The organism is Geomesophilobacter sediminis, from assembly GCF_016458275.1.
In the GTDB taxonomy this organism is placed as follows: Bacteria; Desulfobacterota; Desulfuromonadia; order Geobacterales; family Geobacteraceae; genus Geomesophilobacter; species Geomesophilobacter sediminis.
Genome location: NZ_JAEMHM010000004.1, coordinates 1 through 114854 on the forward strand (window position 1 = coordinate 1; position 114854 = coordinate 114854).

At 58.5% G+C, this 114854-nt stretch carries 105 protein-coding genes, 4 pseudogenes and 2 riboswitches (1 of these 111 running past the window's edge); of the genes and pseudogenes, 48 read left to right on the top strand and 61 right to left on the bottom strand.

Annotation, left to right across the window (positions count from 1 at the left end; translation table 11 throughout):
• Positions 1-378 precede the first annotated feature (378 nt).
• The 27 genes from JFN93_RS05085 to rnr form a co-directional block, all read right to left on the bottom strand.
• Positions 379-1491 carry a glycosyltransferase family 9 protein gene (locus JFN93_RS05085; protein WP_215907698.1) on the bottom strand — a complete coding sequence of 371 codons (1113 nt, stop codon included), beginning with the start codon at positions 1489-1491 and terminating at the stop codon, positions 379-381.
• Positions 1488-2765: a glycosyltransferase family 4 protein gene (locus tag JFN93_RS05090; RefSeq protein WP_199382925.1), complete on the bottom strand. Its 1278-nt coding sequence runs from the start codon at positions 2763-2765 to the stop codon at positions 1488-1490. The genes JFN93_RS05085 and JFN93_RS05090 overlap by 4 nt, the downstream gene beginning before the upstream one ends.
• A gap of 94 nt (positions 2766-2859) precedes the next feature.
• Positions 2860-3684, bottom strand: a complete 825-nt coding sequence (locus tag JFN93_RS05095) for an FkbM family methyltransferase (RefSeq protein WP_199382926.1) — start codon at positions 3682-3684, stop codon at positions 2860-2862.
• Entirely contained in the window at positions 3684-4895 is a 1212-nt protein-coding gene (locus JFN93_RS05100) for a CgeB family protein (protein WP_199382927.1), read from the bottom strand. The genes JFN93_RS05095 and JFN93_RS05100 overlap by 1 nt, the downstream gene beginning before the upstream one ends.
• 110 nt (positions 4896-5005) lie before the next feature.
• Positions 5006-5710: a class I SAM-dependent methyltransferase gene (locus JFN93_RS05105; RefSeq protein ID WP_199382928.1), complete on the bottom strand. Its 705-nt coding sequence runs from the start codon at positions 5708-5710 to the stop codon at positions 5006-5008.
• On the bottom strand, positions 5668-7008 hold the full coding sequence (locus JFN93_RS05110) for a flippase (RefSeq protein WP_199382929.1): 1341 nt from the start codon (positions 7006-7008) through the stop codon (positions 5668-5670). Before JFN93_RS05110 ends, JFN93_RS05105 begins: the two co-directional genes overlap by 43 nt.
• Positions 6998-7819 (bottom strand): glycosyltransferase family 2 protein, encoded by an 822-nt coding sequence (locus tag JFN93_RS05115; protein ID WP_199382930.1) that lies wholly within the window; start codon positions 7817-7819, stop codon positions 6998-7000. Before JFN93_RS05115 ends, JFN93_RS05110 begins: the two co-directional genes overlap by 11 nt.
• Entirely contained in the window at positions 7809-8843 is a 1035-nt protein-coding gene (locus tag JFN93_RS05120) for a glycosyltransferase (protein ID WP_199382931.1), read from the bottom strand. Before JFN93_RS05120 ends, JFN93_RS05115 begins: the two co-directional genes overlap by 11 nt.
• Complete coding sequence (locus JFN93_RS05125; protein WP_199382932.1) at positions 8844-9695, bottom strand: decaprenyl-phosphate phosphoribosyltransferase; 852 nt, start codon at positions 9693-9695, stop codon at positions 8844-8846.
• Positions 9692-11434, bottom strand: a complete 1743-nt coding sequence (locus JFN93_RS05130) for a glycosyltransferase family 39 protein (RefSeq protein ID WP_199382933.1) — start codon at positions 11432-11434, stop codon at positions 9692-9694. The genes JFN93_RS05125 and JFN93_RS05130 overlap by 4 nt, the downstream gene beginning before the upstream one ends.
• A complete protein-coding gene (locus JFN93_RS05135) occupies positions 11418-12302 on the bottom strand; it encodes an ABC transporter ATP-binding protein (protein ID WP_199382934.1) in 885 nt (294 codons plus the stop codon). The genes JFN93_RS05130 and JFN93_RS05135 overlap by 17 nt, the downstream gene beginning before the upstream one ends.
• On the bottom strand, positions 12299-13138 hold the full coding sequence (locus tag JFN93_RS05140; protein ID WP_199382935.1) for a hypothetical protein: 840 nt from the start codon (positions 13136-13138) through the stop codon (positions 12299-12301). The genes JFN93_RS05135 and JFN93_RS05140 overlap by 4 nt, the downstream gene beginning before the upstream one ends.
• A complete protein-coding gene (locus JFN93_RS05145; RefSeq protein ID WP_215907699.1) occupies positions 13138-13941 on the bottom strand; it encodes an ABC transporter permease in 804 nt (267 codons plus the stop codon). The genes JFN93_RS05140 and JFN93_RS05145 overlap by 1 nt, the downstream gene beginning before the upstream one ends.
• A 79-nt stretch (positions 13942-14020) precedes the next feature.
• Complete coding sequence (locus JFN93_RS05150) at positions 14021-14347, bottom strand: hypothetical protein (protein WP_199382936.1); 327 nt, start codon at positions 14345-14347, stop codon at positions 14021-14023.
• Positions 14348-14408: 61 nt separating this feature from the next.
• Entirely contained in the window at positions 14409-14618 is a 210-nt protein-coding gene (locus JFN93_RS25730) for a type IV pilin protein (RefSeq protein WP_199382937.1), read from the bottom strand.
• 439 nt (positions 14619-15057) lie between these two features.
• The gene (locus JFN93_RS05160) at positions 15058-16434 is read right to left on the bottom strand and encodes a sigma-54-dependent transcriptional regulator (RefSeq protein ID WP_199382938.1); all 1377 of its coding nucleotides are present in this window, start codon (positions 16432-16434) and stop codon (positions 15058-15060) included.
• A gap of 92 nt (positions 16435-16526) precedes the next feature.
• A complete protein-coding gene (locus JFN93_RS05165) occupies positions 16527-18158 on the bottom strand; it encodes a two-component system sensor histidine kinase NtrB (RefSeq protein WP_199382939.1) in 1632 nt (543 codons plus the stop codon).
• Positions 18159-18161: 3 nt separating this feature from the next.
• Entirely contained in the window at positions 18162-19373 is a 1212-nt protein-coding gene (locus tag JFN93_RS05170; protein WP_199382940.1) for a type II secretion system F family protein, read from the bottom strand.
• Positions 19374-19398: 25 nt separating this feature from the next.
• A complete protein-coding gene (locus tag JFN93_RS05175; RefSeq protein WP_199382941.1) occupies positions 19399-20499 on the bottom strand; it encodes a type IV pilus twitching motility protein PilT in 1101 nt (366 codons plus the stop codon).
• A gap of 10 nt (positions 20500-20509) precedes the next feature.
• Positions 20510-22216, bottom strand: coding sequence for a type IV-A pilus assembly ATPase PilB (pilB, locus tag JFN93_RS05180; protein WP_199382942.1), 1707 nt, complete (start codon positions 22214-22216; stop codon positions 20510-20512).
• 58 nt (positions 22217-22274) lie between these two features.
• Positions 22275-23147, bottom strand: coding sequence for a shikimate dehydrogenase (gene aroE, locus JFN93_RS05185; RefSeq protein WP_199382943.1), 873 nt, complete (start codon positions 23145-23147; stop codon positions 22275-22277).
• On the bottom strand, positions 23144-25000 hold the full coding sequence (locus JFN93_RS05190; RefSeq protein ID WP_199382944.1) for a glycosyltransferase family 117 protein: 1857 nt from the start codon (positions 24998-25000) through the stop codon (positions 23144-23146). The genes aroE and JFN93_RS05190 overlap by 4 nt, the downstream gene beginning before the upstream one ends.
• Positions 24997-25779 (bottom strand): class I SAM-dependent methyltransferase, encoded by a 783-nt coding sequence (locus tag JFN93_RS05195; RefSeq protein ID WP_236021543.1) that lies wholly within the window; start codon positions 25777-25779, stop codon positions 24997-24999. The genes JFN93_RS05190 and JFN93_RS05195 overlap by 4 nt, the downstream gene beginning before the upstream one ends.
• Positions 25769-26788 carry a lysylphosphatidylglycerol synthase transmembrane domain-containing protein gene (locus JFN93_RS05200; RefSeq protein ID WP_199382945.1) on the bottom strand — a complete coding sequence of 340 codons (1020 nt, stop codon included), beginning with the start codon at positions 26786-26788 and terminating at the stop codon, positions 25769-25771. The genes JFN93_RS05195 and JFN93_RS05200 overlap by 11 nt, the downstream gene beginning before the upstream one ends.
• 83 nt (positions 26789-26871) lie before the next feature.
• Positions 26872-27831, bottom strand: a complete 960-nt coding sequence (locus JFN93_RS05205; protein ID WP_199382946.1) for a bifunctional riboflavin kinase/FAD synthetase — start codon at positions 27829-27831, stop codon at positions 26872-26874.
• An 18-nt stretch (positions 27832-27849) separates the two neighbouring features.
• A complete protein-coding gene (gene tatC / locus JFN93_RS05210; RefSeq protein ID WP_199383222.1) occupies positions 27850-28674 on the bottom strand; it encodes a twin-arginine translocase subunit TatC in 825 nt (274 codons plus the stop codon).
• Between the two features lie 95 nt (positions 28675-28769).
• Entirely contained in the window at positions 28770-30986 is a 2217-nt protein-coding gene (gene rnr / locus JFN93_RS05215; RefSeq protein ID WP_199382947.1) for a ribonuclease R, read from the bottom strand.
• A 288-nt stretch (positions 30987-31274) separates the two neighbouring features.
• On the opposite strand from rnr, the gene JFN93_RS05220 reads away from it, so the two are divergent.
• The 6 genes from JFN93_RS05220 to JFN93_RS05245 all read left to right on the top strand — a co-directional run bounded on the left by JFN93_RS05220 (position 31275) and on the right by JFN93_RS05245 (position 40365).
• Positions 31275-33365: a lytic transglycosylase domain-containing protein gene (locus JFN93_RS05220; protein WP_199382948.1), complete on the top strand. Its 2091-nt coding sequence runs from the start codon at positions 31275-31277 to the stop codon at positions 33363-33365.
• Positions 33366-33666: 301 nt separating this feature from the next.
• The gene (locus tag JFN93_RS05225) at positions 33667-35451 is read left to right on the top strand and encodes a methyl-accepting chemotaxis protein (RefSeq protein ID WP_199382949.1); all 1785 of its coding nucleotides are present in this window, start codon (positions 33667-33669) and stop codon (positions 35449-35451) included.
• A 398-nt stretch (positions 35452-35849) separates the two neighbouring features.
• Positions 35850-36278 carry a MarR family winged helix-turn-helix transcriptional regulator gene (locus JFN93_RS05230; protein ID WP_199382950.1) on the top strand — a complete coding sequence of 143 codons (429 nt, stop codon included), beginning with the start codon at positions 35850-35852 and terminating at the stop codon, positions 36276-36278.
• Between the two features lie 14 nt (positions 36279-36292).
• A complete protein-coding gene (locus JFN93_RS05235) occupies positions 36293-37555 on the top strand; it encodes a TolC family protein (protein WP_199382951.1) in 1263 nt (420 codons plus the stop codon).
• Between the two features lie 31 nt (positions 37556-37586).
• A complete protein-coding gene (locus JFN93_RS05240; protein ID WP_199382952.1) occupies positions 37587-38675 on the top strand; it encodes an HlyD family secretion protein in 1089 nt (362 codons plus the stop codon).
• A 130-nt stretch (positions 38676-38805) separates the two neighbouring features.
• Positions 38806-40365, top strand: coding sequence for a DHA2 family efflux MFS transporter permease subunit (locus JFN93_RS05245; protein WP_199382953.1), 1560 nt, complete (start codon positions 38806-38808; stop codon positions 40363-40365).
• A 166-nt stretch (positions 40366-40531) separates the two neighbouring features.
• Here the strand turns inward: JFN93_RS05245 and JFN93_RS05250 are convergent, their stop codons facing one another.
• A complete protein-coding gene (locus JFN93_RS05250) occupies positions 40532-40771 on the bottom strand; it encodes a hypothetical protein (protein ID WP_199382954.1) in 240 nt (79 codons plus the stop codon).
• A 344-nt stretch (positions 40772-41115) separates the two neighbouring features.
• Between JFN93_RS05250 and JFN93_RS05255 the strand changes: the two genes are divergently transcribed.
• From JFN93_RS05255 to JFN93_RS05310, 12 genes are all read left to right on the top strand, one after another.
• Positions 41116-41652, top strand: a complete 537-nt coding sequence (locus tag JFN93_RS05255) for a Spy/CpxP family protein refolding chaperone (RefSeq protein WP_199382955.1) — start codon at positions 41116-41118, stop codon at positions 41650-41652.
• 544 nt (positions 41653-42196) lie between these two features.
• On the top strand, positions 42197-42772 hold the full coding sequence (locus JFN93_RS05260; RefSeq protein ID WP_215907700.1) for a cob(I)yrinic acid a,c-diamide adenosyltransferase: 576 nt from the start codon (positions 42197-42199) through the stop codon (positions 42770-42772).
• Positions 42773-43024: 252 nt separating this feature from the next.
• Positions 43025-44428, top strand: a complete 1404-nt coding sequence (locus tag JFN93_RS05265) for a cbb3-type cytochrome c oxidase subunit I (protein ID WP_199382956.1) — start codon at positions 43025-43027, stop codon at positions 44426-44428.
• Positions 44429-44441: 13 nt separating this feature from the next.
• A complete protein-coding gene (gene ccoO / locus JFN93_RS05270; protein WP_199382957.1) occupies positions 44442-45305 on the top strand; it encodes a cytochrome-c oxidase, cbb3-type subunit II in 864 nt (287 codons plus the stop codon).
• 2 nt (positions 45306-45307) lie between these two features.
• Positions 45308-45448, top strand: a complete 141-nt coding sequence (locus JFN93_RS05275) for a cbb3-type cytochrome c oxidase subunit 3 (RefSeq protein WP_199382958.1) — start codon at positions 45308-45310, stop codon at positions 45446-45448.
• Positions 45449-45502: 54 nt separating this feature from the next.
• A complete protein-coding gene (locus tag JFN93_RS05280; RefSeq protein WP_199382959.1) occupies positions 45503-45988 on the top strand; it encodes a c-type cytochrome in 486 nt (161 codons plus the stop codon).
• Positions 45989-46181: 193 nt separating this feature from the next.
• On the top strand, positions 46182-47396 hold the full coding sequence (locus JFN93_RS05285; RefSeq protein WP_199382960.1) for a 4Fe-4S dicluster domain-containing protein: 1215 nt from the start codon (positions 46182-46184) through the stop codon (positions 47394-47396).
• A 194-nt stretch (positions 47397-47590) separates the two neighbouring features.
• Positions 47591-48043, top strand: a complete 453-nt coding sequence (locus JFN93_RS05290) for a FixH family protein (protein ID WP_199382961.1) — start codon at positions 47591-47593, stop codon at positions 48041-48043.
• The gene (locus tag JFN93_RS05295; RefSeq protein ID WP_199382962.1) at positions 48040-50448 is read left to right on the top strand and encodes a heavy metal translocating P-type ATPase; all 2409 of its coding nucleotides are present in this window, start codon (positions 48040-48042) and stop codon (positions 50446-50448) included. The genes JFN93_RS05290 and JFN93_RS05295 overlap by 4 nt, the downstream gene beginning before the upstream one ends.
• Before the next feature lies 1 nt (position 50449).
• Positions 50450-50629: a cbb3-type cytochrome oxidase assembly protein CcoS gene (gene ccoS / locus JFN93_RS05300; protein ID WP_199382963.1), complete on the top strand. Its 180-nt coding sequence runs from the start codon at positions 50450-50452 to the stop codon at positions 50627-50629.
• Positions 50630-50845: 216 nt separating this feature from the next.
• Positions 50846-51526 carry a sulfite exporter TauE/SafE family protein gene (locus JFN93_RS05305; RefSeq protein WP_199382964.1) on the top strand — a complete coding sequence of 227 codons (681 nt, stop codon included), beginning with the start codon at positions 50846-50848 and terminating at the stop codon, positions 51524-51526.
• 342 nt (positions 51527-51868) lie between these two features.
• Positions 51869-53581: an ATP-binding protein gene (locus JFN93_RS05310; protein WP_199382965.1), complete on the top strand. Its 1713-nt coding sequence runs from the start codon at positions 51869-51871 to the stop codon at positions 53579-53581.
• Here JFN93_RS05310 and JFN93_RS25900 read toward each other — a convergent pair.
• From JFN93_RS25900 to JFN93_RS05325, 3 genes are all read right to left on the bottom strand, one after another.
• Complete coding sequence (locus JFN93_RS25900; RefSeq protein WP_199382966.1) at positions 53554-54246, bottom strand: PilZ domain-containing protein; 693 nt, start codon at positions 54244-54246, stop codon at positions 53554-53556. The two genes, JFN93_RS05310 and JFN93_RS25900, sit on opposite strands and share 28 nt — an antisense overlap.
• A gap of 220 nt (positions 54247-54466) precedes the next feature.
• Positions 54467-55435 carry a diguanylate cyclase domain-containing protein gene (locus JFN93_RS05320; RefSeq protein ID WP_199382967.1) on the bottom strand — a complete coding sequence of 323 codons (969 nt, stop codon included), beginning with the start codon at positions 55433-55435 and terminating at the stop codon, positions 54467-54469.
• 33 nt (positions 55436-55468) lie between these two features.
• Complete coding sequence (locus tag JFN93_RS05325; protein WP_199382968.1) at positions 55469-58771, bottom strand: ATP-binding protein; 3303 nt, start codon at positions 58769-58771, stop codon at positions 55469-55471.
• Between the two features lie 367 nt (positions 58772-59138).
• Between JFN93_RS05325 and gabD the strand changes: the two genes are divergently transcribed.
• Positions 59139-60590: an NADP-dependent succinate-semialdehyde dehydrogenase gene (gene gabD, locus JFN93_RS05330; protein WP_268898781.1), complete on the top strand. Its 1452-nt coding sequence runs from the start codon at positions 59139-59141 to the stop codon at positions 60588-60590.
• Between the two features lie 304 nt (positions 60591-60894).
• Positions 60895-61629 carry a DUF6901 family protein gene (locus JFN93_RS05335; protein WP_199382969.1) on the top strand — a complete coding sequence of 245 codons (735 nt, stop codon included), beginning with the start codon at positions 60895-60897 and terminating at the stop codon, positions 61627-61629.
• A gap of 138 nt (positions 61630-61767) precedes the next feature.
• On the opposite strand, the gene JFN93_RS05340 is transcribed toward JFN93_RS05335, so the two are convergent.
• Positions 61768-61974, bottom strand: a complete 207-nt coding sequence (locus JFN93_RS05340) for a hypothetical protein (RefSeq protein WP_199382970.1) — start codon at positions 61972-61974, stop codon at positions 61768-61770.
• Between the two features lie 359 nt (positions 61975-62333).
• Between JFN93_RS05340 and JFN93_RS05345 the strand changes: the two genes are divergently transcribed.
• From JFN93_RS05345 to JFN93_RS05370, 6 genes are all read left to right on the top strand, one after another.
• On the top strand, positions 62334-62567 hold the full coding sequence (locus tag JFN93_RS05345) for a hypothetical protein (RefSeq protein WP_199382971.1): 234 nt from the start codon (positions 62334-62336) through the stop codon (positions 62565-62567).
• Positions 62568-62582: 15 nt separating this feature from the next.
• A complete protein-coding gene (locus tag JFN93_RS05350) occupies positions 62583-62951 on the top strand; it encodes a response regulator (protein WP_199382972.1) in 369 nt (122 codons plus the stop codon).
• Positions 62952-63279: 328 nt separating this feature from the next.
• Positions 63280-65343, top strand: coding sequence for a response regulator (locus tag JFN93_RS05355; RefSeq protein ID WP_236021544.1), 2064 nt, complete (start codon positions 63280-63282; stop codon positions 65341-65343).
• A gap of 15 nt (positions 65344-65358) precedes the next feature.
• Positions 65359-66171, top strand: a complete 813-nt coding sequence (locus JFN93_RS05360) for a substrate-binding domain-containing protein (RefSeq protein ID WP_199382973.1) — start codon at positions 65359-65361, stop codon at positions 66169-66171.
• On the top strand, positions 66168-67748 hold the full coding sequence (locus JFN93_RS05365; RefSeq protein ID WP_199382974.1) for an ATP-binding protein: 1581 nt from the start codon (positions 66168-66170) through the stop codon (positions 67746-67748). The genes JFN93_RS05360 and JFN93_RS05365 overlap by 4 nt, the downstream gene beginning before the upstream one ends.
• Complete coding sequence (locus JFN93_RS05370) at positions 67748-68188, top strand: response regulator (RefSeq protein WP_199382975.1); 441 nt, start codon at positions 67748-67750, stop codon at positions 68186-68188. The genes JFN93_RS05365 and JFN93_RS05370 overlap by 1 nt, the downstream gene beginning before the upstream one ends.
• Before the next feature lie 182 nt (positions 68189-68370).
• Here JFN93_RS05370 and JFN93_RS05375 read toward each other — a convergent pair whose 3' ends face one another.
• On the bottom strand, positions 68371-69933 hold the full coding sequence (locus JFN93_RS05375) for an acetyl-CoA hydrolase/transferase C-terminal domain-containing protein (protein WP_199382976.1): 1563 nt from the start codon (positions 69931-69933) through the stop codon (positions 68371-68373).
• A 322-nt stretch (positions 69934-70255) separates the two neighbouring features.
• Here JFN93_RS05375 and JFN93_RS05380 point away from each other — a divergent pair, with 322 nt between their 5' ends.
• Both JFN93_RS05380 and JFN93_RS05385 read left to right on the top strand, forming a co-directional pair.
• Positions 70256-70849 carry a TetR/AcrR family transcriptional regulator gene (locus JFN93_RS05380; protein ID WP_199382977.1) on the top strand — a complete coding sequence of 198 codons (594 nt, stop codon included), beginning with the start codon at positions 70256-70258 and terminating at the stop codon, positions 70847-70849.
• Positions 70850-71012: 163 nt separating this feature from the next.
• Positions 71013-71213, top strand: coding sequence for a hypothetical protein (locus tag JFN93_RS05385; protein ID WP_199382978.1), 201 nt, complete (start codon positions 71013-71015; stop codon positions 71211-71213).
• A 160-nt stretch (positions 71214-71373) separates the two neighbouring features.
• Here the strand turns inward: JFN93_RS05385 and JFN93_RS05390 are convergent, their stop codons facing one another.
• The 4 genes from JFN93_RS05390 to JFN93_RS05405 all read right to left on the bottom strand — a co-directional run bounded on the left by JFN93_RS05390 (position 71374) and on the right by JFN93_RS05405 (position 74890).
• Complete coding sequence (locus tag JFN93_RS05390; RefSeq protein ID WP_199382979.1) at positions 71374-72267, bottom strand: protoglobin domain-containing protein; 894 nt, start codon at positions 72265-72267, stop codon at positions 71374-71376.
• Positions 72268-72415: 148 nt separating this feature from the next.
• Positions 72416-72823, bottom strand: coding sequence for a DUF4870 domain-containing protein (locus JFN93_RS05395; protein WP_199382980.1), 408 nt, complete (start codon positions 72821-72823; stop codon positions 72416-72418).
• A 135-nt stretch (positions 72824-72958) separates the two neighbouring features.
• On the bottom strand, positions 72959-74026 hold the full coding sequence (corA, locus tag JFN93_RS05400; RefSeq protein ID WP_199382981.1) for a magnesium/cobalt transporter CorA: 1068 nt from the start codon (positions 74024-74026) through the stop codon (positions 72959-72961).
• Between the two features lie 45 nt (positions 74027-74071).
• Positions 74072-74890 (bottom strand): hypothetical protein, encoded by an 819-nt coding sequence (locus JFN93_RS05405; RefSeq protein WP_199382982.1) that lies wholly within the window; start codon positions 74888-74890, stop codon positions 74072-74074.
• Positions 74891-75104: 214 nt separating this feature from the next.
• Between JFN93_RS05405 and tpx the strand changes: the two genes are divergently transcribed.
• From tpx to JFN93_RS05425, 4 genes are all read left to right on the top strand, one after another.
• Positions 75105-75608 carry a thiol peroxidase gene (gene tpx / locus JFN93_RS05410; protein WP_199382983.1) on the top strand — a complete coding sequence of 168 codons (504 nt, stop codon included), beginning with the start codon at positions 75105-75107 and terminating at the stop codon, positions 75606-75608.
• 174 nt (positions 75609-75782) lie between these two features.
• Entirely contained in the window at positions 75783-76661 is an 879-nt protein-coding gene (locus JFN93_RS05415) for an NAD(P)-dependent oxidoreductase (protein WP_199382984.1), read from the top strand.
• Positions 76662-76815: 154 nt separating this feature from the next.
• Positions 76816-77016: a cold-shock protein gene (locus JFN93_RS05420; RefSeq protein WP_199382985.1), complete on the top strand. Its 201-nt coding sequence runs from the start codon at positions 76816-76818 to the stop codon at positions 77014-77016.
• Positions 77017-77169: 153 nt separating this feature from the next.
• On the top strand, positions 77170-77409 hold the full coding sequence (locus JFN93_RS05425; RefSeq protein WP_199382986.1) for a two-CW domain-containing protein: 240 nt from the start codon (positions 77170-77172) through the stop codon (positions 77407-77409).
• Positions 77410-77723: 314 nt separating this feature from the next.
• Here JFN93_RS05425 and rfaD read toward each other — a convergent pair whose 3' ends face one another.
• From rfaD to JFN93_RS05450, 5 genes are all read right to left on the bottom strand, one after another.
• Positions 77724-78707, bottom strand: a complete 984-nt coding sequence (gene rfaD / locus JFN93_RS05430; RefSeq protein WP_199382987.1) for an ADP-glyceromanno-heptose 6-epimerase — start codon at positions 78705-78707, stop codon at positions 77724-77726.
• Positions 78708-78787: 80 nt separating this feature from the next.
• A complete protein-coding gene (locus JFN93_RS05435) occupies positions 78788-79849 on the bottom strand; it encodes a response regulator (protein WP_199382988.1) in 1062 nt (353 codons plus the stop codon).
• Between the two features lie 267 nt (positions 79850-80116).
• Entirely contained in the window at positions 80117-81742 is a 1626-nt protein-coding gene (locus JFN93_RS05440) for a GGDEF domain-containing protein (protein ID WP_199382989.1), read from the bottom strand.
• Between the two features lie 4 nt (positions 81743-81746).
• Positions 81747-82793, bottom strand: coding sequence for a uroporphyrinogen decarboxylase family protein (locus JFN93_RS05445; RefSeq protein ID WP_199382990.1), 1047 nt, complete (start codon positions 82791-82793; stop codon positions 81747-81749).
• Positions 82790-83422 carry a cobalamin B12-binding domain-containing protein gene (locus JFN93_RS05450; RefSeq protein ID WP_199382991.1) on the bottom strand — a complete coding sequence of 211 codons (633 nt, stop codon included), beginning with the start codon at positions 83420-83422 and terminating at the stop codon, positions 82790-82792. The genes JFN93_RS05445 and JFN93_RS05450 overlap by 4 nt, the downstream gene beginning before the upstream one ends.
• 403 nt (positions 83423-83825) lie before the next feature.
• Between JFN93_RS05450 and JFN93_RS05455 the strand changes: the two genes are divergently transcribed.
• Positions 83826-85259, top strand: coding sequence for a heavy metal sensor histidine kinase (locus JFN93_RS05455; RefSeq protein ID WP_199382992.1), 1434 nt, complete (start codon positions 83826-83828; stop codon positions 85257-85259).
• A gap of 50 nt (positions 85260-85309) precedes the next feature.
• Here the strand turns inward: JFN93_RS05455 and JFN93_RS05460 are convergent, their stop codons facing one another.
• The 5 genes from JFN93_RS05460 to JFN93_RS05480 form a co-directional block, all read right to left on the bottom strand.
• Positions 85310-85903 carry a hypothetical protein gene (locus JFN93_RS05460; RefSeq protein ID WP_199382993.1) on the bottom strand — a complete coding sequence of 198 codons (594 nt, stop codon included), beginning with the start codon at positions 85901-85903 and terminating at the stop codon, positions 85310-85312.
• A gap of 24 nt (positions 85904-85927) precedes the next feature.
• Positions 85928-86302 carry a hypothetical protein gene (locus tag JFN93_RS05465; RefSeq protein WP_199382994.1) on the bottom strand — a complete coding sequence of 125 codons (375 nt, stop codon included), beginning with the start codon at positions 86300-86302 and terminating at the stop codon, positions 85928-85930.
• A gap of 427 nt (positions 86303-86729) precedes the next feature.
• Positions 86730-87026: a hypothetical protein gene (locus JFN93_RS05470; RefSeq protein ID WP_199382995.1), complete on the bottom strand. Its 297-nt coding sequence runs from the start codon at positions 87024-87026 to the stop codon at positions 86730-86732.
• A gap of 413 nt (positions 87027-87439) precedes the next feature.
• Entirely contained in the window at positions 87440-87736 is a 297-nt protein-coding gene (locus JFN93_RS05475) for a hypothetical protein (RefSeq protein WP_199382996.1), read from the bottom strand.
• Positions 87737-88156: 420 nt separating this feature from the next.
• Positions 88157-88248: riboswitch (cyclic di-GMP riboswitch) on the top strand.
• A gap of 459 nt (positions 88249-88707) precedes the next feature.
• Positions 88708-88908 (bottom strand): GSU3473 family protein, encoded by a 201-nt coding sequence (locus JFN93_RS05480; protein WP_199382997.1) that lies wholly within the window; start codon positions 88906-88908, stop codon positions 88708-88710.
• Between the two features lie 292 nt (positions 88909-89200).
• Between JFN93_RS05480 and JFN93_RS05485 the strand changes: the two genes are divergently transcribed.
• Positions 89201-89896, top strand: a complete 696-nt coding sequence (locus JFN93_RS05485; protein WP_199382998.1) for an SAM-dependent methyltransferase — start codon at positions 89201-89203, stop codon at positions 89894-89896.
• A 189-nt stretch (positions 89897-90085) separates the two neighbouring features.
• On the opposite strand, the gene JFN93_RS05490 is transcribed toward JFN93_RS05485, so the two are convergent.
• Positions 90086-90379, bottom strand: a complete 294-nt coding sequence (locus tag JFN93_RS05490; protein WP_199382999.1) for a hypothetical protein — start codon at positions 90377-90379, stop codon at positions 90086-90088.
• A 693-nt stretch (positions 90380-91072) separates the two neighbouring features.
• On the opposite strand from JFN93_RS05490, the gene JFN93_RS05495 reads away from it, so the two are divergent.
• Both JFN93_RS05495 and JFN93_RS05500 read left to right on the top strand, forming a co-directional pair.
• Entirely contained in the window at positions 91073-91762 is a 690-nt protein-coding gene (locus JFN93_RS05495) for a PEP-CTERM sorting domain-containing protein (protein ID WP_199383000.1), read from the top strand.
• 175 nt (positions 91763-91937) lie between these two features.
• Positions 91938-92029, top strand: a riboswitch (cyclic di-GMP riboswitch).
• Between the two features lie 136 nt (positions 92030-92165).
• On the top strand, positions 92166-92918 hold the full coding sequence (locus JFN93_RS05500; RefSeq protein ID WP_199383001.1) for a hypothetical protein: 753 nt from the start codon (positions 92166-92168) through the stop codon (positions 92916-92918).
• Positions 92919-93253: 335 nt separating this feature from the next.
• Here JFN93_RS05500 and JFN93_RS05505 read toward each other — a convergent pair whose 3' ends face one another.
• The 6 genes from JFN93_RS05505 to JFN93_RS05530 form a co-directional block, all read right to left on the bottom strand.
• On the bottom strand, positions 93254-93907 hold the full coding sequence (locus JFN93_RS05505) for a fibronectin type III domain-containing protein (protein WP_199383002.1): 654 nt from the start codon (positions 93905-93907) through the stop codon (positions 93254-93256).
• Between the two features lie 668 nt (positions 93908-94575).
• Positions 94576-95274 (bottom strand): uracil-DNA glycosylase family protein, encoded by a 699-nt coding sequence (locus JFN93_RS05510; RefSeq protein ID WP_199383003.1) that lies wholly within the window; start codon positions 95272-95274, stop codon positions 94576-94578.
• A 235-nt stretch (positions 95275-95509) separates the two neighbouring features.
• Positions 95510-96535: a toll/interleukin-1 receptor domain-containing protein gene (locus JFN93_RS05515; protein WP_199383004.1), complete on the bottom strand. Its 1026-nt coding sequence runs from the start codon at positions 96533-96535 to the stop codon at positions 95510-95512.
• Between the two features lie 140 nt (positions 96536-96675).
• A complete protein-coding gene (locus tag JFN93_RS05520; protein ID WP_199383005.1) occupies positions 96676-97848 on the bottom strand; it encodes an SIR2 family protein in 1173 nt (390 codons plus the stop codon).
• 167 nt (positions 97849-98015) lie between these two features.
• Entirely contained in the window at positions 98016-98921 is a 906-nt protein-coding gene (locus JFN93_RS05525) for a hypothetical protein (protein ID WP_199383006.1), read from the bottom strand.
• A 219-nt stretch (positions 98922-99140) separates the two neighbouring features.
• On the bottom strand, positions 99141-99293 hold the full coding sequence (locus tag JFN93_RS05530; protein WP_199383007.1) for a hypothetical protein: 153 nt from the start codon (positions 99291-99293) through the stop codon (positions 99141-99143).
• Positions 99294-100907: 1614 nt separating this feature from the next.
• Between JFN93_RS05530 and JFN93_RS05535 the strand changes: the two genes are divergently transcribed.
• The 5 genes from JFN93_RS05535 to JFN93_RS05555 all read left to right on the top strand — a co-directional run bounded on the left by JFN93_RS05535 (position 100908) and on the right by JFN93_RS05555 (position 104087).
• Entirely contained in the window at positions 100908-101321 is a 414-nt protein-coding gene (locus JFN93_RS05535; RefSeq protein WP_199383008.1) for a response regulator, read from the top strand.
• A 361-nt stretch (positions 101322-101682) separates the two neighbouring features.
• Positions 101683-102207: a DUF2939 domain-containing protein gene (locus JFN93_RS05540; protein ID WP_199383009.1), complete on the top strand. Its 525-nt coding sequence runs from the start codon at positions 101683-101685 to the stop codon at positions 102205-102207.
• A gap of 902 nt (positions 102208-103109) precedes the next feature.
• Complete coding sequence (locus JFN93_RS05545; RefSeq protein WP_199383010.1) at positions 103110-103394, top strand: hypothetical protein; 285 nt, start codon at positions 103110-103112, stop codon at positions 103392-103394.
• A gap of 43 nt (positions 103395-103437) precedes the next feature.
• Complete coding sequence (locus tag JFN93_RS05550) at positions 103438-103722, top strand: hypothetical protein (protein ID WP_199383011.1); 285 nt, start codon at positions 103438-103440, stop codon at positions 103720-103722.
• A gap of 107 nt (positions 103723-103829) precedes the next feature.
• Positions 103830-104087, top strand: a complete 258-nt coding sequence (locus JFN93_RS05555) for a hypothetical protein (protein ID WP_199383012.1) — start codon at positions 103830-103832, stop codon at positions 104085-104087.
• Positions 104088-104249: 162 nt separating this feature from the next.
• On the opposite strand, the gene JFN93_RS05560 is transcribed toward JFN93_RS05555, so the two are convergent.
• Both JFN93_RS05560 and JFN93_RS05565 read right to left on the bottom strand, forming a co-directional pair.
• Positions 104250-104918 (bottom strand): trimeric intracellular cation channel family protein, encoded by a 669-nt coding sequence (locus tag JFN93_RS05560; protein ID WP_199383013.1) that lies wholly within the window; start codon positions 104916-104918, stop codon positions 104250-104252.
• 60 nt (positions 104919-104978) lie between these two features.
• On the bottom strand, positions 104979-106244 hold the full coding sequence (locus tag JFN93_RS05565; protein ID WP_199383014.1) for a M20 family metallopeptidase: 1266 nt from the start codon (positions 106242-106244) through the stop codon (positions 104979-104981).
• 216 nt (positions 106245-106460) lie between these two features.
• Here JFN93_RS05565 and JFN93_RS05570 point away from each other — a divergent pair, with 216 nt between their 5' ends.
• Complete coding sequence (locus JFN93_RS05570) at positions 106461-106622, top strand: hypothetical protein (RefSeq protein ID WP_199383015.1); 162 nt, start codon at positions 106461-106463, stop codon at positions 106620-106622.
• A 22-nt stretch (positions 106623-106644) separates the two neighbouring features.
• On the top strand, positions 106645-106926 hold the full coding sequence (locus tag JFN93_RS05575; RefSeq protein WP_199383016.1) for an integration host factor subunit alpha: 282 nt from the start codon (positions 106645-106647) through the stop codon (positions 106924-106926).
• Here JFN93_RS05575 and JFN93_RS25455 read toward each other — a convergent pair.
• From JFN93_RS25455 to JFN93_RS26025, 3 genes and pseudogenes are all read right to left on the bottom strand, one after another.
• Positions 106873-107292: pseudogene (locus JFN93_RS25455) on the bottom strand (transposase); the annotation flags it as partial. The gene JFN93_RS05575 and the pseudogene JFN93_RS25455 sit on opposite strands and share 54 nt — an antisense overlap.
• 11 nt (positions 107293-107303) lie before the next feature.
• Entirely contained in the window at positions 107304-107702 is a 399-nt protein-coding gene (locus JFN93_RS05585; protein ID WP_199383017.1) for a response regulator, read from the bottom strand.
• Positions 107703-108000: 298 nt separating this feature from the next.
• Entirely contained in the window at positions 108001-108444 is a 444-nt protein-coding gene (locus JFN93_RS26025; protein ID WP_199383018.1) for a transposase, read from the bottom strand.
• Between JFN93_RS26025 and JFN93_RS26190 the strand changes: the two are divergent.
• The 5 genes and pseudogenes from JFN93_RS26190 to JFN93_RS05615 all read left to right on the top strand — a co-directional run.
• Positions 108399-108675: pseudogene (locus tag JFN93_RS26190) on the top strand (transposase family protein); the annotation flags it as partial. The gene JFN93_RS26025 and the pseudogene JFN93_RS26190 overlap by 46 nt on opposite strands.
• A gap of 282 nt (positions 108676-108957) precedes the next feature.
• Positions 108958-111111 (top strand): multicopper oxidase family protein, encoded by a 2154-nt coding sequence (locus tag JFN93_RS05600; RefSeq protein WP_199383019.1) that lies wholly within the window; start codon positions 108958-108960, stop codon positions 111109-111111.
• 30 nt (positions 111112-111141) lie between these two features.
• Positions 111142-112292: pseudogene (locus JFN93_RS05605) on the top strand (IS3 family transposase); the annotation flags it as partial.
• Positions 112293-112397: 105 nt separating this feature from the next.
• Positions 112398-112502, top strand: a pseudogene (locus JFN93_RS26030) (multicopper oxidase domain-containing protein); the annotation flags it as partial.
• Between the two features lie 47 nt (positions 112503-112549).
• Positions 112550-113065 (top strand): hypothetical protein, encoded by a 516-nt coding sequence (locus JFN93_RS05615; protein WP_199383020.1) that lies wholly within the window; start codon positions 112550-112552, stop codon positions 113063-113065.
• A gap of 325 nt (positions 113066-113390) precedes the next feature.
• Here the strand turns inward: JFN93_RS05615 and JFN93_RS05620 are convergent, their stop codons facing one another.
• Both JFN93_RS05620 and JFN93_RS05625 read right to left on the bottom strand, forming a co-directional pair.
• Positions 113391-113990 (bottom strand): response regulator, encoded by a 600-nt coding sequence (locus tag JFN93_RS05620; RefSeq protein WP_199383021.1) that lies wholly within the window; start codon positions 113988-113990, stop codon positions 113391-113393.
• Between the two features lie 20 nt (positions 113991-114010).
• Positions 114011-114854: the 3' portion of a GGDEF domain-containing response regulator gene (locus JFN93_RS05625; RefSeq protein WP_199383022.1), read on the bottom strand. Its footprint extends 80 nt past the window's final position; 844 of the gene's 924 nt are visible here — the last part of the coding sequence; its start codon lies beyond the right edge, outside the window; its stop codon occupies positions 114011-114013.

Here is a 114854-nt window from a genome sequence, read left to right on the forward strand (position 1 = left end):
ACACTGGCCATCGGCTCCCTCCTGTCGAGTGGGTTCTAACCGAAATTGGCCATTTACACAAAGGATTTTACAGGCCCTAGGATAAATGGTGTGTCCTCAAAAGTGAAGATAGCTCACCCCGGGTGACGGAATGCATTCCCCGAGTGACGGAATGCATTCCCCGAGTGACGGAATGCATTCCCCGAGTGACGGAATGCATTCCCCGGGTGACGGAATGCATTCCCCGAGTGACGGAATGCATTCCCCGAGTGACAGAATGCATTTCCCGAGTGACGGAATGCATTTTCCGGGTGACGCAAGGCATTTCCCCAGTCGACGGATGGCAGTTCCGAAATGACGGGTGGAATTCTCGAAGCGGAAAGATGGTAATCGCGAGGGCTAGGATGGATGTCGTGTTGCATCCGTTGGGAATAGAAGCTGCCAAACGGAAACCGCCACCTCATCGACGGAAATCTCAGAAAGGCACCTTGAGTGGATCCTACACGGGGGGGTCGTACCGAACCGGGTGCAGGGCGAACAAGGGAGCTGCCGGTTGAGGACGATGTGGCGCGGCCCTTTGGGCCCCCACTTCGCCTGAATGCCGGGACCGAAGAGCGAAACCGTCGGGACCCCGAGCCCTACCCCCAGGTGCAGAATGCCCGAATCGCCGGAAAGAAGCACCGCTGAACGGGCGATGACCGCTGCACTTTCCACCAGCGAGCACTTTCCCGCCAAGTTGAAACCGGAGCCCGCCGCGGCGATCCGCTCCCCGTCGGCGACGTCCTCCCCTCCCCCGACCGCAACAACAGAGATCCCACGACCAGCCAGACGATGCGCGACCTCAGAGAACCGACTCGCTCCCCAGCGCCGCTCCGGGATGCTCGCGCCGGGAAAGATGGCGACAAACCGTTTCCCATCCAACGGAGCCAGGAATTCGTCGGCCCGCAACCGCGCCGCCTCGGGAACCGTCAGAAACGGTATGGGCAAGTTTTCCGGAGCCCGAAGCCCCAGCGGTTCCAGCAGATGAAAGAAACTGTCCATTTCGTAGTCATCGTGGGAGTAGGCGATCGCCGTGGAAAAAAGGCGGGCACGCTCGTTGGTGCCGAAACCGATGGACCGTGGCGCGCTGCAAAGCCGCGCGACGACGGCAGAGAGTCGATGCCACTGCTCGGTGTCGATCACGAGGTCGTAGTCTTGCCGCATCGCAGTACGTAGTTCGCGCGGACGATCGTAACAGAGAACCCGCTCGGCAGCGTTGCAAAGAATAAAGACAGCAGCATTTCTTTTTTCGGCGAGGATGGTGATGCGGCAATCGGGAAACCGCACATTGAGCATAGCCAGGGCCGGAATGAGCAACGCCGCGTCACCGATCCCACCCGGTCGAATCACCAAGATTCGACCGGGTGATGAAAAGGCCCCCGCGGTGGCTTTGGGGAGCAGGAAAGCAAGAAACTTCCCCAGGAAGGCATCTCCTTTCTTGACAACCGTTATCTTGCCCGCTTTGAGGTTCAATCCCAATCCCCTCCAGACCGCTCCTTCAAATGAAGGACTGTTTCATAGAGTTGGAGATAGCGCCCTGCCACGACTGAGAGCGCAAATTCGTCCTCGACCTTCTTCCGAGCTCTCTGGCTAAGGCCACGGTGTCGTTCATTATCTTCCAGGACCCAGGCAATACCTTTGGCCAGATCTTCCGGTTCGTAACACCGCGCCAGGTAGCCGTTGATTTCAGGTTCGATAAGGTCCGGCACCCCGCCCTGGTCGAAGGCTACGCATGGCGTACCGCAGGCCATTGCTTCCATGACCGCATATGGAAGGTTCTCCATCAACGAGGGAAGAACGAAAACGTCGGCGGCCGCGTAAAGCAGGGCCAACTCGCTGTCATCGTCAATGCGCCCACGATACGTGGTCCTAATGCCCAAATCAACCGCATCAACCCGATCCAACGATCCAAAAACTACCAGTTGAGCGTCTCCGCCCCATCGTGCAGCCAATTCGCGCAATGCCGAGGCCAGGAGGTGAAAGCCCTTGTTACGGTCTCGAGCTGACATCGCCCCGAAACAAATCAGCTTCTGCCCCTGGGGCAAGGAAAGCATCTCACGTGCGGCATCCTTGGCGATCGGTCGAAAAAGCTGTTCGTCAACTCCATTCGGCAGGGTCACTATCCTCTTCTCCCGGAACAGCGAGCTGGCCTCAGCGCAAGATGCCATCCAACGGCTTGGAGCCACGACATTTATGGGAAGATCATGCAAGGCTCTCTCCTTGCGAGCCCAAACACGACGGGAGAGATCCACTTCCCGGGAAGACCCGAGAATGGGACATTTCCCGCACTTTTCGCGGTAACTCGTACATTCAAATGGGACGTGGCACCCGCCGGTGAAAGCCCAGGAATCATGAAGGGTCCAAACCAATGGTTTGCGCAAACGACGCAGCGTCTCCAGTTGTAGAAAGCCGCCAGCGATCCAGTGCAGGTGGATGATATCGGGGTTGATTTCCTCAACCTTACGGACCAGGAGGTCCGGGACCATTGCAGGCGCGAAGTTGAGGTACGGACTGTTCGGATATAAACGGACCGGGAGAGCATCCAGGTGAGGTCGTAACGCCTGAACGAAGCGAGTAAAAGCGGTGGCGGGACCAATGACGCCCGGAAGATCTCCCCTCTTCCGGCGCACCAGCATCTGCGCATCAACACCGACTTCGCGTACCGCCGTAAGTAGGCGCGAGGCTGCCCTGGCTGCGCCCCCGGCATCGTCCAAAGTGTTCAGAAGCAGAACCTTAATAACTTCCACTTACCTCTCTCTCCTCGGCAAGGATTTATTCCCTTCCACCGACCGGCATACCCCGGCGTCTCTGAGAAGGACGCCGGGGTATGCCGGTGAAGCATCAGTTCCTTGATGCGAAGATGTTAAGTTGCAGGTCAAAACCTGAATTTGATTTGATCTCAAAAAGCGGTGAAGGACTGCTCAACAGGGTGTGGACATGAATCCGGAAACCAGCGTCGGAAAGGATTGTTAGGATCTGATCCAGACATTGCTTATAACCAGGCCGGGAGTGGTACTCGACAAAGACATGCCTGAACTGGCCCAGATGGCGCCGACACGCCGGAACTACATATTCTTCCGATCCTTCAATGTCCATCTTGAGAAAATCAAAGCTGTGCCGATCGAGAAACTCGCCAATGTCAACAGCATCCACCTCGATGGCGCCGTTATCATCCGCCCATGCCGCCCTCCCGCCGTCAGCGCCTTCGGAACGAAACCTCAGCGCCGTATCCTTGTTCCATGCCGCCTTATTGACCAGGCGCACCTCCGATAAACCGTTACCATGGACGTTCTTTTCCAGGTAATGAAATATCTTCGGATCCGCCTCAAACGCAGTAATCTCCGCATTGGGGTACATCTTTTTGAAAAAAAGTACGCTCAAACCGATATTGGCTCCCAAGTCAAGGATCCGGGGGCTCTCATCAGAAAATTTGAACGCGTATATCCGGTCTGCAAATATCTCTTTGCAGGAAGCCAAAAATGAGGGGGCATCTGGGGCTAACACCTCATACCCGAAGGCATTCGCGGTGAATTCGGTATACCGTGGCATGAACCCATATCTGCACTCGAGAGCGGCAAGGTGGCGGTAGTCGCTGTTGGTGACCAGCCGTCGAAGGGTCCGCAGAGGCGCGAAGATGAGATTGTCGAATAGGTCACCTGTAATCATTAAAGAGCCCCTTTAATGATGTTGTCCAACAGGGGGGCACGATGTGAAAAACCATGATTTTCGAGAGTGCGCTTTTGGCCGGCTTTCGCTATAGATTCCATCTCCGCGGGGTGTTCGAGCAGCCATGTAACCTTTTCCCGGCATTCCTCCGTGCTTTTGTAGACGACAACCTCCCGGTCCGGCTCGAAAAGCTCGGGAAGGTTTGGTTTCCAATCCGTCACCAGACAGGAGCCGGTCCCGGTCGTTTCGAAAAGGCGCATGTTAGAGGCAAACAGTGGAGATGAATCGGCGTGAATGTTAAGTACCATCCGAGAATCGCGGATCACCTGAAACATCGAAAGTCCAAAGACGGCAGGTCGCAGAAAAGGTTTTAGTGCACGGTTTACCGGTCGGGCCGGGCGATAGGGCCACCGAGCCACCCGCCCGGCCAAGGGGACCCGCATCAGCGCCGCTTCCGGGATCCCAGAGCGTTGAAGCAGGCGCACCACGTCGTAGACTCCCGCCATCAAAAGCGCCTTAACGTCATCAAGAAGGCCGAGTGAAGCGCTGGGCGAAAAAATGGAGATCGGGACGGTGTGGGCCAGGTCCTCAAGCATCCGGTCGCGGTGCAGATGGAATGTGCTGGAACGAACCAGTTGGCCTATGAAGGAGAAGTCAAAGCGTTTCGTGCGGCCAGCCAGCCGGGAGTTTATGCGGGGATCGAAGCCATGGTCGAGATGGGCAGCATTGAGCCCAAGCCCCCGGAAGTAGTTCACAGCCTCTGGAGCACAGGAGAGGATGAGATGGGTACGACGCCAGACGTCGGTATGGGCAATAGGGCTTCCAGACCATCCCAGAACCAGGCGGATCGACGGGCACTCCTCCCGTATCCTCAACAGCAGATCAACATCGGGGTCATCGAACCAGAGGATGTCAGGTTGGAAATCTTTTGCCTGGGCCACCGCGATCTGCTTCAGGTCCATTCGACCGCCAGCAGGGCCGCCGTTCTCCCGTCCCCAGGCACGCTGCAGTGGGGCCGCATTGATGGTGACTTCCATTACCTGATAACCGAGGGGCTCCAGCGCATTGGACCAGTAATCGCTCCAACCAAAGGCGTCGAAATCAAGGGCCTCTTTCTGCTCAACGAATGATTTTTCCGCGAGGCCCGGCCGTTGCGCATAGAATTCGCTCAAGTAGCTCGGGTAAAAACTGGTTATTTTCAGCAGCTTCATGTACGCCTCACCCTAAATCTTCAAGCAGATGCAGTACCGATAGGATACGGCGTCGGTACCGGTGATTCCGTAGCCCGCGAATGTTCCTGCGGTACCCACCCCGCTCGTCTTCAGATCCCCAAGCAATTACCATCCCGATAGAAGATAGAGGTTTCGCTCTTCACGCTAACTAGTTGCGTCATTCCCTCGAAGGGAAGCCGCCGGAACCCGGACTGTGTCAGAAGATCGAACCCGGGACCGTACTCCTCACGCTCGCTGTCGTCCCAGATGATCACGCCATCGGGGGTTAAGGCCTCCAAGGCATAAGGAGCGCAATTTACCCGGTCGCTACCGTCGATGACGACGATGTGGTATCGCTCTTCGTCGGCAAGGATGGATCGGGCGTAAGCACCATCGGCTGGTGGAAAGGGCTGCAGGCACACCTCTGCGTTAAGTGGCAGAAGGGCTCTTACTCTCTGGTACCAGACGGGGTCATTTTCGACCGCCGAGACGGAACGGGCATGGCGCGCCCACCAAAGCGTGCCGTTGCCACAGCCGTACTCGAAGACCTGCATCCCCTCATTCACCCTCGAGGTAAGGAAGGCCAGGGCAGGATAGGTAAGCCAAGGGACCGGTTCTCCCTGGCGGTCGACGCATTTCCCTTCGTAGAAACTGCGAAACCACCCATCCTCCAAAAGCGGTCCTTCACGACGCACCGAAGCAAGGTAGTACCAGTCCAAAAGACCGACGCGCAGCGCAAAAGCTTTCAGTAGGGGACGCAATAGCATAGAGGTCACCAAGGTCGAGGGAATAAAAGGGCTCGTGTCATCATCCATCCCGTCTCCCGCAACGGAGCGAAAAGAAAACAGGCACCGTGAGCGGCAAACCAGTAGGCGACGCACGATGCGATCACGGCCCCCATTCCCCCGAGCGCTGGGATCAGCAGGAGATTGAGCACGACGTTGATCACCGCCCCGAGGAACACCGTCACAAGATGAAGCCGGGTCCAGTTCCTTGCAGTAAGAAATGCGCTCCGAGCGACTCCCAGGTTCACAAAGAGACCGGCCCAGACAAGCACTGTCAGCATGGGGCCGGCCGCGGCATAGGCGGGCCCGTAAAAGATCCTGATAGCCCAGCCCCCCAACAGGGTAACCGGGACCGCCACCGCGTATCCGGCCAGTGCCATCAGATTGTACAGCCGCTGCAGTTCCCGATGGAACAAGTCATCAGAGGTCCCGTGGGCCTCGACGATCCCTGGGAAAAGGGTATTGACCATGACGATGGGAACAAAATAGGCGGCTTCGGCAACGGCCACCGACACGGCGTAAATTCCTACCTCACGTGCCCCCGAAAGATGGCCGAGCATGACCTGGTCGATCCGCATGTACACCATGATCACAACCCCAGATATGACTAGGGGCCAGCTGTCGTTCAACAACCTGCGGGCACAGGTTCTCGAAGGCCTCCACCGCCTGAGGGCGCCGTTTCGCCACCGGTAAAAGCCTGCCATCGCAAGGGCGGCACAGAGTGCCTCGCCGGCGGTGGCCCACCCGAAAGCCAGCAGCGGTGCTCCCACAAGGATGAGGTAGAGCTTGACGCAGAAGGCAACGCAAAAGGCAAGACAACGGGCCCAGACCGTATAGCGGGAACTGACCTCTGCCTGGAACCGAAAATCAATGACATCGAAAGAAACAAAGGTTAGCGAAAGGGCGCCAATGGCAATCAAAGCACGCGTCACTCCCTCACCGGGGTGCATAAGCTGTGCAGTCGCCACCGACAGCAAGAAGGCAGCCACAGCCCCGCAGAGTTTCAGGGCGAACGCGGTACCCAAAATCTCGTCGGTTTCATCAGGCCGGCGCACGATTTCCCGGACAACAATGCTGTCGAGCCCCATCGCAGCAAGGGCGGCAAAAAGGGAAACGAACGCTCCGGTGTAGGCAAGAAGACCAAAATCCGTCGGTCCAAGAAAACGGGCAAGGAGCATTCCCAGCGCCAACCCTCCTCCCATGCGGACAACCTTGTCGAAGAAGAGCCACGCAATATTGCCGAAGACCGCCCGAAAGGAGGGACTTTCGCTCCAGCGGGTACGAACATTTCCCGGCAGAAAACGGGAGATGCCAAGGTCACCGTTCATGCAGGCCTCCGCGTGGGCAAGCCTTTGATACCTCGCGCAACTGACGGCCTTTACTAAGGTTGAGAAGGATCTGGATGGAACACTTCCCGGCATATTGAAGCTGGGCAAGAATTGGGGAGTAGCCATGCCGGATGAAAAGGTCCCGTGCCTGCCGGAAGCCTTCAGTCGCACAGCGACCGCTCACCCCTCCGGCATGCATCGCCACCAGCGGCTCAGCAAGATACGCGATCGCCACCCCCGCACGGCTCCAGCGCAAAAAGATATCGACATCCATGGCAATGGATAGAGTCGGATCAAAGAGGCCATGCGCCTCGTAGACGGAACGGCGCACGAAGGTAGCCGGATGGTTAAAGAGGACCAGCCGCCACGGATACCACCAGCATCCGGACGGCTTCAACCGTTTGACGCAGCCAGCCTCGTGCAGAAGCACATCGCCGTGGACCACATCGACCTTAGGATGTGCCTCATAGAATTCTGCCACCCGCCTGAAGGCGCCGGGGAGGAGCCGGTCATCAGAATTGACCAGGGCGATGATCTCGCCTTTTGCCAACCGTATGCCCTTGTTAAAAGCATCGGCAATGCCGCCGTCCGGCTCGCTGATCAGTTGATCAATGCCGGAGCCGAAAGAGCGAAGGATGTCGAGCGTTCCATCGGTAGAGCCGCCGTCAATGACCAGGTACTCATCTTGCGCACGTATTTCGGCAAGGACACTCTCGACCGTCTGCCGGACCGTTTCCGCGCTGTTTCGGCAGACAGTGACCACGCTGAACCTTTTTGCGACGGTGTTCGGTTCTTTCGGGCTAGTTTGCATACCATGCCCCGAGTTGATCCGCGAAGGTGACTGAGGCTTGGTGCAGGGTCTGCCGGGAAGCAAGCGCTTTGCCGTTCTCAGCCAGTCGCCTGCGGATGGTCACGTCAGCGAGCAGGATTTCCACCATTTCGGCGGCCCCATGGGCATCCTCGATACGGCAGACCAGCGAATTTTCGTCGTGCTCGGCGTAGGGAACGGCATCGGTGGTAACCACCGGGCAGCCGCAGGCAAACGCTTCCAGGACCATAAGAGGAAACCCCTCGTGACGCGAGGGATAAAGAAAAAGGTCCGCGCTGCTAAACACCCGACGCAGCGCAGATTCATCGAGATAGCCGAAATCGCGGTGGAGAAACCCCGGAAAACCTCCCGTAGCGTTCTCGCCCACGGTCCAGATCTCCAGAGGCAGCCCCGTCTTCAAGGCGGCGACCGTACGCTGGGCGATGTCGAAACCTTTCCGGGCATCGCTTCGACTGAGAAGGAGAAGCGCCTGGCGCCCCTGTTTGGAAGCAATCAGGTCCGGGTCAGGCTCGGGGTAAAAGATAGTCGTATCGACCCCGTTTTCGGAAAGGCCAACCTTGGCGCCGAAACGCTGACTCAAAAGTTGGGCAAGGCGTTTGGAAACGGCTATGGAGCGGACCCGCAGAAAAGAAAGGGCCGCACCGTACAGGAGGCGAATGAAGAGCCGTTGCAAGGTAAAGCGGTAGTACGACTCGTCGTAGTCTTGGGCGAAGTAAAGGACCCTCTTCCTGTTGCGGATGGAGAGGAGCAGCGCGAGCACCACGATATCGGCAACCACAACGTCCGCGCACTGCCGGGACAACGCAGCAGTAACCAAGGTGCCGAGCTTACCGGGGAACGGAAGAGGCTCGACCCGGACCCGCGGGTCTAGGGAGAACACCGTCTTGAGGAGGTTGGTACGGATTACGACATCATGCCCCTGTGCAGCCAGAAAAGAGGCGTGGGTGGCAATCATCTTATCCCCGCCACGGTTCAGCAGGGAATGCCTCAGGAAGACGATCCGCATTCAGCGTCCTCCGTAGAGACTGTACCCGATCATGACCGCCCATAGCAGGCCAACCACGAACAGGGGCCGGTCCTTGAGCAGCGACTCGGTCGGGTCGCCCCCCCCGCCATGCTTCACCCGTAATATGTAACGGAGCAGACCAAAGCAGCAGAGCGGCACGGTATAGACAAACATGTGCCGGGAGATGACGTACATGGTGTAGGTAACCAGGACCGAGCCGCCGCAAAGGTACATCACACCTTCCAGATATCCTTCTGGGTAGTCTAGAAGCGCCTTTCGGTGTTCCCCCGCGGTCCCGCCGAGGAGGATTTTTTCGCTGAGCCGCTTGCCGGTGGCCAGGAACATGGCGAGCAGGAAAACCGAGAGAAAGAGCCATTCCGAGACCACGATGCCGAACGCCTCACCTCCCGCCTGCAGCCGGAGCAGGAATCCGGCGGCGATGCAGAAGAGGTCGATCAGGGCCAATTCCTTCAGACGCAGCGAATATGCCGACGATACGGCTAAGTACGAAAGGGTCAGCAGGAGGAAAACCGGAGAAACGAAGGCGGCAAGGAACAATGAAGCGGCGAGACTGACAGCGGCGATCCACCAGGCCTGGGGAACGCTGACAGCACCGGAAGGGATCGGGCGATGACGCTTCTTGTCATGCCGAGCATCATTGTGGCGATCCAAAAGGTCATTGACGACATAGGTGGAGCTGCTGGCCAGACAGAAGGAAAGAAAGGGAAGAGCCCCCTTCTGAGCTATCCCCGGATTAAGGATCGCCCCCCCAAGAAACGGCGGGAAGAAGAGCATGAGGTTCTTCAGCCATTGGGTGGGGCGTAACAATTTAACAGAGGCGGCAAGGTTCATCGTTTCAACTTTTCTGCCAGCTTTTTCGCCGCCGGCTTGAAATAGGCATCGTCCGGGGCCTCTGCCGCGGCCCTTTGAAACAGAGTCCCGGCTCTCTCCTTTTCACCAAGGAACAGGGCCATCTGCCCGCTGCGGTAGAGGTCAGCCGGGTTCTTGGTTTTGAGATAAAGCCGGTCATGGGTCTGGCCGATCTCACGGTAGATATCCTTGGTGACTGCAGGAGTGTTTTTCCGGAAAAGGCGCTGCTCATCGATCTTCGCCAGGGTCCGCAGCGCTGCGGGATCCGCGGTGGCATCGTCTTGAACCACTGACAGTATGAGCTTACGAGCCCCGTCGAGATCGCCGGCGCCAATCTTCAGGTTAGCCTGGTTTACGAACGGAAGGGCAAACGTCTTACCAGGATCCTGTTTCTTCGCCGATTCCAATTGGCGCTCAGCCTCGGCGGTACGCCCCTCGTTGGCCAGGGCTATGGCTAATTCATTCTTGATAAGGCGGGAATTGGGCGACTTTTCCAGGGTGTCGCTGTAAAGCGTGACATTGCTTTGCCAGATGATGTTGCGCTGAGCGCTAAAAAACGTAGCGGGCACCAAGAGCAACATTACGAGGACCCGAGACGCCGACTCATGACCGAACCGGTTTCCCAAAGCCTGCAGCGAGCCTACCACCGCAATGGCGAAGAAAGCCGAGGGCAAGTAGAGATAGCGCTCGGCAAGCGGAGTCCAGGCAACACGACTCAAGGTGACGAGAATCGCAGGAGTTATCAGAACCGCGACGGTAACCGCAAGAGACAGAAGGGTCCCCCGTTTTCGAACCAGCACCAGTATCAGGAGCAGCGCCACCACGGCCAGACCGAGCCAGAAGTAGTTGTTATTGATCTGAAAAATTGCGAAATTCAGTGGGAGGGGCAGGAATAGCTTCTTCACATAGAAGCCGAACACCTTGAAGGAAATGCGCAGGGTGTTGAGAACGGTTCCGTTGCGGCCGACAAACATCTTGAAAATGGAAGTTGCGGCACTTGGCGCGGAAGAAAACCTGAGAAAGAGGTAAGCAAAGCCGCACAAGATGAACGGCCCCATAAGGATCCCCAGACGCCGCATCTTGTCTGCGGAAAAAACGCGATGTGTCGCGTTGTCGACCCCATTGTGATGGAACAGGACGATGAAACAGGCAGCAGGTAGAAAGAAGACCGCCACCTCTTTGCAAAGGCACCCCATGAGCAGAAAGAAGGTAGCCAGAATGTAATCGCGATACCGGTTTTCCCGGAGTCCTTTAAAAAGGAAAATGGCCGACGTGAGGATGAACACGGTGGCTAAGGGATCGGTGCGTCCCGAGATCCAAGAGACCGACTCAGTGTTGATCGGGTGCAGGGCAAACAGCAGAGCGCTTAACAGCGGAAGTTCCAGGCGCCGCTCGTCTTCATGCGAAAAAATTTGCAGAGCCAGCAGAAAAACGAGGACCGCGTTTACCGCATGCAGCAGGATGTTCTCCAGATGCATGAAGCTTTCGGTGAGATCCCAGAAATGCTTATCGGCGATGTAGGTCGACCAAAGCAGGGGACGGTAGTAATACCCCCCCGAGGGAAGAAAGACGGCACGCCAGTTGGTGCGCGCCTCCTCGGCAAGTGTCTGGATCATGTTGTAGTCGTCGACCGAATTCACGCCGCCAAAAAGGGCCGGGTAGTAAACGCCGAGCACCACGAACAAGAGGAACAGGATCTTGGCCCTACTGCCGAGCCGCATCGTCTCCCCCCCTGACCAGCCCCAGGAAAAATTCCTCCAGATCCTTGCGCATCGGCTCGATTCGTTCGATGGAGGCATCAGAGGCAACCATCTCTGCCATGAATGCCTTCAAACGATCTTTGGGAATGAAGACCTCTTCCGTCGTCGTACCGTGGTGGGAGATCTGGATCAGGTATCCCTCCGCGCCCCGCTCCAAAACGTTGGCAACGCTGTCGACCGCAAGGAGACGTCCCTTGTTGATGACACCCAGCCGGTCGCAAATCACCTCGACGTCGTTGATGATGTGGGTGCTGAAAAAGACGGTCTTCCCTTTCTCCTTGAGTTCCTTGATGACACGCTTCACCAAGGCACGGCCGAGAGGGTCCAGGCCGCTCATCGGCTCATCGAGGATGTAGAGGTCGGGATCGTGCAAAAGGGCCTGAGCAAGTCCAAGTCGCTGCACCATCCCCTTGCTGTACCCACGCATGGGGCGGTCGGCGGCCTCCTCGAGCTCGAGGAGGTTAAGGACCCGCACCGTTTCGGCAGCAATCCTGTCCTCCGGCATCCGGAAGGTCCTTCCCACCAGGAGCAGATATTCCCGGGCAGTCATGAAATCGTAAAAGGAGGGATTTTCGGGTAGGTAGCCGATCCGCATCCGGCCGGAGGCCTCGGCTACCGGCGTCCCGAATACGTAGGCCATTCCCTCGGTGGGGCGGATCTGTCCCGTAACGGTCTTGATGGTCGTACTTTTCCCGGCGCCGTTGGGACCGAGGAAACCGAACACCTCCCCCTGTCCGATGGTGAGGTTCAGGCCCGAGAGGGCCTGAACCTCGCGCCCCTTCTTCCCTTTGTAAACGCGGGAGAGGTTTTGAATGTCGAGAGCGTTCACCTGGTGGTTCCCCCGAAAGCAAATTTGCTGGTGCTCCTGACTTTGCCGTCGCCTTCGAGGTAGAACCTCCCGCCGTACGGATCTTCAGGTATTCGCGGTATCTCACCGGAGCTGACCAGTTCGGAAACAGTGGCCGGCATCCGGTGGTGCGCCGTCTTAAACCGAGCCACAGCTTCGTCGAGCACCTTCACCGCAAGCAGCGCCTTGCGCCTGATCTCGAATACGTTCTTTACCTTCTGATCGCGAGATCCCTGCTCCATGTTGGCCAGGAACAGGATGCCAAGGTCGGTCCGTCCGGACTCGTAAAAGTAGCGCGCCGCCAAAGTCGTGAACAGCGGCTCGTGCGAAAGATCGGCGGCCTTCTGCATGTAATGAGCGGCATCGGCATAATCCCTGAGAAAGTAGGCGTCGTTGAAGGCAATGTAAAATGGCAAGGTCCAGTCCTTGGTCCGGTACTTCATTCCGTAGGCAAGCAAACGGTTCACGTCCTTGGCGCGCCCGACCTCCCAGGTAAACGAAGCCTGGGCGAAGTAGTACGCGTCCAGGTTGTACGGATCAAGCCGGATGGCCGTCTCGACCGTCTTGAACATGTTGTAGTATTCGGGCTTCCCGGCGGCAGCGGTCCGGTCGGTCACCGTCCCGTAATAAAAGAGAACCTTCAGCACGCACATTTCGGCAATCAGGGTCGAGAGATCGCCCGAAGTCACCTTCAGGATCTCCGGATCGGGAGTGTATCCAAGCTTGACCACCACAGGGCGGTGCTTGAGATAGGCGGTAAACGGAACGATCACCGCAAGGTAACACGCAACCAGCCCTGCAGCGAGGTAGCGCACCATCAAGGAAGCTCCCGGCGGGAGAAAATCCAGACACAGATAACGAGGACCAGCGCAGTATAAACCAGAAAGTAGCAAAAGGTATAGAGCAGACCGTTCCATGGCAGAAGCAGCCCGTATACCGCCAGCACCTTCAGATTGAATGCAGAGAAGTTGGGGATGATGTAATAAACGACGTGGGCAAGCCAACGGAACACCGGAGAAAGTGTCTTCCCGTAGGGGCCAGTGATGTACTCGTACACGTCCTGACTCGCGCTTCCGGCAAGGTAAATGGAAATGGTGCCGAAGAACGGGAGGAAAAAGGAGGTGCTCAGAGAAGAGAACAGCATCGCCAAAGCGGCCAGAAGGAGGTACTTCAAAGTGTCGAACACAACGGCGGTCCAGACGTTGGGCCACCGAACAGGCATATCAGAAGGATGGGCTCCGGCGGACAGGGCAATCACCAACGTTGAAGCAACTCCCAGGAGGAACGCGGAAGCGACCAGCACGGACGCAATCCCCGCATACTTTCCCAGCACATAAGTACCGCGGGATATGGGGAGCCCGAGGATGGAACTGGTGTAGCGACGTTCAACGTCCCGCCAGATGGAAGAAGCCCCCAGCAGCGTCGCGAGGAGAAGCAACGCCACGGATACCGCAGAAAGGGACAACGTAATCGACAATTCCTGCACCTGCCGCATGGAAAACACACTCAAGGATGGAACTAGAAGCAGCAGCACCAGCGAGACGCCGAACATGGCGTGGAGGATGCGGTCGCGGAGGGCCGACTTCAACGTAACATACAAAAGGTTGGCAATTGCGGTCATGAGAATTTATGGTTCCCCTAAAAACGAGGCGGGATACCAATCGGCATCCCGCCCCATATTACCTGATGAGCGTCAGCGACTATTGGGAAACCCAATCGCCCCCGGAGAAGTCAGCAGACGCGGTCCCAACCGGAGCAGCAGGGATGTCTTTCGCCGTGGTGCTGGAAGTCCAGATGGTAGCGTCACCAGAGGAGCTGGCGTAGGTTTTGGTCCCTTGAGTGTGATAGGTGCCAACGGTGTAGCCGGAGTTGTCGGCAGAGGACTTGTAGGCCAGCTGGACGTTGGTGGAAAGCTTGCCGTTGAGTCCGGTCGGGAGTGCAGTGCCATATGCCATCGTCTGAGCAGCGCCATAAGCAGTGGCTGCAGCCGCCAGAGTAAGCAGAGCGAACAAAATAGCTTTTTTCATATCTGGAATCTCCTTATTACGATCCTTTTGTTAGGTCTGAGAACTCACTAAGTTCCGCAGATTACCAGGGATACTTCTGGTTGTCAGCGAAGTAAGACTCCAGGTTGGTCTTGATGTTTTTCAGGTCGCTCTGAGCGGCGGAGTTGTAGGCTTTCTGCCGGTAGGACGCGAACTGCGGGATGGCGATAGCGGCCAGAATGCCGATGATCGCCACGACGATCAAGAGCTCGATAAGTGTGAAGCCCTTTTTGTTGCCCAGTTTCTTTAACATAGTGTCGTTCTCCTTTGTGTGTTGACCTTCGCTCCGGCGCCTGAAAAAATCTACGCCGCCATCGTCGGCACTATAAACTGAAAGACGGTCAACAATGAGCAAGAGGCGGGCCAACATCAAGAACTCAAGTTGGCAGGAGAGTTTCACAAGGGATTGCGGCAGGTTGATGGAATGAGGTGGAAATCGCGGGCTGTCAAAAAAACATCATGGTTGACAAATTTGGTACCGGGAAAGTGACATTTTTTGTCACTTTCGTGCAATTGCAGAAAGCATAGCAGCGGCAGGGAAGGCAATAAAAATGGGCAAGAGGCTTACGTAACCGTCAGTTTATACATACCTTCTACGCCGTCCGCCCCCCCTACCCGCCCTGAGTTTCAAATATCTGCACTCACCTCTGCAAGGGGGGAAACCTGAAGAGACGGGTGGTAAAGAAAGGGCTTCAGCTGTTGTCATCCATGCCGAACTTCGCCAGGCGGTAGCGGAAGGAACGGAAGGTCATCCCGAGCAGAGCGGCGGCCTTTTTCTTGACGCCGCAGCTTGATTCCAGCGCCTGGATCAGGAGCTTGCGCTCGATGGCGTCGAGGTAGGCCTGGAGGTCCATCCCTTCCGGAGGGAGGGTGGATTCGACCTTTTCCGGATTCACGCACTTGAAGTTGCGGACCTGGGGCGGCAGGCACTCCTCGGTAAGCACCCGGTTGCCTAAAACGACGCAGCGCTCCACCAGGTTCTCCAATTCGCGGACGTTGCCCGGAAAGGGGTAGAACAAAAGGGCCTGGGCCGCTTCTGGCGTGACGATTTCCCCTTCGGGGGTAAACGGTGCGTACTTCTGGTAGAAGTGCTCCACCAGGGGGATCAGGTCCTCGGGTCGCTCACGCAGGGCGGGCATCCGGACCGGGACGACGTTGAGCCGGTAGAACAGGTCCTCGCGGAAGGTTCCTTCTTCGACCTGTTCTTCGAGGTTTCGATTGGATGCAGCGACGATCCTGACGTCTGCCTTGATGGAGGACTGCCCCCCTACCCTGCGGAATTCCCGTTCCTGGAGCACCCGCAAAAGCTTGGCCTGAAGTTGCAGGGGAAGCTCACCTATCTCGTCGAGAAACAGGGTCCCGCCTTCGGCCTGTTCAAAAAGGCCGACGCGGTCCGAGATGGCGCCGGTAAAGGCCCCTTTGGTGTGGCCGAAGAGCTCGCTTTCCATAAGAGCTTCGGGAATGGCGCCGCAGTTGACGGCGACAAAGGGGGCGCTGCGCCGCGGAGAGTTGTAATGGAGCGCCTTGGCGGCCAGTTCCTTGCCGGTGCCGCTTTCCCCCATGATGAGGACGTTGGCGGTGCTTTCCGCCACCTTGGCAATGAGGTCGTAGACCTCCCGCATCTGTTTGCTCTTGCCGATGAGCCCACTGAAGCTGAACCGCTCCGATACCACCGCCTTGAGCCGCCGATTCTCGACCACCAGACTCCGCTTTTCCAGTGCCTTGCGGACGAGAACCTTTACTTCCTCCACCTTGAACGGTTTCCCGATGTAGTCGTAGGCACCGAGTTTCATCGCCTCGACCGCCTGCTCGGCGGTGGTGTAGGCGGTAATGAGAAGAACCGCGGTCTCCGGGGCAATCTCCTTGATCCGCCCCAGCAGCTGAATCCCGCTCAGCCCCGGCATCTGCACGTCAGAGACCACCAGATCGTACGGCTCTCTTTCGAGATGGAGCAGGGCCTCTCCAGCGTTTTCCGCCTGTTCCACCAGGTACCCCTCCCCCTCCAAAAGGATGGCAAGGAACTCCCGCATGCTCAGTTCGTCATCGACTACCAGAATCCGCGTCTGCATCTAATAACTCCAGTTCAAATGTGGCACTCACACCATCATTCACCCTCCCCTGGAAGGGGAGGGGAATCAAGTAAACAAAATACCGAAAGTTTCTATGCCTTCCCTTCGGGGATGGTGATGGTAAAGGTGGTCCCTTTCCCCAGCTCGCTGGCAACTTCAACGCGCCCGCCGTGGGCCTCCACGATCCGGTACACGGTGGCGAGCCCGAGCCCGGAGCCCCCCTTCTTGGTGGTGAAAAACGGTTCAAAGACGCGCTGCACTTGGCCGGCATCCATCCCCCGGCCGTCGTCGGTGACGGTAATGCAGACCTGGTCCTGGACCCAGCCGCTGGACTGGCGCTGGGCTCGGATCACGATGCGCCCCGGTTCGTCCATGGCTTCGGCCCCGTTGACCACCAGGTTCCAGAAGATCTGTTCGCACTGATTTTTGTCGAAATAGATCTCCAGCCCTTCGGGCACCTCGTTCTCCAGTGTCACGCCCCTAAGTCGGGGATCGCTCGAAACCAAAGCACCGACGTCGGCGATCGCCTGGCGCAGCTGCAGGGGCACCTTCTCCGGAGCCGTGGGGCGGGCGTAATACAAAAAGTCGTTGAGCAGCCCGTCCAGCCGGTCGGTCTCGCGCAGGATGATGGATAGCAGCCGCCGATCCTTATCGTCGGCCCAGTTGCTGATCGCCACCAGTTGCACCGATCCGCTGATCGCCGCCAGCGGATTGCGGATTTCGTGCGCCATCCGCGCCGCCAACTCCCCGACTGCCGCCAGGCGGTCCGCCCGCTTCAGTTCGTCGGAAAGCCGTTTTACCTCGGTCAAGTCGCGCAAATCAACCACCGCACCGACCGGCTCCTCATCCTTTCCGGATAGCGGGACGCTCTTGAAGGAAAGAATCAACTCATCGCCGCTGCGGTTATGGTGGGAGATCTCGCCGTGGCTTACCCCCAGAAGTGCCGCCGCATGAGGCTTGAGCTCCGGTATCACCTCGACCAGGGGCCGGTCATACGCCTCACGCTGGGAAATCCCGGTCAGAAGCTCGGCAGAGCGGTTGAAAACCCGGATGCGGCCGGAGGGGTTGATGGTCAAAAGCCCCGAATCGATGTTCGAGACGATGGAGGAATTGAGCCGCTCCAGCTCCTCGAAGTCGATCGCCTTCTCCATGAGGGCGCTTTCGGAGAGCCGGGCTCGCTCGGCGAGTTGCCCCGACAGGTAGGCGGTGAGGTAGAAGGCGGCACTGTAGAGGAAGATGAGGTAGAAGACGTACCCCGCGCCGAACTGCCGCGCCGGCAACTGGCTCAAACCGAGCGCGTCCAGCTTCCCGTAGTATTGGAAATCGAGGATGGCGCCGTAAAGGATGACGCAAAGCGAGGCGGTGTAGTAGGTTTCCGAGCGCTCGTGGAGGACGCTTGCCGAGATGATCGAGAGGAAATAGAGAAAGGCGTAGGGGGAGTTCACCCCGCCGGTGATCAGGACCAGGGTGGTAACGAGGATCAGGTCCCAGACGATCTGGGCATAGGTGAGGGTGACGATCTCACGCCTGGTGTACTTGAGAAAAAGGAGCGAGGCGAGGGAGAAGACGTAGGTGGCGATGACCAGGCGCGAAAGCGCGGTGAGGGTTTCCGCCCCCACCGCGTCCTGGGCCTGCAGATCGAGGATGATGGTCGACACGAGAAAAACGGTGACGACCGCCAGCCTCAGCAGTATGAATCGTCCGACCTTCTTCTTTTCCAGCATCCATCAACCGCCGACGGTCCCTGCCAGTTTGAAGATCGGCAGGTACATGGCGATGACGAGACCGCCGACGGTGGTCCCGAGAAAGACCATCAGCATCGGCTCCATCATCGAGGTCATCGCCCCGACCGCCTCGTCCACCTCGTCGTCGTAGAAGTCGGCGATCTTGTTGAGCATGGCATCCATGGCGCCGGTCGCCTCGCCGACCGAGATCATCTGGACCACCATCGGCGGAAACACCCCGCTCTCGGCGAGCGGCTCGGCGATGGTCTTGCCTTCCGAGATGGACTGGCGCACCTTGTAGATCGCCTCCTCGACGATCTTGTTTCCGGCGGTCTTGGCGACGATCTCCAGACCGTCCATGATCGGGACCCCGGAGCTGATCATGGTCCCCAGGGTACGGGTGAACTTGGCAACCGAGACCTTGCGCACCAGGGGACCCACGATCGGCGCGTTGAGAGCCATCCGGTCGATGTTCTTCCTCCCCTTCGGGGTCGCGTAGTATTTGCCGAGGGCAATCTTGAGCAGCACCGCCCCGACGATGAACACCAGGATGTACTTGGTCAGGAAGTTGGAAAGGGCAATGACGAACTTGGTGGGAGCCGGCAGCTCCCCGCCGAAGTCCGCGAACATCTTGGCGAAGGTCGGGATGACGAACACCAGGATGACGCCGACGACGACCACGGCGATGGAGAGGATGGTTACCGGGTAGACCATCGCCCCCTTCACCTGCTTCTTGAGCTTCATCGCCTTTTCGATGTAGGCGGCAAGCCTGGTGAGAATGGTGTCGAGGATACCGCCGACCTCGCCGGCCGCGACCAGGTTGACGTAGAGCTGGTCGAAGCACTTCGGGTGCTTGGAGAGCGCATCGGCAAAGGTGGAGCCGCTCTCGACGCTCTCCTTCACCCGGACCAGGATCTCCTTGAAGTGCTTGTTCTCCTGCTGGCTGGAGAGGATGTCCAGGCACTGGACCAGCGGCAGGCCCGAGTCGATCATGGTCGCGAACTGCCGGGTGAAGACCACCAGTTCCTTGGTCTCCACCTTGCCGGAGCCCTTCCCGAACTTGAAGGAGATCTGTTTGGCCTCTTCCTTGACCGTGACCCCGGTGAAACCGTAGCGCTTGAGCTGCGCCTCCACCATGTCCTTGGTCTGGGCCTCCATGACCCCTTTCTGTGCGGTGCCCGCCTTGCTACGAGCCTCCCACGCAAATTTAGGCATTGTATCCTCCTTCCCCTGGCGGCGGCTACCTTAACGGGCGCCGTGGTTGCCCCAGGGGCGCTCCGCCGGGAGCGAGCATCTGCTTGAACTCGTCCGGCTCGGGTGAGCGTGCCAGAGCTTCGTCGGCGGTGATGATCCGCCGGGTGACCAGCGCCATGAGCGACTGGTTCATGGTCTGCATCCCGAACTTCTCCTGCCCCACCTGCATCTGCGAATAGATCTGGTGCACCTTGTCCTCGCGGATCAGGTTTCGGATCGCGGGGTTCGGGACCATCACCTCCAGGGCCAGCGCCCGCCCCCGGTCGTTTGCCTTCGGGATCAGGGTCTGGGACATGACCCCTTCCAGGACGAAGGAGAGCTGGGTCCGCACCTGGGTCTGCTGGTAGGGAGGGAAGACGTCGATGATACGGTTGATCGTCTGGGCGCAGGAATTGGTGTGCAGCGTGGCGAAACAGAGGTGGCCGGTCTCGGCCAGCACCAGCGCGGCCTCGATGGTCTCCAGGTCGCGCAGCTCGCCGATCAGGACCACGTCCGGGTCCTGGCGCAGCACGTACTTCAGGGCGTGCTTGAAGCTCTTGGTGTCGGCGCCGACCTCGCGCTGATTGACCAGGCACCCCTTGTGGGGATGCAGGTACTCGATCGGGTCCTCGACGGTGACGATGTGGTCGTGCCGCTCGGTGTTGATCTTGTCGATCATCGAGGCGAGCGTGGTCGACTTGCCGCTGCCGGTAGGCCCGGTGACCAGGATCAGGCCGCGCGGCTTGTTGCACAGCTCCTGCACCACCGGGGGAAGTCCCAGTTCCTCGAAGGTGAGGATCTTGTAGGGGATGACCCGGAAGACCCCGGCCACGGCACCGCGCTGCACGAAGATGTTGCCGCGGAAACGGGAAAGCCCCTTCACCCCGAAGGAGAGGTCGAGCTCGTTCTCCTCTTCGAAGCGGTGTTTCTGGGCTTCGGTGAGGATCGAGTAGCAGAGCTGTTTGGTGTCAACCGGGGAGAGCGCCGGGAGTTCCAGCGGGGTGAGTTTTCCGTCCACGCGGATCTGGGGTGCGGTGTTGGTGGTGATATGAAGGTCGCTCCCTCCACGCTCCACGAGTTCTTTGAGCAGAATATGCAGGTTTACCATGGCTTTTTCCCTAATCGTCGGCGACCGTCACCCTCAGCACCTCCTCGAAAGAGGTGACTCCTTCCATCAGCTTGGTGAGTCCGGACTGCCGCATGGTTTTGATGCCCAACCGCATCGATTCCCTTTTGATCTCGGCGGTGTTGGCACCGTTCAGGATCAGCTCCCGGATCGGTTCGAGCATCGGCATGACCTGGTAGAAGCCGACCCTCCCCTTGTAACCGGTGTTGTTGCATTTGGGGCAGCCGACCCCCTTGTAACAGACCACCCCGGGGGCCTCCTCGGGGGGGACTCCCGCGTCGACGAGCGCCTGGACCGGAATCTCCTCGACGGCCTTGCATTCGGAGCAGACCCGGCGCGCCAGGCGCTGGGCGGTGATCAGGTTGACCGCAGAGGCGACCAGGAACGGCTCGATCCCCATGTTGAGGAGGCGGTTGATGGTCGACGGGGCGTCGTTGGTATGCAGCGTGGAGAGTACCAGATGGCCGGTGAGTGCCGCCTTCACCCCGATCTCGGCGGTCTCGAAGTCACGGATCTCGCCGATCATGATGATGTCCGGGTCCTGACGCAAAAAGGCGCGCAGCGCCGCGGCGAAGTTGAGCCCGATGTCTTCGTGCACCTGCACCTGGTTGATCCCGGCAAAGTTGAATTCGACCGGGTCTTCCGCGGTGGAGATGTTCTCGGTGCTCTTGTTGAGCTCGGAAAGGGCCGAGTAGAGGGAAACCGTCTTGCCGGAGCCGGTCGGGCCGGTGACCAGCACCATGCCGAACGGCTTGTGGATCTCGCGCTGGAAATTCTCCAGGGCGTCGGCCTCGTAACCGAGCTTGGTCATGTCGAGCTGCAGGTTGCTCTTGTCGAGCAGACGCAGGACGATCTTCTCGCCGAACAGGGTCGGCAGCACCGAGACGCGGAAGTCCATGTCCTTGCCGCCGCCCAGCTTGATCTTGATCCTGCCGTCCTGCGGCAGGCGCCGCTCGGCGATATCGAGCTCCGCCATGATCTTGATACGCGAGGTGATCGCGTTTTTCAGCTTCATGGGGGGCTTCATCACCTCGTAGAGGATGCCGTCGATGCGGTAGCGGACCCGGAAGGCTTTCTCGTAGGGCTCGATGTGGATATCGGAAGCCTTCTTCTTGATGGCGTCGGTAAGGATCAGGTTGACCAGCTTGACGACCGGCGCGTCCTCGGTGGCGCGCTCCAGCGAGCCGATGTCGACGTCTTCCTCTTCCCCCACCACCTCGAGGTCCTCGAGCTCCAGATCGCTCATCACGTCGGCCAAGGACGCGCTCTGGTCGTAGAGCCGGTCGATGGCAGTCTTGATGGCCGACTCGGAGACGACGACCACCTCGACGTTGTAGCCGGTCATGAACTTGATGTCATCGATGGCGAAGATATTGGAAGGATCGCTCATCGCGATGATGAGGGTCGAACCGGCGCGGTTCACCGGGACGATCTGGTACTTGTGAGCGATTTCGGCGGGGATGATCTTGATGACGGCGGGTTCGACCTCGTAATCGGAGAGGTTGATGGTGGGAACGCCGTACTGTTTGGAGAGGAAAGAGGTGAGATCCGTCTCGGTGATCAGGCCGTTTTTGATCAGGATCGCGCCAAGACGCAGCTGTCCCCCGGACTCCTTCTGTTCGGCGAGGGCGTCCTTGAGCTGTTCCTTGGTGATCATGTTGTTGCCGACCAGGAGTTCACCCAGCCTGCTTATCTGCATACGAACCTCGGCGCGGGAATGCACATCGTGGCGATATTATTTTGATTTTTCGTAACTGTCAAGACTTCCCCTCAAGGACGGCCGTCAGGGAGGCGCGCATGAGCCCCGCCGGCGGGGTGGCCCCGGTAAAGAAGGCGAAGGCCGACTCCCCCTGGGCGACGAGCATTCCGAGCCCGTTGGCCCCCTGCATTCCCAGTTCCCCGGCCTTGCGCAACAGGGGCGTGACCGGTGGAGCATACACCATGTCGTAGACGACTGCATCTTTTCTCATCAAATCAAGGTGCAATCCCGGGAAAAAGTCGTCCCGCATCCCCACCGAACTCGTATTCACCAGAAGATCGAACGCTCCCATAAAGGCGGGATCGGCCAATTGCTCCGGTGGTGCGGCCTCGATCTGCACCTCGGGGAAATGCGAAGCGAAGGCACCGGACAGTTCAACGCCCCGCTGCGGCGAACGGTTGACAACGGTGACCCGGGCACACCCCGCATCGGCCAGGGCAAAGACCGCGCTGCGCGCCGCCCCGCCGGCACCCAGCACCAGCACCGATTTCCCCGGCGGCTGGAAGCCGAGATCCAGGGAGAGCGCGGTCAAAAGCCCGATGCCGTCGGTGTTGTACCCAAAGGCCCGCCCCTCCCGAATCACCACCGTGTTCACCGCCCCGACCAGTCGTGCTTCCGGGGAGATCTCGTCCAGAAGCGGGATCAGGGCGACCTTGTGGGGGATGGTGGCGTTGAAACCGGCAACACCGGAGGCTTTGAACCCGGCCAGCACGGCAGGGAGATCCTCGACCGCGGTGGGGAAAGGAACGTAGACGTAGTCGAGCCCCAGCGCGGCGCAGGCCGCGTTGTGCATGACCGGGGAGAGGGAGTGGGAGACCGGAAACCCGATGATCCCGAGCACCTTCGTTTTTCCGGTGACGGCGGGACTCATCGGTACCCGTACTTCCCGAGAATCTGGGCCGCCTGGGGGCCAAGTTCAGGGGTGATCGTCTGGGCCAGTTTCACCTCGTTGAGGCCGGCGGCCAGGGCGCCGACGCTCAAAAGGGACTCCCCGGCCTCCAGATGGCTGCTGGCATAGATCTGGATCGCCTTGCCGGTGTCGAGGTCGCGGAAGAACATGTCCCCCCCGGTGATGCCGCGCAGCGTGTAAAGGCTCCACACCTCCTGTTCGGGGGGAACCACCGGCACACCCTGGGGCACGATCCGGTACGAGATGCCGCGCTGGCGGGGCTGGAAGCCGCCCCCGAAGGGGACCGAATACCGGGTCGAAAAGTCGACGAAGACCGGCCGGCTGCCCACCTGCTCCGAAATGGCAAGGAAAAGGGCCGCCTCGGGAGAGAGTGAATCGAGCTGCTGGCTCGCCAGCCGGCTGTTCTTCAGGATCGGGAAGGCATCGAGGTACCAGCGGAAGACCAGGTGCGGGGTATGCAGGATGTCGAGGTCGTCGCGCATCCGCTCCACCCCCTGGAGGTACCAAAGCGGAAAGGCGCCCGAATCGCCCCAGGTGAAGTAGACGGTGTTCTGAGGGAGCGAGCGGAGCGAGTTCGAGGCGTAATCATAAGCGATGTAGTTTTCGTGCTGGTCGTTTTCCTGGAAGTTGAGGGCGCAGACCGCGGCCGGGAACAGGAAAAGGGAGACCGGGACCAGGAAGTTGGCCGCCCGCCGTGCGGTCAGCGCCGGGAAGCGCTGGGCGATCGTGGCCAGGATGCCGAAGAGGGCAACCCCGATGAAGACGGCACTTAAGAGATAGAGCGGCGTGAAGAATTCCTCGGAAAGAAAGACCAGATCGGCCGGTGCGTCGAAGTAGCCGGCGATGACCAGCAGGAACGAGAAGATGCCCACCAGGTAGGCGATGGCGGCATCCCGGTTTTTCTTAAGGCAGAAGAAGAGCCCCAGCACCAGCAGCGTTATACCGACCGCGGTGTACTCGTGGGGAACGTTGAAGGCGTTCATCTGGATCCAGAGGAGTTTCAAGTCGCGGACCGGCTTCTCCACCGGGTAGCCCTTGCGGAGCATGGTCCAGAGGAACTGCCCCAGGTCCTTGGAATCCCCCCAGTTCAAAAGGGGTTTTTGCAGCGCCCGGACGATGAGGTGCAGCTGGATGGCGAAGCCGAGGATGCCGAAACTCAGGGCGAGGATGATCTCCCGCACCCGCAGGATGACGCGCCAGTTCTTGGAGATGAGGAGATAGGCGTACACCGGGATCATGAGGACCATGATCTGGTGCGCCGCGGTCCCCAGGCCGCAAAGAAAGGCCCCGAGGTAGACGTAACCCGGATGTTCCGCATCGGCGTCGACGCTGTCGCGCCAGCGAAGCATCAGGTAAAAAACGATGCCGCAGATGAAGGCCAAAAGCGGATACGGCTTGTCGTGGTTGGACTGCAGCCAGAGCCTGGGGGTACCGGCAAAGGCAAGTGCTGCAGCGAGCGAAGCCCCGCGGCGGAAAAGCGCTCCCGTCCCCGGCGCTCCCGGGAAATCCTCCTTCCCCAGCAGGGTGAAGGTGAGCAGGTAGGCGCCGTAGCAGGCAAGCCCGGCGGAGACCGCGGTGGCGAAATTGACCCGGAAGGCGATGGAGCCAAAGGGAAGCCAGGTAAATGCCTTGGCGTAGTTGATAAAAAGCGGATAGCCGGGGGAATGGGCGGCACCCAGACAGGAGGTGGCGGTAATGAACTCGCCGCTGTCGAAGAAGGTGACCGAAGGGGCCAGGGTGATCAGGTAGAGCAGCAGGGGGAGAAGGAACGACAGCAGGGCAAAGATGTCGAGACGTTTCCTGATCTCAGTCATTTTCGGTCCTCAAGCGACGGGGCTTTCCTGGCTGCGACGAAGAACCCGTTGCCGAGTTCGGTCCCGTAGAACGGGCGCTGCAGCATATAGAAGGGAGCCATGGTCAGATCATTGAACAACAGGTAGAAAAGCCGCTTCACCGCGGGGAAAAGCCACATCCCGGAGCTGTTTTGGGTCCGTTCCTCGGCCGATTTTTCCTGGTCGAGTTCCTTGGAGATGGCCCGGTCGTAAAGCGGCTTCATGATATTGCAGATGGGAAAGCCGTAGCAGTAGATCGCCAGCGGTTCGAATCCGGCCCGGACGAGCTTTTCGTTGAGCTCCGCCCGTTCGTAGCGCCGGACATGGCCGCAGAAGTCGTCGTTGGCCCCCCACTTGTCCATGTGGGAGGGAACCGTCAGCAGAAGATGCCCACCATCGTGGAGCTTTCCGCCCAGAAGTTCCAGAAACGCGATGTCGTCCTCGCAGTGCTCCATGACCTCGGAAGCGATGACAAGGTCGAAGCCCCCGTCCAAGCCGGCAAGTTCCGCATCGCTCACGGCGACCGCGCCTCCCGAGACCCGGGTCCGCGCCGCGGCCCGCGCCGAAGCGGAAAGGTCGATCCCCACGCCGCTGAGCCCCTTCTTTTCCAGGACCGAGAGCAGATCACCCGCGCCGCAGCCGACCTCCAGGAAGCGGGAGACGTCGAGCCCGGCGACAAACTCCAGGATCACGCGGCGCTTGGCCAGGTAACTCGGCGTCGGGTACCACTCCATCGGTTGCGGTTGCGTTTCACCCTTCATGGACTTCCGTTTCGTGGGAAAGCGCGCTCAGGGAGACCTTGTCCCGCCAGAGTACGAACAGGCCGGCCACGATCACCGGGAAAAACCCCATGGCATGTATTACCAGCGCCACGCTGAGCGCCTTTTCGGTGGGGATGCGGAAAGCGGAAAGTGCGGTGACGCAGGCGAAATGGTAGGTGCCGACGTACCCCGGAGACGCGGGGACCATGACGGCGAAGACCAAAAACACCATGATGAACATGGAAGCCGTGATCGGGAGGGCAATGCCGAAGGAGCGGAGCACCAGGTCGACCGGCCAGACGGCGGTCGCCCAGATCAGCACCGAGGTGACGATGATCCCGGAGATTTCGCCCGGGAGCTTGGGGAAACGGATCCCGCCCAGAAACGAGGAGAGAAGTTCCAGGACCTTGGTCCGGAAGCGTTCCGGAAACGGGCCCAGGATCTTCGCGACCACCCCCAGGGTCCAGTCGGTCAGCCGGGTGAGGAGCACCAGGAAACCGAGCACCGCGATGTAAAGGGCGAGGGTGACGTAGCCGCCGGTGACCAGGCCGTGCTGGATCTTTTCCATCCCGGGGGGAAGCTGCACCGAAAAGAACGCGACCACCAGGATCAGAAGTACCGAGAAACCGTCGCAGAGCCGGTCCAGGACCAGGGTGGCGAAGACCGTGGGGGTCGGGATGTTTTCCTTCTTGGCCAGGGAGTAGGCGCGCACCAGTTCCCCCAGCCGGGCCGGGAGGAGGTTGTTCGCCATGTAGCCGATGAGGGTGGAGCTGAAGAGCGTCCCGAGCCGGGTTTCCTTGACCGGGAGGAGCAGGTATTTCCAGCGGACGGCGCGCATGAAATAGCTGACGAAGGTGAGGACCAGGGCCGGGAGCAGGTAGCGGTAGTCCATCTCCTTGAGGGCGCTCAGGAGCTTGTCGGGATCGATGCTGCGAAACAGCAGGAACAGGAAGAAGGCGCTGACCCCGATGCCGGCCCAGAGCTTAAAATCGGCTTTACCTTTGATCAAAGTGATCCTTTGTTTTCTTGATAGTTGGGTGGCTGGCGCAGGCACCTAAGGGGCACCAAGGACACCAGGTCAAACCTTACTGCTCATTGCTCAGCGCCGTCGTGGTACTCGATGATGCGGGTCCGACCCAAGATCTCCTTGGCGCGGCGGACGTCGGCGGCGATCGCATCTTTCAGCGCCTCCAGGTCGGAGAAACGCTTTTCGCCCCGCAGCCTTTCCACGAAATAGACGGACATCTCACGGCCATACAGGTCTCCTTCGAAATCGAAGAGAAAGACTTCCATGGTCACGTTGTCGTTGCCGAAGGTCGGATTGGTACCGATGTTACAGGCGCCGTCGTAGACCGAACCGTCGACTTTCGCCTTCACGGCATAGACGCCGGCCGCAGGATAAAGCTCCATCTCGGTTTCCAGGTTCGCGGTCGGAAAGCCGAGCCCACGCCCCCGATGATGGCCCGGCACGACCGACCCGGTAATGCAGTAGTGCCTGCCAAGCACGGAAACGACCCCGCCGACATCCCCTTCCGCGACCATGTTGCGTACCGCGGTGGAACTGTAGATGGTCGAGCCGTCGGATACCGGCTGCATCACCTCGACCGAGTACTCGTACTTCTCCCCGAGCTTCTGCAGGAGCTTCACGTCCCCTTCCCTACCCCGGCCAAAGGCATAGTCGTAGCCGATCACCAGGTGCTCCATTCCGATCCGGTCGACCAGGACCTGTTTCACGAACTCCGGTGCCGAAAGGGCCGCGAATTCCTGGTCAAAGGGAATCTCGACCAGGCAGTCGATCCCGGAGGCTTCGAGCAGGCGTTCTTTCTGCTTCGGACAGGTGATCAGCCGCACCCCAACCTGGGGACGCAGCACCTGGAGCGGATGCGGAACGAAGGTGACGACGACGGATACCCCGTCGAAGGCGCGGGCCACTTCCTTCACCCGCCGAAAAATGGCGCGGTGCCCGAGGTGGACTCCGTCGAAGTTCCCGATGGTCACGACCGGACGCCGCAGCTTTTCCGCGATGTCCTCGATCTTCCGATAAATAATCATTGGTCCTGCTCGCGCACCTTAGGCGGCTTTCGGTTTTTTCGCGAAGACGAGCGCCACCCAGATGCTGATTTCGTACATGAGGTAAAGCGGGATCATGATGACGAACATGGTCACCAGGTCCGCATGGAATGCTGCGATGATCGAGCTGGCCAAGAGCGCGTATTTGCGGCGCGTCGCCAGCATCTGGTAGTTCACGATCCCAAAACGCGCCAATAGCAGGGACAAGATCGGCAACTCGAAGATCAACCCGAAGATGAGGATGAGCCGCAAGCAGAAGTTGATATAGGCGGAGATGTTGAACCAGCTTTGCAACCCGGCGGCCTCATAGGAGAGGGAGAAGTTGATGATCACCGGCCAGATCACGATCAGGAAAAAAAGCGCGCCGACGCAGAAGCTGAGCGAGGCCACCGACACGAAGGGAACCACCATGCGTCGCTCGTTCCTGGTCAGCCCCGGGGCGACGAAGAGCCAGAACTGGTGGAACAGCACCGGCAGCACCAGCACCATCCCGGCCAGCATGGAGATCTTGCACTGGATGAAGAACGGCTCCAGCGGCGCGCTGTAGTTCAGCATGCGCTGCTTTTCCGGGACCGCGACCTCCTGGTCCAGCTTGTACCGGGCGTACGCCTCGGGATAGCGGCGCTTCATCTCGCCATAGAGCGTCTTCTTGATCTCGGTGAGGTAGGTCCTCCCGGTCAGCGGCTTCTCCACGAAGTTCAACAGGTCAGAGGAGAAGTTCCAGGCGATACCCATACCGATAACTATGGCGATCACGCAGACGATGAGCCTTTTCCTCAGCTCTACGAGGTGCTCCATAAAAGGCAAAACTTTTTCTTCAGCCATCATCTGCTCTCTTTTTGTGCTCTCATTTCGGGCAACTGCGACATCCGGTCCAGTCGATCTTTATAACATAGGGGGAAATTGAAGGGCAACAGCTTTCAGCGCCTTTTCGGCTTGGGGCGCTTGCCCCGGATCGGAACCTTGGCGTAGCTCTCCGCCTCGGTGAGCGGCACCCGCGGCGCGGCGGAAAGTCCCTGGACCAGGGCGAACTCGACCTGCTTGCGCGCCTCGTTCACCGCCGCCACCTTCACCCGGATCTTGTCGGCGATCCGGTAGCGGATGCGGCTTTGCTCCCCGATCAGGGCGTGCTGCTTCTCCTGCAAAACGTAAAAGTCCTGGGGCAGCGTCGCCACCGGGATCATCCCCTCGACGAAGAGCTCGACCAGTTCGACGAACAGGCCGAACGAGGTGACCCCGGTGATGAAGCCGTCGTACTCCTCGCCGATCTTGTCGCGCATGAACTGCATTTTCTTCAGGTCGACCATCTCCCGCTCGGCTTCCATGGCGACCCGCTCCCGCTTGCTGGTATGGACGGAGGCTTCGGGGAGGTACCCTTCCAGCCGGTCCCGGTCCGTCTGGGTCATCCGCCCCGCGGTCACCCGCCTCAGGATCCGGTGCACCACGAGGTCCGGATAGCGGCGGATCGGGGAGGTGAAGTGGGTATAGCAGGGGGAGGCAAGGCCGTAATGACCCAGGTTCTCCTCGCTGTAGCGCGCCTGTTTCATGCAACGCAAGAGCACCTCGTTGATCAGCCGCTCTTCCGGCTTTCCTTCCACCTGCGCCAAAAGCGCCTGCAGCGCCTTGGGGGGCACCCCCTTCTCCTCGGAAAACCTGAGCTCGTAGCCGAAACTGAAGACGAACTCGGAAAGGTCCTTGAGCTTCAAAGGATCGGGCTCTTCGTGCACCCGGTAGAGAGAGGGAACCGGCACCCCTTCCAGGAAGGTCGCCACCGCCTCGTTGGCGGCCAGCATGAATTCCTCGATGATCCGGTGGGCCAGGTTGCGCTCGGCCCGGACGATGGCAGTGGTCTCCCCCTGCAGGTCGAGGATGATCTGCGGCTCGGGAAGATCGAGATCGATGCTCCCCCTCCCCTTGCGCCGCGTGTTGAGCCTTTGGGCGAGTTCCTCCATGACGGTGAGGTGCGGGACCAGTTCCTGGTGCCCGGCGATCACGGCGGGGTCCTTATCCACCAGGATCTGGCGCACGATGGTGTAGGTAAGCCGCGCCGAGCTCTTGATGACGCTCGGGTAGAACCGGGAGACCACGCACTCCCCCTCCGCATCGAAGAGCATCTCCGCGGTCATGGCGAGCCGCTCGACGTTGGGGTTCAAGGAACAGATCCCGTTACTCAGCGCTTCCGGAAGCATCGGGATGGCGCGGTCGGGAAAATAGACCGAGGTGCCACGCCGGTACGCCTCGACGTCGATCCGGGAACCTTCGCGCACGTAGTGGGAAACGTCGGCGATGGAGACGAAGAGCCGGATCCGGTCCCCTTCCCGGGAGACGGAGACGGCATCGTCGAAGTCGCGGGCCGTTTCCCCGTCGATGGTGACCGTCACCCGCTCGCGCAGGTCGGTCCGGCCGGCACGCGCCGCGTCGTCCACCGGCTGGGCCAGCGCCTCGGCATCGGCCAACTGCTCCGGGGTGAACTGGTAGGGAAGGTCGAACTTCTTGATCACGGAGAGGACCTCGACCTCGGGGTCGTGGGGGTTGCCGAGCACCTCGGTCACCTTCCCCTCCAGGCCGCGCACCTCGTCGGGATAGGAAGTGATCACCGCGACGACGACCTCACCGGGCTTCGCCCCGCCGGTTGCGCCGGGGGAAACGATGAGGTCCCGGCCGATCCGCTGGTCGTCCGGGATGATCCTCCCCCCCTTGCCGACCGGCTCGAAGCGCCCGATCACGCTGGTCACCCCGCGCTGAATGAGCCCGACCACGCGCCCTTCCCTTTTCCCGCCCCGCCCGGTGGAAACCACCTGGGCCTCCACCACGTCGCCGTTCATATATTCGCGCAGGTACCGGGCCGGAACGAAAAGATCGTCGCCGCCGTCCTCGGGGACCACGAAGCCGTAGCCGTCCCGGTGCAGCGAGAGCTTGCCGCGGATGCCGCGCCCCCCGCCGGGAGCGGTGTAGTAGCGCCCGGTCATCCGGATGATTTCGCCCTTCTCGACCATATGGTCCAGCAGGTTCTCCAGGTAATCCCGCTCGCCGCGGTTTATTCCGAGCAGCTGGAGCATCTGGCGGAACTGAACCGGCCGTCCCCCCTGAAGAAGCTTCAGTACCGCCTGTTTGCCGGCGTCCTTACCTTTGCGCATAATTTCCCCTTCCCAACCTTTTCAACCGTCCTCCATCCCTGAAACCTCCCCCGCCGGGGGAAGGGACCCGTATTTTGCTCGATGGGCCGCTTCGACTCCCTAACGCCCCCGAAATACAGTGATCGTTTCTAATGCAGGAACTCCGATAATGCAGAACCCCCCTCGGGATGTCAATCTGTTTACGGGTTTCATCTCCATTCCCTTGGCCAAAAATCCTTTGCCATTTGGGAAAGGGTCCGGTAGTTTAGTGAGTTGCTTTGCCGATCACCGACCAAGGGAGTCGTTATCATGTTGAACCGCTTCGTCGCGGCTACCGTCCTTTCTTTTGCCCTCAGCACCTCCGCCATCACCACCGTTTACGCCTCCAAGCCCGGAGACGAGGCGCTGGCCACCGCCGCAGCCCATTTAAAAGCGAAGGACTACCAGGGTGCGCACGCAGCGGCGGGGAAAAGCAGCGCCGACAACGGGCCGAAGGCCCTGCTCCTCGGCTACAGCGCCGCCAAGCTGGAACTTTGGGACGAAGCGGCCCAGCAGATGGCGAATGCCGCCCAAAGCTACCCCCTTCTGGCCGATTACGCCCTCTATTACCAGGGACTTGCCCTCTCCAAGCTCAAGAAAAACGATGAAGCCCTGGTCCCGCTCTACAAACTCCTGAAGGATTACCGCGACAGCCGCCTGGTCCGTTCCGCCTGGATCCTCTACGCCGACACCCTGTACGCCGGCGGCTACAACAAGGAAGCGCTGGCAAGCTACGCCAGCTTCATCGAGCGCTACCCCGCCGGCAACGATTCCCTGCAGGCCGTCCTGGGCAGCGCGCGCTGCCGGGCCAACCTGGGCGAGCTCCCGGAGGCGGTCAAGATCCTGCGCGAGACCTGGATCAACTACCCGGCAGCGCCGATCGCCGACACTGCCGCCCAGGAACTGCAAGGGCTTGCCGGGCGCGGAGCCGCGGTATCCCCCTACAGCACGGCAGAGCTCATGAAACGGGCCGCAACGCTTTTCGACGTCGGCCGTTTTGCCCGTGCCGCCGAGACCCTTTCCCAGACCCCGCTGGAAGGTGAAAACGCCGAAACCATATGCAAGGTGCGCCTGAAGCGGGGCCAGGCCCTTTCCCGCGCCAAGCGCTATGCCGACGCGGAGGAGCTCCTGAAGGTGGCGGTACAAAGCGGGATCACCGGCTGCAGCACCGAGGCCAACCTCTGGCTCGGGCGGACCCTTGACAGCGCCGGAAGAGGCGATGAAGCGTACGCCCTTTTCCTGAAGCTGGCCAACGCCCCGGAATTGGGCCCCCTCTCCGACGAGGCGCTCTTGAAAGCCGCCTACCTGAAGCGTTTCCAGCGCAAGCCGAAGGAGGCGCTCCCACTTTTCCAGAAGTACCTGGCGCGCCATCCCGAGCAAAAGCCGAACGGCACGGTCCTTTGGGAAACGGCCTGGGCCGCGTACCAGTCGGCAAGCTACCCGGAGGCCGGGCGACTCTTAAAGCGCCTCGCCGAGCGCGACGACTTCCGGGAACGGGCCCTTTACTGGCTCGGAAAATCGCTGATCGCCTCGGGCGACCCGAAAGGGGGCGCAACCCAGCTGGCCCAGCTTTGCGCCGAGTATCCCTTCGGCTACTACGCCTGGCTTTGCAACAACGGGACTCTGGTGGCCGAACCGGCGCACCCGCCGGTGAACCTCCGCGAGAACCTACCGTATCCGGCCGGGTTCGAGCGGGAAAAGGCGCTGATTGCCCTGGGGCTTTACGACGAGGCGGCGCGGGAACTCCAGGCGCGCAAAACCAAGAACACCCTGGCCGTGGTCCGGCTCTACCTGGAAATGGAGAACTACAACGGCGCCTACCATGCCGCCACCAAGGGAAAGAAGATCGATCGGGACAGCGCCACCGCCTTGGGGATCCGCTACCCCCTCGCCTTTCGGGAACCGGTGGTAAAAAACGCCGCCGCCAACGGCCTGCCGGAAAGCCTGGTCTACGCCATCATGTACGCGGAGAGCACCTTCGCCCCCGGCGCGGTCTCCCCGGTGGGGGCGGTAGGACTGATGCAGATCATGCCCGCTACCGCGGACCGGATCTCCCACGGCGACTCGGCGCGGCTGACCCGGCCGGAGCTGAACATCCGCCTCGGCACGAAGCACCTGAAGGACCTTTTGAAGAGCAACGACGGCAACCTCCCCCTGGCGGTCGCCTCGTACAACGCGGGATCGGGTAACGTGAAAAGGTGGCAGCGCAACTTCGGCGACCTGCCGCAGGACGAGTTCGTGGAGAACATCCCGTTCGGGGAAACCCGGGACTACGTCAAGAAGGTGATCGGAACCATGGCGTTTTACCAAAAGCTCTATAACCTCCCCAACCCGTACGCCCGCAAAGGCGCCGCCAAGTAGCACCGTCACCGCATCCCCACGTCTCGGCGTGCCGCGACCGATGACCATCTCCCCATAGGGTGGGCAGCCTTCTGCCCACCCTCCATTTCCCTTGCCCCAGGCACGGAGTGCCCGCTCTGCGGCCCCCACAGCGCCACGCACCGGCAAGGTTTTTTCCGCTCGATCCCCACCCCGGCAAGCCGCTACGCATTTTCTTCATTAAAGATGAAACGAAGTTCTAAAGTATCCCCACGCGGTGCCGATATTACTCTGAGGTAACAATGGCGTTGCCAACGAAACAAACTCACAGCGAGGGGAATTCATGGGTGGGATAAAGAGCCTCTACTCGTTCCTGGAACGAAATTTTTTCAACTCATTGACCAAGAAGATGGCGGGCAACATCGTCTTTTTACTGGCGATCCAGGTATTGACGGTTACGGTGTTCTATATCCAGAACCACCGTCAGTACCAAACCTTGCGGGATCTGCACCTGAAAGAAAGCCAGCTGGAAAAGGTGATGTCGGCGGCCCAAACCGGCGAGTATCTGTGCATCGCCTTGTGCCTGGTTTCCTTCGCCGCATCGGTCGGCTGCATCGTCTTTCTCCGTTACATGCTGGTTCGCCCCCTGAAGCGGATCTCGGCCACCTTCGAGGCCAAGGACCTTTCGGTGGATGTCCCGTTGGTAACCTACGACGAGATCAGGGAGCTGTCCGAGAACTACAACAAATTTCTCGGCGTAGTGAAGGAGATCCTCGCCGACACCAAGGTGATGGCCCTGGGGATCGCCGTGGAAAGCACCAAGGTGGTCAAGCAGGTGGATGGCTCCCTCGACAACTCCAAGCGCCAGGGCGAGCTCTCGGACATCATCCTCACCTCGAGCCAGGAGGCGGGACAGGCGATCGTCGAAATCACCCAGAGCACCCATGACATATCCACCTCCATCAGCGACAACCACCAGAACGCGGAAAAATCGCGCTCCGACCTCCTCGACGTCACCGGCAAGATCGGCCTGATCAGCACCCGGCTGGGCGATTTCAACCAGACCGTGCACACCCTCAACACCAACTCCGAGAAGATCAAGGACATGGTCTCCCTGATCGAGGACATCTCCGACCAGACCAACCTCCTCGCCCTGAACGCCGCCATCGAAGCGGCCCGTGCCGGGGAGCACGGACGCGGCTTCGCGGTTGTCGCCGACGAGGTGCGCGCCCTGGCCGAGCGGGTGAACAAGGCGACCAAGGAGATCTCCTGGAACATCGACGAGATGCTCAAAAACGTCAGGAACACCGAAAAAGAAACCATGCAGATCAGCACCTACACCACCGAGACCCGTTCCGTCATCGAGGACGCCTCGCGGCATTTCGAGGCGCTGGTCAACGACTCGGAGAGCAACAGCTCGCAGCTGGCCCGGATCGCCACGGCCTCGCGGGAAATCACCGTCACCAACGAGGAGATCAACCGGCAGATCGCCGACATTCACAGCCTCAGCAAGGGAACCCTTAACTACCTGGAGGACTCCAACCGCTACTCCAAGGACCTGCGCAGCATCACCGAGAAGATGCTGGAGATGGTCTCCCGGATCAAGACCGGCCGGGGGAGAGTGGAGGAGATCGTCGAGTTGGCGCGGAACCAGCGGGACAAGATCCAGGAGCGGATGGCGGCGATCGCCCAGAGGGGGGTGAACGTCTTCGACCGCAACTACGTCTCGATTCCCAACACCAACCCGCCGAAGTTCCGCGTCGCCTACAACTCCGCCTTCGACGCCGAGCTGCAGCCGATTTTCGACGAATCACTGGAGAAGATCCCGGGGGCCATCTACGTCGTCGGCGTCGACGTCAACGGTTACATCGGCACCCACCACGCCAAAAACCAGAAACCGCTTACCGGCAACTACGAGATCGACACGGTCCAGAGCCGGGAAAAAAGGATGTACACCGCCAACGACACCGAGATCAAGCGGGCCAGGAATACCGCGCCGATGCTGCTGCAGACCCACATGCGCGATACCGGTGAGATCCTCAACGACCTCGCCCTCCCCATCTTCGTCAACGGCACCCACTGGGGGAACCTTATCGTGGGGTTGAAACCCGAGCAGCTGCAGCAGTAGTAATTAGATACGAGACCGGCCGGAGCGCGACAAGCTGGGCTCCGGCCGGTCTCGTATCGTTTTGCCACCCCGCAGGTCGCGTCGAGGCACCAAACGCGACGTCCCGCCCCACCATCCCATAAAACCCAAAACCCGCCGGCCGCTGCGTCGCGTTTCGTCCCTCAACGCGACCTACCCAACTACCACATGGTAGAAGCGGCATTTCTTGGCGCGATCCACCTTCGCAAATCGCGACATGAATGTCGCCCCTGCCGGGTCATTCACCCGCAGCTCATGCGGAAAACCCTTGGGAAATTTTGCCTTGCCGCAATTGACAGCATACTGATAATATGCATAATGAGCTGTTCTCATGAGATAACCGGGTACGTAAAGAAAGATTTGCAAGGGAGGCGAGCGTCATGGCCGATCCGGACAAATTCGATATCGAGAAGAGCGTGGGATTCCTGTTGGCCAAGGCCTACCAGCGCGCCTGTGCCATCTTCAAGGAAGAGTTCGAGGGTTACGACGTAACCCCGCAACAGTACGGGCTGCTCAGGTTCCTGTGGCAGGAGGACGGTCTCACCCAGGCGGAACTTTCCGCGCGGAGCCAGATCGACCGCACCACGATGGGGGGGCTGATCGACCGGTTGCAGAAGGAGGGGCTCGTGATCCGCGGCACCCATCCCGAGGATCGCAGGGCCTACCGGATCTGCCTGACCGACAGGGGGAAATCCTTCCAAAAGGAGCTGACCCCGATGGCACACACGGTCCAGGCGCGCCTGACCTCGAAGCTGGAGCCGGGCGAAATCGAATCGCTGATGCAACTACTCGATAAGATCCGAAGATAACAGGAGGAACTGTCATGCAAAAAACGGCAGGTATACTCGCGGCACTCCTCCTGATGGCGGGAGTTGCCCAGGCAGAAACACTCACCCTATCGGACAGCCTGAACCGGGCGCGGGCCACCAACCTCGGGCTCAAGGCCACCTCCTACGAGGAGACCATGGCCCAGGACCAGATCGACGTGGCGCGCAGCGCACGGCTGCCGAGGGTCGACCTCCAGGCCGGCTACACCGCCCAGCAGGCCGCCCAGGGGTTCAGTCTCGGACCGGTCAGCGCGGAGACCCAGGATCCCGACTACGCCTTCCTCAATTTCTCCATCTACCAGACCCTCTACGATTTCGGCCGCACCAAGACCCGGATCGAGGAGGCGCAGCTGCAACGCCAGGCGGCGCACTACGGCTATTCGGGAGCGGAACAGGATCTCTTCCTGCAGGTGGTCCGCGCCTACTTCGGTGTTCTGGAGGCGAAAAAGCTGGTGGAAGCGGCCAACGACGAACTGGCCCAGATGACCGCGCATCGAAAGACGGCGCAGGCACTTTTCGACGAGGGGGTGGTCACCCGAAACGACCTCCTCCAGGCCGAGGTACGTGTGGCAGCGGCACGTCAGAAGCTCCTGGCGGCCCAGAACCAAGTGGAAAACGGCTGGCTCAATCTCGACTATCTGATCGGGGCGACGCCTGGCTTTCGTGCCGAACTCACCGAGGATTTCCGGATCGGCGGGATGCCGGCGGCCGGGGAACGGGTCGATTTTTCGAACCGGGCCGAGATCCAGGCCCAGCGCCAGGTGGTAAGCATCGGGGACCTGGCGGTCAAGGAAGCGAAAACCAACTACTACCCGGAGTTCTTCCTGAGACTCGCTCTGGACTACCAGCAAAACAGCAAGGTCACCGAGCCGGCGATCATGTCCGCCACGGTCGGCTTCAAGGTGAACCTCTTCGACGGCCTGGCGACGACGGCGCGGGTCCGCGAAGCGGTGAAGGCACGCAGCCGGGACGAAGCGCGCCTGCGCGACCTGGAAACCCGGGTCGCCCTGGAGCTTGCCTCGGCGCAAAACGACCTCAGGGTAGCCAAGGAAAGGATCACGGTGGCGGAAAAGGCGATCGAGCAGGGGGTGGAAAACCTCCGCATCACCCGGGACCGCTACCAGGAAAAGGTGGGTACCGCGACCGACGTCGTGGACGCCCAGACCCTGCTCACCCAGACGCGGGTCGATTATTTCCAGAGCATGTTCGATTACCAGGTGGCAGCGGCCCGGGTCAAACGGGCGATCGGCGAGCTTTAGGAAGCAGGGCACGACAGATTTGGGAGGACCGATGGCAGAGGTAAAGGAGAATCAGACGGTGGTCGAGGACCCGGAAGAACCGAAGAAAAAGGGGCTCAGCAAAAAGCAGCGCGGGGGGCTCGCCCTCATCGTGCTGATCGTCTTGGGGAGCATTTTCGGTCTGCGCCAGTGGGCACGAAGCCAGACCCATATCGAAACCGACGACGCCTTCATCGAGGCCCACATCCATTCCGTTTCCAGCCGGATCGCCGCACCGGTGAAGCGGGTCCTGGTGGTGGATAACCAGTTCGTGCGCCAAGGGGATCTCCTCGTGGAACTGGACGGGGCGGACTTCCAGGCGCGCCAGAAGACGGCGGCCGCCTCCCTGGACATGGCGCGCAACGAAACCTCGGGCGACTACGCCCAGGTGGAGAGTGCCCGTGCCATGATCGGGGTGGCCAACGCCCAGCTCGAACAGGCCAGGATCGACCTGAGGCGGGCCGAGGCGCTGTTTGCCAAGGAAGTCATCCCGCGCGAGCAGCTGGACCGGGCCCGGACCGCGCACCGGGTTGCCGAAAGCCAGCTCAAGGAAGCACGGGAGTCGGAACGCCGGGCCCTGGCCATGGTAGGCGCCGCGCCGAACGGGTCCCGCGATGCCCGCATCGCCCAGAAGCAGGGTGAGCTCGAAAACGCCAGCCTGAACCTTTCCTACACCAGGATCTATGCCCCAAGCGACGGCTACATCACCCGCAAGACGGTCGAACCGGGCAATTACGTCCAGCCGGGGCAGGGGCTGATGGCGGTGGTGACCCTGAAGGACGCCTGGGTGACCGCCAATTACAAGGAAAGCCAGCTCACCCACGTGCGGCCGGGGCAGGCGGTCGAATTCACCGTGGACACCTATCCGGGCCACGTCTTCCGCGGCAAGGTGGAAAGCATCATGGCGGGGACCGGGGCGGCCTTTTCGCTCTTGCCGCCGGAAAACGCGACCGGCAACTACGTGAAGGTGATCCAGAGGATTCCGGTGCGTATCGCCATCGACCAGGGAAGCGACCCGCAACATCTGCTGAGGGTGGGGATGAGCGTCGTTCCCACCATCCTCACCGGGAAGAGCTACCACGACGTGATCTTCGGCCACTAAAGCAGACAGGTGGGGCAAGCCTTTACGCAGGGGGAGCGCCATTCCCGGCGCGAGGCCTTTCGTTGACCGAGCCGGAGATGGCGCTCCCCCAAAGAGGGCACCATCGCCTTCGCTTTAACAAGAGACGTACATGGAATCGGAAGAAAGAAACGTCAACAAGTGGCTGATCACGGTCACGGTCATGCTGCCGGCGATCATGGAGATCATCGACACCTCCGTGGCCAACGTCGCCCTCCCCCATATGCAGGGAAGCCTCAACGCGGGCACCGACGAGATCACCTGGGTCCTGACCTCCTACCTGGTCTCAAACGCCGTCGTCCTGCCGATGACGGGGTGGCTCGCCCGCATGTTCGGCCGCAAACGGTTCCTGATCACCTGCATCGTCCTTTTCACCCTGTCGTCCTTTCTCTGCGGCGCCGCCCCTTCCCTGGGGCTGCTGATCTTCTTCCGCATCCTCCAGGGAGCAGCCGGAGGCGCGCTGATCCCGATGAGCCAGGCGATCATGATGGAGACCTTCCCCCCTTACCAGCAAGGGATGGCCATGGCGATCTTCGGCATCGGCGCCATGTTCGGCCCGATCGTCGGCCCCGCACTGGGGGGATGGATCACCGACAACATGACCTGGCGCTGGATTTTTTACATCAACATACCGATCGGGATCATCGCGGTCACCATGGCGAGCTTCTTCCTCTTCGATCCAAGCTACCTGAAGCGGACCGGGGAAAAGATGGCGATCGACTACTGGGGATTGGTGCTCCTGGTGGTGGGACTCGGTTCGCTGCAGATCGTCCTGGACAAGGGACAGCAGGAGGATTGGTTCAACTCCCCCTTGATCATCGGCTTCTCGGTCATGGCGGCGATCACGCTGACCTCGCTGGTCTGGGTGGAACTGACCCACGAGCACCCGATCGTGAACCTGCGCCTGTTCAAGAACGTTTCCTTCACCGCGGGGAACCTGATCATGTTTGCGGTCGGTTTCTGCCTTTACAGCTCGATCATGTTGATCCCGCTCTTTTTGCAGACCCTGATGGGGTATAACGCGACCATGGCCGGCATGGTGCTCGCGCCCGGGGGCGTCGCCACCCTCATCTGCATGCCCTTTGTCGGCGCCATCATCCAGCGCTACGACGGCAGGAAGGTAGTGCTGGGGGGGCTGATCATCGGTGCGGTGTCGATGTTCGTCATGCGCCAGTTCACCCTGGAGTCGGCCTATTTCGACTTCGTCTGGCCCCGCATCGTGCTCGGCGTCGGCCTGGCCATGACCTTCGTCCCGCTCACCACGGTCACCCTTTCGACCATCCCTAAGGTGGAAATGGGGAACGCGACCGGCATCTACAGCCTGCTGCGCAACATCGGGGGGAGCGTCGGGATAGCGATCTCCGCGACCCTGCTCGCGCGATTCATGCAGTTCTACCAAACCAACCTGGTCGGGCACGTGAATCCCTACAACCCTGCGTTCCAGAACCGGCTCTCGATAATCAAGGGAGCCATCATGTCCCGCGGGTTCGATGCGACGGCCGCCGAGCAGAAGGCCTACGGCATGGTCACCGGGATGGTGCAGCGCCAGGCCGCGATCCTCTCCTACAACCGGATCTTCTTCATCGTCGGGGTGGCGTTTTTGGTCATCATCCCGCTGCTGCTCCTCTTGAAAAAACCGCAGCGCCACGCCCCTCCCCCGCCGGCACATTAGCTACCGATGCTCCCTCTCCCTCCGGGAGAGGGTCGGGGTGAGGGAACAGTGCCACGAGAATCCCCCTCACCCGGCCTCCGGCCACCCACTCCCTGAGGGAGAGGGGTAGACAAATAAAAAGGCCGTACCCGAAGGTACGGCCTTTTTATCGATCTGGAAGAAGAAATTACTTCGCAGCCGGAGCAGCCGGTGCTTCTTCTTTCTTCTCGTCTTTTTTCTCAGCTTTCTTAGCAGCTTTCTTGGCTTTCTTTGCTTTCTTAGCTTTTTTCACTTTCTTAGCCGGAGCTTTTTCTTCGGCTTTCGGAGCATCAGCCGGAGCGGCCGGAGCAGCGTCAGCGGCGAAGACAACGCCAGCGAAGGAAACAGCGACGAGAGCAGCAACGATGGAAGACAGAACTTTTTTCATTTTGACATCTCCTAAAAGGAATATGGTAATACACTGTCCACTCTATTAGCAGGGTCCGTGCCAAAGTTCCTGTCACGGCAAAAGCGCCTGAATCTGCGGCGCGCGGGCCAACATGGCAGTGACGACTCCTGCATTCTCACCCTATTTCCGCTATGCCTTACCTCATTTGAGGTATAAAGAAAAGTCTGTAGATTTATGAGCGTCCCGCCGAGAGATATACCAACGTCACACGACGTTCCTTCAGCCCTCCATTCCTTAATGCCTTCACATTTTGTCCGCAATTGATTGCTACCTTGACATCATTGCAAGCGTATCGAAGCAGATACAAAAAAAGGAGAAACACCATGACAAGAAGTATCAGAACCATGGTAGCAACCGCCGGCATCGTTTCGGCGTCACTTGTGGGAGGAAGCCTCGCTTTGGCCGATGGCGGGCATGGCACCGAGCAACACCCGGGGGTAACCCACAAATGCGGGCAGGACGGAAAACGCTTTGAGAGAGGACGGCAGTTCTTCCGGAAGCTGGCCAAGCAGCTCGGCCTGACCGAACAGCAGAAGACCCAGATCAAGGGGATCTTCAAAAGCTACCGTGAGAAAAACAAGCCGCTTTTGCAGGCCATGCATAACGAGAAGCGCCAGATGAAAGAGTTGATCATGAGCGGCAGCGCCGACGAAGCCGCCATCCGCGCCCAGTCCGCCAAAGTGGCAGCAGTCCAGGCCGACCTGGCCGTGTCGCGTGCGGCGATGGCCAAGGAGATCAAGGCAGTCCTGACTCCGGACCAGGCCGCCAAGCTGAAAGTCCTGATGAAGGAACGGGAGAAAAAAATGGAGCAGTTCCGCGAGCGGCACGGTCACCTCGGTGACGGCATCCCGATGGAATAACCCTCACCGGCCGACGGACGCCGGACACCTGAAATCATGGTGCCGGGCACCTCTCGGCAGCACATTTTTCTATATCTGGGCCCAACGCTCCATGTGTTGGGCCTTTTTTCATGCTGGAGGTGCTTGCCTCACCCCCGTGGGAGCCCCCTTCCGGGCGCGATTAATCGCAACCGGGTCACCGCCTGCCGCGGATCGCGCCTGGAAAGGCGCTCCCACAGTAAAAATTCTCCGGCATCAGTGACACAAGGAGCCATTCCTGACGCGATCGAGTTTCTTTGAATTAAGCAAGGTAGCTGCCTCGGCCATCAGCAGTACAAGGAGTCATTCCTGACATCATCGAGTTTCTCTAAATAAGCAAGGTAGCTGCCTACGCTGTGGGAGCGCCCTTCCGGGCGCGAACCGCCGAAGGCGGTGACACCCCCTGAAATTCGCGCCGGGAAGGGCGCCCCCCAGGGGAGCTCGGTTATGACGCTCCGTGCTATAATGAGCTGTCCCTGCCCGTCTAGAACGAGCCCGTCGGCAGGGGAAAGAGAGGATGAGCATCATGGAAAAGGCAAGCGCTCCGGTGGTGGTGCAGAAACTGGAACCGAAACACCGCAAGGGGCTGGTGGTGGTAATCACCGGCAATGGCAAAGGAAAAACGACCTCGGCCCTCGGGATGGTGGTGCGCGCCGTCGGGCACCGCATGTCGGTCTGCATGATCCAGTTCATGAAGGGTGATCTGTACGCGGGGGAATGGGACGGGGTGAAGAGTCTTCCCGGGGTGGAATTTCACACCACCGGCAAAGGTTTTTGCGGCATCGGCGGCAATCCCTACCCCTGGAAGGAGCACCGCGAGAACGCCCAATACGCCGTGGGACTGGCTCGGGAAAAGATCGCCTCGCACCAGTTCGACCTGGTGATCCTGGACGAAATAAACAACGCGGTGAAACTGAAACTGGTGGACCTGGAGCAGGTACTGGGACTGATCGAGACGAAACCGCCTCTCATGCATCTGGTCCTCACCGGCCGCGACGCAGCGGATGCGGTCATCGAGCTGGCCGACACCGTCAGCGAAGTCCACGAAGTCAAGCACCCCTACCGCAAGGACATCGAACCTCAACCCGGTATCGATTACTGAACCATTTCCCGCCCTTAAAGGTCAAAAAGGCAGCCTCTTTGTTCTCACCAGCAAAGAGGCTGTTTTTTCGTCACTATCTGAGATTCATGGCAGTCATAACGACCCTCGATAGCACCTCGCCATCTCAGTTACAGAATTTTTCTTTGACGTAAACAATGAAATTTCCCACAAGGTGTTTATAATGGACCAGTTGCCTACTTTGAATACCCCAATGCCGCACCCCTTTGTACATAATCACCACAGGAGGACACCATGGATCAACAGCAGGGCTATGCCGACGACGTGGTCAAGGGATTCATTCTCTGGAGCATGGTCTGGGGGCTGGTGACAGTGCTGATTGGAGTGCTGATCTCACTCCAGCTCGTCTACCCTCAGCTCAATCTGCCGCCGTTTCTTACCTACGGCAGGCTTCGTCCGGTTCATACCAATGCCGGCATTTTTGGCTGGGGCATTGGCAGTTTCATGGCCTTTTTCTTCTATATCACCCAGCGCCTCACCAAGACGAGGCTCTGGAGCCCCGGCCTGGCCCGTGTCCAGCTCTGGCTCTTCAACGTGATCATCGCCCTGGCTGCCGTCACCCTTCTCGCCGGGATGAACCGCTCCAAGGAATACGCCGAGCTGGAATGGCCGGTGGCGCTGCTGGTTGTCGTCTTGTGGGTCATCTTCTCCGTGAACATCATCATGACCATCGCCAAGCGCAAGGAAGAGCAGATGTACATCTCCTTGTGGTACATCCTGGCGACCCTGGTCGGCGTGGCCGTTCTCTACCTCGTGAACAACGTCTCCATTCCGGTGTCGCTCTTCAAGTCCTACTCGGCCTACGCCGGGGCCAACGACGCCAACGTGCAGTGGTGGTACGGGCACAACGCGGTGGCGATGGTGTTGACCACTCCCCCGCTGGCACTCTTCTACTACTACCTCCCTAAATCGACCGGCGTCCCCATCTACAGCCACCGCATGGGAGTCATCGCCTTTTGGAGCCTCATCTTCATGTACCTCTGGACCGGCGCTCACCACCTGCTCTGGACGCCGGTTCCCGACTGGGTCCAAACCCTCGCCATGGGGTTCTCGGTCATGCTGATCGCCCCCTCCTGGGCCTCGGTTTTCAACGGGTACTTCTCCATGGAGGGGCAGTGGAACCAGATGCGGGACAACTACCTGGTCAAGTTCCTCATCTTCGCCATCACCTTCTACGGTTTGCAGACCTTACAAGGGCCCTCGCAGGCGGTGCGGACCTTCTCCGCCTTCATCCACTACACGGACTGGGTCCCCGGCCACGTGCACATGGGTACCCTGGGGTGGGTCTCCCTGGTCATCTTCGCCGGGATCTACTACACGATCCCGAAGCTCTACGGCAGGGAGATCTATAGCGTCGGCCTGGCGAACCTGCACTTCTGGCTTGCCGTCACCGGCCAGATCATCTTCTCCATCACGATGTGGGTCGCTGGGGTCCAGCAGGCGTCCATGCTGCACGCCTCCAACCCCGACGGGAGCCTCCACTACAGCTTCATGGAGACCCTGATCGAGCTCTATCCGTACTGGACCTGGAGATCAATCGCCGGGATCATCTACCTGGCCAGCCTCCTCGTGTTCCTCTACAACATCGTGAAAACCATCTCCGCCGGCAAAGCCCAGCCCGCCGAGCAGAAAGCCTAGGAGGGAGCGACCGATGACCGAGAGAAAGATGGTGGTATTCCTGATTGCGGCGACCTGCGTCTTCCTGGTGGGGACGATCGTTACCATGGTCGTGCCGTTCAAATCGATCAACGACCCGAAGCTGAAGATAGCCACGGTCAAGCCGTACACCCCCTTGCAGCTGGAAGGGCGTGACATCTACATCCGGGAAGGGTGCAACAACTGCCATACCCAGACGGTGCGCCCGCTGCTCGCCGACACCGAGCGCTACGGCGAGTACTCCAAAACCGGCGAGTTCGTCTACGACCAGCCCTTCCTTTGGGGCTCGCGCCGCACCGGTCCGGACCTCGCCCGTATCGGCGGCAAATATCCGGACGCCTGGCATGAAAAGCACATGAAGGATCCCCAGTCCATGGTGCCGCGCTCCAACATGCCCAAGTACGCCTTCCTCACCCATCCGCTCGACACGAGCCTCACCGAGAAGAAGATGAAAACGTTGGGCTTCCCCTACACCCAGGCCGACCTCGCCGCCTGCCAGGGGAAAACCGAACTGGACGCGATGGTAGCCTACCTCCAAAAGCTCGGCACCGACATCCCGTGGCGCGAAGCGGCCAAGACCCAGCTGGTCGGCGAGCTGAAGAACCCGTTCCTCGATAACGTGACCGTCCTACCCGAAGGGAAGAAGATCTACGACGCCAACTGCGCCCAGTGCCACGGGGCCGACCTCAAAGGTGGCGTCGGACCGAGCCTGGTCGACATCGACAAGCCGGATGCCGATATCTTCACGACGGTCTACGCCGGCCGCCAGGCCACCGGCATGCCGGCCTTCGGCGACACCCTCGGCAAAGAGCGCACCTGGAAGGTGGTTACCTTCCTGAAGCTGCGCCAGAGGCACTGATCATGGATCTGGCCAGCGTTTACTATCTCGGCGTCACCTTTCTCCTTTTCGGGATCTTCGTTGCCATCGTGGTCCGGACCTACAGCCGGAAAAACCGCGAGCGCGGCGAGGACCCGAAGTACCGGATGATGCATGAGGATTGAACGGCTCGGGATCGACCGGTCGTCCTTCGAGGAAAACTACAGGAGGTTCCACCTATGTCTGAGGAACATAACGACTTCGACGGCATCAAATACCGCGCCGAAAAGCACACCCCGGCCATCTTCCGGCTCCTTTTGGGAGGCCTGGTGGTATGGGGGGTGATCTTCATGGGGTACTACCTCTTCAGCGGCTGGAGCTCGGAGACCGAGTACGCCCAGAAAAAGCTCGCCCAGCAGGGTCGGGTCGCGGCGGCCAACAAGGCGGGGGTGCCGGCCCCGACCGCAAAACCCGCCAACCAGGCGGGGCTGATCGAGATCGGCAAGGCACAGTTTGCCGCGCGCTGCGCCTCCTGCCACGGCGAGACCGCCAAGGGGGGGATCGGCCCGGATCTCACCAAGGCCCAATACAAGTTCGGCAAGAGCGCCGACGCGATCGCGCAGAGCATCGTGGAGGGGCGTCCAGGCGGGATGCCGTCGTTCAAGAACGACCTCTCCCAGGAGCGGGTCGAGGGGCTGGTGCAGTACCTGATGTCTCTCAAGTAGGCGAGATTTTTCTTGTCGCGGCGGCACCCCCGCGGCGATAATGCAGCGAAACGCAGACGGGCGCCGCAGGTGCCCGGGAACCATCAAAGGGGACTGGCTCCGCAGGTGCCGGTCCCCTCTCATGCTGCAGCGCGACCAAGGGACTGGTACCTGCTGGTGCCAGTCCCCCTCCTTCTCAACAGGACCTAAGTTGATGCCCGCTACCCATTCCCGCATCGCCCCGCAACGAAAACTGGTCCAGTGGCTGGCAACCCTGTTTTTATTGGCCATCCCTTTCGTGCAGATCGGAGGGAATTCCCTGCTGCGCCTCGACGCGCCGTCCCGGACCCTCCTTTTCCTGGGGGCTCAAATCAGGATCGAGGAGTTCTACCTCTTCCTCCTGGTAGCGCTGGTCGGCAGCTTCGGCTTTCTCTTCGTCACCATGCTGTTCGGCCGGGTCTGGTGCGGCTGGTTCTGCCCCCAGACGACGATCACCGATCTCGCGGAGTGGCTGGACCGGAAGGTCCGCAGCGCGGTGGGAAGGGGGCTTTCCGGCAAGCTGCTTCGTCACCTCGGGTACCTCGTCCTCTCCTTTACCGTTGCCGCGAACCTGGTCTGGTACTTCATCCCCCCGGCCGCGTTCTGGCACCGGCTTACCGCCGGAAGCATCGGACCGGTGGCGGGGATCTTCCTCACGGCGACGCTCATCCTCGTCTACCTCGACCTCACCTGGGTCAGGGGTGCCTTTTGCAAGTCGATCTGCCCCTACGGGCGGATCCAGCACATGACGATGGACCGCAACACCCTCACCCTCGAATTCGACCGGGAGCGGACCGCCGACTGCATTGCCTGCGGCGCCTGTGCCCGGATCTGCCCGATGGGCATCGACATCAAGGACGGCCTCCAGATCGAGTGCATCAACTGCGGCCGCTGCGTGGACGCCTGCCGCGACGTAATGGGGAAGATGGGCAAGGAGGGGCTGATCCGGTACAGCTTCGGGGCCGGCGGCCAGGGTACGCCGTTCAACGCCCGGGTGATCGCCAGCGGCGCGCTCGTCGTCCTCCTCTCCGGAATCCTGGTTGCCGGAGTCGCCACGCGCAAAGAAGCGACGGTAAAGGTGCAGCGTTCGGCCGGTGGCGAGGTAAAAACGCTGCCGGACGGCTCGGTGGTTAATTTCTACACGGCGTACCTGGAAAACCGCGGTACCAAGGGTGCCAGCTTCACGCTGGCCGTGGCGCCTCAAAACGGGGTGACCCCGCTTCTGGTCGGACCGGTGCGCGACGTTTCGGTGGAGGCCAACGGCAACCGCCGGGTGGATTTCGCGATCAAACTCGCTCCTGCCCCTTCAGGACCTTTGGAACTGAAGCTCCAGCTGTTGCGAGACGGCAAACCGGTCGGCAGCGCGGCCCTGCCGGTGCTGGCCCGCTAGACGGTAATCCATCACCGCTTAAGGCCGTGGGTTGAGATCCTCCATTAACACAGGAGGATTTGCCTCTAAAGGTTTGACCTCACGAGAGTCTGACTCGGAGAACACCTGGACCAAATCCCCCCCGCCCCCCTTTCAAAGGGAGATCAATGGACGGGCCTTGGTTTGGGAGATGATTCGTAGGAATCGAGGGCACGATGAATAAGGAAAAACACAATTCCTCCCGGCGCTGGCAGCTGGGCTTGGCGGCACTGATCGGCATATTCCTCCTGGGCACGGCGGCCAGCATCTTCCTCGCCGGCCGCAAGGTCAGCCGGGTCGTCGACACCGACTACTACGACCATGGCTTGCATTACTCAGAGTCGCTGCGCCACCGCGACCAGACCGCCCGCCAGTGGTCGCTCACCCCCACCCTCGCCCAAGGGGTATTGCGGGTCGAGGTACGCGCCAGGGACGGCAAACCGGTCACCGGCGGCGGCATGGTCTTTCAGCCGCGCTCGGCTGCCGGCACATCATCGGTGCAACTCCCCGAAACGGCACCGGGCATCTATTCGGTTGCCGCCGCCTGGCCGGCCGCTGGAGAGCACGGAAACCTCCATTTCACCAAGGGTGGTGCCACCCTGGACGCGCAGGTGGTGCTTTTCGAATGACGATCGAAGCCGGCACCTGCTTTCATTGTGCTGCCGAGATCCCGGCCGGGATCGACGTGGTGGAGCAGCGTGCCGACGCGACGCTTCGCTTCTGCTGTCACGGCTGCCGAGGCGCCTACCTCCTCATCACCGGAGCCGGCCTCGATTCCTTCTACCGCAGCAGGAAGTGGGAGGACCCGGCGCCCCCCGTTTCATTCTCCGACCGTTTCGAAGACCCCTTTCTTGCCCGCTTCGTCCATGCCACCCCGGAGGGTAATGCCATGGACATCATCATCGACGGCATACGCTGCGCCTCCTGCGTCTGGCTGAACGAGAAAATCATCGAGCGGCTCCCCGGGGTGCTCCAGGCACGGGTGAACTACGCCACCGGAAGAGCCCGCGTCCTTTTCGACCCGGCCCGCATCACCCCCGCCGCTATCTTCTCCCGCATCGCGGAAATCGGCTACCGGCCGCGCCCCTACACGGCAACCGAAGCCAAGCGGGGCGCCGACGCCGAGAAACGCGACCTTTTGATTCGCTTCGGCACCGCTTTTTTCCTGACCATGCAGCTCATGGCCTATTCCTTTGCCCTCTATGCCGGCTACTTCCAGGGGATCGGGTCCAACATGAAGCTGTACCTGCAGCTTTTCTCATTTGCGGTCACCACCCCGGTGATCTTCTATTCCGGGTGGCCCTTTTTGCGCGGAGCCTGGCGCGGCGTGGTCAACGGCGCCCCGAACATGGAACTTCTCATCGCCGTGGGAGCCATCTCTTCCTATGCCTACAGCATCTACGCCACCTTTGCCGGTGGCGAGGTCTATTTCGAGACGGCAGCCATGATCGTGACCCTCATTCTCGCCGGACGGCTTCTGGAGAATGCCGCCAAGCGCGAGGCAGCCAGTGGGGTGGAAGCACTTTTGGGGCTCGCCACCGGGGAGGCCCGACGGTTGGCAGGCGAACAGCTGGAAACCGTGGACCTGGCCCTGCTGGTCCCGGGAGATCTGGTCCTGGTCGCCCCGGGAGAGCGCTTTCCCACCGACGGGACGGTCGTTGCCGGAAGCAGCGATGCGGACGAATCCCTGGCCACCGGAGAACCGGCACCGGTGGAAAAACATCCCGGCGCCACGATCATCGCCGGATCCACCAACCTCACCGGCACGCTCCGGGTCCGCTGCGAAAAGGGCGCCGCGGACAGCTTCGTGGCGCGGGTGGCTCGCCTGGTGGAGGATGCCCAGAGCCGCCGGGCTCCGGTACAGGGACTTGCCGACCGCGTGGCGGCGCGGTTCGTCCCGGCGGTGCTCTTGATCGCCCTGCTGACCTTCGCAGGCTACCTCGTCACCGGAGCACGCTTCGAATCAGCCCTCATGACCGCCTTGGCCGTGGTGGTGATCGCCTGTCCCTGCGCGCTGGGGCTCGCCACCCCGACCGCGGTTCTGGCCGGAACCGGCGCCGCGGCCCGTTTCGGGGTCATCTTCCGGGGGGCCGACGTCCTGGAGCGGCTGAGCCGCGTCACGGTTGCCATTTTCGACAAGACCGGCACCCTCACCCGCGGAACTCCCGAGGTGGCCCAAGTCCTGCCGGTGCAAATCTTAACCGAGGACGAGCTTCTCGCCCTGGCCGCCGCAGTGGAGGGGGGATCGCTCCATCCGGTCGGGAAAGCCATTTGCGCCCATGCGCTCCGCAGCGGACTTCCCTTTGCCGTCGCCGAACCGACTACCGCCCTACCCGGCTCCGGGGTGACCGGGGTCGTCGGGGGACAGGCGGTGGCGGCCGGAAGCTACCGGTATCTGTCCCAGCTTTCCGTCGCAGGGCTCCCCGATGAGGAGGAGCTCCCTATTCAGGGAACCGCCGTCCTCGTGGCCGTGGCGAACGTGTATGCCGGCACCATCATCCTGAAGGACCAGGTACGACAGGATGCCCCCGCCCTGGTTTCCTATCTTGCCGGACAAGGTATCGCCACCGCCCTCCTCAGCGGCGACCGCACGGTAACGGTGCGCGAGACCGCAGCGCACCTCGGCATCGAGACTGCCCGTGGCGCGCTGTCGCCGGCCGACAAACGGGCGGAAGTGGAACGGTTGCGCCAAGAAGGCGCCGTGGTCCTTGCGGTGGGGGACGGGATCAACGACGCCCCTGCCCTTTCCGCCGCCGACGTCGGCTGTGCCGTGGCCGGGGGGACCGACATCGCGGTGGAGAGCTCCGAGTTGATCCTGGTTAAGCCGGACCTGGAACGCCTGGCCCGGGCCCACCGATTGGCGCGGCGCACCATGACCGTGGTGCGCCAGAACCTGGCCTGGGCCCTTGTTTACAACCTGGTCGGCATTCCGCTGGCGATGACCGGCCGGCTGACCCCGATCTACGCCGCCGCGGCCATGACCTTGAGTTCGCTCTGCGTGGTGGGTAATTCCCTGAGGCTGGGAAGGAGATAGGATGGACGGCTCTTTGATCTTCCTGATGGTCCTGTCCCTTGTTTTGGGAGCCGCCTGCTGGATCTGGTTTCTCTGGGGGGTGAAACGGGGGGAATTCGACGACATCGAACGCCCCAAACACCGGATGCTGGACGACGACGATGAAAACGATGAAAACGGGGGCCGGGGGTCGGGGACGTAAGTATCAGCATTGATGTGCCCTTGTTCCTAAGGTCCACCTTGGGAACGCACTACGCTTCAAAGTTCCGGCTTTGCACCGGAGGCCTTTGCGAAGCTGGTGCTTCCTAAAATATCGACATTCCCAAGCTGGAGCTTGGGAACGAGTTGGGCCAAGGGTTGCGGGCGAAAGCGCAAGCTTGCCAGGCAGGGTGAGGCTGGGGTCTCTGAGGTTTATGAAATGGTCGAAATAATGCTCGCTTTCAGCGCCGGGCTTGCCGGCGGGTTCCATTGCATCGGGATGTGCGGCGGCATCGTTGCCGCCTTGTCGCTGTCCGACCCGTCGCGGTCCTTCAAGGCCCGCGCCTTTGCCCAGTTGAGCTACAACCTCGGCAGAATCACCACCTACACCGGCCTCGGCATCCTCTGCGCTTACGTCGGATCGGCACTGGACCTGGCGCGGATCAGGTCTGCCTCGACCTGGATTTTCGGAGGCGCCAACGTCCTGGTGATGACGGTCGGGCTCTCTTCCCTGTTTGGCTGGAGCGTCCTCAACCTCTCCTCTTTGGAAGGACACGGGGTCCGCGTCCTCGCCAAGCCGCTCGGGCGGCTGCTGAAATCAGCCTCCCCGGCCACCGCGTTTCCCCTGGGGCTCGTTATGGGCTTTCTCCCCTGCGGTCTGGTCTATGCCCCGCTCATCGTCGCCACCGTCAGCGGCTCTCCGCTTTACGGCGGGGCCGTCATGGCAGCGCTGGGCGCCGGCACCCTCCCGATACTATTCCTTTTCGGCACCGCCTCCGGCGCACTCTCCTCGCGGCTGCGCCAGGGAATGTTCCGCCTCGCCGGACTCGCCGTCTTTCTCATGGGTGCCTCCGGCCTTTGGCGCCTCATCGCCCGCAGTTGCCCCAACTGCAATCTCTGATCCGCTTCGGTTTTTCCCCTTCCTTCCGCGCCCCCTTCCGCTCTCACCTTCCAAGCCACTCTACCGGTATCGTTTTTTCACTCATTGCCTGCCGCTGGTATTGGATCAGGCATGACCTCATGGGTGACCGGAAACCCTGCTGATTGTCACCAGGGGATTTTGATGTGGAGTTTTTTATAAATCTTTGCTAAAAGCAACACTGAAAAAATCTCCCCGTGTCACCCGGCTTAACCTCATTGTGATCGCCGTAACCACTATTAGTAACGGGTGCCGCAGAAAAGGTTGCAAGCATCGATGGGAATCCTTCCTTCCATCAATCGTATCCCGCTCGACGAAAGTTCGATGCCGATGGAGTTGCGTCTCTACCGGCTGGTCTGCCTCATCGCATGGGTCGCCTCGTTCTTCCTCGTTCTCCCGATCAACTATCTGCAACAGATATCGCCGTACGTGAATTACGTTGTCGCAATCTACGGCGCATTCAACGTCTTCCTCTATTTGGCCTCCTTGCGGGGCCGCTACTATACCAAGATCTTCTTCATCGCCCTCTTGCTCGCCTTGAACGCGACCTGGTTCTTCAACGGGGGGAGTAAGGGAGGCGTCAGTTACTATTTCTTCGCAGCGTTTTTCTATTCCGTAATCTTCTACCGTGGGATGGAACGGTGGGCCATGGTCGGGGCCAGTATCCTCAACTGTCTCTGCCTGGTGGCCTCGGAGGCGTACTTTCCGAACCTGTTGGTCCCGTTCGTAAACGATCTGGCCCAGCGCACCGACATCGCCTCGGGCATCGTCATCAGCGGCCTGGTCTGCACCACGATGCTAATGGTAGTGCTCACCGAGTACGACCGGGAACACCAACGCCTACGTACCCTCTACGACCAACTACAGCTCACCGTGGCGGAGCGGAAATTGGCGGAAAACCAGGCATCGAAGGCCCAGCAGCGTCTCGATGCGGTGGTGGCGGGGACTCCGGATCCGATCTATGTCAAGGACCTGGAGGGGAGCTATCTGCTCGTCAATGAAGCGGCGGCGAACCTGATGGGCGTGGAGGAGGCAGGGATACTCGGCAAAGGGGATAGGGAACTCTCCCCCGAGGCGGCTGAGTTTTTCAGCCAGGGGGACCAGATAGCGGTCCGGCGCGGAAGCACCGTGACCTTCCAGAACCATTTAACCCTTCCGGGCGGGGAAAGGCGCAGTTACCTCACCACCAAGGGGGTGCTGCGGGACGACGGGGAAGTGACCGGGCTCTTCGGCATCTCCCGCGACGTGAGCGAACTCGATGAGGTGACCGACCAGGTGCGCCGGCTCAACGAGGAACTGGACCACCGGGTGCGGGAGCGGACCGAGCAATTGGAACGGGCGATCCGGGAGCAGGAAGCCTTCAGCTATTCGGTCTCCCACGATTTACGCTCGCCGCTGCGCCACATCAACAGCTACACCACCATTCTCAAGGAAGAAGCGGCCGGGAGACTGGTACCGGACGAGAAAAAGTACCTGGACCAGATCTGCCGGGCCACGCGCCACATGGGGAGGCTCATCGACGACCTCTTGGAACTCTCCAGGGTGAGCCGCTCCCAGGTCGCGCTGGAGCCGGTGAACCTGAGCAACCTGGCCATCCTCTCCAGCCTGATGCTGCGCCAGTCCGACAACGAGAGAATCGCGGAGTTCGAGATCGACCCCGGCATGATCGCCTTGGGAGACAAGACGCTCCTCACCCTGGTCATCGACAATCTATTCGGCAATGCCTGGAAATATACGTCCCGGAAGGAAAAGGCGCGGATCAGGTTTGGGCGGGAGATGGTAGAGGGGAAAGAGGTTTTCTTCGTGAAGGACAACGGGACCGGCTTCGACATGGCCTACCGGCACAAGCTGTTCGGACCTTTCGAGCGGCTGCATGGTGGCGATTACGAAGGTACCGGAATCGGCCTCGCCACGGTGAAACGGATCATCGAGCGTCACCAGGGGGACATCTGGGCCGAGGGGATACCCGGCGTAGGTGCGAGTTTCTACTTCACCCTAGCCGACCGGGATCAGGCCACCACCCGGTCCCTGTCCTGATCCTTGGCCACCTTCAGCACGGCGTTCAGGCCCTCCTCGAAATCGGCCCCCGGTTCGAGGAACTGGCAGCCGATTCCCGGTGCCCGCCGCTCTCCCCACCCGCGCACCCAGCGCACCGACACCCGGACTCCCTGGTTTAGGTCGGGGAAAAAAACCTCAACCTCCTCACCCACCGCAAACCGTTCCGCTTCGACCACCACGAAAAAAGCGCCTCCCCAGGAGAGGTCCACCGTGAAACTGCGGATCTCTTCCCCGTCCCGACGCAGGAACGCGGGAACGCACATTTCGTGGCGACGGAAGGCCCGGAGGGCCCGGGGCCGGAACTCGCCGCACGCCTTGGTCAGAAAGTCCACCAGGCTCCGCTCCTGGCGGGCTCCCCCCGGCATGATCATCGGCACCAGCACCGACCCCATGGTCCGTACCCGCAGGGTGGGATAAAAACCGGTCAGCGAGCAGGCGACCACCTTCTCCTCACCCTTTGCCTTGACCATGGCGGTCAGATCGACCAGTACGCCGCAGAAGGGTTGGCACATGGCTTGGGTCTCGGCCTCGTAGAAGCTGGAGCAGACGACCGCCTCGACGTCCTGCTGGCGCAAGCTGGCTTCAAGGGATGCGCGGACGTCATCCTGGTAGGCGATCACGAGTATTGGATGGCTAAGGGTCACGGTGACTCCTTTGTCATAAAATCAGGCGGAAGCCGGGTGCATCGTTGGCTGCCAAAGGGGTAAACACCAGGACGATGGGAGGTGCATCAGACGAGCGTAAGCAGGAATTCGGGCCGGAAAGATCCCGGCCGGCTGATCCGAAGACTAGATTTTTCGCGTTGTCGGGTAAAAAGTCAAGCCCGGGCCGGACGACCGCTCGGCCCTGCGCTCCGAACCGGCTTTAGTCGTAGGTAACCACGGTGACCTGGTTGCGCCCTTTTTCCTTGGAGGTGTACAAGGCGCGGTCGGCTTCGCTGATGAACCACTCCGCGGTCCGCTCCCGCGTCACCGGGGCGCCGACCACACCGGCGCTCAACGTGACACATCCGGAAACACCGGAATAGGCGTGCGGGATGGCGTGGTCGATCAGGGTCTGGCGCAACCGCTCGGCGAGCTGCCCCGCCTGATCCGGGGTGGTGTCCGGGAGAATGACCGCGAACTCCTCCCCCCCGTACCGGGCCGGAAGGTCCCCGGCCCGCTTGAACGTGGCAAGCATGATGCCGCCGATGACCTGGAGGCATTTGTCCCCAACGATGTGCCCGTAGTGGTCGTTGTAGCTCTTGAAGAAGTCGACGTCGCAAAGGATGAGCGACAGGTACTGCGAGGTGCGGGCCCGGTTGATCTCGGCGTAAATGGTTTCGTTGAAATGACGCCGGTTCGGAAGACCGGTAAGGGCGTCTTCGCGGGCCATCCTGGTGAGCGCCTTGTTCTTGCTGGAAAGCTCGAGAGTCAGCGCCTCCAGGATGTCCCGGTTCTTCTTCATCTCCAGGTGGTTCTTGACCCGGGCCTTTACGATCGGTGGGCTGATCGGTTTGGTGATGTAGTCGATGGCGCCGCAGCCAAGCCCCTTCGCCTCGTCCTCCTCGCTCCCCAGTGCGGTGATGAAGATGACCGGGATATCCGCCGTCTTCGGATCCGATTTCAGCAGGGAGCAGACCTGGTAACCGTCCATATCCGGCATCATGACGTCCAAAAGGATCAGGTCGGGATGCTCCCTCATGACCACGCGCAGCCCGTCCGGACCGTTTTTGGCGAAGTAGAGGTCGTAGTCCCCCTGCAGGATCTTGTGCAGGATCTCGATGTTCGCCAGCGTATCGTCGACAATGAGGATCTTGTGGCGGTCTCGGTTCAGGACAGAGATGTCAGTCATGGGCAAGGCTCCGTTCATGGTATTTCCAGTCCTTTACAGGGAAATTTCTATGTTCTCGGCTAGTTCCACCAAAAGTGCGGCGGCGCTGCGGAAATCGAGCCCGGATAAGGCGACTCCCAGTCGATCGGCGATCGGGCCGGCCAACTGCGGTCGGATCTCCTCCCACACCTCGAGCGCCTTGAGGTTGTCCGCTTCGAGAAAGCTGTGCAGCCGGTGAAAGAGCGGGGCGATCTTTTCCCGGTCGCCGACCAGCCCTTCCGATGCGCTTTCCCCCAACGGGGCCTCCTCGTCCACCTGGCGCTTGAGCTGCGCCACCGATTCCAGCACCTGGCGCATCTTCTTCTCGAAATCGGTCAGCAGCTCGATCGGCACCTCCGGTTCGGGAAGAGCCTTCTCCACGGCCAGCGCCGCGGCGCTCAGCTCCATCGCCCCCAGGTTCGCGGAGACCCCCTTCACGGTATGCACGATACGCCGCGCCAGCTGCCGCTCTCCGGCGGCCAGGGCCTCGCGCAGGTGGTCCAGGGTGTCGGCGTTCTCCTCGCCGAAGCTCAACAGGAGCTTGAGGAGCAAAGGCTCGCACTCCAGGGTCTTCAAGGCGCGCTTGATATCGATGCCGGGGAGCTGGTCGGGGAGACCGAAAAACGGCGGCTCGGCAGCCTCCACCTCGGGAGCCGCCTCACGTTCCCCAAGCCAGTGCTCGATGGTCCCGTAGAGGTCGTTCAGGTCGATCGGCTTGTTCACCTGGTCGTTCATCCCCGACTGGATCGCCATCTCCCGTTCCCGGTTCAGGGCGCTCGCGGTCATCGCGATGATCGGCAGGGTGCGGCAGGTCGGGTCGCGCCGGATGCGCCGGGTAGCCTCCAGCCCGTCCATGACCGGCATCTGGACGTCCATCAGGACCGCGTCGTAGTGGATTCCGGAGGCGGTTACCTTGGCGACCGCCTCCGCGCCGTCGCGGGCGACGTCGACTAAGACACCGCGCTGTTCCAGGACGTCCCGGGCGAATTCCTGGTCGAAAAAATGGTCGTCCACCACGAGGATCCGGGAGCCGCGCAGCTTTCCGGAGCCGAACTCTCCGGAGGACGCCGCGTCGAGAGCGAACTGTCCATGCTGGCCTACCCTGAGGGGGAGCTCGAAGCTGAAGCAACTCCCCTTCCCCGGTTCGCTGTCGACCCGGATGCTCCCCCCCATCAGCTCGACGAGCTGCTTGCTCAGGGCAAGGCCCAGCCCGGTGCCGCCGTAGCGGCGCGTGGTGTGGCTTTCGCCCTGGGAAAAGGCGGTGAACAGGGTGGCTTGCTGCTCCGGTGCGATCCCGATTCCGGTGTCGGAGACGGCAAAGCTGAGCACGATCTCGCTCGGGGTCGTGGCTACCGGGGTGACCTCGACGGTCACCTCCCCGCTTTCGGTGAACTTGACCGCGTTCTTGACCAGGTTGTTCAGGACCTGGCCCAGGCGGGTGCCATCCCCCACCAGGTGGTCCGGAATGCCGGGGGCGACCGACATCTCGAAGCGGACCGGTTTTTCCTTGATCTCGGAGGTCGCCGTCGAGGAGACCTCGTGGAGCAGGGCGCTCAAAAGGAACGGGACCGAACGCACTTCCAGCCGCCCGGTCTCCATCTTGGAGAAGTCGAGGATGTCGGTGATCATCTTGAGGAGTTGGTTGGACGCGTTTTGCGCCTTGTTCAGGTATTCCCGCTGCGTGTCGGTGAGAGTGGTTTGCTGGAGCAGGTAGAGCATTCCTATGGAGTAGTTCATCGGGGTTCGGATCTCATGGCTCATGTTCGCGAGAAAATCAGTCTTGGCGTGATTGGCGGCCTCGGCGGCCACCGTGGCGCGCCGCAGTTCTTCCTCGCCCAGCTTCCGTTCGGTCAGGTCACGCAGCGTTTCCACCACCGCTACCAGTTCCCCCTGGGCGTTTTGGATCGGGGCGGCGTCGAAACAGAGAAAGATATCCCGGCCGGTCTTGCTCCGATACCAACCTTCGGCATGGACCCCGGTCGAGGTCCCGTCGACCTCCCCTTCGTAAAGAGGGGCAATCTCCTCAGCACTGCGCCCGTCGATGACGTGATCGGCCAGGGTGGGGCGTCTTTCCTGGTAAAAGACGCTCCACTGGTTGTCGGTTCCCAAAAGCAGCGACGCCGAAACACCGGTCAGCTCCTCGCAGGCACGGTTCCAGATGACGACCCGGTGCTGCGGGTCCAGGACGAAGGTCGGTACCGACGAGTTCTCCATCAGGCTTTCGATGAATTCCTTCTGGGACTGCGCTGCTTCCCGCTGCAGATGCACCTCTTCGACCATCCGGTTGAAGGAGTTGGCCAGGGTACCGATCTCGTCGCCGGTCTCAACGACGATCGGCTCCGGCTCCTTGCCGATCATCCGCTCCAGGTGGCCGATGAAGCGCGCCAAGGGCTCGGTGAGGTGCCGCATGAACAGCCAGGTAACCGAAAGAGAGAGGCAAAGCGCGGCAAGAAAGGCCTCCACGAGGTACCACTTGGCGCGGTCCAACTGGGCGTAGGCCTGGGCCCGGGGATAGTTAACCGCCAGGGTCCAGCCGCATTTGAGCTTCTTGAAGGAGCTCAAAAGCTTTACCCCCCGCGAGTTCACCGTCTCCCCGGTCCCTTCGAAACCGGCCAGGGCGCGGTCCCGGAGCGCGTTGCGCCCCGCTTTCCCCCGGCGCATGATCTTCGCGGCATCGGAGTGGGCCACAACCACCCCGCTCCGGTCCAGCAGGTAGATGTATCCGGCCTCGCCGAACGGCACCCGGGTGATTTTGCCGAAAAAATTATCCTTGAGCAGGTCGATCGAGCCGACCAGGACGGCAATCACCCGCCCCTGCTTGATGACCGGCACCGCCACCGCCACGATCGGACGCCGATGGCTTTGCGACGAAAGGATCGGGTCGGAAAGACACGGCCGGCCGGTGGCCATGACCTGCCGGAAATAGCTACGGTGCGAAAAGTCCGATCCGATCAGGCGGGGCTCGTCCGGGGTGATCGCAATCAGCTTTCCCTGAGCAGACAGCAGGAGCATGCCGTTGTCGAAGGTGATCAGTTCGTCGGGCTGGCTGGCCAGAAACTGTTGCGCCTTGCCGACATCGCTCACCACCTCCGGGGTCAGCACCCCGCCAAGCGCGAAGAGTTGGGCCTGCATCGATTCGATCTTGCTGTCGATGGTGGACGCCATCAGCGAGGCGACGCTGAACTGCTGTTTCGAGATGGTGATCCGATACTGCCGGTCCAGATAGCTGGAGACCCCGAACGTCATCACGCAAAGCACCCCCGCCAGCAGCAGGGAGACGACGAGGCTCATCTTCGTGGTTAGGTTCAGGCGTAGCATAGGCACCCTGCGAGGACGGTTTTCCCAGCGCCGACGGCACGTGGAGTCATTTGTGGCTTATCGGCACCAGACCGTGAATCTTTAATGGTTAAGACAACCTTTGGCATTTTAATGTGGAACGGGAAGACGAGGTCGGGGGGCGGGGGTCGGGGGTCGGGCGACCGTATCTTGCCGTCCCTTGGGTCATTGGCGTCCCTTAGGTCCTGCTTCTTTTAATTCACCGGCGATCACAGTTTGAGATTGTCTTTAGGAAGCCGATTCGATTAGAATTGCCCGCACGGCGTCAGGCCCCGGTCCCACGGTTTGGGGCCTAACGCCACCCGCACCGGATATAAAGCAGTCACTATTAGATAAAAGGAGATGTTTGATGCTGAAACTCAACGACCCGGCTCTGCTGAAACAACTCTGTTATCTCGACGGCAAATGGATGGCCGCGGACGGCGGCGCAACGATCGACGTCACGAACCCCGCCACCGGCGAGGTGCTGGGAACGATCCCGAAGATGGGGACGGCGGAGACCCGCCGCGCCATCGAAGCGGCCCGCGACGCCTTACCGGCCTGGCGGGCCAAGACTGCCAAGGAGCGCGCCCAGGTGCTGCGCCGCTGGTTCGACCTGATGATCGCCAACCGCGAGGACCTCGGCAAAATCATGACCGCCGAGCAGGGCAAACCGCTCGCCGAGGCGATGGGCGAGATCACCTACGCCGCCTCGTTCATCGAGTGGTTCGCCGAGGAAGGTAAACGCACCTACGGTGACACCATCCCGGGGCACGCCGCGGACAAGCGCATCGTGGTCATCAAGGAACCGATCGGGGTCTGCGCGGCGGTCACCCCCTGGAACTTCCCCGCCGCCATGATCACCCGCAAGGCCGGTCCGGCGCTCGCCGCCGGCTGCACCATGGTGGTAAAGCCCGCCACCGCCACCCCCTTCTCCGCCCTGGCCCTCGCCGAACTCGGCGAGCGCGCCGGCATCCCCGCCGGGGTCTTCAGCGTCATCACCGGGTCGTCGAGCGCGATCGGCAAGGAGATGACCGACAACCCGATCGTCCGCAAGCTCACCTTCACCGGTTCCACCGAGATCGGCAAACAGCTCATGGAGCAGTGCGCCGGGACGGTCAAGAAGGTCTCCCTGGAGTTGGGGGGAAACGCGCCGTTCATCGTCTTCGACGACGCCGACCTTGACGCCGCCGTGGAGGGGGCGCTGATTTCGAAGTACCGCAACAACGGCCAGACCTGCGTCTGCGCCAACCGGATCCTGGTCCAGGAGGGGGTCTACGACGCCTTCGTGGAGAAGCTCATCGCCGCGGTAGCCAAGATGAAAATCGGCGACGGCCTCAAGGAAGAGGTTCAGTTGGGACCGATGATCGACGAGGCTGCGGTGGAGAAGGTGGAAGAGCACATCGCGGATGCCGTTGCCAAGGGGGGCAAGATCGTCCTGGGCGGGAAACGGCATGCCCGGGGGGGAACCTTCTTTGAGCCGACCATCGTCACCGGGGTGACCCCGGAAATGGTGGTCGCGCGGGAAGAGACCTTCGGCCCGCTCGCCCCGATCTTCAGCTTCAAGACCGACGAAGAAGCGGTGAAAATGGCCAATGACACCGAGTTCGGGCTGGCTTCCTACTTCTACAGCCGCAACCTCACCCGCGTCTGGCGGGTGGCCGAGGCGCTGGAATACGGGATGGTCGGCATAAATACCGGCCTCATCTCCACCGAGGTCGCTCCCTTCGGAGGGATGAAGGAATCCGGCATCGGTCGCGAGGGATCGAAGTACGGCATCGAGGAGTTCCTCGAGGTCAAGTACCTTTGCATGGGAATCTGAATGAACAACTCGATTGGCGCCAATTCTCAGTAAGCCCCATAACCTCCCTCTCCTTCAAGGAGAGGGTCGGGGTGAAGATGGGGTTAAATTGCTGATTTCGGGGAGCCCCATCCCTCACCTCGTTGCAAGCCGCGCTCACGCGAGCCCCCACTTGAAGGGGAGAGGGACGTGATGCTGAAGATTGACGCTAATCGGCATGAACAAAAGTCAGTAGAGACACAATCCATCGGCCATCTCCTGCTGCCGGAAGGCCTGGCAGGGATGGGGTGCGAAGGTGAGCGCAGGTAACTGCAAAGAGAGCTTTATGGCTGACGAATCAATAAACCAGGCGCAGGAGACGGTAAACCAGGACGAGATACGGTACCGGTTCAGCTTCCCGGATGGAACCTGCTTCGAGCATGCAGTGGTCCTGGATCCGGGAAGCTCCCTGCTGCTGCGCCCTGCGGACCGCGGGGAGCTTCCCGAGTGGACCCGGCTGGAGAAATACCGCTGCCCGAACTGCAGTTTGGATGCCTCGGCCCATCGGCACTGCCCGGTCGCGGCCAATCTGGCCGACATCGTGGCCACCTTTCGCGGTCACCTCTCCTTCCAGGAGGTTCAGGTTACGGTGCTCACCCGGCAACGCTCCTTTGCCGCCGCCACCTCTCTCCAACTGGGGCTCAGTTCCTTGATCGGACTGGTCATGGCGACCAGCGGGTGTCCCGTTTTGGACCCGTTCCGGCCGATGGCCCGATTCCATCTCCCCTTTGCCACCGTGGAGGAGACCGGTTATCGGATGGTTTCGATGTACCTGACCGCGCAGTATTTCCGCCATGCCGAGGGACTTCCGACGGACCTGGATTTGGAAGGGCTGAAAGAGATCTGCGAAGCGGTGGAGGATCTCAACGCTGCCTTTGCCCTGAGGCTGTGGGAGGCGGTGGATAACGACGCCAACGTGAACTCACTGATCAACCTGGACTGCTTTGCCAAGGCAACCCAGCAGGCCGTTCGTCTCGGCTTGGAGGAATATCGCGCCTGCTTTGAAAGCTATCTTGAATGATCCCCTTCAGGGGCTTCCCTTCACGACAAAAAACGAAAACAAAAACGGAGGCCCCAACCTGAGGCCTCCGTTTTTGCATGACACGCCGCCCTCCCCTCTCAGCTCAGCCAGAGCCTGAAGAGGTCTTTCCCTACCGGGTCACCGGTTCCCCACCTCAAGCAATTGCAGCGCCCGGTCGCGGACCTGGCGCGCCAGCTTTACTCCCCTGATGAAACTCTCCTCGGCCTGCCGCTGGGTCCCTTCCGACTGAGTCGACGCCATCGATTCAAAGAAGATGGCGTAGACTTGTCCGACCGACGCCTCGTATCCCGCCTGGATGATCTCCTGATCGCTTTTGCCGGGCATATCCCCCTCCCCCTGTAACGGTCGCCATTATTTCCGCCCTGGATCCGAAGATCCGGGCCGGCTCCGGGCCGAGGACAATCATACATGAGTTTTTTCCAATCCCAAGCAACTTGGGAACGTCTGCCGCTCGCGCGCCGGCCGGCCTACCGCGGCGCCAGGTAAAGAAGGGCGGCCCCGAAAAGATCCGCCGCCAGAACATCCGCGTATTCTAGTGGGTGCCGCGGATTTTCTACCGGTAACCTCTTCCTCCGGCAAAGAAGTATTGGTGTTTTTTTAAAAAGATGCGATATCATTATCCACATCTAATCTTCACCCTAATTAGGTTGCCGAGCTGGCAGAAGCAGATTTTGGAGGAAGGTATGGCACAGCGAAAGATGTTGACCAACGGCTCGCGGGGGCCGATCCCCGCAACGGTAATGCTGCAGATTCTGGAGGAGGGCCGGGGCAACCGGAGCGCGGAAATCCTGACCAAGGTGGCCCGGGGGGAAATGACCCCCTTCGTCGGGTTCTGCCTGCTCCACCCTACCCTGGTAATTTCGGTCTGCATGATCGTCTCTTTCGTCGTCTACGCGCTATCGACGCTCGTTCTCTAACCAAGGAGGGCAGCTATGGAACGCAAACGTATGCTGATTGCCGACGACCAGATCGCGACCCGGGAAGCGCTGGCGAAATTCGCCAAGCTCGAGGGGTACGACGTGGTCGCGGTGACCAATGGTGTTGAACTTCTGGAGACGGTGAGCCGGGAACGGTTCGACGTCGTCATCACCGATCTCGTCATGCCCGGGATGAACGGCGTATCCGCCGCCGAGCTGATCCGAGCCCGGGGGGTCGAAACGCCGATTGTGGCGCTGACCGGCCTCCCCCTGCACGACGTGCAGGAGGCCTACGACGGATTTGCCAAGATCTACCACAAACCGGTCAACGCGAGCTCCCTGATGGACGACCTTGAGGCACTGCTGCAGCCACCATCCAATTGAACCGGCTCCCAACCGGCCATCCAGGGCCGGCCCCTCTTCCTCGTAGCGCGGGAAGGGGAGCCGGCCCTTCTTTTTTTCCGCGCGGGAGCAATCGGATCGCTACCCGACGCAACCCCAGTATTTATCGGCAATTGCATGCAACCCAGGTGGGCAGTTCCGGCTGGACAATGTATGTAAGTACCGGTGATCTCTATCACAAATTCCTTGCATACTTTGAGCATTAAGGTAATATTCGTTAGCCCTGGCTTAAGCTTGGGGTCTTCTCAGTACTTTTCCGACATAGCCCCGCCCGCCCGAGTATTTGTGGCCGTTCTTTTGTGGAGCAGCAATGTTTATGGATTTGGCCAGGCAGAAGAGAAAAATTCTGGTAATTGAAGATGATGAAAGCCATGCCGAGTTGATCCGTCGAGGCTTTTCCGACTGTGACAGTTCTTACGAGCTCACCGTTGCCGATTCCCTCCGCACCGCCCAATCAGAGATCCTTTCCCGCAGCTATGACATTGTCTTGACCGACTATCGGCTCCCCGACGGGGACGGCCGCGACATCATCGCCCACGCCGTCGACCGTTTTCCGGTGGTCCTGATGACCTCCCACGGCAACGAGCAGGTGGCCGTCGAGGCGATGAAGTCCGGCGCCCTCGATTACGTCGTCAAGAAGCCCGAGACCTTCGACGAACTCCCCCGGATCGTGGAGCGCGCTCTCAGGGAGTGGGACCTCATGGTCGAGCACCGCCGGGCCGAAAAGGCGCTCGAGGAACAGGCCCGCGTCCTCGCCCGCGAGGTGGCCGAGCGCCAGAAAGCCCAGGAGGCCCTGGAACAGCAGACCGTCCTTTTGAAAAAAGAGATCGCGGAGCGCCGTCAGGCGGAGGCCACCTTGCGCCTGAGCGAGGAAAAGTTCGCCAAGGCTTTCGACAATGCCCCCATGATCATGGCCATCTCGTCGCTGGACGACGGCAAGATCATCGACGTGAACCAGGTCTTTCTTCGCCTTACCAACTACCGCAAGGAAGAGGTGATCGGCAGGACCACCGTCGAGATCGGGCTGGTAACCGAGGAGATGCGCCAGCGCCTCATGGAGCTGATCCGGCAGGGGGACCACGTCCAGGGGACCGAGACCGCGGTCTGCCTCAAAAACGGGACCACGCTGAAGTGCGAGTACTTCATCGACCAGATCAACGTCGAGGGGCGGCCGCACCTTTTGACCATCGCCCTGGACTTGAGCGAGCGGCTCAAGCTGGAAGAACAGCTGCGCCACTCCCAAAAACTCGAGGCGCTGGGGCTCCTCGCCGGGGGGGTCGCCCACGACTTCAACAACATCCTCACCGTGATCGGGGGCTTCTGCGAAATGCTCAAGTACTCGATGGGGGGCGACGACCCGAACCGCTACAAGGTGGAGCAGGTCGCCGCGGCCGCCGACCGGGCCGCCAACCTCACCCGCAGCCTCCTCGCCTTCGGCCGCAAAGGTGAGATGCAGGCGCGCCCAGCCGATCTCAACGACATCGTGCGCGGGGTGGAAAAGTTCCTGATCCGGATCATCGGGGAAGACATCACCCTGCGCACCGACCTTTACCACGAGCGCCTGGACGTCGTGGTCGATTCCGGGCAGATCGAGCAGGTGCTCATGAACCTTGCCACCAACGCCCGGGACGCCATGCCCCGCGGCGGCACGCTCACCCTGACCACCACGCTGTCGCTCTCCCCCCCGCTGACGGTCTCCCCGCCTCACCAAAAGCCGCCGGAATGCTTTGCCCTTTTGACCGTCTCCGATACCGGCCACGGCATGACCGAGGAGACCCGCACCAAGATCTTCGATCCCTTCTTTACCACCAAGGACCGGGGCAAAGGGACCGGGCTCGGCCTCTCCATCGTGTACGGGATCATCAGCCAGCACAACGGGCTGATCGATGTCGAGAGCGCACCGGGACGGGGGACCTCCTTCCAGATCTACCTCCCGATCTCGGCGCGGGCGAGCGCCCGGCCGCCGGTACTCGCCGAGGTCGCACCGACTCCCTGCACCGAAACCATCCTCCTTGCCGAGGACGACCCGCACGTGCAGGACATGATGGCGTCCATCCTGACCCAGCGGGGCTACGACGTCATCCGCGCCTCCAACGGGCAGGAGGCGGTGCTCAAGTTCGCCGCGCACCAGGACCGCATCCGGCTCATCCTGATGGACATCATCATGCCGGTGATGAACGGCAAGGAGGCCTCGGAGCGGATCCTGCAGATCAACCCGGAGGTCAAGGTCCTCTTCACCAGCGGCTACACGGCCGACGTCATCAAGAACCGGGGTGATCTCCAGGAGGGGGACAACCTTTTGCGCAAGCCGGTGAAGGCGTCCGACCTGCTGACCAGGATTCGTGAAACCCTCGACCGGCAGGAGCCGGTCTGACGAAGGAGGTGGCAGATGATCCATCGATTCCTGTTGTTGGTCGCAGCGTGGCTACTCACCCTCCCGATGATCGCCGCGGCGGAGCCGGTCATGGTGAGCGGCTGCTCGGTAAGCAACCTCGGTTACCTCAACGACCTCGCCCGGTTCTACGAGAAAAAGACCGGGCAGAAGATCCTGGTGCGCGGCGGCGGCAGCATTGTCGGTTTGAGCGAACTGGGAGCGGACCGGGTCGACATCGCGGCCTCCTGCCAGCGCAAGATCCCCCCCAACAAGGATTTCCGGGTGATCCCGGTCGCCTGGGACGCCCTGGTCTTCATCGTCAACAAGCGCAACCCGGTGAACGAGATCACTCCCCAGCAGGTCCGGGATATCTACGACGGTCGGGTCACCAGCTGGAAGCAGATAGGGGGCGACAACCTGAGGCTCATCTCCTACGTCACCACCCCGGAAGGTCTCGGAGGGATCGGCGAAGCGCTGGAGAAGTACCTTTTGAACGGCAAGCGCCCCCAGATCGTGGCCAACTCGTCGCTGCAGGCCTCCTCGGTCGCGGTCTGGGAGCAGCTCGTCGAGCGCCATCCGGAAGGATTTGCCTCCACCGGCTACGGCAGCGCGCGCAAGCGCAACGTCAAGCTCCTCGCCTTTAACGGGGTCGCCCCGACCAAAGCGACCATCATCTCCGGGAAGTACCCGCTCAAACGGTACCTCTACCTGGTGCTCCCCAAAGACGCCAAGCCCGAGGCGCGCCGGTTCGTCGACTGGGTCCTGAGCAAGGAAGGGCAGACCCATATCTCCGCTCTCGGACTGCCGGCGTTGGCGGAGATTCGATGAGGAGGTCGCTGAACCACAAGGTCACCGGTTTTACCGCGCTGTTGCTTTTAGCCTTCGGTGCCCTCTCCTCCTGCTTCTACCTCTATTCCTACCGGGAAGGGGTGCGCAAGGAGCTGACCGCCCGGGGGGTGACCATGGCCGAATCGCTGGCCATGTCGGTCGACGAAGGGCTCGCCTCGGAAAACGTGGACCTGATCAGCCACATCAACAAGATCAGCTACGCCCAGGACGTGGTGCTGGCCCAGGTCTTCTCCACCGTCTGGATCGCCTACGATGCCTACCCCAAAAACGAGATGGGGGTCCCCCCTTCCGAACGGGCGGTCCAGTACTTCAAGGGACATCAAAAGACGCTTTTCTTTGACGACGGGACCCACGTCGAGTTCTACAGCCCGGTTTTCTACCACGACTACAACAAAAGCCAGGATTCCCGTTTCATCATCGGCTACGTCCGCCTCCAGCTCAGCCCGGCCCAGGCCAACGCCGCGCTGGGCCGGGCGATCATCGTCAACGTGCTCCTGTTCCTGGTGCTCACTGCCGTCATGATCGCCATCCTCACCACCTGCATCAGGCGGACCGTGCTCACGCCGCTGGTCTCCCTGCAGCGCTCGGTCGGCAGGTCGCTGAACGACGAGCTCCCCCAGAAGGTGCCGGTCGGGGAGGACGACGAGCTCGGGGTTCTTTCCCGCTCCTTCAACAAGATGTGCGATGCCCTCGAGCAGCGGGAGGCAAGCCTTAACGAACAGAAGGCGCTTTTGGAAGAGGAGGTTCTCGAGCGGATGTCGGCCCAGGATGCCCTCCTGGAGCAGGCGGGGCATTTAGAGGAGGAGGTCAGGGAACGCCAGGCGCGGGAGGCGGAACTCGAGGCGAAAAACGCCGAGCTGGAGCGCTTCACCTACACCGTATCCCACGACCTGAAGAGCCCGCTCATCACCATCAAGGGATTTGCCGGAGCGGTCCTCAAGGACCTGGCGGTGCGACGGTACAACCGGATGGACGGCGACCTGCGCCGGGTGATGGATGCCGCGGACAAGATGGGGCTCCTCCTCAACGACCTATTGGAGCTCTCCCGGATCGGGAGGATCACCAATCCCCCCGTCCCCGTGGACATGAACGCGCTCGCCGCCGAAGTACTGGCCCAGCTGTCCGGGCCGATCAGCCAATCGGGAGCGCAGATCACGGTGCAACCGGAGCTCCCCGAGGTTTACGCGGACCGCCCCCGGATCGCCGAAGTGCTGCAGAACCTGGTGGAGAACGCGATCAAGTACCGGGGCGACCGCTCCCCGGTCGCGATCGAGATCGGGAGCCGGGAGCCCGACGGCAAGCCGGTCTTTTTCGTGCGGGACAACGGCCTCGGTATCGCCCCGGAGTACCAGGAGACCGTTTTCGGGCTTTTCAACAAGCTCGACGCCCGTACCGAGGGGACCGGGATCGGGCTGGCGCTGGTCCGCCGCATCATCGACTTCCACGGCGGCCGGATCTGGGTCGAGTCCGAAGGAGTGGGAATGGGGAGCACCTTTGTATTTACCCTGCCGGGAGCTCCTGCTCCGGCAGCCACCACAGCTGGAGGAGAAACCTGATGACCGGTGAACCGCTTTGCATCCTTCTGGTCGAGGACAACCCCGATCATGCCGAGCTCGCGCTGCGTAACCTGGAAGAGTCCAAGCTCGCCAACAAGGTCTTCCACGTCGAGGACGGCGAGGCCGCGCTCGATTTTCTGCACCGCCGCAACCAGTATGCCGACGAGCAGAAGTTTCCCCGGCCCCACCTGGTCCTGCTCGACCTGAGGCTCCCCAAGATCGATGGCCTGGAAGTCCTGAAGCAGATCAAGACCTCGGAGGAACTCCAGAGCATCCCCGTCGTGGTCCTGACCACCTCCACTGCCGAACGCGACATCGCGATGGCATACCAGTACCACGCGAACAGCTACGTCTCCAAGCCGGTCGATTTCGATACCTTCAGCCAGCTTCTGCGCGACCTGGACTACTACTGGCTCGCCTGGAACAAGCGCCCCTGGTGAAAAGCAACCGCAGAGGCCGCCGAGGACGCCGAGATAACCGCCTCGCCCCCACCGCCGCGCAGCAATTCCGATAAGTCCACTCCGGCCCTGACGTCCACCTGGTCCATCAAGGCAAGGTCAAAAATAAAAAAAGGGGAGGATAGCCAAGGCTACCCTCCCCTTTTTGCCGGTTAAAGCGGATCCTACAGTTCCCAGTTCTCGATCTTCATGGTCCCCTTCTGGGCCAGGTTCACCTGCATCTTGAAGACCCGGTCCAGAAGCTGCGGCTCGTGGCCGGCCTTGCGGGCCAGGCAATCCTTGCAGGAGCGGTCGAAGTAATCCTGCAGCAGCGGCCGGTAGTCCGGATGGGCGCACTTGTCGATGATGACCTGGGCGCGGTGCTTCGGGCTCAGGCCGCGCAGGTCCGCGAGCCCCTGCTCGGTGACCAGCACGTCGAGGTCATGCTCGGTGTGGTCGACGTGGGGCACGTGCGGCACCACGCAGGTGATCCCGGTCGGGTCGGTCTTGGTGGGACGCGCCGACGGGGTGTGCATGATGGAGAGGTAGGCGTTGCGCAGGAAGTCGCCGGAACCGCCGATGCCGTTGATCATCCGGGTCCCCCCCACCAGGGTGGAGTTGGCGTGGGCGTAGATGTCGAACTCGATCGGGGTGTTCATCGCGATGCACCCCAGACGCCGGATCGGCTCCGGATGGTTGGCGATCGAGAGCGGACGCATCAGCACCTTGTTGCTGTACTTGTCCCAGTTCTCGTAGAAGCGCTTGAAGCCGTCCACCGAGAAGGAGAGCGAGACGGTCGAGGCGAAGTCGAGTTTGCCCGAGTCGAAGAGATCGAGCATGGTGTCCTGGAGCACCTCGGTCCAGACGTTGAGCCCGGAGAACGGCCCCTTGGCGAGCCCGCCGATGACGGCGTTGGCGATGGAGCCGACCCCGGACTGGAGCGGGAGCAGGTTCTTGGGCAGCCGCCCCTGCTTCACCTCGTTGGAGAAGAAGTCGATGATGTTGTTCGCGATCGCCTCGGAGGTATCGTCCTGCTCGCTGAAGGAACGCCCGTTGTCCGGACGGTCCGATTCGATGATGGCGATGATCCGGTCCGAATCGACCCGAACGTAGGGAGAACCGGCGCGGTCGTCGACCCGGCTTACCAGGTAGGGAAGCCGGCGCGGCGGGTTGATCGGCTCGATGATGTCGTGCAGACCTTCGAAGCTGGGGATGGAGGTATTGATCTCGATGATGATCTTGTCGGCGATCTGGACGATCTCGGGGACCGCGCCGCAGGAGGCGGTGAGCACCAGGTCGCCGTTCTCGGTGATCGCGGAACATTCGATGATGGCGATATCGAGCCGCCCGCCGTTGTCCTTGGTATAGAAGCCGTAGCCTAAATCCTGGGCGAACATGGAGAGGTGCTTGTCACCCATCTGGATCCGCCCTTCGTTGATGCCGGCCTGGATGTTCTTCCCGGTCTGGTAGGGCCAGCGCCGGTCGATCATGTCGAGGGACGCCCAGCGGTCCTCGGTTTCCGCGCCGACCGAAGCGCCGATGAAGAGGTTGAACTTCAGTTTTCCCTGCAGCCCGTTCTTCTCGACGTGCTCGGCAAGGGCAATAGGCACCATCTTGGGATAGCCGGCGGGGGTAAACCCGGACCAGCCGACGTTCATCCCGTTTTTGAACAGCGGGATGACCTGGTCCACGGTGGTAATCCTGGAATGAAGGCTGGTTTTCCTGATCCTCTTATGCAGTTCCGACATCTACCTCGATCCTCCTGACATGGTTTTTCACGTTCCAAATCGAACGTTCGTTCGGCGGGTATACACCATAGCAGCACGAGGTTTTATTTGCAAGACGATTAACGCGCTACGACTCGACTCGACAAGATTCACAAGTTTCGTCACGATGTCGCGGCTTACCGGGGGGAGCGCCATTCCTGGCGCGATCCGCCGGAGGCGGCGAAGCAGGGCCGTGGAGGTGCCCGAGGCGGAGCTTAAGAAGCGGAAAAAACAATTCGGGTTTGCCAATTCGTCTCAGATTTTGCTAAGGTAGGCGCCACGTCAGAGACCAAGTGGGGTAATCATGGAAAAAACCGACTGCCGCAGCAAGCTGCTGGAGGTGGGAACGAAGCTTTTCGCCGAGCGGGGATTGAACGGGGTGAGCATCCGGGAGCTTTCCCAGGCGGCCGGGACCAGCATTTCCATGATTTCCTACCATTTCGGCAGCAAGGAAGGGCTGTACTCGGCCGTTTTGGAGCAGCAGTTCGCCTGTTTCGCCGAGATCCACGAGATCAGGCAGAGGGTGGCGAACCCGCAGCAGATGATCGAGGAGTATCTGCGTTGGACCTTCCAGCGTCACCGCAACAACGCCTACCTGCTCCGCTTCTACACCAGCGAGCTCACCAATCCGACCATGTTTTTCGCCAAGATCGTGATGCCGGTGATCGACGAAGTGATCCGGACCCTGGCGACCGTCATCGAGGAAGGGATTCAGCTCAAGCAGTTCCGCGCCGACATCCATCCGACCAATGCCGCCCTCGCCCTGGCCGGGATGGTGAACTACTTCTTTTTAAGCGTGCATGCCACCGAGGGGCTGATCAGCCACTCCCCCGACCAGGACGAAATCCTGATCCAGCAGTACCTGGCCATCTTCACCAACGGCGTCGCCACGCCGTAGCCCTGCCCTCCCCCTCCCCCTATCCATCCACCAGTCCACCAGTCCACTCCGTCCCCCCCTGCGCTGTTGCACTGCCGCTGCAAGAAGGTCTAGACTGAAGATTGTGAACCAATCCTCACGAAGCGGGGCCCCAGCAGGACAGCTGCCCCGAGGAGGAATCAAAATGAAAAGGCTGATTGCCGTTTTGATAGCTGCCGCGATGCTACTTCCCTTAACGCCAGTTCCCGCGGCCCAGGCAACCTGTGACGCACCAAAACATGCCCCGAAGAAGGTAAAACACCACCATCGGCACCATAAACATCATCACCAGAAAGGGCAGGATCACCACCACCTGTACCTCTACGATCACAAGCCGCTGTACTGAGCGCGAGCACCAACCGTGGACCCGGGTCCACCGGGTCCACACAAAAAAAAGAACGGATAACGCCGCCGGCTTCAGCCTCGGGAGGGGGTCCACAAAGCTTGCTGCAGGAACGTCATCCGTTCTTGTCGTTTCTCGTTGCGACGGGGTCCGGGGCGACCGATCAGGTAGTGGGCTGGCTCCGGGCGACCAGGTAGTAAACGATACCCAGGATCAAGAGCGTCCCCGCCAGAAAGACCTGCGTCTCCAGCGCGTCGTGGCGCAGGGTGGAGATCAGGATCTCCCGGATCAGCGCCACGATGATCACCCCGATGAAGATGAGGATGTTGAACTTCCCCCCCTTGAGCGTCTTGATCTCGTTATCCATCAACTCGATCATCATCCAAAGGATCAGCAGCGACCCCAGCGCCGACAGGATCCCCTTCTCGAAGCTCCCCTGGAAAATGTGCACCAGGTCCCACCCGAACAGCGCCACCACCGACAGGGAAACCCCGGTCAGCGCCAACACGAGGATGAGGTTCAGCCCGTAGGTGAACCGTTCCGCCGCCTTGATCAGCGCCGACTCGAGCTTGCGGGACAGGAACACCTTGCGCAGTTCCTCCTCCTGGTAGGAGGAACTCATGATGTCCAGGTTGATATCGAGGATCTTCTCCACGGCGATCCGGTATTTGCGCCGCTGCTCGATGACCGGGAAAGTGGCCTGGAGCAGTTCGATGAGACAGCGCCGGATCACGTTCATCGCCGCGTTCACGTAGTGCGCGTTCAAGCCGCACCGGACGTGGGCCTGGCCGATGTGCTGCAGCCCGTGCAGGTATCCCTGGTCGTAGCGCCCGGAAAACAGGTTGATGAACCACTCCGCGTGGCTCCGCTTGAGCCGGAGCATCGACTTTTCTTCCCGCAAAAACGCCGCCGTCTCGGGAATGCGCATCAGGTACTCGTAGAACTCGTCCATGATGCGATCGCAGTTGTCACGGGCGATGGGAAGCAACTCTTTGAGCAGAGCCGCGTCGGTTTCCGAAAAGAAATAATGGTGCTTCACGTCTTCCATCGACAGCATAAGATCCTCCAAGGTAGCATCAACCTACCTTGTACTATACCCGCCTTCCGATCACAATCCCCGTTGCCGTATACACGATATTGCGTAACCGATCCCCGACGGTCGTGTCATTCAGTTTCAAGACGAACAAAGAGAGTGCCCACCAATGCTACTTCAGAAACTCGGCGCTCAAAGGAATCTGGAAATAGTCGCCGCGGCGGGATCTGACTGCCGCGATCATGGCCATGACGAGGGTGAAGAGCCCAAGGATGCCCAGAAGCGGTCCCATGAAGATCGCGGCAAACCCGGTCACGACGCCCACGACGCTCAAGCCCGAACCGAACGGGGTGAGCTGCCAGGAAATTTTAACTGTGGGAGCGCCTTTCCAGGCGCGATCCGCCGAAGGCGGCAACGCCCGCCGTTTACCACCACCGCTTTTCCTCGAAGCGATCAGCACCGCCCAATCGCGAAGCAGATGCATTCCCCACATAACTGCTGCCAGTACATCTTTAGCTGTGGGAGCGCCTTTCCAGGCGCGATCCGCCGAAGGCGGCAACTCCCCGCTATTTACCACCACCGCTTTTCCTCGAAGCGATCAGCACCGCCCAATCGCGAAGCAGATGCATTCCCCACATAACTGCGGCCAGTACATCTTTAGCTGTGGGAGCGCCTTTCCAGGCGCGATCCGCCGAAGGCGGCAACGCCCGGCGATTCACCACCACCGCTTTCTCTTGAAGTACACCACCATCCCGGTCGCAATCGCCGCCATGACCACCAGCACGACGGGATAGGCATACGGGAGGTCATACTCCGGCATGTTCTTGAAGTTCATCCCGTACCACCCGACGATGAAGGAGAGCGGCATGAAGATGGTGGCGATGATGGTGAGCACCTTCATCACTTCGTTGAGGCGGTTGCTGGTACTGGAAAGGTAGATGTCGATCATGCCGGAAACCGTGTCCCGCAGCGTCTCCAGGGTGTCGAGCACCTGGACCGTGTGGTCGTAGAGGTCACGCAGGTAGATCACGGTGCCGTCCTGGATCAGCTCCGAATCCCTGCGTTGCAGGCTTCCCACCAGTTCCCGCAACGGCCAGACCACCTTGTGCAGGAAGAGCATCTGGCGGCGGAGCCGGTAGATGCCATGCACCGTGGCTGGGGCCGGATTCGCGATCAAATCGTCCTCGACATCCTCGATCCGCTCGGAAAGCTGCTCCAGGACCACGAAATAGTTGTCGACCACGACGTCGAGCAGGCCATGCAGCAGAAAATCGGGTCCGGTGCTGCGCAACCGTGACTTTTCGTTCTTCAGGCGGGTCCGGATCGGGGCAAAGACGTCCCCGTCCAGTCCCTCCTGAAAGGAGATGAGATAGTCGGCGCCGACGATAAAGCTCACCTGTTCCGAGTGGATCTCCTCCCCGGGCTTTCCCGGCGAGATCATCTTCAGGACCACGTAGAGGTAATCGCCGTAGTCCTCCACCTTGGGGCGCTGGTCGGTGGCCAGGATATCCTCGAGAACGAGGGGGTGAATCCCGTAACAGGCGCCGAACTCCCGCAGCACATCCACCTCGGAGACGCCGTCGACGTTGATCCAGGAAACCGTAGGCGACGGTTTTCGGACCAGGCACTTCGCGAGGCTATCCACCTGGCGGTGATCCAGATGCGAGGCATCGTACTCCGTCACCTCGATCTGTGTGGCTACGGAACGCTCCCGGCCGATATGCATCAACGTTCCCGGGGCCATCCCCGCCTTCTTGGTACGGCTTCGTTTCGCTGTGGACATGAAGGCTCCGTTTGGTTCGACAGAAATAGATGCCGGGGATGAGGACTACATCACCCCGAGAATCCATCCTTCCACCTGGGCGACCCGGTATTCCGCAGGGGAAAGCATCGGCAGCAGGAAACGCTGCAGCGTGCCGGTCCGGTCCGACTCCTGGAGCCAGGCGGCTGCCGAATAGGCATCGTGCTGGTCCTGGTCGCGCTCCTCGCGGGCAAAGCTGCGGCTCCAGAGGGAGGGATAGACTTCGGCGATGACCGTTCGGTTTTCCGGAATCAGCCATCCGTCGAAGGGCCAGAAATGAATCCGCCCGGGAAGCTCCCGCCGCAGATACCGCAGCCAGGGAAGCCCGGAATGGGTCGACTTGGCCACCGAGCCGTGCACGTCGAAATGGAAAACCGACTTCGGCGTCCGGGCCCTTTCCTCGGTCAGCCTGCGCCAGCGGCTGCTTCCCATCCGTGCGGCGCCGTTCCCCACCTCCCCTTCCCGGATGAAATCGACGTAGGTATTATCTCCGTCGGTCGGCCAGTGTTCCTGAAAGTCGTCGAGAAACGCGGGCCAGTCCGGAGGCAGTTGGTGGGTCTCAAAGTAGCGCAGCGGAAACGAAAAGCCGTGATCGATACCGACGATGGTCGGAACATCCTCCCGGAGGCGCTCGGCCAGCCACTGCGCAATCCCCTTGCGGCTCCAATACTTCTTGGGACCGGGCGCTCGGACCTCCACCGGGAGCACGTCCCGCTCCCCCAGGTAGATCCGCAACCCTTTCAGGCTCGAAGTCGGCGTTTCGGCACCGGAATAATCGATGCCTATGTAGCGGCGAAAAACAGAAAGATCGACATGGGTCATGAGCTGGTCCGAAAGGCACCGCACCTGCACCTCAACAAGGATGGACCGGAAGGACAGGTGGCGTACCCAAAACGATGATGAATGATCGGCGTCAGGGTACTTAATATCCGATGGCACGACAAGAAAAAAGCCCGCCTGGAAATCCTGGCCATCGGCTATATCCCCGTTAAGACTTCTCCCGCTTGCATTTCGGCAATTGTGCCGTATCATTTCCCGAAAATTTTAGGTAGGAGGAACAATGCCGAAGATCACTTTCAAAGGAAACCCGATCACGCTGGTAGGCCCCGAACTTAAGGTAGGCGACGCAGCGCCTGATTTCAACGTCGTGGACAACGGACTCGCCCCGGTCAACCTCGCCACGTACCAGGGGAAGATCAAGATCATCAGCGCGGTCCCCTCGCTGGACACCCCGGTCTGCGACACGGAGACCCGCCGCTTCAACCAGGAAGCCGCCCAATTGCCGGGTGAGGTCGTGGTTTTGACCATCAGCCAGGATCTCCCCTTTGCCCAGAAGAGATGGTGCGGCGCGGCCGGCATCGAAAAGGTCATCACCCTCTCCGACTACCGGGACCGTTCCTTCGGCAAAGCCTACGGTGTGCTGATCGACGAGCTCAAGCTCCTTTCCCGCTCCATCTTCGTCATCGACCGAAACAACACCATCCGCTACATCCAGCACGTGCCGGAGGTGACCCAGGAGCCGGACTATGCCGCGGTCATTGCCGCGGCGCGCCAGCTTCTCTAAGGCGTTCCGGTAAGGCGGAATACCGCACTCCATACATCAAGCCGCGCTGCCAAGAGAAACTGGCAGCGCGGCTTTTTCATTCCCGTTGGCCCAGTCGCGCCTGATAAAGGTGCGCAGGCCCCGGCCGGCGCCGCAAGGGCAACAGATCCGCACCACCAGGACAAGGAGGCGATCATGAAGGTAGCGTTTCTCGGATTGGGCAACATGGGCTCGGCCATTGCCCCGCATCTCATCGAGGCGGGACACCAACTTGCCGTCTACAACCGCACCCGCAGCAAGGCCGAACAACTGGAAGCAGCAGGAGCCCGCATCGCCTCGACTCCGGGCGATGCGGCCGGCGACGTCGACGTGGTCATCACCATGCTTGCCGATGATCATGCCCTGGAGGAGGTAGTCTATGCCGAGGGGGGCGTTCTCGACGCCCTCCCCCGTGATGCCGTCCACGTCTCCATGAGCACGATCAGCGTGTCGCTGTCGCGACGGCTCGCGGATTCGCATCGGGAACGGGGCCAACGGTATGTGGCCGCACCGGTTTTCGGGCGCCCCGAGGCTGCGGCGGCCGCAAAACTTTTCGTCGTAGCGGGCGGGCCCGCAGCTGATATCGAACGGTGCCGCCCGCTCTTTGACGCGATCGGTCAAAAAACGTTCGTCATCGGAGACGATGCCCCGTCGGCAAACGTGGTCAAGCTCACCGGTAACTTCCTGATCACCACGGTGATCGAAGCACTCGCGGAAGCGACGGCGCTGGTGAGGAAATCGGGAGTGAATCCGGACGCCTTTCTGGAGATTCTCACCGGATCGCTTTTTACCGCTCCCGTCTACCGGACCTACGGCCAGATGGTTGCCGCGGATCGCTTCGAGCCGGTCGGCTTCCGGATGCCTTTGGGGCTCAAAGACAACCGATTGCTGCTGGCGGCGGCGGAGGAAGCCTCGGTCCCCATGCCGATGGCAAACCTGGTGCACGACCGTTTCGTCACCGCCCTCGCCCAAGGGATGACCGATGCGGACTGGGCCGCGATCGCCCGAATCTCCTTTAAAAATGCGGGGCTATGACGCTCCGGCGAGCGGCCCGCCCTCAATGTGAACGGGCACTGCTTAACTATGACAAATTAATTTTTGTTGCATTATCAACAAAACCTGTTATCTTCATCCCTGCCGGAGTCAAACAGTAGATATCATCACAACACGCACGGGGAGGAAGCAGGAAATGACGACAGGAACAGTGAAATGGTTCAACGATGCCAAGGGTTTTGGTTTTCTTCAACAGGAGGGTGGTGAGGACGTCTTCTGTCACTTCTCGGCCATCAACGGTTCAGGGTTTAAGAGCTTGAGCGAAGGCGACACCGTTTCGTTCGAGATCATCAACGGACCCAAAGGGCTGCAGGCGGCTAACGTCACCAAGTTATAGCAGAAGGGACATACCCCATAGCCGAAAACCCCGGAGCTGGAACAGCGACCGGGGTTTTTCTTTTGGTGCCGGCGAGGATTTACTCAAGCCCGGACCGTGTGCGACCGATAATGAAATACAGAGCATGAATCAACGCACACAAGGGAGGGCAACATGAACTGTTGGGAGTTCACCAGGTGCGGTCGTGAGGAAGGCGGAGCTAAGGTAGAGGAGTTGGGAACCTGCCCGGCCTTTCCCGACCATGGCACCGATTGTTATCGGGTCTCCGGGGCGCTCTGTGGTGAGGCCGGACGCGGATCATTCGCCGACAAACTCGCCCGCTGTGCCGCCTGTGATTTCTATGCCCTCGCCGAAAAGGAAGGTCCTTTCCTGCTGGTGGTCGGACAGCAGTGATACCGATCACCCTTTCGCATCGAAAAGCCCCGGGATGCCCCGGGGCTTTTTTTTTATCTTTGTTGCATGAGGCCCCTGTATCCCTCGCCCACCGGGAGAGGGTCGGGGTGAGGGCAGAAGCCAGAAAACTAAAAGCGAACGTCGCAAGCCTATGCCGCACAGGGGACTGGCTCCGCCAGGTGCCTGTCCCCCTCCCCTCCGGGGTGAGGGCAGAAGCCAGAAAACTAAAAGCAAACGTCGCAAGCCTATGCCCCACAGGGGACTGGCTCCGCCAGGTGCCTGTCCCCCTCCCCTCCAGGGAGAGTACCTGCGAGTTATTCCACCTCGTCGCCGAGATGCCGTCCCGGCACCAGGTAATTTCGCACGTAGTCCGCCACCGAATCCTCGAGCGGCGTGGTTGTCCCCGAGTACCCGGCGGCGGAGATTTTACCGGCGTCGGCACAGGTGTAGTACTGGTATTTCGGCCGGATCTGTTCCGGCATGTCGATATAGCTGATGCTCGCCTTTCGCCCCAGGGCGGCGAAGATCGCCTTGCCCAGATCGTTCCAGGAACGGGCTTTGCCGGTGCCGACGTTGAAGATGCCATGGGCGGCGCGGTTCTCCAGGAAGAACAGGGTCATGTTGACCGCATCCTTCACGTAGACGAAATCACGCAACTGCTCGCCGTCGGCGTAGTCGGGATGGTGCGAGCGAAAAAGGGTCATCGCCCCCGACGCCGCGATCTGCTCGTACGCCTTGAGCACGACCGAACGCATCTCCCCTTTGTGGTGCTCGTTGGGACCGAACACGTTGAAGTATTTGAGCCCCACCGCCCGGTCCAAAAGGGCGTTTCGCTGCAGCCAGAGATCGAAGAGCTGCTTGGAGTACCCGTAGGCGTTGAGGGGACGCAACTGCGGCAGCGTCGTCTCGTCGTCGCAAAACCCCAGGGCGCCGTCGCCGTAGGTGGCGGCGCTGGAGGCATAGATGAACCGCGCCCCTTTTTGCAGCGCAAAGTTCGCCAGATGCTTCGAGTACTCGAAGTTGTTGCGGATCAGGTAGCTCGCGTCGCACTCCGTTGTGGAAGAACAGGCCCCGAGATGAATGACCGCCTCGACCGGCTCGGAGCCGAGGGGACCGCGCAGCGCCGCCAGGAAGTCGTCCTTTTCCAGGTAATCCCTAAAGCGCAACGGGGCGAGGTTGCGCCACTTCTCCGTCTCGCCCAGGTGATCGACGATGACGACGTCCTCCCTCCCTTGCCGGTTCAGTTGCCAGACCACGGCGCTGCCGATCAGACCGGCACCGCCGGTAACGATAATCATGGGCATCCTCCCTTAGAAAATAACCGGGGCAAGGTACCACGAAATCACGACCGGCGCCACCGGCAAAGCCCGGCGCCCCGCTAGGCCGTCTCGAAATAGATGATCCGAACCACCTTTTCGAAGTACGGCACCAGCTCGGGATCGTACAGGGTGCCCGCGTGGGCGCGGATCACGTTCAAGGCGTATTCCGACTTGGTGGAATCGATGGAGCTCACCGCCTGTTCGATGCCGTCGGCAATGGCGATCAGCCGGGCGCCGACCGGGATACCCTCCCCTTTCAGCCCGTCCGGAAAGCCGGAACCGTCGAATGCCTCGTGGTGCCACCGGATCATCTCCCCGATGTCGCTAAGTTCCGGCAGCGACTGGAGGAGTTGTTGTCCTTTCACCGGGTGCTTTCTCTGCTCCGCGCCGTCCGAGTGGTCCATCTGCTCGCGGAATGCCGATTCCAGGTCCATCTTGCCGACGTCGTGCAGCAGCCCGGCGAGACGAACCTTCGCGACCATGTCGGCCCCGAGGTTCATCTTTCGCGCCGCGTCGCCGGCGATCTCGCTCACCATCCGGGCATGCACCCCGAACCCTCCCCCCATGAACTCCAAAATCCCCGAAACCACCTCGATCAGCTGGTGATATCCGCTCAACCGCGGTACCCGCTCGTCCGAGGCCATGAGGGCCTGACTGGTCTCCCGGATCATCGCGACGCTGTGCAGCAGGCGCTCCTTGAGATTGTGATTCCATTCCACCAGTTGTTTCTGGGCCTGCTTGAGTTCGAGGTGTCTTTTCACCCGCGCGAGCACCACGGGCACCGATACCGGCTTGGTGATGTAGTCCACCGCGCCGGCTTCGAACCCCTTGGCCTCGCAGGCCGCCTCGTCTACTCCGGTGAGAAACAGGACCGGGATATCCCGGGTCCGTTCGTCCTCCTTGAGCAGGCGGCAGACTTCGTACCCGTTCATATCCGGCATCATGACGTCGAGCAGGATCAGGTCGACCGGCGCGTTGCGCGCGGTTTCCAGGGCGTCCTTCCCCTTGTTGACGCTGGTTACCGAATACTCCCCTTTCAATATTTCCTTGAACAGATCGATGCTCGATTGAGCATCGTCCACGACCAGAATCGTGCCGCGTTTTTCACCGGTCTCGACCATGCCCGTCTCCTTTTGATTGCACTGCGCCAGGGGCGCCTCATTAAGCAAAACGCTCGATCCCGAAGCCGGGGGCGAGCTGCACCGGTGATAAGCCACCTGACGAAACCTTAAAACAGGATACGTGCCAAAACGGGGGCGCGCGAAAAAGGGTAACGGCGAGGCCAGGTTATCTCGGGAGGATCGCGGGGGGATCGGGTGGAAAGGGTGCGAAAAAAGGTAATCTGCGGTGGTTGTTAGACAACAGAGGTGTGCGTCGGCGTTACGCGGCTAGGTGGTGAGGTGGCAGTCGGGGTTACGCGGCGGGCGCGCTGGCTTGTCGGCGACGACGCGGTTGCGTCCGAGTCTCTTGGCGCGGTACAGGGCCCGGTCGGCGCCGGCGACGAGATCGCTGCCGTTCATGGTTCCGTCCGGCACCAGGGAGGCCACCCCCAGGCTCAGCGTCAGGTAGGGAGCGACCGCCGAAGAGGAGTGTTCGATCCGCGCTCGCTCCATCGCGGTGCGGATCTTTTCCGCCAGCACGACCGCCCCTTGGGCCTTGGTGTTGGGGAGGATCAGGGCGAATTCCTCGCCGCCGTAGCGGGCCACAAGGTCGGCGGCGCGGGAGATGCACCCGGTGATGATATCGGCGACCGTGCGCAGGCAGGCGTCCCCTTCCTGGTGCCCGTAGGTGTCGTTGAAGTCCTTGAAGTGGTCGACGTCGATCATGATCAGCGATACGGCCCACTTCTCCCGAAAAGCCCGGCGCCATTCCTTTTTCAGATACTCGTTGAAACGGCGCCGGTTGGCGATCATGGTCAGGGTGTCGGTGGCCGCCAGCCGCTTCAGCTCACGGTTCACCCGGTTCAAGGCCCGCTCGGTCGCCCTCACCCGCTGATAATTGCGGGCGCTGGCGATGGAAAGCTCGCAGATCGGGACCAGGACCGAAAGCGCCAGGTCGCAGTACAGCTCTCCGTATTCGGGAAAACGGATCCGCCCCACCACGATGACGCCGAAGGTCTCCTCGTCATGGGAGACGCGAAAAAGGCCGCTGCCGTTCTCGTCCCAGAAAAAGGTCCCGTCGAAATCGACGACCTGCCGGATGAGCCCCTTGTCCGGGCGGCGCGGCCCCCCCTGCAGCGAGTACACGCGAACCGGAACCCCTTCCTCGTAGCAGAGGTAGAAAAGTATTTGGGGGGCGAAAAGGAGGTCGAAGTTCTGGAGGATGAGGCGGATCGTCTTCGGCTCTTCGTGGACGGTGGAAAACTTTCCCAAAAGGTCCAGGGCCATGGCGTAATCGGACGATTTCTGGCGCAGCCGTGCCGTCGCCTGCTCGGCACGGTATTTTTCCAGCTCCAGGCGTCGGCTGAGGACGATGATGCGCAGGCTGCGGGAGAAGAAGTTGAGCCCGACCGGGATGGTCGTCGCGGGGAGGTCGACGTGCGCCGCGAACTCCTGCAGCGTGGCCGCGCTGTCGCTTTCCACGCCGGTGTCCAGCAACACCAGCATCCGGATCGCCTCCTTGAAAAAGGCGCGCAGCGCCTCCCGGTCGAACCCCCAGACCGCGGTCCGCTCCCGCCACTTCGCGAGCCACCCCGGCGTGATCAGGTAGGCTCCCCGGGCCATGCAGCGCTCGAGGAACTCCCGTTCGAAAAAAAGCGCGAGGCAGGGAGTGACGCAGTAAATACGGCAGGAGGAGCCCGGGGAACCGTCGGCGACCTCCCTGAGGCAGCTGTCTCCGACGATCTCCACGGCGACGGCGTCGTCGGGAAGCGAGCGGGCGATGTCTTCCCGGGTCAGGGGAGGGATGCCGCAACGCCCCGGGAAGAAAGAGGCGGTGACCCCTTCGAAGCCGCTCCTCCCCCCGAGGACCGAGAGGACTTCCCGGCGATAGTTCTCGCAAAACAGCAGATGCATCCGGTCACTCATCGGTTTGCGTCCAGGTAAGGGGATAGTTTCCCCAGGTATGCACCGCGTGAGAAATGGAGAGCAGCACCGACTCCGGCACCTGCCACGGTATCTCTCCGTGGTTGTCGGAGAGGATGAAGCCCCCGCCGGGACCGGCGCTGGCGATGGCCCGCTTCACCGCCCGGCCGGCATCGGCTTCGGACCAGGACCGCATCGCGATCCCGTTCAGATTCCCGACCACCGCCAGGCGTCCCCGACACGCCCTTTTCACCGCGCCCAGCTCCTCGTCCGTGCTGACGCTTACCGCCGCGGCCCCCGTGGTGGCAACATCGTCGATGATCCCCAGGCAGCGCCCCGAGGCAAAGGAGATGGCGGTCGTCCCCCGGATCCGTGCCAGGGTCCGCTGCGCGATCGGCAACCCGGTCCTGAGGTAGAGCTCCCGGGGCACGATGGTGGGCGAACCGACCGGATCGACGTAGGTGATGGAGCTCGCCCCTGCGGCGAGCTGGGCATTGGCCCAGGCAACGCAGAATTCCTCGTTGAGCGCCATGAGCCGTGCGAATGCGTCGGGACGGTCGTAGATGAGATCGAGGTACGCTTCGAACCCCAGCTGCATGACCGGCAGGGAGAAGGGAGCGATGACCGAGCCGATGACCGGGACCTCGTCCCCGGCCGCCTCCTTCAGCATGCGCAGCGTCTCCAGTCCCTGCAGCAGGCAGTCGGTTCGGCCCACCTCGGGGGGAACCAGTTGCCCGATCGCGTCAGCGCTCCGGATGATCGGGGCGCCGGCGTTGGGGGGGCCGTCATCCCGGAAGATCACCTCGCCCCCCCAGGCCTCGACCTCGAGCGCCGCGTAGGTGAAGGCGGTGAGGCAGTCGTGACCGTACTTTCGGCGCAGGCGAAGCTGTCCTTCGACGACATGACGCGGCCGGGAAAAGTATTCCCGGATGGTGAGTCCGAGTTCCCGCGCCCCGTGCAGGATGGGGAGCAGAAAGAACGGCACCCGGTCCGGCTCGCGGCAGGCGAGTGCGGCGGCGATCCGCTGCAGGGAAGTCATCATGCAATGCCTCCCGAGAACCGACGCACGAGCGTTATGGCGTCGGAGGCGGTGCGTCCCATGGCATCGGCTCCGACCTCGCGCCAGAGCGTGGCGTCGAACCGGAAGGGCGCGCCCCCCACGATCACCTTGAGCTTCAGTCCCGCCTGGTCGATCCGGCGCCTAAGATCCGCGATGTGGAGAGCGGCGGGAAGCATGAGTACCGAGAGGAGCAAGATGTCGACGCGGTCCTCTCGGACCCTGAAGAGCAGGCTCTCCAGCTCGGCCCTCCCGTAGTCGAAAACCTGGTAGCCGGCCGCCCGGAGCATGGAGTAGACCAGCCGCTTGCCGAGCATGTGGTAGTCGTCGAAGGTGGCGATGGCCAGCCGCGGCGCCCCGTGCCGCCCGCCCTCCCGGGGGGGGAGCAGCTCATCGATCGCTTCCTCGCAGATCCTGCCGGCCATGTAGATCTGGGACAGGGCCACCCGTCCTTTTTCCCACTCGGCGCCGATCTCTTCCAGGGCGGTCGTCATCAGCTCCTCGAAAGCAGCCTCGAGGCCGTCCGGAGATCCGGCTTCCAAAAGGATCCGGCGCACCCGGGACCGGTCGAGCGCGAGCAGGGCGTCTATGAGTAGTCCCACGGTGTGTGGCATGTAGATCCCATGTCCTTACTGACAAGATGTGCGGATACCTATGCGTCAAACAGTGTGCGCCACAGTCATGCGTGCTTGGGGATGTCACAGAAATGGCCTACCTAGCGAGTTTATCACCTTTTCCTTTCTGTGCCGTAAGCCGGACGTTACAAAACTGATTCGAGGGGATACGCTATGACAGTCGCATGGTATCGGGCACTGCACCGAGCGGTGTAATGGCTGCTATGACAGAGCTTTCGTTGGGACGCAAAGAGTGAGGCGAGGTCGGTGCCGAACCTTGGGACGATTTTCAAGCCGATACTCGTTGCGAAAGTTGTCGAGAACGTCTATATTCGCCCGAGTCCTCTGACAGACAACGGCATCCCCTACCGTCTTCGTTTCCTTCGGTACCGGCACTGGTTCAATGAACGCTTATTCCTCCCGCATGGTTCGTTCCTTCAGGAACAGCTCGATCAAGGTCCGGCTTTCGGTCCTGATCCTCCTTGCCTCCACCCTTTTTTCCTTCGGACTTTTCCAGGCGGTGCACAGCACCCTCCACGCCAGTCTCTCCCGGCAACAAAACGAGTTCGCCCACGACCGGCTCCGCATGTTGCGCGCCATCGTGGAGCGAAAGCAGGACTTTCTCCGGATCATCGGAGAGGACATCAAATGGGAGGGGGAAAACATCAGCCTCCCCAGCTATTACCTGCGCCTTATCGATGGCCGGGGCAGCGTCCTCATCGAGACGCCGGGGATGAAGGAACTGGTGCCGATTGCGCGGTTCGAGGCGGCCCGAAACCGCACCGGCAGCTCCGAAGAGATCTACCAATCGCCCAACGGCAGGTATTTTCTCCTCAAATCGGATGCCAGCAGTTCCGCCAAGCGGGCGGTGACCATGCAGATCGCGCTGGACGTGACCCCGGAGGTGACGGCGGACGCGGTCAACTCCCGCAAGATCGCGCTGCTGATCATCGTCTCGGTCTGGCTCCTGACCGCGGTCCTCCTGGTGGCGCTCGACCGGACCCTGCGGCCGCTGGACCGGCTGGTCGATTTCTCGGGACGGATTTCGGGGGTCCGGATCTCGGAACGGGTGGATTGCGAAGTCTGGCCGCTGGAAGTGCGGCGTTTGGGAGAGGCACTGAATGCGATGCTGGATCGACTGGAAGATTCGCTGATCCGGCTGACCCACGTCGCCGCCAACATGGCCCACGAGATCCGGACGCCGCTCAACAATCTGATGGGTGAAGCGGAAGTCGCCCTGATGCAGGCGCGGACCCCGGAGGAATACCAGAGGGTGCTGGAATCGGGGATGGAGGAATGCGCCCGGCTGACCCGGCTGGTAGACAACCTCCTCTTCCTGGGGCACGCGGAAAACCCGGCGATGAGCATCAGCCGGGTCCGTTTTGATCCCTTGAGCGAGGTAAAGAGCCTTTTCGGACAGTTCGCCGTGCAGGCGCAGGGCAAGGAGGCGCAGCTTGGCTGCCGTGGGGATCTTTTCCTGTATGGCGACCCGATGCTTTTTCGCCGGGCGATCAGCAACCTCTTGGCCAATGCCCTCTACTACTCGCCGCCAGGGGTGCGCATCGAGGTTGCGATCGAGGCGGGGGATGGGGAGATGAACCGGGTGACGGTCCGCGATACGGGGTTCGGCATCAGCGAGACCGATCTCACCCGCATCTTCGACCGCTTCTACCGGGGGGACCACTCCCGGGCCAACTATCGTGAGGGATCGGGGCTGGGTCTGTCGATCGTCAAGGCGATCATGGAACTGCACGGCGGCTCGGTGGAGGTCGCGAGCCGCGTCGGGGCCGGAACGACGTTCACCCTCTTGTTTCCCCGACCGCCGGAGCTGGATTAAGCGACGGCCTCCCCTCGTCTCACCTGCCTCTTGCCGCCCCCCTCACGCCCCTACTTCCCCCCGTTCTTACTCAGCTCGTCCCGTAACCGCTCCAGCCCCTTCACGTAGCTTTCGGCATCGCCGAACTCGAAGAAGCGGGGGTAGCGGCCATGGGCGGCGCGAATGCGCCGGGCATGCTTGATCGGGCACCAGTACTGTTCGGTGCGGGCGGCGATCTCGCGAAAGTACCCGGCAAGGCCGTTGCCGTAGGAGCAGTAGAAGCAGTTGAACTTCTCGATCACGTTGAGGTAGGGAAGGTCGGCCCGGTCAAAGATCAGGTAGTCGGAGCGCTTGACCTTGGAGATTTGGTAGATGGGAAAGCAGATCCACTGGTAGGTGGTGAAAAAAAAGTCCAGCAGGACGAACGGAAGAAACCCGAGGTAGATAATGGGAGCGGTGAGTATGTTCAGCAGGCGGGCATCGAGGAGGTACCGGAGCAGCCCGGTCTTCAAGCGGCGCTGCTGGCGCGCCACCTCCTCGGCGAAGCGAATCCGCTTCTCCTTGATGATGAAATCGAATTGTTCCCGCTTTTGCCGGTATTCGACCTCCAGTTCCTCTTCGAGCTCGTGAATCCTGCGGATCAGTTCATCGATACTGGGGGTCAAGGGGACTCCTGGTCAGATTTTCAATTAGCCGGGCGGACTACCCGTGCGTTGCCACGTTTTGCGGACTTTGGATACCAGGAGACTGGCAACGACAAAGAGAACGGAAGTCGAAACCGTATTCCAAATCGAGGCGAAGGACTCGTCACACAGGTTCGACTGGTTGATCCCAAAGTAGATGCTGGATAGGACGGCGATTACCAGCCCGTGCTTCTTGCCGGCGTACCAGGAGGTAAGCCCGATCGGAAAGAGATACAGCAAGTGAAACTGGTATTGAGGAGGCGTGGTGATATCAGCCATGCAGACAATGAGGGAGCAGATCAGGCCGAAAATGAAGTTGTCGTAATCATCCCTGCGACAAAGGAACTCGTTGCTCTGCTTCAAAAGCGCTTTGGACGTCATGTACATCTCCAGCCACCCCGTCTCACTCAGCGCCAATGCGCCGGGAAGATGCGGCATCTGCATCTTTTCTTGCCAACGGATCTATCGATTGCCAGGACCTCAACTTCCGGCTCGAGAAATTGTCGTACCGGACAGGCTCTTCCGCTCGCCGGTTTGACCGGCAGAGTGGCACCAGACCGTGCAATCGACACTCATTGAAGTCAACATGCCGGGCCACTATACATGAAGTATTCCTTTTCAACAAGATATACCCCTTGAGCCCCCGGTGCCCCTTCCCTTCTTGACTACAGGGCCCGCGCTCGGATTACTCACCCGACGAAAAAGGGGGCCGGCTTCTTCAGCGGCCCCCTCTTCGTTTAATGCAGCCCTGCCACTACACGTCCTGACGTCCCTCCCCCCGGCATTGAACCTGGATGCCGGCGCCGGTCTAGAACCACTCGGCCGGCAAAGCCCCGATCGCGATTCCGGCACCGGTCACCAAGGCGGCAAATCCCGGTGACGCCGTGTAGAGCACCCCGAAACCAAGGACAATTCCGGCGCAGACCCCGGCCGGCGCCAGGTACGGGACGGGCGACGTACCTCTCCGGACCAGGTCCCCTTCCCTCTTCTCGGTAGCTGCCAGAAACGGCAGGGCTGCTACGAGCAAAGGGAGTGCGAACACGGCAATCGCGCATACCCCAAGGATCCAGATCAGGGAAACAATGACCTCGACGAGCTTTGACATGACGACTCTCCTTATTGGTCAACGTGGCGGTATCCCACTGCCTAGAGGCAACTCATCAAACAAGGCCACAAACAGCAAGGCCGGATCGCAGGGCAACCCCAAGGGGGCATGCCTGGCAATCCGGCCGACAAACCTTTTCATCGAATCAATGGCAAGCGGAAGAGGAGGTGGATTTATCCATAGCAACAGCACCTGATGAAAAGCTTCATCGACGGGTGTCCTTGCCGGAACTTCCTCGCAGGTCGAAGCACGAGCAGCTCGTAGTTGCTGCGTGCGAGACATACACCTTTTAAACCACTGTTACAAAAAATGTCAACCGATAAAACTACACCGGAGAGTGCATCCAGCCCGGCAAACGTCGATCCCGCCGGCCCGCGTCCACCGCATTTAACAAAAGGAGTTCTACCTAATTTCTAGAACCAGGCCGCAGGCAGCGCTCCGATGGCGACGCCAAGACCGTTCACGACGTTGGCAAAGACCGGAGAGGCCGTGTAGAGCGCCCCGAAGATCATGGCAAAAAAGGCGCAGAAACCGACCGGGACCAGGTAGGCGTGGTGCGGCATCGAAGCCGAGAACGCGTGAGCCCCCCTCTTCTCTCCGGCGAGCAGGAAAGGGAAGGCCGTCACCAGCAAAGGCAAGGCCAGCACCGCGGTCACACATACCCCCAGAAGCCACATCAGTTTAAGAACGATCTCCGTAAACTTTGTCATGACGACTCTCCCTTCTCTGCATGAGATGACGACTCCCGGCACCGGGTATCGTTACCAAACCGCCGCTTCCTGAGGCTCTGACTTAGTGAAGTCAAGCTAACGATTAGCGCTCATCCCGCTCAGTGTCAAATAGGTATACACAATAATATCGTATACATACATCATCCAGCCGTATACTCTACAACCAAACCGCGTACCGCAGTTTCCACCATCCCGAACCGCGGTATTTCACGAATTTGCCGATCGGACTGTCATAGCCGTGGGCTTACTGGCTGGAGGATGATGCCGGGATCTGCCTGGGGACCATGAGGGGGAGGAAAATAATCCCGTCGCAGCGACGAGACACAGAAGAGGTTGGCAAATTATAATGTTGTCTTTTGTTGACACAGTTTCCCGGAGCGGTAATCTGGAGTCAGCCTGTTTCCGAAACGGTAAACTTGGAAGAAATTCCAAGGGCACAAAGCTGACGGACCCGATATCCTGAAAAAATATCAGGTAGCCGAGCTACCGAAGAAACAGGTGCAAATTGGAAAACCGCCCTTCGACACCGATCGAAGGGCGGTTTTTTTTTGCATGAAGCCCCAGTCCCCCTTTGGCAAAGGGAGGGCTGGAGGGATTTGCCTTTCTGATGCCGCCCCCAGAACCAGCACAGTCCTATTCCGATCGAAACCAGCACTGCATCTGTTTCGGGAATGATTCCGAAGGGATTCGACCTTGCCCCCCCCTTTGGCAAAGGGGGGCCGGGGGGGATTTGCCTTTCTGATGCCAGGATGGCCACACCCAGAACCAGCACTGCAGCTGTTTCGGGAATGATTCCGAAGGGATTCAGACCTTGCCCCCCCTTTGGCAAAGGGGGGCCGGGGGGGGATTTGCCTTTCTGATGCTGCACCAACAGAAGATCACCTGCGAGTTCTACCGCCTTTTTGGGGGATGCCATTGCCTCCTCGAGCCGCAAACCGCCCGGGGTGCCGCTACCGCGGGCCGTTATCGGACCACCGGCGTCCGATCCCCTTGAAGGGAACCTGCTGTTTGCGAATGGGATCCTTGCCAACGACGACCCATCCGTCCTCCCGGCAAAACGCGAAGATCTCCCCACCCTGTATCATCGGGTCTATCTTGGACGTGACGGTCAGCTCGATTTCCCCATTGGTTCGGATCACCCTGAGACGCATGACGGCCTCCGTCCTAGATGCGACTTTCCGACCCGCCCCCGGCCCCGCACCCCCATTGGCCGGTTCATCGGGCACCCCTCGCTTTTTGCCGTAATATCGGCCAGTTGAACCATAGCACCGGCTGAAGTTGCGTCAAGACAGACCAAAGGACATATTTTCCTAACCACATCGGCTAAATACCGTTACACCATTAAATAGGTGGCACCGGCCGTTGGATAAGGGTTATCATTCCCGATGACCAAAACACGAAGCTAAGCGGCCCTTGCCTGCCCCAGAAACAAAGGAGACCTGAATGGCTGATAAATCGCCGGACTTTTTTACCAAAGAGGCCGCCCAAGGCTACGATGAGAAAAACCGCAAGCTTTCCCGGATCGCGGACTGCCTGCATTTCCTGATCGGCCTGGTGTTGAAGGATCTCCCGCCCCGGTCCAGAATCCTATGCGTGGGTGCGGGGACCGGTGCCGAAGTCCTCGCCCTGGCGCAAGCTTTTCCCGAATCGACCTTTGTCGCCTTGGACCCTTCCCTGGGGATGCTCGATATCTGTCGCGAGCGCATCGAACGCGCCGGCGTGGCGGACCGGTGCGAATTGATCCACGGCTATATCCAGGACCTTCCGGGCGAGCCCATGTTCGATGCCGTCTTGAGCGTCCTGGTCGCTCACTTCGTGCCACGCGAGGAAAGATCCAACTTCTTTAAAGAGATGACCAGCCGCCTGAGAAAAGACGGCACGCTGGTAAATATCGAAATCAGTTACGATCTCGACTCCAACGAATTTCCCTCAATGCTTCGAAGCTGGGAGGAAGTGCAGACCCTGATGGGGGCGACGCGGGAAGCGCTGGATAGCCTTCCGAAGCAGCTGCGAGAAATACTGACGGTGCTTTCTCCCACAGAAACCGAAGCCCTGATCCGGGAAAACGGCATCGATTGTCCGGTGCGCTTTTTTCAAGCGCTGATGATCCACGGCTGGTACGGGAAAAAAGGGATCTAGCCGCGCAGTGCGGGAACCTTCGGTGGGGACCGGGTCAAGCGCCAACGACGGAAACGCAAAAGGCCCGATTTGGGCAGATATTACCTGCCCCATCGGGCCTTGCGAGGGGGGGACGGGGAATCACCCCGCGACCTGAAGACCTACCCTGAAGGTGCCCAACTTGTCCGTGTCCGATATTGGCTGGACCCTTCAGCGATTGGCAATGCACAATTTCATGGGCGTTCCCGTTTCCTCTGCCGCAGAAGCTTGAGCCGAGGTGGCCGCTCTTTTCAAATAGCCATTCTGCGGCATCCTCCCGATCACCGAGGAGAGCGCCATGAAGGTGGTAGAAGCGCAAACGGGGCAGAAGCTGCCATTGTGAATGGTGTCACAGTTCAGACAGACGTTGGCATCGTCCAGAGCCAGGCCGATGATATCGGGATACAGCCTGGCTCTTTTTAACTGGGTATCCCTACTGGCAGGAACGCTCTCACCTATCCTCATACCCTACCCCCTTTCACCGTGATGGTGGCTACTAAATTGACTTGCAAAACGATAACCTGGACTCCTACTCCAGAAGCGCAGGAGCAGTGACCGTCAATCAGTATGAGATAGCTCTTAATGAAGTTTAGGAATCAGCTGCCGAGAGAGATAAGAAAGTACGTCAAATTGGTTAGTGCATTTTAATTCATAGCAACGTATTTGCAAACCCTCCTAAGGAATATCCCCTTCCGGGCAAGTGCATGAAAGTAAGTCCAGCACCTCCCTACCCCCGGATCGGGCTTTACCGGATGCCCGGTTGCTGGCGAAACGATAGGAGCCGGTTGCTACGGCCACCGTAGCGAAAGGTTTGCGTTGGTCCCGCCCGTTATCAATATCTCAGTACCCAGCCCCATCTGGTTTCTCTAAGCCTCTTTCTTATAGGACTTGCTGTAAAACCTTACATTTCAAGACCAAGCACTTGTCCCCAAGCACCTGTCCCCAGTACCAAGTTCAAGTCACCACTTTAAACTAGACAAGATTTCATCTCCGTTACCGCCTTCTGTCGGAGATTTTTACATCATGTGTCGAGGTACTTAACAGATTTGGCCCGCAAACGGGAGCAATCAAAACCGCTTCCGTAAGATATTAATAGGTTATGGATTGTCACGTTAATTGCATTTAATTGGTTTACTTCAATTAAAAGGAGGGAGCGTTATGAAAAAGCTTGTTGCACTATTGGCCGCCATTGGCCTGCTCTCCGCCTCTGCGGCGGCGTTTGCGACACCTATCACCGGAACATCAACGGGAACGCTCACCGCAGGAAACGGCACCACCCAAATAAACCCGTACCAGACCAGTTGGACGGGGCCGGGAAACAACACGTCAACCCTCACTGCCGGCACGTCCGCTGGGACTGACTCGATCAATCAAAACTATGCAGTCGTCGGGGGGTTAAACGTTAAACTCGCATCCCTAACGTGGGTCGATCAGGACAATCTCAAAGACGTAACCAACGGTGCAACCTGGAACGTGGCGGTGACCCTTACCGATCCGAGCCTTTCTACCTCTCTTCCTGCTGATTTCCTGACCATTAAACTGAAAAACGGCAGTAAGCCCGATACCATCTCCCTGGGCTCCCTTGCCGGCCTTTCCGGAACCTTCGGCACCTGGCAGATCGGCAACTTTCACTATGAAGCGACAGGTGGCACTTCTCTCAATGGGTTGGATTGGATCTCAAGCCAATATTCCACCGGAAGTCTGTGGCTCGAAGCTGACTTTACCAACACGGCTCCTGAGGTTATCAATACGGCTTCTGTCCCAGTACCTGAACCGGGAATGATGGTTCTCCTGAGCGCCGGTTTTGCCGGCCTCGCCATCTACGGCAAGGGCCGCAAAACCGTTTAACAGGTGAACGAGCCAGTTCAAGGATGGTGCGCTTTCCCACCACTTACCCATGCTGGTCAGGGGGATCAACTGCTCGGTCTGCTTATTTTCAGACCCTGGCCATGCCGGATTAGCAATTTATAACATGGAATATTGTTGACACCGTTTACCACGGCGATAAGATGAAATCAGCCTGTTTCCGAAACGGTAAACTTGGAAGAAATTCCAAGGGCACAAAGCTGACGGACCCGATGTCCTAAAAAAATATCAGGTAGCCGAGCTCCCGAAGAAACAGGTGAAAATTTGAAAGCCGCTCATCGACACCGATCGATGAGCGGCTTTTTTGCGCCGGACATGCCCCAACAGAAGATTTCGCCAGACCTCTCCCCCCCCCACCTTCAAAGGAAAGATGGGGGGGAGAGGGATGAGCAACTGGTCGGCAACTTGCGGGCAAATTGTGGTTGGTGCTATCGGGGGTGTCCTGGATGGCGCGATGGATGGCTATCCTCGGGCGGCCGGTCCTATGCCTTGCGCCTCGAATGCCTTCCCCGTCACCGAGAATAGCATTCGCCGCTCACGGAATACCTTTCTCGTCACGGCGAATAGCATTCGCCGCTCACGGAATACCTTTCCTGTCACGGCGAATGGCATTCGCCGCTCGCCGAATACCTTTCCCGTCACCGCGAATAGCATTCTCCGCTCGCCGAATACCTTTCCCGTCACCGCGAATAGCATTCTCCGCTCGCCGGATACCTTTCACGTCACCGCGAAGGGCATTCGCCGCTCGCCGAATACCTTTCCCGTCACCGAGAATAGCATTCTCCGCTCGCCGGATACCTTTCACGTCACCGAGAATAGCATTCTCCGCTCGCCGGATACCTTTCCCGTCACCGCGAAGGGCATTCGCCGCTCGCCGAATACCTTTCCCGTCACCGAGAATAGCATTCCGCGCTCGCCGAATACCTTTCCCGTCACGGAGAAGGGCATTCTCCGCTCGCCGAATACCTTTCTCGTCACGGAGAATGGCATTCGCCACTCGCGGAATACCTTTCCCGTCACCGAGAATGGCATTCGCCGCTCGTCGGACACCTTTCGCGTCACCGAGAATGGCATTCTCTGCGCGGCCGATACCTTTCGCGTCACGCCCTGGCATGGGCGTGTAAAGGATTTTGTGTAAATGCCCCATCGGCTACATAACGGGCATTCTTCCCAATGGCATTCTCTGCGCGGTGTGTCCATTTCGAGCTTTGGCGATTAGCTTCCGCTGCCTGAAGGAGGGTATTGCGCGCCAGAAAAATGCGTTCTTGGCTCGACGGATATGATCCGGACCGCAAAGAAGGCAATTCGCTCCACAGCCGATATGATCGGTTCCGGGGAGGATGCGTTGCCCGTACCTGCACAGCTAGTTTTTCGAGTCTAAGAATCGGTGGCAACCGATGGGTGGGAGACTTAGGCGGGAACGGCTCCCCCGGAAGACCGGGGGAGCCGTTGGGCGGCTTTTCTTTTAAGAACCTACGTCACTATGATACCAACGGCCTCACTCCAGGGACTCGTCATGTTGTTGCCGATGCTCCTGACCCTGAAGTAGTACCAGCATGCCCGTTCGAGATTGCCTACAACGGCTCGGATCCTCTTGTAAAACCCCTGGTCCACAAAGGACTCTTCGCCCTGCGGTATTCCTTTGCAGAACTGCAACTGGTAGGAGCCGGCCCCGGAATCCTTACCCCAGGCCGCCGTCACCTCCCCGATCTCCGGTCCATTCTTCAACCTGAGCGATAGCGCGACCATGGAAACCGTCCGGTCATACGACTTCTTCGACTTTTCCCTCCAGTTATACCCGTTGTTGTGGAGCCAGGACTCGTCTTTCGCATGCTTCGCCCTGAGTACGAGGTAATTGGCGTTGATGTTGACGTCTTCCAGCGCGGCGGCGGTCGCCGCCTCGAGTTCCTTGGTCCAGGTCACATTCAGGCTACCGGCTTTCTCCCACTCCCGAGAGATCGTCTCTTTATGTTCGCGGAATTGTTGTGCGCCGGGAACCCAATGGTCCTTTTCAGCGCTGATTCGAGGGTGCGCCTCCTGCAAAGTAGCAGCGTCATTAAGCCAAATTATGAGCTCCGGAGGATTCATGTCCACGTGGTTCATAAGGAATCGGTCTGTCGCATTCATGGTTTGCCCTCCCCTCTGGGATTAATTTTCCCTTAGAATAACTACAACTCGACGACCGTCAAGAGAAAATCTTTTGCCCCATACTTCTTCCGTTCTTTTCGGAGGGCACCCTTCGCAAAAAGGCCAAGGCTCCGGCCGGCACTTGGCGTGCCAGCCGAAGCCCTGGCAATATCCCAAATATCAGAGGGCTTGAAGGTCCGCCTTCGCTAAGCGCCCGCCTCCGTTCCACTTCGGCGGTCAGCTACGGCGGACAGCCTTCGCCTAAAAAACAAAAGGCTCCGGCCGGCACGTTTGGCGTGCCAGCCGAAGCCTTGGCGGTACCCAAATCTAGAGGGCATGAAAATCCGCCTTCGCTAAACGGCCACCTCCGTTTCACTTCGGCGGCAGCTTCGGCAGACAGCCTTCGCCTAAAAAGCAAAAGGCTCCGGCCGGCACGTTTGGCGTGCCAGCCGAAGCCTTGGCGAAGGCTGGTGGAGGTGGCGGGAATCACACATCAACAATAACATACCAATATAAAAGCATTTTACAAAAACAAAACCACCACCAATACCCCAATTATACCCCCAATTTACCCCCCCCACACCCCTGTCTTTCCTTTGACCGCACTTGCCCCAGGATCAACGGGGTCAGCCATGACTGGCCCGCCCGGCTTATCGGGCGGTAGGCGTCTATGGGCGTTGTTGGCCACAGTTCGTGAATCTTTTCGTGATCTTTTGCGCTAGCGAAGTTTTCTTCACGTTCGGGTCTGACCACTTCTTAGGATTGTAGTTGTCACAGAAGGCATTTTTACATCTGGAGGGGTGCGAGGTGACGAACCACGGCAAACCCATAGCTACAAGTTGCTGGATCACTTCAATATTTTCTGATTCAAAGGCTGATCCGCACGCTAACAGCACCGGGGTTTCCCCAAATCTCTCCCTTATAAGCGTAAGCTCTTCAAACAAGAATCCTTTATTTATATTCCATGCTTGCTTAACCCTTGCATTTTTCTCGGCACCATTACTCTTGACCGCAAAGTCCGCCTGAAACCGTACTAAATTGGTTATGTAAATTCCATTACTTGCAAAAAGCTTGTAGTGGGTCAAGAAGCAATAATTATTTGGCAAGCTAAGAGGTTTCGGATCGATAATATTGGCATTGATCAGATTGTTAAATATTCTTGATCCTGTTGAACAGACAGTGGGAAATCCACTTTCTACCTCCGCATAAGATGGCGATTCACAGATTATAACCATTTGGATATTCGGAACGTCAGCAAAAATATTTGTATTAACTGGACCAATATCGACGGCGTCTGCAATGCTCCAACACCTCTTATGAATCCGTGCCAGCCGTTCGGAATCTGGCAGCTCGTAGAATCTTTTCATCAATTCATCCTCTATGGTCAACGGGCTGCGGGTGAGCGGCGGAGCGACGTTGCCCTCACAGACTCCTCCCCGCTCCTATTGACTCGCGCAGGCCGTTTCCACCAGCTGTGGCTGGGATCATTCTTTATGCTCACATATGTTAGTGCCTTAGAGGAATTATGACGGAACTGTTGAATATGTTATCTGTGTCCCCTCATACTCATATCTCGGCCCTATCGGCCTCTATTAATTTGGTTCACACTTTGGTGATATCCAATGTCTTTTCTAATAGATTGTTGTGTGCAAGCCAGTACCTTAGTCTATGCATCTTTGGAGTGTAAAGCAAAATCGTTCTACCATTATCCCGCAGCAGCCACTGGCTCCTGGCGCTTGAATTATTAGCCTGAGTAGGCGCAGGTGGTATGAAATGGGATTCAACAAGTCCAAACATTAGCAGCGAGTCCTTAAAGTCGTCCATGTAGGGCTCTACAAAGAAGTCCTTACTTTCAAAACCAAAGTCAACAATGTACTTAGCTCTAGCAAGATTAGTAAGATAGTCAACCAGCCAAGAAAAATTATATTCTGAAACATTAACATCAGTTAGCTGAGAAATAACTTGATGACAAGAAATTTTGAAAGAAACTAGTGATTCTGATTCCCCTGAATTGCTTTTTGTCCGGACATCTAGCACGGTATCTTTGTCAAAGCTGTTCCAAATGTAAGCGAAATCTGCACATTCTCCATCTGAAAACACTTTTGTTTGCACCTGTTGTATCTTTTGGAGCTCTAATTCTGCTTGCAGTCTTTTTATCTGCTCGTTTTGCACTGCGGATTTCACAGTCCGTTCCATAAAACTCCGCCAAATCTCTGCAACAACACGCGGCAATAGGTCCCTATAATTTTCGGCACCCCAAACTGGTGCTTGCAAACTTTGTATATCTATCCTCAACTGGGAACGAACCTTTTCGCTGCTAACATAGGGCAAAAATGCTACTCCACCGTCGTTCAACTTGTGAATAAGGGCGGCGTCCATTTCTTTTCTAACCATAGATGAGCTTAGCGAGTTGTCAGTAAAATACAGCATTACGCAATCACATGTTGGAATACCATTTTCAAATATTGATTCAAGCCACGGTTTTCCGTGCCTGATTTCATCGGAATCAAGCCATGGTTCAATTTGGCATCTTCGTAGATCGTCGGCCAGTTTTTCGATAAAATTAACATCTAGTTTCGAGTGTGACAAAAATACTCTTGGCCTATTCAAAATTTTTGACATTTCCATGTATTATTCCTGAGAGTCTTTTCGGATTTCTTTGGGTCTCTGCCCATTCGCAATGAAAGGTTTTGGGGGTCGGTTTTCTCGCCAACACAAGGCCGACCGCCCCGGCCCCTGAGGGGCCGGTTCAGCCGCGAGTTGGGACCTCACTCTATCCCATGTATGTTGAGGGCTGCTCCCTCCTCTTTCTTGCACCTTGAAAGCTGATCTGCAACCCACTGGCTTGCTTTTAGCTGACAAACTGCAATCTGTTCATTTCGCGGCATTTTGTCGTGGTACTGAATATAATAAGATTTTTTATTAATAAACAGTTCTTCCTGAACCCGTCTCGCATCAAGTCCCGGATCAGCCACTACCAACCTACGTCTTCGGTCGTAAATCAACCAGTTAAGAATGATATGATTAACATGTTCATCGCGGAAACTATATCCGCAGACCTGCAACTCATCGGTTTTTTCAAGACGTGATCTAAAGGCGAACAATAAGTCAAGATATGGACCTTTGACTGTGAGCTTGTTACCTAAACCAAATATCATACACGGCTCTTCATTCCATGAAATTATTGAGTTTGGTATAACTCCATCTGGAGATAGTTTCCAATCTCTTGACCCATGCAGTTTTGCTAAGCAAATACGGGAATGTTGTGAAAAAGATACGGTCGGAGAGTCTTTATTTAGCCCTCGGTCTACTGGAATGCCAACACGTTTTGCAGCTGTTTCTATAACATCATCATAGTTAAGAGATGCGATCCATAATGGCTTGCGTTGTGCTTGCAGAATAAACGGCAATAGGTATGATACCTGATCATCCTCTTTGACTTGTGTAAGCTGCAGCACTTGTCGCAAAACAAATGCTGCAGCTTCCATGAATACACTGCCAGATGCTCCAGATGCTGCTACCAGTGCCTCCTCCAGCCCTTCACGGACTTTACGTATGTCGTGGAAAACTTCAGACCGATCTCCGGCATGGGATATTGCATCTTCTAAAGCTCTGCAAATTGAATCAGATGCGTCACCCAATTTGGGCCGATCCGCAGCAGTTACTGTATGACTCCACGAACCTACGAAGGGTCCTAGTATGTTGTTGTGTCTTTCGCCTAAAATTTTTAGAATTGCATATAAACTTTCAACGTCGACACCTCCAAATGGCTTCCCTGCGACACTACGATGGAAATGCAGCCCGCCAACTGCTGTCTCAATAGCTGTACATATTCTCTTATCATTTCTAGCACTTTCGTGTATCAGTTTTGCCATCTGCAAGGTTGCCGGGATGCCTGCTTCAATAGAAGCGCCGGCACCAAGCAGGTACGTAGTTTCCATAAAATGCCTACTCCTTTCCGAGGGACTGTGTCTGCCTCTTCCATCCTTCAGCGACGAACTCAAGGCTGACCGGGTCTGTCCGTGTGCCGGTGAGTTGGGGAAACCTGTTGTCCCCCAGAAACTACCTAGTTTTATGACTGTACATAGGGCTCAGACATTATTTGCAATCATTCAAATGGAAACTGAGCAGCTATGGCCAAGAAGAATAGAATATTCTCTGTATAACGGGAGTCAAAGTGAATCATGTTGAAGCGCCTCATGTGCTCGCCAGTGCCGTTAAAGTGAGCCCGCCAAAGGCTAAGAAGCAGCGTTTCTGAGTTGGAAAGGACCGCCTCGTACTCCCCCTGTTTTAATGCATAAATATGATCGGCCTCTTCGTCATAATGCCAATAGTCATCAAACGGCATTACTGGCGACTTGAAAAGAAACGTCCACAAGGTCTTATTAGCTTTAATTTTGGTATAGTCTTTATATTTATCTTTGAGTTTTTCGTTGAATTGACGTTCAAATCTAATCAGCACATCTAGCGACTCTACAAGATACGGTTTATCAATCTGCAATTTTCCGCCACGCTTTAGAGCTCTTTTTAATGAACCTGCAGAATCAATGTATATGTCATTGACTATAAGATTATTGTGCAATAACAAGTTTCGAGTTGCTTTTATTTCCTTTATATTATTACCAAAACCTTCAGCAAACTCAGGCCAGTCAATGCAAAGGTATTCCATTGCCTTTTTGAAAAAATCTTCAAAAGATTTATATGCTAGCCCATTTATATGAGAATTGACTACAGTATTCAATAGCATAAAATAGTTTTCAAAGAAGGTACCCTTATCAAACTTAAATTCATTGCTCGGCAATTTCTGTGGGAAGCTTCTTAAAAAATAATTAAGTACGTCTGAGATCATAACTTCCACGGATGAAACAGCTAGAACAAACAAACCGTGATCTACTACTTCACTCTTTGAATCGACAATGTGCGCTGAAATCTCCTGCAGCCGAGCCTCAGAAACTGCAATAGGGGCGATCAACTCTTTCAGGATCATCAAATTTGGATAATCTCCGACTTTCATATTTTCCTCTGCACCAACGATGTTATTGAGCGGTTAGGGTATACATCTACTGGTAGATACAAGCATCTACACGTAGATGCAAGCATATACCGGTAGACGCAGAAGTTGCATATCTGTAGACTTCCGCCGTCGTCCGCAGATTTATACGATACTGATATATGCTTTTACAACGGCGTCCGTCCCAAGGATGTTGCAGTACCTGACGAACCAAAGGCGCTTCTATGAGTCCCACTTTTCCCCTGCCGCCTTCACCATCGTACGTTTTTTCAGGTCAACAACATCAATCTGAAGATGGACAAGGACGTCCAGCGTAAATCGTGGCTCTTGCGGGTTCCATTCTTTTTCCTCGACGATCAATTCCACCGTTTTCAAGCGCTGCCACAACATAGCGTCGTACCGAAAACGGACGCACACCAAGGCTTCGCCGTATTTTTAACCAGGCTCGTTTTTCACTGGAGGCGCAGCATATCACGCAGAGATTGTGGGCATCAATGCAAATATGGGGAACTTTAAGGGGGGACGGGGGCCAGGGGGACGGGGGCCAGGTCTTGAAATGTAAGGTTTTGGGTATATTGGAAAGTGATTTTTCAAGACTTGGCTCTGCGCGCAGGAGGCGTGCCAGCCGAAGCCTTTCGGGAAAAAACAGAAAGCTGGAGGAGTTTGAACGTCCTCCTTAGCTAAGGAGGACGAATAAGAGACCGGCACCGTTACGGAAGCCAATCCCCTCGGCTTACAATTCGCGTCGCTTGAATGGCCAACCTTAAAATGCAAAAGGCCCGGTAGGCAGGGTTACCTGCCCAACCGGGCCTTAGCGAAGGCTGGTGGACGCGGCGGGAAAGAATTCGAACCGCGTGTGAGGTTCCTTTCCATGTGCCGCTCCTAACTGTCAAAGAACCGCCCTTGCATCAGGCCATCGCCGAAAAATCGAAGCATCTTCAGCAGTTGGGCATGAACACAAACAAAATAGCCAAGTCATTAGGAGTCGATTGGTACACCGTTCGGAAGGCCCTCAACGAGGGCAAGCGTTAAGGGTAACGCAAGAAGCAAGGTACACCAAAGCTTCAGGGTTGTCAGCTGCTATCCCACGCCCGCCAAGAGGAGCCCACATCTCAATACGACCGTGGGCTTCCCTTTATGTCTTTTAGGACAGACGTTGGATTCCTGATTTCGGAATCAAATTGCGCCCGGCTCTGTCGTTCCTCCGCCCAGCACCGATTGCCCAGAAATTTTTACTTAGCCCACTTGACCATCTTCAACGAAACCCCACCGAAGAGCCTTTCCATCCTGTTCATTTTTTTGCTTTGTTCATAAATTGTGAACAATAACGATTAGGATAGGGAACGGGTGATACAACAAATAACTGCTGAGGGTAAGGTAAAAGGTTGCTCCCATCCCAGGCTCACTATCGGCCCAGATCTTGCCACCATGACGTGGGGTGAGGTAGGATCGTGAGTGAGATCGGCGAGGGGGATAGGGTAAAGCTTGCCTTTCAGAAGTAATTGCAATCTTATTTGGGGCCACTATAGCTATAAAGTCATAAAACGTGATGGCAAAATTAATTAGGCTGGAGGGGTCAACTAACTAATATTATGACTTTTGATATGACTAAAAATCTTATGGTAGTCTTTATTTTTAATATTCCATAATACGTTTCATTAGGAGTCAAATGTGTCAGCCATTGTTGATATTGTATCTTTGGAGGCAGAGGAAGCATGTCTTATAAAGTTCAGGTATCCACCTGCATCCTCGTGCTGATGGGTGGTAATCAACGTTCAGGGCAAACATATATATTGATAATTACTAGTCTCTACGAAGACGATTATTTCGAGTTCTTGGTTGATAGATGCCTTGTCCTTCCCTCTTCAAAAATCCTTGATCGTATGGAAAGCGATAAATCGTTTGAACATCGGGTGGGTAGTAAATCTAAATTGGTAGAGGAAATATATCTTATGACAGACAATGTTAGTGTTCAATGGAGGGTATAACATGCATGAAAGACTCAATCTGTTGCTCGTAGAGGAAAATCAGACATGCAGAGAAACGATGCATAAAAAGCTTTGTTCAGAATTCCCAGAAGTAAATATACAAGCTACTTGCAGTTATGACGAAGCAATAGATTTGCTTAAATCTAAGCATTATGACCTTATATTATGTGATTCGTTTTTGCCTAAAACCAAAAGAATTCACTTTGTGAACGAAGTATGTGAGATGACTTCTTTTTCTTTTAAAAACCCTCTTATAATTGTCGTCACCGGCGACATAGGAGTGAAAAAAGATTCATTTGGCAATATTGCAAAACATATATGCGTGGCTGATGTATTATATAAGCCAATTGACCAAAATGATTTGATACAAAAGGTAAGTGAAGTGGTACGTACAATAATGAGAAGCAGGTTGTAGTTAGGCCGCCATAAAACACCCCGCTTATTTGGAAAAGGTCATACACCCCACCAGCAATCCCTTCTGAAAACAACACATTAATGCACTGCAATAAAACTGTAACAAAATGGACAGTAACAAAAAGTTACAGTTAGCGCGTAAGTGTTGGCAATGACAGTGACTCTCGCTCCGAGGAGCGTTGTGGGTGTAACAAAATGGACACCTCCAGTAAACCCATGGCAAATGAAGCTGCCAGCCTAAGTATCTGGTTAAACATGTATTGTAGGTGTGGCATGGATATTGTTTACGCTTCTTTCTTTTGAGGCAAATCTCGCTGGGGCCTTGCACTCAATTCCTCTACTTTCCCTCCAGGAGGTTCCTTATGTCGCGCAAAACTTGTGTAATTGCAGGCTCTTTGATTGTCGTCGCACTTGCATGGTTCGTTGCCTCTCCCTATATCGCCGTTCATCAGATGAAGAAGGCAGTCGAGGCTAAGGATGCTGTGGCCATATCTGATCGTGTTAATTTCCCCGCGCTCAGAGAAAGCTTAAAGGGTAGCTTCTCTGCAAAGTTTGGGAAGGAGATGGCAAAAGAGAAGGATAACCCGTTTGCAGCGTTAGGTGTTGCTCTGGCCGGATCGATGGTGAACTCTCTCGTTGATGCGATGGTAACCCCTGAATCAATTTCAGCCATCATGCAAGGACAAAAGCCTGCTCAAATCAAAATATCATCCCAAGGCCAAAGGGTAAAAGATGAAGAAAAACCTGATATTTCGATGGGATGGGAAAAGCTGGACAGGTTCGTGGTTAAGGTAAAGAGTAAGGACCCTCTACAAGAGGAAATCTCGATGGTGTTTGAACGAGGAGGTCTTAGTTGGAAATTGACGGCGATAAGGTTACCGATATAACAGGTAAAAATCCCATACGTGGCGAAGATGCAAAAGTAAAGAGTAAAGATCATAAGGCAGAGGTCAAACTTTCCTGCCCAAAATGTAGGACCGTTTCTAGCCCGATCAAGGTATATGCGAGATGCGGCAGAATATTGGGTTGTACATTATATGTTATTTAGGAAGTAAGTGCTCATGTGGTCATTACGGCATTCGTCTTAAATAGTTAGTTCTTAAATAGGGTTTTAGAATATATTTAAAGGGCGGTAGGAGCAAATGGAGTATAGGGTGATCAGGGGGCTACTTTGTAGCTGCCTTGTATTTAGTTATGCCAGCAGTATTCATGCTGAATCAATATCGGTTGGAGCTGCGCCAAAAGGGGATTCGAGGAAAGTTGCAAAGAGGATAATTAAACGAAATTATCCTCTTTGCAAGGCTGTAAATAAGGCAAAACGTTTGCCTGATGGTTCTATTCTGGCAATTTGTAATGGTATAGATTACCGAGTGGTCACAATTTACGACTCTCGTAGAGGCAAAGTGTCGGAACTTGCTCTGAATTGTCCAGAGGCGTCAATAATCGGCCTTAGCTGTTACTGATATCGTGGATAAGGAAGAACGATGAGAGTGATAGCAATAATCGCAGTGATAGTGACGGTATTAATGACTGTTGCTCAGACTACGTTCGCTCATGGTGGTAGAGGGCACTACAGAGGAGGTGGCGGCCATCGCGGTGGTCGGTCTGGTAGTGGCAATGTAAGCGTTAAAGGCTATACCACCAAAAGCGGTAAACATGTTTCCACGCACCAGAGGGCACGTGGAGACAAAACCAAAACCAATAACTGGTCCACGAAAGGGAATGTCAACCCGTATACCGGGAAAAAGGGGACGAAGAATCGGTAGCTCTGGGGTGAGGAGGGTAGGATATGGTGGTCTCAAGGTTAATGGTGCTGATTGGTCTGTTGGTTTCAGTGGTTCAAATTGCAGAAGGTTCTGAGAAGCGGCTCTCGGATGCCCAGGTAAAAAAGGAGATCATCAGGGCGTCGATAGCGGAGTATCCAGGCAACTGTCCCTGCCCATATAACTTAACCAGAAATGGTAGCCGCTGTGGGAGAAGGAGTGCCTACAGTAGGCCAGGAGGGTATAGTCCGATCTGCTATGACCGGGATGTAAGCAAGGACATGATAAGAGAGTGGCGGAAAAACCATTAAGGATCTCCTATTTTTTTCTGATGTATTTGGCTGAGGAGGGTTCATGGCAAGTTTCACAATAAGGGTAGTTCTTCATGATGCGGACTGGGAGGAATATGCCGAACTTCATCAATATATGGAAGAAAAGGGATTCAGCCGAACCATAACTAGTAAGAGTGGAGTCACCTATGCCCTTCCAGATGCTGAGTACAATTTCGCCGGAGATGAGAAATTGGAAGATGTGTTAATCCTGGCAAAGGCTGCTGCAGCGAAGACAAAGAGGAGGCATTCGATTTTGGTAACAGAATCAAAAGGCCGCACATGGTCAAACCTTAGCCCGCAAGTTTGAACCCGTTGTTTTGAAGCGTTTCGTACTGCAGAGGCTGGAGGTGTAAGGTCTGATCGTTACGTATTGTTCCCGAATCTTTTGCAGCACATTTGGTAGGTAAACCACTCATGAGCATCAATGCGACTATGTTTGCCGCAGCCACTGAACGATCCTCCGGTTCTGTCGTGGAAGTCGTTTCTCGTATAAATGGTACACGATTTGTGGTACTTCGTGTGTATCTTCCCGAAAAGGAGGAATCGGCTATGGTCATCGGTCAACTGGAATCGGTGGCTCTGGGCGACACAATAACGGCAAAGGGATACTGGCATGTCATGGATAATCAGTTGATCTTTAACTCGGATACCATTGTCCGGCACCTTCCTTGATTCTTGCGAATCACAACCTCTACCTTAGATGATAGTCATTCCAAGGCATGTTGTTCCCTTCCCTGCCTCCTAGGTTGTCGACAACGCCCCTCGGCAGGCCCGGTCAGAGGGTTGGAGAGACTGTCGAAACTATTGCCGGATATCAAGACGAGCAAGCCCATCTCACAGCCCCCTTGCGTTGTCATCCTTGTGATCTTTTGGAGCAGGCGTGGCCGGTTGCTCGGGATCGCCGGCGATCGGAAGATGCCAGCCCCAGCGCATAGCCATGAACCTCAGCCCGAAGCACAGGACCGCTCCGGAGAGCGTTATCGCTGTCGCCGGCAGGTGCAATGCTGAGCCGATCACGACAACGGCGGCACCGGCCAGGGCCGCGATCGCGTAAACCTCAGCGCGCAAAACGGTAGGCACCTCGGTCAAGAGCAGGTCGCGGGCTATGCCGCCGCCGATCCCGGTCAGCATACCGAGGGGAGCTGCCATTACTGGGTTCAGCCCGAAGACCAGTGCCTTTTGCGTGCCGGCAACCGCGAAGAGCCCAAGCCCCGCTGCGTCGAACAGCAGCACCGGGTTGCGCAGCCGCTCGATGATAATGGGCCGCCAGAAGGCGACGGTTCCTGCAAGCAGCGAAACGGCCAGATAATGCCAGTTGCTGATCGCTGCCGGCGGTGTTGCTCCGATCAGTAAGTCGCGGGCAATGCCTCCGGCATTGCCTGCGGCAAACGACAAGACCAGAACGCCGAACAGATCAAGGCGATTCTGGACCCCCGCCGTTGCGCCGCTCAGCGCAAAAACAAAGGTGCCGGCGAGGTCAAGTGCCAGCAGAAGCATCTCCATCCCGTGCTCTCTCATATCGAACTCCGCGATCAGCAACGTCCGATTACCGGCCTTTGAGTCCTATGCCAGCCAAGCAAGCGCTGCGACCACCAAGGCCTCGACACCGGTTTCCAACGTCGGATGGATTACCGGGGCAAACTGTGGGCTATGGTTAACCGGCAGCTCATTGAGCGTTCCGGTCGCTTTGGCCTTCGCATAGGTCTCGGTATCTGTGCCGCCGACGAACCAGAAGACAGACGGAACCTCCCATGCCGTGCCGAAACAGCCAAAGTCCTCGCTCGCCGGTGCTGGGCCGCTGTGGTGTACGCGCGCCGGGGAGAAATGGGCGCGGAATGCATCGGCGATCCGTTGGCTCGCCCACTCGTCATTCACATTGAGCGGGTACCGGTCTAATGGTATGATCTCCGGTCTGCGAGGAGCACCTGATGCATCGGCTTCGGCGTTGACGATGCGCTCGATCGCCGCCAGCACGCGCTTGCGGACCGCGGCATCGAACGTCCGCACGTTCAGCTTTATGATCGCCTCGTCAGGGATGACGTTCTCTTTCGTGCCGGCTTGCAAAGCTCCGATCGTGACGACCGCTGCCTCGGTCGCGGCTACCTCCCGGGAAACCACCGTCTGAAGTCTAAGGACCGTTGCCGCGGCCATGACGACGGGATCTACGCTGGCCTGAGGCATCGAGCCGTGCGCCCCCCGACCAAACAGCCTGATTTGGAGGCTGTCCGCCGCCGAGGTGATGGGGCCTGCACTTCCGGCGATTTCGCCAGCCGCTCCGAGCATGACGTGCTGCCCAAGGACGACAGCCGGTCGGGGGAAACGCGCGAGGAGGTGGTCGTCTATCATAGCCTTGGCCCCCTGCGCAGTCTCCTCGCCGGGCTGGAAGACCACCATCAAGGTACCTCGCCAGGCTTCCCGCGCCTGAGCGAACAAGGTGGCGGCGCCAGCGAGCCAGGCCACATGCATGTCATGGCCGCACATATGTCCGACCGGCACAAGCTTTCCTTCAGCATCCGGCACGGTCTGTTGGCTTGCGTAGGAAAGACCGGTCGCCTCTTCAATGGGTAGCGCATCCATGTCGGCGCGCAGCATGACCGTCGGCCCTTCCCCATTATGGAGCAGGCCTACCACCCCCGTCTTCCCAACGCCGGTCGTCACTTCGTAACCGGCCCTACGAAGCCAGTCCGCGGCCAGCGTGGCGGTTCGTGTCTCCTGCATCGACAATTCAGGGTGGGCATGTATGTCCTTGTACAGGGCTTCGAGGTCTGGGATCAGCCGATAGATATCCCTCAGAAGGGGCTCTGAGGCTGTTGCTGTCGTCATGTTCATACCTGTGTCCTCCCCAAACTGACTCTTTGGCGTTCCATGGAAGTGTGCGGTCATAAAGTAAAGCACAAAAAAAGTCCCGCACAATCATTGTCAGATGGCTAACTCCTATTTTTTTAACAACTGTTATTTGCACGTTTCAGCCAAACATCTAATGCTCTGAAGAAATTATGAGAGTTACTCGTGCGCTACCATTCCATTTAGGGGCACCTTCACCTGATGGCAGAAATGGATGCCGAAGGAGGCAGAGATTTGTCCAGGGAGAGGTGGCTATTCTTTGCCGTGGTTGAGCTTAAAGAATTATTTTTACAATGGAAAATTCCGAGGATTTTGGGTATTGTTGGAAAGCTCGTAGCCTGTCTGTCAGTGACAGATGGATAGTATAAAACAAACTGGAGGGGCAATGACGAAAGCTGACCTTGTGGAACGAATCGTCGAGAAAACGGGAATGACCAAAGCTGAATCATTTGAGGTTTTCGAGCACCTGATGGAGACGTTAAAAGAGACTCTAGCGTCCGGGGAGAGTGTCAAGATACAGGGGTTTGGCAGGTTTGAAGTGCGCGAAAAAGCGCCGAGAAATGGGAGAAATCCTCAGACGGGGGAGCCGATAACGCTTGATGCGCGTAAGGTTCTAAGTTTTAAGCCATCGCAAGTATTGAAGCTTTCCCTCAATAAGGTGACGTAGTGAGGGAACAGCGGAGTGGGCTGGGTCCCGTCTCTCAGCCCAAGGGGGAAATCTGTTCTCGCAAGTGCCTGTAATGACGATCTTGTCGAAGATCGTGATGCTTAGCACCTGTATAATTTTGTAGAGACTGGCCTCGATTTTCAGCCTCTTCTTCATGATGGCAAGAAGCAGGTAGACCGACACAGCGATTCAGATCTGAGCCTTCACCGCAATTCCCGAGGTACCGTAGAAGGTCTTTATCGGTAGGTTCTGTTTGATCCATCTGAAGAACAACTCGACCTGCCACCTACAACGGTAGAGTTGGGTAATAGTGAAGGACGGCAGAGTAACGCTATTCGCATGGAAGACCAGGATCTTGTCGGTTTCGTGAAGTGTTTTTACAATGGTGCATCCAGCGCTTTTCTTACCACCTTTAATAATTCAGTTGGCAAAAAAGGCTTACTGAGTAAGTAGAATCTTCCAGAAAGATCGAGCTTACCACCTGCATAGCCTGTAATAAAAATTATCTTAGCCTTCGGATTCATTTTCATCATCGCTCTATACGTCTGCACTCCATCTAAAACTGGCATTATTATGTCAAGAATAACAAGGTCGATTTGATTATGTTGTTGGTAAAGCTCGACCGCTTCCCTCCCATCCTTTGCCGTTATCACACGATACCCAAACATATCGAGTGTGTCCTCCATAAGTGACCGAATCTGCTCTTCGTCGTCAACTATCAAAATGGTTTCAGAACTTTGGCGTGAAAGCTGAATCTGGCGTGGAGAGTCTTCCATGGCGGCGTCATCCGACTTAAGATAAGAAGTAGTAACAGAGTTCTTTACATATCATGACTTATGAAGTTTAGCTGCAGTCTATAATCGACAATAATTTTGTAATGCACTGATTTGTAACGAATTTAGAATTATATTGTTGGTGGAGACTCATTTCCTCTGTTGTATTGTTTTTGACGGAGAAATTACAATTTAGTCCGTTTTATTGTATCGGTGAAATAGCTGCAGGCATTGATAAAGATGATAACAGGACGTGGAAAACTTTATAAATCAGGTTCTTCAGCAGAATCTGTGGGTGCCTTCAGGCTCCGGTAGATTCCCAAGTGTGATACAAGGCGATTTTCATAACATCTACGTTTCTGAAGCCGTACGCTTTTCTGCACGTCACTTTCGCCTTGTTGTTAAAACCCTCGACGGCGCCCAAAGCTACCATCTTCCTGGCACGGAACCAGTTGAGAAGCAGCTCCCGGTGAGTACGTAACATCTGGGCTATCTTCTTCATCGGCTTCAGACGTGAACGCATGGTTCGTCGGCACCAGTCGTCAACAAACCTGGCCGCCCATCCTGGGCTTTTGTAGTGCAAGAACTGGTCGAAGTCCTCTTTGAGCAGATATGCCCGGATGCTTTTGAGGTGGCTCTTCCGGGTTTCCCTGGGTGATTTGATCTGACCTACTATACTCCCGCCCGAAAGGGGGAGCCATGAAAGACACCGATCTGTACCGTCAACTGTTGGGTCTTGAGTCACCGTGGATTGTTGCTAAGGTCGATTTGTCAGCCTCGACACAGCGAGAGGATGTTTTCGTTCACATCCCAAAGACGAGAAGTGGCCTTGCCCTGTCTGTGACGACTTATTGCCGGTGTACGATCACTCGGAAGAGAGAATCTGGCGTCACCTTGACAGCTGCCAGTTTCAAACCTCCTTCATGCCAGACCGCCGCGGGTCCAATGTCCTAAGGATGGCGTCCACCAGGTGCAGCCCCTGAGAAATTCGGGGCTTTTCTGCATCAAAGGGTATTGCGATTGCGGCTCTTTGAGCCTCCGTTGCCACCGGTGGACCCTTCGACATCCTAATCTGTATCCATTGTGTATTCCTGCGGCATCGCTTCCACTTCCCCAATCCCGGCACTGCATTTTTCTCATCTTAAATTGCTCATATTTCTCAATGCAGCAAGCTCAGGTTTTGCTAAGTTTTCTTCCTTGCAAGAAGGCGGCGAAACCGTACCACCCAACGGCATCACGATAAACAGGAGAAACTATAATGATGGTAAAAACTCGATCAGTCATAGCCACACTTGCGACAGCCTTTACCTTTCTTTGCAGCTCCGTGGTACCAGTCTTCGGATTCAACCAAAGTCCCGCGATCCCCCTTTTCCGGACTACGCTTAGAGGCGTCGGTCCCGGAGGCATACCGGTAGCTCTCCCTGATCCGAAGAAGGCGCCTGTCACCGGTGTCACCCACTACACCATCGACATCAGGCAGTTTAAAGACCAGATTCTCCCTGAAGGTTGGCCACGAACGACATTCTGGGGGTACAACCCCACCATTGGTCTTGGCGGAAATACCACGCCCACCCTTTTGGGGGGCATCATTATCGGCCAGAAAGGTACCCCCATCCAAATTACCTTTAGAAACAAGTTGGCGGTGGAAAACCATATTCTCCCGGTTGACACCACCATCCCCGGCTCGGAACCGGGGGTGCCGGTTAACCGCACCTCCGTTCACCTGCATGGTGGTCTGGTACCGTGGATCAGCGACGGCGGACCGAACTCCTGGTTTGGCACTTCGGGCGATGTCGGCCCGAGTTTTCTGAACAACCAGGTGCTAAACCCAGGGGCTAACCCTGGCGAAGCCGAATACTACTACCCGATGAACCAGAGTGCCCGCTTTATGTGGTACCACGATCACGCAATGGGCATTACCAGGCTTAACGCCTACGCCGGGGTAGCTTCCGGGCTCATCATCCGGGACAATTTCGAGAAGGCTTTGATCCAGGAGGGGCTGCCTGAATTCATCGAAGACGGCGGCAACGAGATTCCACTTGTGATCCAGGACAAGATTTTCGTCGGCAAGCACATTGCCACCTCGGATCCGACATGGACCGGCCTGAAGGATTACGGCAGCCTTTGGTATGCCCACACCTATGACCCGTCGCGTTGGGATCTCCTTTCGGGAGGGAAGCCTCTGCCGGACCCGTCTGCGGTACCTGAGTTCTTCGCGGACACGATGTTGGTCAACGGCACCGCCTACCCAAAAGTAACGGTGCAGGCCCGGCGTTACCGCTTGCGGTTGCTCAACGCCTGCAACGCACGGTTTCTTAATCTTCAACTCTACCTGGCGGACAGCAGCAAGGAAGGCATCACCCTGGACGCCAGCGGCAACCCGACCAATGCCCCTTTCCTAAACCACGCAGCTGGAGATACACCGAACTTCCTGCAGATCGGCACCGAGGGGGGGTTCCTTTCCAAACCGGCGATGGTTGCCTCAAACGTACCTCTCGTGGTTCCGGCACCGGTAAGCGGCGCCGTTGATCCTTCCCTGGTCCAAAAATCCCTCCTCGTAGGTCCGGCAGAACGCCCCGACTTGCTGGTGGATTTCAGTGATGTTCAACCTGGGACCGACGTGGTCCTCTACAATGACGCGCCCGCTCCGTTCCCCATGGGCGATCCGGTGAATGATTATTTTCCAGGTTTGAATAACGGCAACTCTGTGAACCTGACCACCCAACCCGGCTTTGGGCCAAACACCAGAGTATTGATGCGGTTCCATGTTGAAGCGGCACTCCCCCCGAAGGACCCGACTCTTAAGATCGGGACCGCCACCAACCTGGCCCGCGGAATCGATCCGAATCTCGTCCCCTGGGAATCGGACCGGGTTCCCCCAGCCGTGGCCAAGCGATTCCTCACCCTGAACGAGTATCATGACGATTACGGAAGGCTGATTCAGATCCTCGGCAATGAGGCAAACCCCTTCGGCTCTCCCTACGATATGATGGCAACCTACCTGGATTACGGACGTGCTCCGGGCCAAAGTGCCATGGTAATGGCTAGTAGGGAGAACGTCAAAGACGGGGATACTGAGGTATGGGAAATCTATAACACCACGGGTGATGTACACCCCATGCATTTTCATTTGGTTAACGTCCAGGTTATCAACCGTCAGGGATTCGACAGCCTGAGTTACCCCTATGTCGCCAAAGGCCCGGTGATCCCTCCCGACCCGAATGAAAGGGGATGGAAGGAAACGGTGCTGAACTACCCTGGGACAGTTACCCGCGTCATCATGAAATTTGATCTGTCCAAAGCAGGGATCATTTCCCAAGAAGGCAAACCAATTGAGGTCCCGCCCAGTCCGCGAACTGGTGGTGCGGAGTATGTCTGTATAGTGGACCCCATTTTCAGGACAATAGTTTAAGATGGTGCCTGCGGTAAAAAGGGGCAGGCAATGAGCGAACGAAAGCGCAAAAGCTTCACCAGCCAGCACAAGACGAAAGTTGCTCTCGAAGCGATCCGCGGCGTCAAGACGCTGAACGAAATCGCCCAGGAATTTGGTGTCCATCCGACTCAGGTGGGCGAATGGAAACGAGAGCTCCTCGCACAGGCACCCGGCATTTTCGAGAATAAGCGTGGACCGAAGCCCGAGGACCCGTCGGCCAGTCCAGAGCGGCTTTACTCCGAGATCGGTCGGTTGAAGATGGAGCTGGACTGGCTCAAAAAAAAGTCCGGGATCGACCATTAGGTGATCGTAAGCACTGGGTTAGTTTGCTGGACCCGATGGCCATCACTCGGCAATGCGCGCTGGCAGGCGTCGCCCGCTCCACAATTTATGCTCCACGTATGGCCGCTGTTCCGGATGACCTGGAGTTACTTCTATTAACGTTGATCGATGCCGAGTATACGCGTCATCCTTTCTATGGCAGCCGCAGGATGGTAGTGCACCTGGGCAAAGCTGGGCATCAGGTCAACCGCAAGCGGGTTCAACGGCTGATGGGGTTCCTGGGATTGGCTGGCATGGCGCCAGGCCCCAACACCAGTCGTCCTCACCCTCAGCACAAGATTTATCCGTACCTGCTCAGAGGTGTGAACGTTGTAAGACCGAACCAAGTCTGGAGTACCGATATCACCTATATCCGCTTGGCCCGGGGATTTGCCTACTTGGCGGCAGTAATCGACTGGTATTCGCGGAAAGTCCTGGCATGGCGATTGTCAAACACTCTGGACAGCGATTTCTGTGTTGATTGCCTGGAGCAGTCACTACGGGCTTTCGGCACGCCAGACATTTTCAATACTGACCAGGGCTGCCAGTTCACAAGCGACGCGTTCACCGGCGTCCTGAACTCCCACGACATTGCAATCAGCATGGACGGACGCGGCCGGGCCTCGGACAATATCTTCGTAGAACGGCTCTGGCGTAGCGTCAAGCACGAGGACGTGTACCTGAAAGGCTACGTCGACATGCTCGGATTACGGTTGGGTCTGACCGAGTATTTCGAGTTTTACAACACGGAGCGGCCCCATCAATCGCTGGGCAACCGTACTCCAGTCGAGGTCTACCACACGGCCAGCGGCGGCGGCGCAAGAATCGTAGACAAATTTGTTGAGCGTAAAACCACGCTCAAAATCGGGGCAGCGCCGGTCAGCTGCGCGACCGGACACCACCTTAAACTCGACGCTTTATTGTCTTGACTATGGGGTCCACTAAACTGGCACTGCCACATTCTGGAACACGAAGAGCACGATATGATGCATGCATTGATAGTGGAATCGAAACCAGGAAAAGATAAACCCGGCCAGGTCACTAAGTAATTATGAATAAAGTCTTATCCTCAACGCCATCAAAGATGGAGTAAAATATGAGAAAGGTATTTTCCATTTTGTCGGCCATCATTTTGTTGCAGATAAGTCAAATCGCTCAAGCTCAATATACGAACTGGGGCATCAACGTTGGTGGACCGCCGGTCGTCGTTTCACAGCCACCTGATTTTCTTTCCCCCCCGGAGTTAGGTTTTGGGGTAGCCGTGGGCGTACCCTATGACTTGTTTTACGCCTCTGGAGTGTACTACCTCTACAGGGGTGGTGGCTGGTATCGTTCCTCCTATTATGGTGGTGAGTGGATAAAGGCGCGAAAACGCGATCTCCCTCCGGAACTCCGTAGGTATTCCATCACCAGGATTCATGCATATCGTGACCGCGACTTTAGGGAGTATAGCCGCGACAGGGAGCATTACCGCGGACAGCGCTTCCGGCCGGAAATTCACAGAGATGAAGAGCATCGTGAAATGAGAGGGCCGGTGCGTGAGGAGCGCGGAGGTATACGGGAAGAGCGCCCTCAACGTAGCGAAGAAAGAAGAGAAGAACGCGGGCGTTAAGATCCGGAAAATCCACCTGCGCCTCGGTGGTGTTTTTTACTCCGGAAGGAGTGTAGATCAGTGGATGGAGAAAGAAAGGGGCCTGCAATTAAACGCTGCAGGCCCTTTTCTTTAGATTTCAAAGTCCATCTAAACGTGAGTCTAAAATCAAGTGTGGGGGGCTTTTCTTGTCCAAAGCTTGTCTTATTACTTTTAACATCTCGGTGGGCAAGAATGGGCTATAAAGAAACGTAAGGTTTTGAAGATTGTCCACTTGCGGTAGTTTTTTGTGTCCACGATGTCGTGGCACTCAGCACCTAAGAATTAACCCGGCACCTTTCTGAAATCAATCGGCCTTGGTCTCTTTCAGGATCTTATCCGCGCAGTCTTGGCAGAACCCATGGGTAAATTTAGTGTCCAGATGCTCGGAAAAATAGTCTTCGATCTTTTGCCAATAACCGGTGTCGTCGCGGATTTTCTTGCAATACGCGCAGATGGGGAGAAGTCCTTTCAGCACCTTTATCTCGGAAAGACTTTTTTTAAGGTCTTCCGTCAGCTTGTGTTCGGTTTCGATTAGGTGCTGGATCCGAATTCCCGCAGTGAGACGTACCCGGAGTTCCTCGGCTTTGAAAGGCTTGGTAATATAGTCGTCTGCACCGGCCTCCATGCCGACGACCAAGTCCTCGTCCCGGTGCTGTGAGGTCAACAGGATGATGTAGACAAACGGGTCCGGCATTTCATTTCTCAGCTTTTGGCAAATCTCCACTCCTTCCATTCCAGGCATTTTCCAGTCCAGAATCGCAATTCGTGGAGCTTCATCACCCATGAGACGATCCCAAGCTTCAACCCCGTTCTGAGCCAAGATCACATCGTATCCCCATTTCGTTAACGTGACTTCCAAGAGGTGACGGAATACAGGGTCATCTTCGGCAATGAGGATTCTCATGATCTCTCTCCGGAAACGGCCTATGCCGCTACGCAGTCGGAGGATACCTCAACTCGATTGCGGCCGTTTTCCTTCGCCCGGTAAAGTGCGACATCGGCGGCCCGGATCAGAGTGGTGCAATCCCATCTAAGATTCCTGCCGGTTGTGGCAACGCCAAGACTCATGGTCACGGGTATGATTCCCTCCGAAGTATCTATCGGATGACTGCCGATCTGCAAGCAGAACCGTTGCGCGTAGGCGCCTACGCACCCCTTGCCGCAATTCGGCAAGACAGCGAGAAACTCCTCTCCACCGTATCTTCCTAAGGCATCGTAAGGTCGCATCATCGCGCGCAACTTATTGGATGTGATCCGCAGGACGGCGTCTCCGGCAAGATGACCGTAGGTATCGTTGACTTTCTTGAAGAAATCCAGATCGGCCATGATCACGCTGACGCAGTAGCCTTCGCGCTCCGCCCTGGTGAGCTCTCGGGCAAGAATTTCCGTGATCTCCTCGTGGTTCCATAGACCCGTAAGGGAATCGTGCGTCGCTTTGGCATACAGAATATCACGAGCCGCAGCCAAATCCTCATGCAGTTCGACAATGCGTCGGCCCGCTCTCAAGCGGACTCTCAACTCGTTCTGCTTGTATGGTTTTGTAAGGTAATCGTCGGCTCCTGCTTCCATTCCGGCGACCAAGTCCTCCTCGCGACGATGGGACGTCAGAAGAATCAGGTAGATGTAGGGATCGTGAATTTCCCTTCTGACGTTGCGACACACCTCAATTCCTTCCAATTCGGGCATCTCCCAATCGAGTATGGCTAGGCTTGGCCTGTCCTTAGAAAGCAGGATTTGATAAGCCTCAGCCCCATTTCGCGCCGCAACC

Bases quoted from the DNA above. Each gene is read 5' to 3' on its own strand.
- JFN93_RS05095 (WP_199382926.1), bottom strand. From the start codon at position 3,684: ATGATTACAGGTGACCTATTCGACAATCTCATCTTCGCGCCTCTGCGG.
- JFN93_RS05100 (WP_199382927.1), bottom strand. From the start codon at position 4,895: ATGAAGCTGCTGAAAATAACCAGTTTTTACCCGAGCTACTTGAGCGAA.
- JFN93_RS05105 (WP_199382928.1), bottom strand. From the start codon at position 5,710: ATGGATGATGACACGAGCCCTTTTATTCCCTCGACCTTGGTGACCTCT.
- JFN93_RS05110 (WP_199382929.1), bottom strand. From the start codon at position 7,008: ATGAACGGTGACCTTGGCATCTCCCGTTTTCTGCCGGGAAATGTTCGT.
- JFN93_RS05115 (WP_199382930.1), bottom strand. From the start codon at position 7,819: ATGCAAACTAGCCCGAAAGAACCGAACACCGTCGCAAAAAGGTTCAGC.
- JFN93_RS05120 (WP_199382931.1), bottom strand. From the start codon at position 8,843: ATGCGGATCGTCTTCCTGAGGCATTCCCTGCTGAACCGTGGCGGGGAT.
- JFN93_RS05125 (WP_199382932.1), bottom strand. From the start codon at position 9,695: ATGAACCTTGCCGCCTCTGTTAAATTGTTACGCCCCACCCAATGGCTG.
- JFN93_RS05130 (WP_199382933.1), bottom strand. From the start codon at position 11,434: ATGCGGCTCGGCAGTAGGGCCAAGATCCTGTTCCTCTTGTTCGTGGTG.
- JFN93_RS05140 (WP_199382935.1), bottom strand. From the start codon at position 13,138: ATGGTGCGCTACCTCGCTGCAGGGCTGGTTGCGTGTTACCTTGCGGTG.
- JFN93_RS05145 (WP_215907699.1), bottom strand. From the start codon at position 13,941: ATGACCGCAATTGCCAACCTTTTGTATGTTACGTTGAAGTCGGCCCTC.
- JFN93_RS05150 (WP_199382936.1), bottom strand. From the start codon at position 14,347: ATGAAAAAAGCTATTTTGTTCGCTCTGCTTACTCTGGCGGCTGCAGCC.
- JFN93_RS25730 (WP_199382937.1), bottom strand. From the start codon at position 14,618: ATGTTAAAGAAACTGGGCAACAAAAAGGGCTTCACACTTATCGAGCTC.
- JFN93_RS05160 (WP_199382938.1), bottom strand. From the start codon at position 16,434: ATGCAGACGCGGATTCTGGTAGTCGATGACGAACTGAGCATGCGGGAG.
- JFN93_RS05165 (WP_199382939.1), bottom strand. From the start codon at position 18,158: ATGCTGGAAAAGAAGAAGGTCGGACGATTCATACTGCTGAGGCTGGCG.
- JFN93_RS05170 (WP_199382940.1), bottom strand. From the start codon at position 19,373: ATGCCTAAATTTGCGTGGGAGGCTCGTAGCAAGGCGGGCACCGCACAG.
- JFN93_RS05175 (WP_199382941.1), bottom strand. From the start codon at position 20,499: ATGGTAAACCTGCATATTCTGCTCAAAGAACTCGTGGAGCGTGGAGGG.
- pilB (WP_199382942.1), bottom strand. From the start codon at position 22,216: ATGCAGATAAGCAGGCTGGGTGAACTCCTGGTCGGCAACAACATGATC.
- aroE (WP_199382943.1), bottom strand. From the start codon at position 23,147: ATGAGTCCCGCCGTCACCGGAAAAACGAAGGTGCTCGGGATCATCGGG.
- JFN93_RS05190 (WP_199382944.1), bottom strand. From the start codon at position 25,000: ATGACTGAGATCAGGAAACGTCTCGACATCTTTGCCCTGCTGTCGTTC.
- JFN93_RS05195 (WP_236021543.1), bottom strand. From the start codon at position 25,779: ATGAAGGGTGAAACGCAACCGCAACCGATGGAGTGGTACCCGACGCCG.
- JFN93_RS05205 (WP_199382946.1), bottom strand. From the start codon at position 27,831: ATGATTATTTATCGGAAGATCGAGGACATCGCGGAAAAGCTGCGGCGT.
- tatC (WP_199383222.1), bottom strand. From the start codon at position 28,674: ATGGCTGAAGAAAAAGTTTTGCCTTTTATGGAGCACCTCGTAGAGCTG.
- rnr (WP_199382947.1), bottom strand. From the start codon at position 30,986: ATGCGCAAAGGTAAGGACGCCGGCAAACAGGCGGTACTGAAGCTTCTT.
- JFN93_RS05220 (WP_199382948.1), top strand. From the start codon at position 31,275: ATGTTGAACCGCTTCGTCGCGGCTACCGTCCTTTCTTTTGCCCTCAGC.
- JFN93_RS05225 (WP_199382949.1), top strand. From the start codon at position 33,667: ATGGGTGGGATAAAGAGCCTCTACTCGTTCCTGGAACGAAATTTTTTC.
- JFN93_RS05230 (WP_199382950.1), top strand. From the start codon at position 35,850: ATGGCCGATCCGGACAAATTCGATATCGAGAAGAGCGTGGGATTCCTG.
- JFN93_RS05235 (WP_199382951.1), top strand. From the start codon at position 36,293: ATGCAAAAAACGGCAGGTATACTCGCGGCACTCCTCCTGATGGCGGGA.
- JFN93_RS05240 (WP_199382952.1), top strand. From the start codon at position 37,587: ATGGCAGAGGTAAAGGAGAATCAGACGGTGGTCGAGGACCCGGAAGAA.
- JFN93_RS05245 (WP_199382953.1), top strand. From the start codon at position 38,806: ATGGAATCGGAAGAAAGAAACGTCAACAAGTGGCTGATCACGGTCACG.
- JFN93_RS05250 (WP_199382954.1), bottom strand. From the start codon at position 40,771: ATGAAAAAAGTTCTGTCTTCCATCGTTGCTGCTCTCGTCGCTGTTTCC.
- JFN93_RS05255 (WP_199382955.1), top strand. From the start codon at position 41,116: ATGACAAGAAGTATCAGAACCATGGTAGCAACCGCCGGCATCGTTTCG.
- JFN93_RS05260 (WP_215907700.1), top strand. From the start codon at position 42,197: ATGGAAAAGGCAAGCGCTCCGGTGGTGGTGCAGAAACTGGAACCGAAA.
- JFN93_RS05265 (WP_199382956.1), top strand. From the start codon at position 43,025: ATGGATCAACAGCAGGGCTATGCCGACGACGTGGTCAAGGGATTCATT.
- ccoO (WP_199382957.1), top strand. From the start codon at position 44,442: ATGACCGAGAGAAAGATGGTGGTATTCCTGATTGCGGCGACCTGCGTC.
- JFN93_RS05275 (WP_199382958.1), top strand. From the start codon at position 45,308: ATGGATCTGGCCAGCGTTTACTATCTCGGCGTCACCTTTCTCCTTTTC.
- JFN93_RS05280 (WP_199382959.1), top strand. From the start codon at position 45,503: ATGTCTGAGGAACATAACGACTTCGACGGCATCAAATACCGCGCCGAA.
- JFN93_RS05285 (WP_199382960.1), top strand. From the start codon at position 46,182: ATGCCCGCTACCCATTCCCGCATCGCCCCGCAACGAAAACTGGTCCAG.
- JFN93_RS05290 (WP_199382961.1), top strand. From the start codon at position 47,591: ATGAATAAGGAAAAACACAATTCCTCCCGGCGCTGGCAGCTGGGCTTG.
- JFN93_RS05295 (WP_199382962.1), top strand. From the start codon at position 48,040: ATGACGATCGAAGCCGGCACCTGCTTTCATTGTGCTGCCGAGATCCCG.
- ccoS (WP_199382963.1), top strand. From the start codon at position 50,450: ATGGACGGCTCTTTGATCTTCCTGATGGTCCTGTCCCTTGTTTTGGGA.
- JFN93_RS05305 (WP_199382964.1), top strand. From the start codon at position 50,846: ATGGTCGAAATAATGCTCGCTTTCAGCGCCGGGCTTGCCGGCGGGTTC.
- JFN93_RS05310 (WP_199382965.1), top strand. From the start codon at position 51,869: ATGCCGATGGAGTTGCGTCTCTACCGGCTGGTCTGCCTCATCGCATGG.
- JFN93_RS05320 (WP_199382967.1), bottom strand. From the start codon at position 55,435: ATGACTGACATCTCTGTCCTGAACCGAGACCGCCACAAGATCCTCATT.
- JFN93_RS05325 (WP_199382968.1), bottom strand. From the start codon at position 58,771: ATGCTACGCCTGAACCTAACCACGAAGATGAGCCTCGTCGTCTCCCTG.
- gabD (WP_268898781.1), top strand. From the start codon at position 59,139: ATGCTGAAACTCAACGACCCGGCTCTGCTGAAACAACTCTGTTATCTC.
- JFN93_RS05335 (WP_199382969.1), top strand. From the start codon at position 60,895: ATGGCTGACGAATCAATAAACCAGGCGCAGGAGACGGTAAACCAGGAC.
- JFN93_RS05340 (WP_199382970.1), bottom strand. From the start codon at position 61,974: ATGCCCGGCAAAAGCGATCAGGAGATCATCCAGGCGGGATACGAGGCG.
- JFN93_RS05345 (WP_199382971.1), top strand. From the start codon at position 62,334: ATGGCACAGCGAAAGATGTTGACCAACGGCTCGCGGGGGCCGATCCCC.
- JFN93_RS05350 (WP_199382972.1), top strand. From the start codon at position 62,583: ATGGAACGCAAACGTATGCTGATTGCCGACGACCAGATCGCGACCCGG.
- JFN93_RS05355 (WP_236021544.1), top strand. From the start codon at position 63,280: ATGTTTATGGATTTGGCCAGGCAGAAGAGAAAAATTCTGGTAATTGAA.
- JFN93_RS05360 (WP_199382973.1), top strand. From the start codon at position 65,359: ATGATCCATCGATTCCTGTTGTTGGTCGCAGCGTGGCTACTCACCCTC.
- JFN93_RS05365 (WP_199382974.1), top strand. From the start codon at position 66,168: ATGAGGAGGTCGCTGAACCACAAGGTCACCGGTTTTACCGCGCTGTTG.
- JFN93_RS05370 (WP_199382975.1), top strand. From the start codon at position 67,748: ATGACCGGTGAACCGCTTTGCATCCTTCTGGTCGAGGACAACCCCGAT.
- JFN93_RS05375 (WP_199382976.1), bottom strand. From the start codon at position 69,933: ATGTCGGAACTGCATAAGAGGATCAGGAAAACCAGCCTTCATTCCAGG.
- JFN93_RS05380 (WP_199382977.1), top strand. From the start codon at position 70,256: ATGGAAAAAACCGACTGCCGCAGCAAGCTGCTGGAGGTGGGAACGAAG.
- JFN93_RS05385 (WP_199382978.1), top strand. From the start codon at position 71,013: ATGAAAAGGCTGATTGCCGTTTTGATAGCTGCCGCGATGCTACTTCCC.
- JFN93_RS05390 (WP_199382979.1), bottom strand. From the start codon at position 72,267: ATGCTGTCGATGGAAGACGTGAAGCACCATTATTTCTTTTCGGAAACC.
- corA (WP_199382981.1), bottom strand. From the start codon at position 74,026: ATGTCCACAGCGAAACGAAGCCGTACCAAGAAGGCGGGGATGGCCCCG.
- tpx (WP_199382983.1), top strand. From the start codon at position 75,105: ATGCCGAAGATCACTTTCAAAGGAAACCCGATCACGCTGGTAGGCCCC.
- JFN93_RS05415 (WP_199382984.1), top strand. From the start codon at position 75,783: ATGAAGGTAGCGTTTCTCGGATTGGGCAACATGGGCTCGGCCATTGCC.
- JFN93_RS05420 (WP_199382985.1), top strand. From the start codon at position 76,816: ATGACGACAGGAACAGTGAAATGGTTCAACGATGCCAAGGGTTTTGGT.
- JFN93_RS05425 (WP_199382986.1), top strand. From the start codon at position 77,170: ATGAACTGTTGGGAGTTCACCAGGTGCGGTCGTGAGGAAGGCGGAGCT.
- rfaD (WP_199382987.1), bottom strand. From the start codon at position 78,707: ATGATTATCGTTACCGGCGGTGCCGGTCTGATCGGCAGCGCCGTGGTC.
- JFN93_RS05435 (WP_199382988.1), bottom strand. From the start codon at position 79,849: ATGGTCGAGACCGGTGAAAAACGCGGCACGATTCTGGTCGTGGACGAT.
- JFN93_RS05440 (WP_199382989.1), bottom strand. From the start codon at position 81,742: ATGCATCTGCTGTTTTGCGAGAACTATCGCCGGGAAGTCCTCTCGGTC.
- JFN93_RS05445 (WP_199382990.1), bottom strand. From the start codon at position 82,793: ATGATGACTTCCCTGCAGCGGATCGCCGCCGCACTCGCCTGCCGCGAG.
- JFN93_RS05450 (WP_199382991.1), bottom strand. From the start codon at position 83,422: ATGCCACACACCGTGGGACTACTCATAGACGCCCTGCTCGCGCTCGAC.
- JFN93_RS05455 (WP_199382992.1), top strand. From the start codon at position 83,826: ATGAACGCTTATTCCTCCCGCATGGTTCGTTCCTTCAGGAACAGCTCG.
- JFN93_RS05465 (WP_199382994.1), bottom strand. From the start codon at position 86,302: ATGACGTCCAAAGCGCTTTTGAAGCAGAGCAACGAGTTCCTTTGTCGC.
- JFN93_RS05470 (WP_199382995.1), bottom strand. From the start codon at position 87,026: ATGTCAAAGCTCGTCGAGGTCATTGTTTCCCTGATCTGGATCCTTGGG.
- JFN93_RS05475 (WP_199382996.1), bottom strand. From the start codon at position 87,736: ATGACAAAGTTTACGGAGATCGTTCTTAAACTGATGTGGCTTCTGGGG.
- JFN93_RS05480 (WP_199382997.1), bottom strand. From the start codon at position 88,908: ATGCGTCTCAGGGTGATCCGAACCAATGGGGAAATCGAGCTGACCGTC.
- JFN93_RS05485 (WP_199382998.1), top strand. From the start codon at position 89,201: ATGGCTGATAAATCGCCGGACTTTTTTACCAAAGAGGCCGCCCAAGGC.
- JFN93_RS05490 (WP_199382999.1), bottom strand. From the start codon at position 90,379: ATGAGGATAGGTGAGAGCGTTCCTGCCAGTAGGGATACCCAGTTAAAA.
- JFN93_RS05495 (WP_199383000.1), top strand. From the start codon at position 91,073: ATGAAAAAGCTTGTTGCACTATTGGCCGCCATTGGCCTGCTCTCCGCC.
- JFN93_RS05500 (WP_199383001.1), top strand. From the start codon at position 92,166: ATGAGCAACTGGTCGGCAACTTGCGGGCAAATTGTGGTTGGTGCTATC.
- JFN93_RS05505 (WP_199383002.1), bottom strand. From the start codon at position 93,907: ATGAATGCGACAGACCGATTCCTTATGAACCACGTGGACATGAATCCT.
- JFN93_RS05510 (WP_199383003.1), bottom strand. From the start codon at position 95,274: ATGAAAAGATTCTACGAGCTGCCAGATTCCGAACGGCTGGCACGGATT.
- JFN93_RS05515 (WP_199383004.1), bottom strand. From the start codon at position 96,535: ATGGAAATGTCAAAAATTTTGAATAGGCCAAGAGTATTTTTGTCACAC.
- JFN93_RS05520 (WP_199383005.1), bottom strand. From the start codon at position 97,848: ATGGAAACTACGTACCTGCTTGGTGCCGGCGCTTCTATTGAAGCAGGC.
- JFN93_RS05525 (WP_199383006.1), bottom strand. From the start codon at position 98,921: ATGAAAGTCGGAGATTATCCAAATTTGATGATCCTGAAAGAGTTGATC.
- JFN93_RS05535 (WP_199383008.1), top strand. From the start codon at position 100,908: ATGCATGAAAGACTCAATCTGTTGCTCGTAGAGGAAAATCAGACATGC.
- JFN93_RS05540 (WP_199383009.1), top strand. From the start codon at position 101,683: ATGTCGCGCAAAACTTGTGTAATTGCAGGCTCTTTGATTGTCGTCGCA.
- JFN93_RS05545 (WP_199383010.1), top strand. From the start codon at position 103,110: ATGGTGGTCTCAAGGTTAATGGTGCTGATTGGTCTGTTGGTTTCAGTG.
- JFN93_RS05550 (WP_199383011.1), top strand. From the start codon at position 103,438: ATGGCAAGTTTCACAATAAGGGTAGTTCTTCATGATGCGGACTGGGAG.
- JFN93_RS05555 (WP_199383012.1), top strand. From the start codon at position 103,830: ATGAGCATCAATGCGACTATGTTTGCCGCAGCCACTGAACGATCCTCC.
- JFN93_RS05560 (WP_199383013.1), bottom strand. From the start codon at position 104,918: ATGGAGATGCTTCTGCTGGCACTTGACCTCGCCGGCACCTTTGTTTTT.
- JFN93_RS05565 (WP_199383014.1), bottom strand. From the start codon at position 106,244: ATGAACATGACGACAGCAACAGCCTCAGAGCCCCTTCTGAGGGATATC.
- JFN93_RS05570 (WP_199383015.1), top strand. From the start codon at position 106,461: ATGGCAGAAATGGATGCCGAAGGAGGCAGAGATTTGTCCAGGGAGAGG.
- JFN93_RS05575 (WP_199383016.1), top strand. From the start codon at position 106,645: ATGACGAAAGCTGACCTTGTGGAACGAATCGTCGAGAAAACGGGAATG.
- JFN93_RS05585 (WP_199383017.1), bottom strand. From the start codon at position 107,702: ATGGAAGACTCTCCACGCCAGATTCAGCTTTCACGCCAAAGTTCTGAA.
- JFN93_RS05600 (WP_199383019.1), top strand. From the start codon at position 108,958: ATGATGGTAAAAACTCGATCAGTCATAGCCACACTTGCGACAGCCTTT.
- JFN93_RS05615 (WP_199383020.1), top strand. From the start codon at position 112,550: ATGAGAAAGGTATTTTCCATTTTGTCGGCCATCATTTTGTTGCAGATA.
- JFN93_RS05620 (WP_199383021.1), bottom strand. From the start codon at position 113,990: ATGAGAATCCTCATTGCCGAAGATGACCCTGTATTCCGTCACCTCTTG.